Below are 115343 nucleotides of genomic sequence, written 5' to 3'. Positions count from 1 at the left end.
ATCTCTTTGTCCTGGACGGCGCTGAACAGCGAGGCGGTCAGCGGCGACGAGGTGTCGCGCCGCGGCGGCGGTGCGCCGCGTCGATCGTCACGGCGGTCGTCGCGACGGTCGCCGCGCGGGCCGTCGTCACGGCGCGGGCGGTCGCCGCCGGGTCGCCGCTCGCCACGCTCACCGTCGCGCGGCGGGCGAGCCTCGCCTCCGCCGTCGCGCGGCGGGCGAGCCTCGCCTCCGCCGTCGCGCGGCGGGCGAGCCTCGGCTCCAGCCGCGCCGTTCCCCGCCGACTCGCCACCCTCGCGCGGACCTCTGCCGCGCTCTCGCCTCGAGCGGTCCTGCTGCGGGCCGCCTGCGGGCCCGGGCCCGCAGCCCTGGGCCGCGAATCACGGGCGCTGTTGCTCTTCCGGTCGTCCGTCACGGCCGGAAGTATCAGCCGCCGTCCGCCCGGCGTCCAGTCCGCTCGCCCCGCCCCGCGAAAGCACTATACTGCGACACACCGCTTTTTCCGGAGGTCCCGCTCATGCTCCTCGCGCTACTCATCGGCTGCGGCACCGCCGGCGCCACCTACGCCTACAGCAAGCAGCGCCAAGCCACCAACGGGGCCGCAGCGGGCGCCGCTGCGCTCACCGGCGTGAGCTCGGCCGCAGTCGCCTACGCCGCGCTGGTGTTCTGGCCGCTCGTGCTGCTCGGCGGGGTCGGTTACTTGTGGATGCGCGGCTCGGGCCCGAAGGCGCTCGGCCCCGGTCGCGGGTGATCACGCAAGGACGTTGTTCGCGGCGCGATCGGGGGCCGCGCCCCTGCCCCCAGGCGCGCGCGCAGTGACTCGTTGCATGCTCCGCGAGGCCGCGCGAACCAGGCGCCGTGAGCTCGGTCCGCAGCGCGGCCCCGCTGCAGTCGCGCGCTCGAGCGGAAGGATCGTGAGCTCGGTCCGCAGCGACCCGCTGCTTCATGCGCGCAGGAGGTCGTGAGCTCGGTCCGCAGCGACCCACTGCTTCATGCGCGCAGGAGGTCGTGAGCTCCATCCGCGACGCGAACGACGGGCGCGATCTTTTCGGGCCTCGGGTGCTTCGCGCGGTGCAGTGAAGACCGGGCGATACGCCGCAACAGCGGTCGCAACGCCGCTCCCGCGGCGAGCTGTCTTTCGCAAGAGGCCACCGCGAGAGCGCGGCGTTTGGCTGTTCACGGGGCGACTGTCCAGGCGCCGGCGGTGGTGCCCCGGAAAAATGTCGCGCGCTCGCATCGGTCGTGAGCAGGTCCGGCGGGGGACGCGAAGCCTCGGCGGATCTGCCGCGCCGGACTCCCTTACCGATGAGAGTGACCCGGGCGGACCGCTTGCGCCGGTGGTCCGTCGAGATCTCACCGCCGGCGAGCGCCGAGGATGGCGTTCGTCCAGTTCGGGCTGCGAAGCGCGGTTCGCCGATCGGCCGCCCGTCGCCATGGTGCGGATGGCGACTCGGGGCTCCCGGGCCCCTGGACGGCGCGTCGGCGATCGCCTGTTATGGGAGTCGATGTCGCGCGGCTTTCGTCCTCTGGGTGTCACCTTCGGCTTCGTCGTCGGGCTCGCGTCGTGGCTGCCTGCGAGTCCGGCGCGCGTGCGGCGGCTTCTTCTGCGACCTGGTCAACAACCAGCCGACCCCCGTCGACCAGACCGGCGAGAACATCCTGTTCGCCATCGACGAGGCCGCGGGCACGGTCGAGGCGCACATCCAGATCCAGTACGCCGGCGATCCACTGAAGTTCGGGTGGGTCATCCCCGTGACGGCGGAGCCGGACTTCGCCGTGGGCTCCGAGGTGTTGTTCACCAACCTGCTGGCGGCGACGGTGCCGACCTACAACTTCACGGTCACGCGCGACTGCGCCGACGACGACGACCCGTCGTACGGCTGCGTGACGGCCGACCTCGCGGCCGGCGGCGGCGGAGACGAGTTCGGCAGCGACGGCGGCACCGACGGCACCGGCGGGTTCGAGGTGGTGAAGCGCGAGATCGTCGGGCCGTTCGAGATCGTCGTGCTCAAGGGCGGCACCGCCGACGAGGTGTGGCAGTGGCTCGACGCGGCCGGCTACTACCAGGATCCCGCCGCCGGACCGATCATGCAGGAGTACCTCGACGAGGGCTTCTACTTCGCCGCGGCCAAGCTGCGCCACGGGGCCGGGGTCGAGGAGCTGCAGCCGATCGTGATGACCTACGCCGGCACCACGCCGTGCGTGCCGCTGCGGCTGACCGCGATCGCGGCGGTGCCGGACATGGGCGTGCGGGTGTTCGGCCTCGGCCACAGCCGCTACGCGCCGGCGAACTACCGTCACGTCGAGATCAACCACGTGGCGATCGACTGGACCACCAACGCCGGCAACTACAACGAGGTGGTGCGGCGGGCGATCGACGCGCCGATGGCCGACGGCCACGGGTTCGTCACCGAGTACGCCGGCGGCTCGGACGTGGTCAGCACCGACGGCGTCTTCAGCGACCGCTGGAACGCCGACGCCTTCGTCGAGTTGATGCCGCTCAACGACGGCTACTCGGTGATCGACGCGCTCGCCGGCCAGGGCCTGGTCGACTGCTCGTTCGAACCGTGCGCCTACAACCACCCGCAGCTGCTGCCGCTCCTGCGCACGTACCTGCCGGCGCCGCCGGAGATCGCCGAGGACGCGTTCTACGCCGACTTGCAGGCCTACGAGGCCATGATCGACCTCGACGCGTGGAGCGGGCCGGCGTTCGCCGACGCCATGCAGGAGCGCATCGTCGACCCGGGCCGGCGCGCGGTCGACCTGCTGGCCCGCTGGCCGTACCTGTCGCGCATGCTGACGATCATCTCGCCCGAGGAGATGACGGTCGATCCGGAGTTCGTGCAGAACCCCGACCTCGGCGGGGTCTCGAACCTCCGCCTGGCGGTGATGCAGGTGCCGTGCGCCGGCTCGAACCGCATGCTGATGCCGAACGGCCGCGGCGTGCTGCTCGACGCGGGCGGCGGCTGGCCGGAGTTCACCGACATGCCGGCCGCCCAGCGCGTCGAGCAGATCGCCCCGGCCGGTGCGCCGCAGCTGCTGCAGGACTTCGACCCCGAGATCGTCGCCAGCCTCAAGGCCTCGAACGCCCGCTACGACTACGACGACGGCGACGGGGTCAGCTGCGCGCTGCGCCGCGGCTCGTGGAGCGCCGCCCTCGGCCTCGGCGTGGTGTTCGGGTTCGCCTGGCGCGGCCGCCGGCGCCGGGCGGCATGAGCTGTCCGTTCGGACATGCTGTCCCCGGGGACAGGTAAGTTCGAGACGTCAGGTCGGTTGCAGCAGCGCGGCGATCTCGTCCTCGCCGGCGTCGCGGCGGCGCTGGCTGAAGGTGATGACGAGCTTGTCGCCGCCGGCCTCGACCAGGTCGAGTTGGTCGACGTCGCCGGTGTGCGGGTCGAGGTGGACCACGAGGTCGCGGATCTCCCGGCGCGCCGGGTGGTCGCGGCGCGGGGTGATCGCCAGCAGGTGCCCGGGCCCGCGCGGCACGGTCAGGCGGGCGTCCGCTTGCAGCGCGGCGGTCGGCTCGCCGGCGCCCTCGGGGACGCAGAAGAGCGCGAGGACGTGCTCGAACAGCCAGGTGACCGTCGGGCTCGGCGCCTCGGCCAGGGCCGGCAGGGCCGGGTCGTTGGGGCGGATCTCGAGCCGCCCGCGCGCCAGGCGGGTGGTCACCCCGTCGCGGGTGTCGTCGCGCATGACCAGAGTGTCCGGGGCGCGCGCCAGCAGCGTGCCCGCGGTCTTGAGCGGCTCCTTCAGCAGCGTCGACTGCCGCGTCAGGGCGTAGCGGGCCACCAGCGCGCGGGTGCCCGCCGCCGCCTTGGCCCACAGCTCGAGCCGGCGCGCGAGCTGGCGGTCGACGACCGGCGCCTGGGCGCGGGCGCGGCCGGGCGCCAGCGCGAGGGCGCCGGCGGCGAGGCGGAGGAACGTGCGGCGCGGGTGCATAAGTCAGCCTGGCGGGCAGGAGGCGGCGGACAGGACAGGTCGCAAAGAACATGTCCTTTCGGACATGCTCTGACGAGCATGTCGTTCGGGGCATGTCGTGGGGGACATGTTGAGCTCCGTGGGACGCCTCACCGGCGACCCGGAGGCGCTCGCTCGGGCCGCTAGCCCGCAGCGGGGCGCGGCCGCGGCTGCGCGGAGAGACATGCGCGAGAGGAGCTGGCCCCGCGGACATCTCGCGCGGGCCGCTCGCGCGCGGCGGGGCGCGACCGCAGATGTGCGAAGAGACATGCCCGAGAGGAACTGTTCCTGCGGACATCTCGCGCGGGCCGCTCGTCTGCGGCGAGGCGCGCCCGCATCTGCGCCGAGAGACATGTCTTGAAAAACATGGCGCATCGGACATCTCACTCGCGGCGGCGGTAGAAGCGCTCGGCGGCGCGGCTGGTGAGGGCGTAGAGCAGGGGGCCGACGAGGCCGCCGACGCCGTGGGCGCACAGGATCGCCAGGCCGGCGGCGATGCCGAGCGAGCGCCACACCGGCTCGGGGGCGGCCAGCAGCGCGAGGGCGGCGGCGAGGGGCCCGAGGGCGTTGGCGAGGCGGCCGGGGTCGATCCACGGGCGGCCGGCGGCGAGGGCCCGGACCGCGCGCAGGCCGGCGACCACCGCGGCCGAGCCGGCCAGCAGGAGCACCGGCAGCGTGAGCGGGCCGAACGAGCGGCCCAGCAGGTGGAGCAGGACCAGCAGGCCGCACTGGGCCACGATCGCCGCCAGCGCGAGGGCCAGGGCCAGGGCCAGGCGGCGCGTCGCCAGCCACACCACCAGCGCCGACAGCCACGCCCCGGACGCCGCCACCGCGCCGGCGCGGGCGGAGAAGCGGTCGTGCTCGACGCGGGCGAACACGCCGGGGCCGCGCAGGTCGAGCGTCGTCGGCAGCGCGCCCTGCTCGCTCGCCAGGTACACGCGCGTGACCATGCCGTCGGGGCCGAACTTGCCGGCGAGCCACGGCCCGAGCGGCCCGGCCAGCGCGCTCTCGGGGCTCGGCGGGTCGCGCAGGTCGTCGCCGGCGGCGCGGATGAATTCGCCGAACGCGTCGGGCCGCATGCCGAACTCGGCGATCGTCGCGCGCAGCAGCTCGAGCCGGCCGCGGATGTCGAGCGCGAGCAGGCCGTCGAGGCGGGCCTCGAGCTCGTCGTCGGCGACCGCGAACGCCCCCGGCGCGTCGACCCGCTCGACCTGGGTCGGCACCAGCGACAGCAGCGCCGGCAGCTCCTCGGCCGCCCGCGCCAGCGCCTCCTCCGGGGTGGCGCCGGGGCTGTGGAGCACCGCGACGTCCTCGGGGCGGAAGAACTCGGCCCGCACCGCCGCCTCGGCCGCGGTCAGCTCGGGGTCGGCCAGCGGCAGCGGGCTGGGGCTGTCGAAACGGACATGTCGTGAAGACCATGCCCCGAGGGACAGGACGATCGCGCACGCCGCCGCGGCCGGGAGGGCGACGCGCAGGCGCAGCGGCGGCGGGTCGGGGCGGCCGAACGGGGCCCGCTCGGCCGCCGGCTTGCCGAGCCACGCGGCGAGCGCGGGCTGGACCAGGCGGCGAGCGAGCCCGGCGGCGGCCAGGCCCGCGGCCCAGGCCAGGCCCCAGGTCTGCCAGGCCGGATACGGCGTGAGAAGGAGCGGGGTCAGGGCGAGGGCAGAGAGCGCCGTGACCGTCCAATCGGGGCGCGCCGGAGCGGCGGAGATGCCGACGGCGAGCGCGAGCAGCGGCAGGTCGAGCAGGCCCAGCGGCGCGACCAGAGCCGCCAGCAGGGCCGCGGGTCCGAGGATCGCCAGGAGCAGGGCGACCACCGGCCGCACGCTGCGGAACGCGAGCGCGAGGACCAGGGTGAGCGCGGCGGCCAGAGTGGTGAGCACCCGCGGCGCGGCGGACAGCGCGGCCGCAGCGGCGTCGTCGCGGGCCGGCGCGCCGACCACGGTGAGCGAGACCGGGTGCGCGGCGAGGAGCGCGGCCGCGTCGGCGCGCAGCGCCTCGGCAGAACCCTCGCGGTGAAAGCACAGCAAGGCGCTGCGACCGTCGGGGGCCACGAGATCGCCGCGCGCCGACGCCTCGGGGCCGGCGGCGGCGAGGAAGCCGAGGCGACCGGTCAGCTGCGGAGCGAGCTCGGCGAGGCGGAGCGGGTCGCGGCGCAGGTCGTCGCCGACGAGCCCGGCGAACGGACTGGCGAGCCGCGCCCGCGCCCCGGCGATCGCCGAACGCAAGGCCTCGGGAGCGAGCCGGTCGGCGAGCGCGGAGTGGTACTCGCGCGGCAACAGTGAGAGCGCGTGCGCATCGAGCCAGCGCCTCGCCTCGGCCGGTGGTGGCGTCAGGGGGCAACGACCCGCGAGCGGCTCCAGTGCAAGCACCGCGGCCTCGAGCGCCTCGTCGGGCGCGCCGTCGTCGAGATGCAGCCGCAAGTCGATCTCGATCACAGGTCGATGCGCTGCGGGGATCAGACCCCACACCTGTGTCTCCGAGCCCCGAGCCGCGGCCACGAGCCCGAGCGCGGCGCAAACTGCGAGCCACGCGAGGGCTCCGGGGTCGAGCGGCTGGACACCTGTCCAGAAGTATATCACCACCGAATGGTGAGGTTGAAGCGGCTGCGAGTCGTGCCATGAAGTGGCATCATCACGGGATAAGCTTGGAATGGGTTGGGATGGATCACCGCAGGGACCGCTCTTCGGAACCAAGATGTCCTCGCTGCTACAGCCGTCGATCTTCGAGCCGCAGGCCGCCCCGATCAACCGCTACGCCGAGCTCGTGGAGCGCGAGGGCATCGCGTGGGTGCTGCGGTTCTTCCCCTCGGTGGCGCTGAGCCCGGGCCGCCTGCGCAAGCTGCAGGCCGCGAAGTTCGCCCGCCTGGCGGCGCGCAGCCTGCCGCGGGCCCCGCTGGCCGAGCTGCGGCTGGTGTGCGACTGGATCACCTGGCTGTTCTTCTACGACGACGCGCTGTGTGACGACGTGGCCGCCGCGCCCGATCCGCTGCGGCGCCTTCACGACGCGCAGGTGCGGATGTCCGCGGTGCTGCGCGGCAGCCCGGCGCTCGCGGACGACGAGCCGCTCGTCCACATGCTCGCGGAGCTCGGCGCACGCACCGCGGCGTGGGCGGCGCGGGGCTTCATGCCGCGGTTTGTCGCCGAAGTGGAGAAGTATTTCCAGAGCAACGTGTGGGAGCTGCGAAACCTGCTGCACCAGCTCGCCCCGCGCTGCCGATCTACCTGAAGATGCGGCCCTTCACCGGCGCCGCCGGGGTGGTGTTCGCGCTCATCGAACTCATCCGCCACGAGTCGCTCGAAGAGGTCCGCCAGCACGTGGTGGTGCAACAGCTCGAGCTGCTGGCCAACAACGCGATCTGCTGGGCCAACGACATCGGCTCGCTCGAGAAGGAGATGGTCGAGCAGAACCCGCACAACCTCGTGCTCGTGCTGCAGGCCGACCAGAGCCTCGCCCTCGACGAGGCGCTGGCCCGCGCGGTGGCGATGCAGAGCGCCGAGGAGGACGCGTTCGACGCGCTGGCCGGCAGCCTGCGCGACTACGCGGGCCTGTCCTCGCCCGCGGTCCTCGGCTACGTCGCCGACCTGGGGTCCTTCGTCCGCGGCAACTTCGTGTGGATGCAGGAGACGATGCGCTACCGCGCCCGCCTCAGCATGCGCAGCTACGGCAGCGCCGCGGCTTGAGCCGCGGCGCTCGCGGGTCGCGTCGGCGCTCGACGGTCGGCGCGTGACGGAGGGGCTCGGAGCGCTCCGCCTCGACTGTCGCGCTGCGCTCGAGCGCCGCGAAGCGCTCGCGGGAACCGCAGCGAGGCTCGAGGGTCGCGCTCGCGGGCGATGCAGCGACTCGAGGGTCGCCACGAGAGGACCGTCGTCGGCTCGACTCGAGAGGAGCAGCAGGTCGGCGCCGCGACCCGAGCGGGCGGGGCGAGGCGAGAGGTCGCGGCTCGCGGCACTTCCGAACCATCGCGACTTCGCAGGTCCGCGGCGCTCGCGGGTGGTCGCGGCCGCGGCTCGCGGGCAGCGGCAGGCCTGAACAATCGCGACTTCGCAGGTTCGCGGCGCTCGCGGGTGGTCGCGGCCGCGGCTCGCGGGCAGCGGCAGGCCTGAACAATCGCGACTTCGCAGGTTCGCGGCGCTCGCGGGCGGTCGCGGTCGCGGCTCGCGGGCAGCGGCAGGCCTGCACAATCGCGACTTCGCAGGTTCGCGGCGCACGCGGGCGGTCGGGTCGCGGCTTGCGGGCAGCGGCACGCCCGAAAAATCGCGACTTCGCAGGTCCGGGGCGCTCGCGGGTGGTCGCGGTCGCGCTGCTGCACCTGCGAAGACCGCGGGGCGCGAGCTCGCAGCCGCGGTGCGTCGGTGCGCCGCGAGCTCGTGCCTCGCCGACGACCCGCAGCAGCCGACTGCGCGGCCGCGGCAGCGCGGGCGGGGATCGGCGCGAGGAGCTCGCGCGCTGGGGCGTGGCGCACACGACCTCACCGGCGCAGGAGGACCCGCGTTGCCGCGGCGTGGCGGGTTCTGGGGGCCTGCGGCGCTCGCGGCGGCGGGTTCGCTAGAACGGCGGGGTCGTGCTAAAGAGGACCGGTCGTTCAGGCTGTGCCGAGCTCCCTCTGGAACAGACTCCGCGCCGCGATGCTCTGGGGGGTGCCCTACACGGGCTCGCCCGCCCTCGCGGCGCGCGTGATGTTGACCAACCAGGTCTTCGTCGTCTGCCTCGCGGTCATCCTCGCCTACATGGGCCTGTTCGTCGCGCTCGGCCTGTACACCGAGGCGCTGACCGTCATCCCGTTCTGGCTGGCCTACTTCGCCTGCATGGCGGCCAACAAGTTCGGGTGGTTCAACGTCTCGCGCATCGGCCTGTGCGTGTGCTGCTGCACCGCGATCGTGTTCTTCGCCTCGATGCTGGGCGAGCCGTCGGGCCTGCAGTTCATCATGTTCCCGATCATCGGCTTCCCGCTGGTCTGCTTCGAGGCGCGCGAGCGGACGCAGATCGTGTTCTGCATGGGGGTCGTGGTCGTCAGCTTCTTCGTCGGCGAGCTGTCCGACTACTCGCTGGCGCCGCGCTCGTCGGTCACCGCGGCGGCCCAGCACTGGGTCTACCTGCTGATGATCCTGACGACCTTCACGCTGACGCTCGGGCCGACGCTGCTGTTCTTCCTCGCCAGCCACCGCGCCGAGGGCCGCCTCATCCACTCGAACACCGAGCTGCAGCGCGTCAACGATCAGCTGAACCGCGCGCGCGACGAGGCGATCCGCGCCAACCAGGCCAAGAGCTTCTTCCTCGCCAACATGAGCCACGAGCTGCGCACGCCGCTCAACGCGATCATCGGCTACGCCGAGCTGCTGCGCGACGAGCTCGAGGACGAGGGCGTGCGCGCGGCCAGCGTCGACCTCGAGAAGATCCGCGGCGCCGGCAAGTACCTCCTCAACATCATCAACGACGTGCTCGACCTGTCGAAGATCGAGGCCGGGCGCATCGACATGTTCTGGGAGACGTTCGCGCTCGACGACCTCGTCGACGACGTCGCCGGCATGATCCGCCCGCAGGCCGAGGCGCGGCGCAACCGCCTCGAGCTGGTCCGCCCGCCCGCGGGGCTCGGCGCCGTCACGGTCGACAAGACGCGCCTGCGCCAGGCGCTGGTCAACCTGCTGCACAACGCCTGCAAGTTCACCGAGGCCGGGGTGGTCAAGCTCGCGGTCGCGCGCGAGCCCGGGCGCCAGGGCGACGCGATCGACGAGTGGGTGACCTTCAAGATCAGCGACTCGGGCATCGGCATGTCGCCGGAGATCGTGCGCGAGCTGTTCCAGCCATTCTCGCGCGGCGACCTCGAGTCGTCGCGCAAGTACGAGGGCACCGGGCTCGGCCTGGCGATCAGCCGACGTCTGGTGCGGATGATGGGCGGCGACATCACCGTCGAGAGCACCCCGGGGATGGGCTCCACCTTCACCGTGCGGATCCCCGCTCACGCGACCCTGGCAAATTCGAGCGGCAGCGGGTCCCAGACGGCCACCGGCTCGCAGGTCGCGCCCGTCAGCGCCTCTTACTCGGCCAGCGCCAGCAGCTCGTTCTCATGGATCGGTCGCTCGTGAGTCGGTCCCGGGGCCCGAAGCCGCGCCCGGCCCGCGATCCGCTGGGCAGTCGTCCGCATCATTCGGGGCTCGACGGCTCGCGTCGTCCCCGTGCTAAGGTCGCCCCGGGGGACGGTGATCGGTGAAGACGGCGCCGAGCAAGCGGGGGCCGACGTCCAACAAGTACGCGCTCGAGCTGGACGGCAAGCCCTGCGGATGGATCACCGACGTCTCGGGCGCGCTCGCCGTCGGTGAGCTCGGCGGCACGGGCCGGCCCGACCGCTACGAGGAGCTGACCCTCCGCTGCTGGCCGGGCATGCCGCACGAGTTCTACGCGTGGGTCGCGGCGTCGATGTCGAACCGGCCGACGCCGGCCCGCGGCGAGGTCATCCTCGCCGACGACGGCAACGCCGAGATGAGCCGCCTCAGCTTCGCCGGCGGCGTGATCACCGAGCTGGCCCTGGCCTCCTACGAATATGGCTTTCGGGACAGCTTGAAGCTCAACCTCAAGTTCAGCCCGCACAGCTCGAAGCGCACCTACACCGGCGGGCTCCTCGGCGTCGACGTGCTCGAGGCCCGGCGGCCGCTGCCGGCCACCGACCCGGAGCTGCACATCGACGGCCTCGAGGAGGCGTGCAGCCAGGTGCGGCGGATCGAGGGCCTCATGATCCGCCAGCGCATCGAGCGGCCGCCCGGCGAGGACGGGATGTACACGGTCCGCAGGGTCGCGCCGCCGGTGGTCGGGCGGCTCGCGCTGGTGCTGGCGGAGAACAAGGCGCTCGGCTTCACGCGCTGGCTGGAGGCGGTCGAGGCCGGGCGCAGCAACGGCAGGGCCGCGACCTTGACGCTCGGCGCGCCCGCGGTCGGGTTCACGGTGGTGCTGCAGCAAGTGCGCCCGGCGCGGATCGTCGAAGAGCCGGGTGAGGCCGGCGACAACCGGCGGCGCGAGGTGCGGGTCGAGCTCGACGCGCGCGGCGTGGAGTTCGCGTTCGCGCCCGTGCGCGAAGCCGTGGTATAGGCCCGGCATCGTGCAGCTGAACCCGGCCCAGCAGGCGGCGGTCGAGCACCGCGGCTCGCCGCTCCTCGTGCTCGCCGGCGCGGGCACCGGCAAGACCCGCGTGATCACCCACCGCGTCGCCGCGCTCATGGACGAGGGCGTGCCGCCGTGGCGGATCCTCGCCGTCACCTTCACCAACAAGGCCGCCGCCGAGATGCGCGCGCGCATCGAGAAGATGTGCGAGGGCAAGGTCGACGTGTCGCAGCTGTGGGTCGGCACGTTCCACTCGATCTCGGCGCGGATCCTCCGCCGCCACGGCGAGTCGGTCGGTCTGTCGCGCAACTTCGCGATCTACGACACCGACGACCAGACCCGCCTGATGAAGCGCGTGTTCAAGGAGCTGAACCGCGACGAGGACCAGGTCAAGCCGCGGGCGATCCTCGGCCACCTCGACCAGCTCAAGAACCGCGGCCTCACCATCTCCCAGGTCGAGCAGCTCGGGCTCGAGGGCTTCATGACCCGCCTGGTCGCGCTGCTCGGGCGCCGCTACGAGGAGCTGCTGCGGGCCGCCGACGCGGCCGACTTCGGCGACCTGCTGGTGCTCGCGGTCAAGCTGCTCGAAAAGGCAGGTACGGAGCAGCCGCGGCCGGGCGCGCAGCTGGTCGACGTCGACCCGGTGATCGGGCTCAAGCGGCGGTTCCTCCACGTCGTGGTCGACGAGTACCAGGACACCAACCCGGTGCAGGCGCGGCTGGTCGAGCTGCTGTCGGGTCGGGCCCAGCTGTGCGTGGTCGGCGACGACGACCAGGCGATCTACGGCTGGCGCGGCGCCGACGTGTCGCAGATCCTCGGCTTCCCCGACCACCAGCCCGGCTGCGAGCTCATCCGCCTCGAGCAGAACTACCGCAGCACCGGCCACATCCTCCGCTGCGCCGACGCGATCATCCGCCGCAACGAGGGCCGGCTCGGCAAGACGCTGTGGAGCGAGCTCGGCGACGGTTCGCTGGTGACCCTGCGGGCCTGCGAGGACGAGCGCGAGGAGGCCCGCTACGTGGTCAACGAGATCCTCGACGCGCTCAACGAGGACATCCCGCCGGAGGAGATCGCGGTCTTCTACCGCACGCACGCGCAGTCCCGCGTGATCGAGCAGCAGCTCACCGACAACGGCATGCGCTACGCGATCTTCGGCGGCCTCGGGTTCTTCGAGCGCAAGGAGATCAAGGACACGCTGGCCTATCTGCGCCTGCTGCAGAACCCCAACAGCGACCTCGACTTCACCCGCATCGTCAACGAGCCCGCTCGCGGGATCGGCGACACCACCGTCGGCCGCCTCACCGCGCTCGCGGCCAACCGCAACGTCTCGCTGCTGACGGTGGCGCGCAGCCCCGAGGAGGCCGGGGTCAGCGGCGCGGCGGTCAAGCGCCTCGCGGGCTTCGTCGCCATGATCGACGAGCTCGCCGCGCGTCTGCAGGCCGGGGTGCCGCTCGGGCAGCTCGCCGCCGAGGTGCTCGAAAGGACAGGTTATCGCGACGCCCTGGTCCACGAGGGCAGCGAGGAGTCGGAGGCGCGGGTCGAGAACCTCGACGAGTTCGTCGGCGCGCTCACCGACTTCGCGCAGGAGAACCCGGACCAGACGCTGGCCGACTACCTCGAGCAGGTCAGCCTGGTCAGCGACGCCGACGGCGGCGGCCACGGCGAGGTCCGGGCCGTGCGGCTGATGACGATCCACAGCGCCAAGGGGCTCGAGTTCGAGAAGGTCATCCTCACCGGCATGGAGGAGAAGGTGTTCCCGCACTCGCGCGTGATCGCGGGCGAGGACGCGGCGCGCGAGGAGGGCCGGCGGCTGCGACCCGAGGAGCGGGCGCAGATCGAGGAGGAGCGGCGGCTGGCCTACGTGGCGGTGACGCGGGCCAAGCGGCAGCTGGTGGTCACGTGGGCCAAGCGGCGGCGGCTCTACAACCAGGAGTTCATCGGCACGCCGTCGCGGTTCGTGCGCGACTTGCCGCCCGACTCGGTGCGGGGGCGCGTGCCCGGGGTCATGCGGCGCGAGGCGGTCGGCGTGCCGCAGGGACTGTCGCTGCCGAGCGCCCCGCCGCGAGCGCCGGCGCCCACGCGCGAGAGGTCGTGGAACAGCGACATCGTCTACGACGAGGGGGCCGCGGCCGCGCCGGCCCGTCGCGGGCCCGCCGCCGTGAGTGACGACGCGCCGGCGCTGTACAAGGGCATGGCGGTGCGTCACCGCCAGTACGGCGAGGGCACGCTGGTCGGCTGGGACGGCAGCGGCAGCAACCTGAAGCTGGCCATCAACTTCTCGGGCGTCGGGGTGAAGACGATCCTGGCCCGCTTCTGCGAGCCGCTGTGATCCTCGGCCGGGGAGTGCTAGCTCCTCGCCGATGCTGCGCGCACTCGTCGTCGTCGTCCTGGCCGCTGTCGCGGCCGCACCCGCTTGCAAGGGCTCGGAATCGGCGCTGCCGGCCGGCGAGGTCGGCGGGGGCGAACCCACGCGGGTCCCGCTGGTGCCCAAGGACCATGCCCTTTACGCCAGGTTCGAAGGGACATCCTTCGACAACGGCTGCAGCGACGACTCCGCCTGCAACAAGGGCGGCTGCTCCGACGAGGTGTGCGCGGCCGGGGACTCGCCGCCCGGCACCTGCGACGTCCCGGAGGTGCAGATCCCCTCGGCCGCGAACTGCGGCTGCGTGTCCGGCGAGTGCGTGTGGTACTCCGACGGCAGCCTCACCCTGGCCGCGGCCGGCGAGAAGCCGACCCCCGCCGAGCAGCCCGGCCCTCGCTGCGGCGACGTCACCTGCGCCGCCGGCGAGACCTGCATCGAGTACTACGGCATCGCCGGCCCGCGCGGCCCCAAGTTCGAGACTTGTGGGATCCCCTGCCCCAACGGCAAGTGCGCCGACGGCAAGAAGTGCATCACGATCGCCGACGGGCCCGGCCCCGTGTGTCAGTGACGCTGCACGAGCGGTGACGCCGACGCTGCGCGAGCGCTTCGTCGACAGTCGAGGCCGCTGGGGCTCGCGGCTGCTGCGCGAGGAACGCGGACATGTCTTGCGGGACATGTCCGAAGAGCCATTCACCTCCGCACGACGGACGCCGAGCGGCTCTGGGCGGCCGATGAACGCGGTTCGCGGGACATGGGGTCCGAACGGGACACCTGCGGGGCCTGGCGAAACCGCGCGTTTTCTCTTGTGAGGCCACCGGCGGGCGGTTAGCGTCGCGATCATGAAGCTCCGATCGCTCACCCCGCTCCTCGTGGTTCTGATGGCGCCGATCGCCGGCTGTAACAACGACGAGAAGAAGGACACCTCGTCGACCTCCGGCGGCTCGGGCGCGTGGGCCGTCGGCGAGGACGCGACGATGGTCCGCCTCAACCCCGAGGGCGACGTCTGGTACTACCCGCTCGAGGTCGAGGGCGACCTGCTGGCGATCGCGTGCAAGGGCAAGGCGACCGGCGTGACCGTCGGCGACGACGGGGTGGTGCTACGCACCGACGACAGCGGCGAGACCTGGCAGCAGATCGACGTCGGCACGCGGGCGCGCCTGCGCTCGGTGATCCTGTCGGGCACGGACCCGGCCTACATCGCCGGCGACGGCATCGTGCTGCGCTCGGACGACGACGGCCACAGCTTCCGCCCGGTGCCCGACGCCGAGGCCGACTTCACGTCGGTGACGACGACGGCGAAGGGGACCTCCGCGTGGCTCACGACCGCGAGCGGGGAGATCTGGCAGCTCGACGGGGAGACGCTGCGGCCGGTGTTCACGACGTCGGAGGGGCCGCTGTCGGGGATCGCGGTCACGCCCGACGGCGCGAGCCTGGTGGCGGTCGGCGCCGGCGGCCTGGTGCTGCGCTCCGACGACGGCGGCGCCAAGTGGGCGAGCGTGACGACGCCCACCAGCCGCGACCTGCACGCCGTCCGCATCTCCCGCACCGCCGACCTCGTGGTGGCCGTCGGCGCGGCGGGCGTGGTGCTCCGCCTCGACGACGCCCTCGGCGCCTCGGCGGAAGAACTGCTCGAGCCCGGCCTCGCGCTGCGGGCGCTGCACCTGTCGCTCGACGGCCACGGCCAGGCGGTCGGCGACCACGGCGTGGTCCTCCACTCGCACGACGCCGGCCGCGAGTGGGAGGCGCTCGACCTCGGCCTCGAGGAGGCGCTGTTCGGCCTCGACGACCTGCACGGCGAGCCGCACCTGTGAGCGGATGCGCAAAATGGCGCGAGGGACATGTCCCTCGCGCCATGTAGAAGCGCTCGCAGAGCGGCGCTCGCGGGTCGCCGCGGCGAAATGGCGCGGGGGACATGTCCCTCGCGCCATTTCCTTTGGGTCATGTCCGCAAGGACATGACGGACGGCGCGGCGAGCGGCGCGCCGGTCAGCGCTTCTGGGGCTCGACGCTGGAGAAGTCGGGCTCGTCGCCGGAGCCGCTGCCGGTGACGCCGCCGGCGCTGCCCTGGGTGAGCTGGGCCCGGTACTCGTGGAAGGAGGTGCGGGCGCGCTCGATGGCGTCGCGGATCGACTCGAGGGTCGCGTCGGTGGCGGTGCGGACCTGCTGCTCGAGCTGTTCGAGCTTGGGCTCCAGCTGCTCCCAGCGGTCGCGCGCCTCCTTGCCGGCGAGGTTCAGCCGGACGCGGATCTCGTCGCGGAGCGTCCGCAGCTCTTGCATGCTGTTTTCCAGGGTGTCTTTGAGGGAGGTCATCGCGGTCTCCTTGGCGCCGGTGGTTCGGCGCGGGCGCGGTGGTTATGCTGCGCCTCCCATGCTGCGCAACCGAACTGGACCACAGCGACGGAGGGCGACGTGCGCGCCCGTCATTTGAGCCGCCGGAGCTGGCTCGTCGGCGCATCCGCGCTGATCGCGTGCCGAACGGGCGGGCGCAGCTCGCCCGCCACCTGTCCTCCGGACCAGGGAAAAGGCCTGCTCGTGGTCCGGGGCGGGACGATCTGGACCGGCGACCCGGCCGAGCCGATCACCCGCGCGCTCGCGGCCGTCGACGGGCGGGTGATCGCCCGCGGGGCCGCGGCCGAGTCGCTGGCCCGCGACTGTCCTCGAGGACAGGTCGTCGACCTCGCCGGCGGCAGCGCGGTGCCGGGCCTCACCGACGCGCACGCCCACCTGGCCGGGCTCGGCTCGGCGCTGGTCGAGGTCGACCTCCGCGGCGCGCGGTCGATCGAGGAGGTGGTCGACCGGGTGCGCCGCGGCGCCCCGCCGGACGGCTGGATCCACGGCCGCGGCTGGGACCAGAACCTGTGGCCGGGCGCGGCGATGCCCACCCACGATCCGCTGACCGCGGCGTTCCCCGAGCGCCCGGTGTGGCTGCGCCGGGTCGACGGTCACGCCGGCTGGGCCAACGCCGCGGCGCTGCGGGCGGCCGACGTGACGGCGGAGACGGAGGTGCCGACGGGCGGGGAGATCTTGCTGCGCGAGGGCCCTCCGGGCGCGAGCCGACGGGGTGCTGATCGACGCCGCGATGGACCTGATGCCGCTGTTGCCGCCGCCCGGGCCGGAGCTGCGGCGGCGGCTGCTGCTGGCCCAGGACCACGCGCTGGCCCGCGGCCTGGTGGGCGTGCACGAGATGGGGGTGTCGCCTGCCGTCGACCGGCTGCTGCGCGAGCTGGCGGCCGAGGGGCTGCTCAAGCTGCGCATGGTCGGGTACGCCGACGAGGGGTGGTTCCGCCGCGGCGACGGCGTGCCGGATCTGGCCGATCGGCCAGGTCCCGGCGATCGCTATGCGCTGCAGGGGGTCAAGATCTACGTCGACGGGGCGCTCGGCAGCCGCGGGGCGGCGCTGCTGCAGCCCTACAGCGACCGGCCGGGCCACACCGGGATGTTCCAGCACGAGCCCGGCGAGCTGGCGACGGTGGTGACGCAGGCGGTGGCGCATCAGTATCAGGTGGCGGCGCACGCGATCGGCGACGCGGGCATCCGCGCGGTGCTCGAGGCGATGGCGGGCGCGAGGCCGCCGGCCGACCACCGATTGCGGGTCGAGCACGCGCAGATCGTCGACCTCGCCGACATCCCGCGCTTCGCCGAGCTGGGCGCGATCGCCAGCATGCAGCCGACCCACGCGACCAGCGACATGCCGTGGGCCGAGCAACGGGTCGGCGCCCAGCGGCTGGCGGGGGCGTACGCGTGGCGCCGCTTCCTCGACGCCGAGGTGCCGCTGGCGTTCGGCTCCGATTTCCCGGTCGAGGAGGTCGAGCCGACGTTCGGCCTCTATTCGGCGATCACCCGCCAGGACCCGCAGGGCAACCCGCCCGGCGGCTGGCTGCCCGACCAGCGCCTGACGCTCGACGAGGCGCTGGCGGCGTTCACCCGCGGGGCCGCGTACGCGAGCCGGCGCGAGCCGTGGGCGGGGACGCTGGCGCCGGGGATGCTGGCCGACCTGACCTGCTTCACCGGCGACATCTTCAAGATGGCGCCGCTCGAGCTGCGCACGGCGGCGATCCGGGCGACCATCGTCGGCGGCGAGGTCGTCGCGCCGAAGTGAGCGGGGTCTGATGGGGGTGTCCGTTCGAGCATGCCCCTCGGAGCATGCTCGATGGGGCATGTCCTGAAGGACATGCTCGTTCAGTCATCGAGGAGGTCGAGCCAGGCGGGGTCGGCGACGAGGGCGGCGAAGCGGGGGTCGAAGCGGATGCGGTCGGCCATCAGCTCGCGGCTGGGGGCGCGCAGGAGGGCGCGGGCGGCGAACTCGCGGGCGGCGTCGCGGTGGCCCGAGACCGCCTCGAGGGCGGCGCGCTCGTAGTCGATCTCGAGGTCGGCGCGGCGGGCCGGCGGCAGCAGCTCGGCCAGCGCGGCGGCGGCGGCCAGGTCGACGCGGGCGCGCTGCTCCTGCCGCAGCGCGCTCCAGGCCCGGCCGCGCTCGAACAGCAACGTGACCTTGAGGACATGTCCCTCGATGTCGCCCGGGGCCGGGCGGAACTCGCCGAGGTCCGACAGCGCGGTGGTCAGCGCGCGCTCGATGAGCGGGTCGCCGTGGTGGCGGACCACGTCGGACATGGCGTCCCAGAACAGGCGGAAGTAGCCGGGGCCGTACGCGGCGCGCACCAGCGGGGCGATCGTCTGTCGCCGCGCCCGCATCAGGCCGAGCAGGGTCGCGCGCGCCGACGGGTCGTCGAGCAGACCGGGGCGCAGGGCCGCGGTCGCCTCGGCCCAGCGGCCGAGCTCCGACAGCGCCAGGGCGCGCCAGATCGCCGGCTGCGGCGCGTCGTCCGGGGCCCGCTCCAGCTCGGCCAGCGCCGCCTCGGCCTCGCCCTGGACCAACAGGCGGGCCGCGTAGGCCACCGGCGGCTCCTCGGTCGGCGCGGCGCCGAAGCGGGCCCCGCGGAGGGTCAGCGCGCGCAGCTTGGCCGAGCTCCACAGGCCCGTGATGGTGCCGAAGCTGCTCGGCATGACGACCAGCTCGTAGCGGCCGGGGGGCGGCAGGCCGTCGGCCGCCAGGCGGGTGCGCCGCTCGTGACGGACGCCGTCGACCACCGCGCTGCAGGCGACCTGGCCGAGCTCGGGCAGCAGCTCGAGGGCGAAGTGGAGGTGGCTGGGGCGGGCCGGATCTTCGCCTGGCTCTTGGGTCAGGATGTACTCCTCGGCGCCGCCGACCTGGCACGAGTGGCGGCGCCGGAACACGCCGCCGCCGCCGCTGACCTCGATGCGGACCGCCGACAGCAGGGTCGGGCTGCCGAGCGGGCGCACGCCGACGACCAGGCCCGAGCCCCACTCGCCGCGCTCGAGCACGAGGTCGACCTGGAGGCCGAGCGGGCCGGTCGACCACTCGAACGGCAGGCGGGCGATCGGGCCGCGGCCGGCGAAGGCGTCGATCTGCAGGTGCTGGCCGACGAGGTCCTGGTGGGCCGCGGTCGGGTCGTCGATCTGCCACGGCGACGGCAGCGGCTGGTCGAAGCGCAGGGCGAGGACGTCGACGTCCTCGACGATCGCGGCCAGCTGGGCCACGCGGTCGCGCACGTGGGCGGCCTCGGAGCGCGGCAGGTCGGCGCGCTCGGCGAGGCGCCGCGCGACCCGCAGGGCGTCGGCGAACCGCCCGGCCTGCTCGTAGGCGTGGGCCGCTCCCAGCAGGGCGTCGGTCTGCTCGCCGAGCTGTTCGAACCGCTCGGCCGCGGCGAGGTGATCGCCGGCGGCCTCGTGCAGCTCGGCGGCCCGCAGGCGGGCGACCGCGCGCGGCTCGTCGGGCAGGAGGCCGGCGAGGTCGTCGAGCGCGCGAGCTGCCTCGGAGGACAGGTCGAGCGCGGCCAGCTGCTCGGCGCGCAGCCACGCGCTGGCGAGCAGCCGGTCCGACAGCGCCGGCGGCGGGGCCGATTGCGGCGCGCGGGCGACCTGCAGCGTCGGCGTCGCCTCGGCGCCCGCGCCGAGCAGCCAGGTCTCCTGGCTCAGGGTCGCCACGGTGGTGCGCGCGACCAGCTCGGCGGCTGGATCGCCGTCGACCTCGACCAGTGCGACCGGGCGGAAGCCGGCCAGGCTGGCGACGCCGAAGCTGCCGTCGATGCGCTGGCGGTGGATCACCGTGAAGCCCGGCTGCAGCTCGGGGTCGTGGACGCCGAGGATGATGTCGTCGAGGCCGTCGCCGTCGAGGTCGCCGACGTCGAGGCGGTGCAGGTCGACCGGGGCGGCCGCGCCGGCGCGGCGCGGCGCGGGCAGAAAGCGCACCGTCTCGAGCTCGCGGCCCGCGAGGCGCAGCAGGTACACGCCCGCCGGCGGCCCGGCGGGGTCGCTGGCGGAGAAGGCGACCTTGCTCGGGTAGCCGTCGGTCTTGGCGGCGACGAGCAGGCGCTCGCCGTCGGCGGCGCGCAGGGTGGCGAGGCCGACGACCGCGCCGAGCTTGCGCCGGGCCACCAGTTCGAGCGCGCGGTCCTTGCCCGGGCGCAGCACCCGGACGTCGAAGGCGCGCCACGGGCCGGCCGCGAGCGCCAGCTCCTGGGCGCCGTCGCCGTCGAGGTCGGCGGCGAGCACCGCCGAGATGTCGGAGTTGGTGGCGTCGGTCTCGGGGTGAGGATGGTCGATGCGCCATGTCCCATCGGCCAGTGGCCGAAAGGACAGGAGCACCCGCCCGTACGGGCCGGTGCCGACGTAGACCTCCTGCTGCCCGTCGCCGTCGAGGTCGGCGACGTCGGCCCCGAGCGGCTCGTCGGCGGTGACGCTGACCAGCTCGGCCAGGCGCTCGGGCCCGGCGGCCGACAGCGAGACGCGGCGGTGGGTGGCGCTCCAGGTGATCAGCAGCGGCGGCTCGTCTGGCCCGAGGGACAGGGGGCGCAGGCGCGGGGCGAACCGGCTCGGCAGGGCGTAGCTGCGGACCACCGGCAGCTTGGGGGACGGGCGGACGACGTCGAGGCGGCCGGGCGCGGGGCTGTCGACGTGGAGGTAGAGCTCGCGCGCCGCGGCGCCGGAGCCGGGCAGGGTGCCGGCGCCGATGACGTCGTGGCCGAGCGGGGTGGCCTCGGCCCAGGCGGCGGCCAGCGGCGCGAGGTCGGCGAGGGTCGGATCGCCGGGGCTGCGGGCGTGCGCGGCCGTGACCGCGTGGAAGTCGCGGCGGGCGAACGCCGCCTCGGCGCAGCGGCCCGACCACGGGCTTTGGGGGTCCTGGCGGGCCAGCAGCTCGCACAGGGTGCCGAGCTGGTCCCACGACCACTGCTCGTGGAACAGGCGCACGAAGTCGCCGAGGATCGCCCGCTCGGCGGCGGGGCCCTGGGCGGCCGCGTAGGCGCGGGCGTAGGCGGCGCGGGCGGCCGGGATGTCGTCGCGGGCGCGCATGCGGTCGCCCCAGCCGCGCAGGGCGTCGGCGAGGGCGCGGGTGGTGCGGTGCTCGGGCACCGCGACGAAGGCGTCGAGCACGGCGGCGGCGTCGGCCTGGCGACCGGCGCGGAGGAACTCGTCGATGCTCTCCTCGGCGGCGCGCAGGCGGCCGGCGGCGAGCGCCTCCGACTGCGCCCGGGCCTCGCGGTCGCGCCACGAGCTGACCCAAGGACAGCCACCACCGCGGCCGCGAGCGCGGCGGCGGCGGCCGCCGCGAGCGCGAGGACGCGGCGGCGGCGGCCGTGGTCGCGGGCCAGCTCGGCGGCCAGGACGTCGAGGTTTGGCCAGCGCGCCCCGGGGTCGTGGGCCAGGCCGCGCAGCACCAGGCGCTGCAACCACGCCGGCACCGGCCGCTCGAGCCGCGGCGCCAGCTGCCCGCGCACCACCGCGTGCGCGACCTCGTCGGTGGTCTCGCCGGCGAACGGCCGCTCGCCGTGCAGCGCCTCGTAGAGCGCCACGCACAGGCTGAACTGGTCGGACAGCGCGTCGGCAGGGCGGCCGCGGAACTGCTCCGGCGACATGTACGCCGGCGTCCCGAGCAGGATGCCCGAGGCCGTGCGGGTCGCCTGCGCCCGCGCCAGCGGGACCTCGTCGGTGTGCTCGTCGTCGTCCTCGTCGCCGAAGCGGACCAGGCCGAAGTCGACCACGCGGACCCGGCCGTCGCTGCCGACCAGGATGTTGTCGGGCTTGACGTCGCGGTGGACGAGGCCGGCCGCGTGCGCCGCCGCCAGGCCGCGCGCCGCCTGGGCGAACACCGCCGCGACCTCGCGCCAGCTCCGACGCTGCTCCGAGAGCCATGTCCGAAGGGTCATGCCGGTGACGAACTCCATGGCGACGAACACCTCGTCGCCGTGGAAGCCGACCTCGTGGATCTGGACCACGTTCGGGTGCGACAGCTTGGCCAGCGCCTGGGCCTCGCGCAGCAGCCGATCCTGCCAGCGCGTGTTCGGCTCGCCGTCGCCGCGCTTCAGCAGCTTGACCGCGACCTTGCGGTCGAGCTGCGGATCGTAGGCCGCGTAGACCACTCCCATCGCCCCGGCGCCGAGGCGGCGGAGCAGCGCGAAGCGACCGATCCGTCGCGGAATGGCGGCCGGCTCGTCGTCCCCGGCCTCGCCGCCGGGACGGTCGTTGGGTGTCCGAAGGGACATACGGGCCAGCCGGGCGACAGCGACGCCCGGGCAGAGAGCGGACTACCTAGGGCTTGATATCGGTCGTGACGTCGAGATACGCGATCGCGCGCACCAGCTCGAGCAGGCGGCTGCGCGTCTTGGGGGCGGCGTGATGGAAGCGCACGCCCATGCCGGGCTTGTCGGGGCCGACCTGGCCGGTCGTGTTCCACACGACCTCGCCGGTCAGCTCGAGCCGATGCGGCGCGGCCCCGCCGGTCGCCTCGGGGCGCGGCGTGAAGGCCAGCGCAGCACCGTCCCGACCGGCAGCGGCTTGTCGGTCGAGATGAAGATGCCCATCGACGAGATGTCGGTGATGTGGGCGTAGAGAAAGGTGTCACCCGAGGTGCAGTCGACCTCGAAGTGGACCGGGAGCCGGGGCTCGGCGCGGCGATTGGCGGGGGAGTCGGCGGTCACGGAGGTGAGAGCGAGACTAGAGGTTGCACTGGATCAGCATGGCGGTGATGTTGTCGGTGCCGCCGGCGCGGTTGGCCTGCTCGATGAGCTCGGCGACCGCGTTCTCGAGGGTGCTGGCCTCGCGCACGATCTTGTAGATCGTCTTGTCGTCGACCATGCCCGACAGGCCGTCGGAGCAGAGGACGAACTGGTCGCCGTCGTTCACCTGGTGCTTGGTGATGTCGACCTGGACCGTGTCGCGCATGCCGAGCGCGCGCGTGATGACGTTCTTGTGCGGGAAGTTGCGCGCCTCTTCCTCGCTCATGTCGGGCCGCGCGTCCTTGTAGTCCTCGAGCAGCGAGTGGTCGCGGGTGAGCTGCTTGATCTCGGCGTTGATCCGGTAGCAGCGCGAGTCACCGACGTGGGAGATGTAGACGTGATCGCCGACGAACATGCAGCCGACGATCGTGGTGCCCATGCCGCGCAGGTTCGGGTTCTTCTGCGCGGCGTCGTAGATGCGCGCGTTGGCCAGCCTTATGGCGGCGACCATGCGGTTCTCCGGGTAGGACAGGTTCGGGTCGTAGCGGTACGGCCACGTCGCGTCCATGTCCTTCGAGTGCATGTAGAACTCGCTGATGACGTCGCCGGAGAGCTTGCTCGCGACCTCGCCACAGGCGTGCCCACCCATGCCGTCGGCGACCAAGAACACCTTCTCGTCTTCGATCAGCGAGAAGTAATCCTCGTTGTGGGCGCGCTTCATGCCCACATCGGTCTTGGCTGCGTAACGAAGTCGCACGGTGGCGTTTATCCTAGCGGACCCTCGCAAGGGCGGAAAGACCGGCCGACCGGGCGCGCGGAGGGCGCTCCGGCCCGCACAGGCGAGCCGTCCGCCGCCCGGCCGTCCCGCGCCGCGGGGTGCTAGGGTGCCCGGGCGATGCCCACGGCCCAGATCCTCACCATCGGCGACGAATTGCTGTCTGGAGACACGGTCAACACCAACCTGGCCTATCTCGGCGAACGCTGTCGACGCCTCGGGTTCGAGGTCGTCCGGGCGCTTTCGGTCCGCGACCGCATCCCCGAGATCGTGGCCGCCGTGGCCGACGTCTCGGTCGATCTCTGCCTCGTCTCCGGCGGCCTCGGCCCCACGTCGGACGACCTCACTGCCGAGGCCGTCGCGCTCGCCGCCGGCGTCCCGCTGGTCCGCGACGCCGCCTCCGAGGCCGCGATCGCGGCCGTGTTCGCCGGTTTCGGCCGGCCCATGCCGGACATCAACCGCAAACAGGCCGACCTGCCGGCGGGCTGCGACGTGCTGCCGAACCCGGTCGGCACCGCCCCCGGCTTCGCCGCCTCCCTGCCGCGCGGCAGCTACGTCGCCTGCATGCCGGGGGTGCCGCGCGAGATGAAGAAGATGATGGTCGAGCAGATCGAGCCGCGGCTGCGCCGGCGGTTCGCGCTGCCCGACATCCCGCGGCGCGTCTATCGCCTGATCGGCCGCGGCGAGTCGGCCGTGGCCGTCGAGGTCGAGCCGATCCTGGCCGCGGCGCGGGCCCGCTCGCCGGGGCTCGCGGCCGTCTACCTGCACTACCGGGCCGCGACGCCGCAGGTGCTGCTGATCCTCGAGGCCCTGGCCGGCGAAGGCGGAGCGCGGGCCACCGAGGAGGAACTGCGCAGCTTCGACGCCCCGCTCCAGGCGGCGCTCCGCGGCTCGCTCTACGGCATCGGCGAGGCCGAGCTCGAGGTGCGGGTGCTGGCCGCCTGCCGCCGCGCGGGCCTCACCCTGGCCACCGCCGAGTCCTGTACCGGAGGACAGGTGGCGGGCCGCCTCACCGCCGTCGCCGGCGCCTCCGACGTGTTCGCCGGCGGGGTGGTGGCCTACGCCAACAGCGTGAAGACGGGGATCCTGGGGGTCCGCGAAGACAGTCTGGCGGCGCACGGGGCGGTGTCCGAGCCGGTCGCGCGCGAGATGGCCGAGGGCGCGCGGCGGGCGCTCGGCGCCGACCTGGCGGTGGCCATCACCGGCGTCGCCGGCCCCGGCGGCGGCACGCCCGAGAAACCCGTCGGCACCGTCGACTTCGCGGTCGCCGACGCCGAGACGTGTACGCACAAGCGAGTGCAATGTGGGGCGACCGGGCGCTCATCCAGCACACGGCGGGGATCGTGGCCCTCAAGCTGGTGTGGGACCGCCTGGTGGCCCGCGGCCTCGCCCACGTCGAGGCGCTCGACGACTGAGAGTTTTTAGCGGGGGGCGCCGAATAATCGGCGCTCCGGCGGAGCTTCACGCCAGGAAGATCTCGCGCGGGCCGGAACGGCGGTTCGTGGCGGCGAGAGGCGCTCGCCGGGACTCGCGGCGCGGCGTCGACGAGGCAGGAACGTCGAGGTCGGGTCGGCTCGGGCGTGTCTTTTGGGGCAGGTCCGCGACGACATGAGGTGGCGGGCCGAGAGAGCGTCCGCATGTCTCTCGGGTCAGGTCGTGAGAGATGTCCGAAGGGACAGGTCAGGCCGCGGCGTCGGTTCGGCGTGAGTGGCCGAGGGTGAACAGGCGGCGGCGCAGGCATGAAGAGGCGCGACGGTGGGGTCGCGTCGCTCGAGGTCGGTCGGTGCGATGACCGAAGGGACAGGCCACGATGCTGTCCGGAAGGACAGGCCGCGCCGTTGGCCCTTCAAGAAAGTATGTCCGGAGGGACAGGTCGCGTCAGGGGCAGCGGACCGGGGGCTCGGAGGGGCGCGGATCCGCGGGTGCTCGGGGTCGTAGTAGCTGAGCGGCGCGAGCGACACCGGGCCGAGCTTCCCGAGCTCGGCGGCCAGGGCCTCGCGCAGGGGCGGGTCGTCCTCGAGGGTGACGGTGGCCAGGCCGCGCTCCAGCAGGCCGGCGAAGGCCCGGTCGCCGCCGGTGGCGAGGAAGTCGCTGGCGAGCACGACGATCTCCTGCGACGCGTCGAGCGGGACGCCGGCGCGCTGCAGGGTGACGCGGAGGTCGGGGCCGTCGCAGCCGGCGACCGCCTGCAGGCCGCCGAGCGAGAAGAACGGGCCGCCGCCGAGGCTGCCGGCGAGCATCGCCGCGAAGTCGCCGGCGCGCAGCTTGACGCGGGCGAACCGGTTGTCGAACGGGAAGGTCTCGTACAGCGCGCCGTAGCGCAGCGGTCCGGCCGGGAGGTCGGCCCGCACGCCGCCGCCGTTGATGATCGCGGCGTCGACGTCGGGGCGGGCGCGCAGCATGAGGTCGACCAGCAGGTTGCCGAGCGGGTTCTCGCCCTTGCGGCGGGTGACGAACAGGGCGGCGATCGCCGGGCCGAGAGCGCTCGCGGACGACGTCGGCGGCGGCCAGCGCCGGGGCGACCACGGCGGCGACGGCCGGGTCGGGCGTCAGCGGGCGGCCCTCGTCGTCCCGCGGGTCGCACGAGGGCAGAGGGTCGTCGGGGTCGGCGTCGGCGCCGGAGCACAACCGACGTGGCGCATGGACCATGTTCGAAACGACATGTCCCGAAGTTCTGTCGACGACGAGGTCGACGCGGCCGTAGGCGGACCCGAGCGCGTACGACTGGACGACGGCGATCCCGGCGACGCGGTGGGCCATCGCCTGGTGGGTGTGGCCGGCGACGATGACGTCGACGGCGCCGGGCGGGAGGGCGCGGGCGACGGCCATGATCTCGTGGTCGGGCTCGCAGCTGGCGAGGTCGTCGGGGTCGGCGAAGCCGGTGCAGCGGCCGCCGGCGTGGGCGGCGACGACGACGACCGCGGCCCCGCGCGCGCGCAGAGCCGCGGCCTCGCTGGCGATCGAGGCCGCCAGCGGGGCGATCTCGAGGTCGCTGACGTTGGCGGCGATGGTGGTGTGCGGCGTGCCCTCGGTGGTGACGCCAACGACGCCGACCTTGATCCCGGCGCGCTCGATCAGGGTCGAGGGCACGCCGAGGCCGGGCGCCTCGCCGCCCTTGCGGCGCAGGTTGGCGGTCAAGAAGGGGTAGGGCGCCTGGCGGATGCGCGCCTGCAAGGCCCCGCGCGGGTCGGCCTCGCCCGCGCCGAACGGGGCGGTCGCGGTGGCCCGGGGACCGACGGGGCCGAAGTCGAACTCGTGGTTGCCGACCGCGACCGCGTCGTAGCCGAGCGCGGCGTAGGCGTCGACGACGCTGGCGCCCTCGACGAGGTTCGACTCGAGGGTGCCCTGGAACATGTCGCCGGCGTCGACGAGGACCACGCCGCCGCCGTCCGCGGCCCGCTCGCGTCGCAGCGCGCCGAGGTGGGCCGCCAGCAGCGGGAGGGCGCGCAGGTGGCCGTGCAGGTCGCTGGTGCCGACGATGGTGAGGGTGACGCGGTCCTCGGTCGGCGGCTCGTCGGCGCGCGGGCGGCAGGCGCCGGATAAGAGGAGGGTGAGGGCGGCGCAGGCCCGGAGCACGAGGTGAGGCTCGCGCGGTCGTGCAGGTTCGCTCGCGGACGCCGCGACGCGCAGGCCGCGGGGGCGGGGCGAGGGGCGGCGCGGGCGGATCGGCACGGCGGTCAAGATAGCCCGGGCGGGCCGGCGGCGGGCGCTCCGCGGCGCGGGCGGCGGCGACCGGGCTGATCGGTTGCAAGATCGGGTGATGGTGGATGGGATCACGCCGGAGCGGGTGCGCGAGATCGTGGCGATGGCGGACCGGCCGGTCCTGCGCAACCTCTTGATCACGCGCGGGTACCACCACCTCACGCTGGCGATGGCGCAGGTGCTGGGCTCGGCCGACTTCGCGTGGCCGATCTTCGCGGTCTGGGCCTCGAAGCAGGCCGGGCAGTTCATCCGCGAGGAGGAGCTCGGGGCGTGGGTGTCGACGCTGCTGGCGGCGCGGATGCCCGCGGCGCTCGACAGCCTGGCCCTGCGCGCGCCGATCCGGCGGGCGTTGACGCAGATCGCCCGCCACGTGACGGGCGGCAACACGACGGTGTTCGCGGAGCTGGGGGTGGCGTTCGCGGCGTTCTCGGCCTCCTTCGCCGAGCCCGCGGGGCGCACCGAGGAGCGGCTGGCCGACGTGGTCGGGCTGTTCAGCGAGGGGCCGAGCCTGCCCGACGCGCTGACGGTGGCCGCCGACGGGACGCTGGAGCGGCGGCAAGAGGGCGGGCAGACGATGGTCCGCGAGGCCCTGGTCTACTACTTCAAGGCCCTGCACGAGCCCAGGCCCGGGGCGCGCGCCGAGCTGGTGCTGCTTGCCAACGGGCTGTGCGGGCTGCACGAGCAGACGCGGCTGCAGCCCTACATCGCCGGGGCGCTGGCGGCCCCGCTGAGCGAGCTGCCGGCCGCCGAGGGCGGGCTCATCGGCGCGGCGCTGGCGACGGTGATGCGACGCGCGGCCACCGAGTTGATGATGACGATGGCGCTGCCGGGGCAGGTGCTGCGCATGGGCTCCGACCTGCCGGCGCCGCCGGGGCGGCCGCTGTGGCCCGAGGAGCTGGCGCGGCTCGAGCACCCGCGGCTCTTGCGACTGGCGGAGGAGCTGGGGGCCTACGAGGCGCGCGAGCGCGGGCTCGGGCTGGCCGACCGGGTCGAGGTCTGGCTGCGGCTCGGCGGGCAGGAGGTGCAGGGCTCGGGGGCCGACGACTGGTCGCGCCTCGGCGACCGCATGCGTTACATCTTCGAGTACTTCCGCTCGCGCCAGCGCGACGACAGCCTGCTGGCGCCGCCGTTCTCCGCGGCGCAGGAGCAGGACATGCTGGCAGGACGGGTCCCCGCAGGCCCGCTGTGAGCGGGGGATCGCCGGCCGGGGCGGGGCCGGCGGCGCGGTAAAATCGGCGAAAAGGCCTCCCGCGGGCCGATCCGGCGGACGTCGAGGGCGGAAAGCGCTTGATACTGCGCACTTGTTCTCCTATAGATCACGCGCGGGCGCTAGACCGCGCACTGAGGATTCAAAACGCTCATGGCCACACCACCCCCGACCACTCCCGCTCTTAACCAGCGCGACTCCGCGATCGAGCTGGCCCTGCAGACCATCGAGAAGCAGTTCGGCAAGGGCTCGATCATGCGGCTCAAGGACGGAAAGATGCCGTCGGGCGAGGTCGGCGTGATCTCGACCGGCGCGGTGCCACTGGACATCGCGCTGGGGATCGGCGGGCTCCCGCGCGGCCGCATCGTCGAGATCTACGGGCCGGAGTCGTCGGGCAAGACCACGCTGACGTTGCACGTGGTGGCCGAAGCGCAGCGCCGCGGCGGCGTGTGCGCCTTCATCGACGCCGAGCACGCGCTCGACGTCAGCTACGCCCGCAAGATCGGCGTGCGCACCGAGGACCTCCTGGTCTCGCAGCCCGACTTCGGCGAGCAGGCGCTCGAGATCTGCGAGACCCTGGTCCGCTCGGGGGCGATCGACGTCATCGTCGTCGACTCGGTGGCGGCGCTGACGCCGAAGGCCGAGCTCGAGGGCGAGATGGGCGACAGCCACGTCGGCCTGCAGGCGCGCCTGATGAGCCAGGCGCTGCGCAAGCTGACCGGCGCGGTCGCCCGCAGCCGCACGATGGTCATCTTCATCAACCAGCTGCGCATGAAGATCGGCGTGATGTTCGGCAGCCCGGAGACGACCACCGGCGGCAACGCGCTCAAGTTCTACTCGTCGATCCGCCTCGACATCCGCCGCATCGGCGCGATCAAGGAGGGCGAGCAGGTCGTCGGCAACCGCACGCGCGTCAAGGTGGTCAAGAACAAGCTGGCGCCGCCGTTCCGCGAGGTCGAGTTCGACATCACCTACGGCGAGGGCGTGAGCCGCGAGGGCGCGGTGATCGACATGGGCGTCGAAGCCAAGGTGGTCGAGAAGGCCGGCGCGTGGCTCAGCTACCGCGGCGAGCGCATCGGCCAGGGCCGCGAGAACGCCAAGAAGTTCCTCAAAGAGAACCCCGACATCTTCAATAAAATCGAGGCCGAGATCCTCGCCAAGCACGGGATCACGCCGGCGCACCAGGCCTCGGTGCCGGTGGCCCAGCCGCCCGGCGACGCCGACGTGCCGCCGGCCAAGGGCGGGGGGCCGATCAAGATGGTCCCCGCGGCCAGCGACGCGGACGAGGGCAAGGGCCGCGGCGGCCCGCGCAAGCCGCCGGAGCCGGAGCCCGAGCCCGGCAAGGGCAAGGGCGCGCCGGTCAAGGCCGCGAAGTGAGCCGCTCGCAGCGCGCGTAGCGGAGCAGCCCGCCTCGCAGACGCGAGGCGGGCTGTCGCGTCAGGGCCGGCTGCGAAACTTGATCGTCTCGCGCGCGCGAGACGGGCGGTCGCGTCAGGGCTGCAGCCTCGCGCCGCCGAGACGTGCTCCGATGGACATCGCCTGACTGGACGTCGATCGGACATGCTCTAAAGGACATGCCTCGATAGACATGTCTTTCGGAGCATGCTCCGAGGGTCAGCCCTGCGGCTCGGCCACGAAGGTGCCGTGGAAGCCGAGCGGGGTGGTGTGGGGCAGGCGCAGGCGGGCCAGGGTGCCGAGGTCGCGGGCGTCGAGGACGAGCAGATGGTTGGCGCGGTCGGCGTCGACGTAGTGCATCGACAGCAGCCAGCCGTCGTCCTCGTCGGCGCCGCCGGGGCGGGGGATGAACACCGGCTCGCCGGTGAGGGCGGGGCCGAAGTCGCGGAACAGGGTGCTCGCGCTGTCGCAGTCGACCTTGAGGAGGCCGGTCGAGAACGGGGCCTTGCGGCCGGGGGCGGAGCCGATCGACCAGGCGTAGCGGTGGCGCCGGCTGATCCGGTCCTGGCGGATCGTGCCGAGCTCGCCGGTGTGGTCGGTCAGCGTCTGCTCGCTGACGCCGCCGGCGGGGTCGATGCGGTAGCGGGTGAGGTACGGGTTGACGTGCTCCTCGGGCCGGTCCGGGCGCGGGTTCAGGCTGGGGAACCGCTGCATGCGGTAGCCGTCGACGAAGATCACCCCCTGCGCGTCCTCGAAGCCGTTGGGGAAGTGGAAGATGAAGCAGGCGCCGGTCTCGGTGCGCCGGTGAGCGGTGCTGTCGCGGTCGACCACGAGGATCTGCGTCGGCCCGGGCAGGGCCCGCATCGTCTGCACCGGAGGCGCCAGACCGAGCAACATCTTGCGCAGGTCGAAGGCGGTGGGCGTGAGGAAGAAGACGCGGTGCCGGGCCGTCAGCACGAAGTCGTGGATGAAGTAGCCCCCCGCCAGGTCGATGAACTCGGGCGCGGCGGCCCGCCCGCTGGCGTCGACGCGGTAGAGGCACAGGCGCGAGCGGGTGCCGGTGGCCGCCAGGCCGAAGTTGAAGAGCTCGCCGGTGACCGGACAGACCTTGGGGTGAGCGCTGAACGGCAGCTCGGGGGCGACCATGCGCTCGATGATGCTGCCGGGGTTCTGCAGGGCGCCGCCGAGGTCGTCGCGGGCGAGGGTGTCGAGGTTGCCGGGGTCGAGCCGGTGCGGCCAGCCGGCCTCCCACAGGGCGAGCAGCTTGCCGCCGTGCTGGACGACGCTGGTGTTGGCGACGTTCTTGAAGCGGGTGCGCAGGAGGTTCTTCAGCAGGCCGCCGGGGATGTTGGTGCCGAAGTTGCGAAAGAGGATCCGCCGGGCCGACTCCTCGGCGAGAAACTCGCGAGTGCGGACGTAGCGGTTGCGGTAGGTGACCCCGCGACCGTCGAAGGCGAAGCGATTGATGTGCCCGTCGCCGTCGAACAGGTGCCCGTAGCGGTGGCCGTAGAGCTCGAGCCGCCCGGGGCCGTTGCGGAACAGGACGCCGCGCAGCTGCTCGGGGACGGCGCCTTCGAGCAGCGGGAGGCGGACGTCGAACTCTTCGGTGACGGCCTCGTTGGAGCGCTCGTAGATGTCGTAGAGCTCGGGTGCGGCGGACATGCCAGGCGATGTAGACGAGGCCGGCGCAAATTGCGAGGCGGATCGGGGGTCAAAACGCGCTCAGGCGCCGCCGGCCCCGACGCACCGGCGAACACGCGCCGTTTGTGTTAGGGTGGGTGTTCGATGAACCGGAAGTCGTTCACGGCGATCCTCGTGGGCGGGGCGCTCGCAGGCGGCTGCTCGAAGCCGAACCCGCTGTTCCTCGACACCTGGGACGTCATCACCGACAGCGGCTCCGTCAGCCAGACCTCCGCGGTCACGCTCGAGACGACGACGATCGAGCCGCCGACGACGACCTCCGACCCGCCGGTGACGACGACCTCGACGTCGACCTCGCCGAGCACGATCACCAGCTCGTCCGACAACACGACGACGACGACGGAGCCAAACCCGACCACCGAGACCACCAACGAGGGGTTCGTGTGCGACGGCGTCGGCGTCGACATGGAGGGCTGCTGCGAGGTCAAGGTCACCGTCGAGGCCGACACGTTCCTGAGCGACGCCTTCGACGGGGTCAACGGCGAATGCAAGGTGTCGGGGGAGCCGGTGCCGTTCGATTGCAAAGACCTCAGCTTCGGCGAGGTCGAGAGCGGGTCCCTGTTGAAGGACAACGGCATGGTGGTCTCGGCGATCGTCGGCATCACCATGATGGCGCTGCGGTTCCCGACCAAGGACGGCCAACTGGACTCCGACCACGGGCCGGTCCCGACCGCGCAGATCGAGTCGGTCCAGCTCGTCCTCAAGGGCGAGGACGAGGCCAACCTCTACGGGGAGCCGATGCAGTTCAGCCTCCATGCGCTCGACGCCGATCAAGGCTGGAGCGAGGGCGGCAAGGCGAGCCAGTGCGCCGACGGCCTGTCCTCGTTCGCGTGCCGCGTATGCGGCGCGGTCGGCGAATGCACCACCCCGTGGACCCAAGAACAGCAGCAGAAGCCCCTGCTGGAGGTGTTGCAGCCGCTCGGGGTCGTCGACGCGATCTGCGGTGACAGCGGCCTGCAGCCCATCGACCTCGCCTCGCTCGGTTCCCCCGAGGAGTGGGTGCCGGCGATCGTCGCCGGCAGCCTGGTGGTGGCGCCGAAATCGGCCACGTTCATGAATGAGAAGTACGAGGAGCTCATCCCGGCGCCGGGGATCAAGGTCCACGCGCGTGAGAGCGGCGCGGCGCCGAGGTTGGTCGTCCGCGTGTGCCAGCGCTGAAGGACGCGCGCACGGTCGCCAGCGCGAGTCTGCGCGCTCTCGCGTCGCGTGAGGGCACGCCCGGGGCGCCTGATCGGCGGCGACGCCGGCGCTGCGCCCGGCTGGACCTCCGGCGCGCGCCGCTCCGGCTCGCTCGCCGACCGCGCGAGTGAGGCGGACGTCGACGGCGCGTCAGCCGAACGCCAGCTCGAGCGCCTCGCCGACGTCGCGGGCCAGGCGGACGTCGACGGCGCGTCAGCCGAACGCCTCGCCGACGTCGCGGGCGAGGCGGACGTCGACGGCGCGTCAGCCGAGCGCCTCGCCGACGTCGCGGGCGAGGCGGACGTCGACGGCGCGTCAGCCGAACGCCAGCTCGAGCGCCTCGCCGACGTTGCGGGCCAGGCGGACGTCGACGCCGAGCTGGTCCTTCAGCTTCCTGGCCGAAAGGGCATGTTGTTTGGGACCTGTCGGAAGGAGCACCCGCTTCATGCCCAGGCGGGCGGCCTCGGACAGGCGGGCGTCGGAGCGGGGCGCGGGGCGCAGCTCGCCGGTGAGGCCGACCTCGCCGAACACGCACAGGCCCGGCGGGAGCGGCTGGCGGCGGTGCGAGGAGGCGACGGCGAGGAGGACGGCGAGGTCGCTGGCGGGCTCGCCGAGGCGCATGCCGCCGACGGCGTTGACGAACACGTCCTGGTCGAGGGCGAACACGCCGGCGTGGCGGTCGAGCACGGCGAGGAGCATGGCGAGGCGGACCGGGTCGACGCCGACGCAGGTGCGGCGCGGGTTGCCGAACGCGGCGGCCAGGAGCGCCTGGACCTCGAGCAGCAGCGGCCGCGAGCCCTCGAGGCTGGCGGTCACGCACGAGCCGATCGCCGGGTCGTCGCGCTCGGTGATGAAGGCCTCGGAGGGTTTGGATCTCCCGCAGCCCGTCGCCGCGCATCTCGAACACGCCGAGCTCCTGGGTGCTGCCGTAGCGGTTCTTGGTGGCCCGCAGCAGGCGGATCGCCCGCTCCTCGTCGCCCTCGAACGAGAGCACGGCGTCGACCAGGTGCTCGAGCAGGCGCGGACCGGCGAGCTGGCCGTCCTTGGTGACGTGGCCGACGACGACGACGGGCACGCCGTGGGTCTTGGCGAAGCCGACCAGGGCGGAGGTGACGGCGCGGATCTGGCTGATGTTGCCGGGCAGGCCGTCCTGGGCCCCGCTGTGGACGGTCTGGACCGAGTCGACGATCAGCGCGGCGAGCGTCTTGGCGCGCTCCTGGGCGGCGCTCAAGACCTCCTCGATGCGGGTCTCGGCCATCAGCAGGAGGCCGGGGTGGCTGGCGCCGAGGCGGCCGCAGCGGGAGGCGACCTGGGCCACCGACTCCTCGCCGCTGGCGTACAGCACGACGCCGTTGCGCCGCGCGAGGCCGACCGAGGCCTGCAGGAGCAGCGTGGACTTGCCGATCCCCGGCGGCCCGCCGAGCAGCACGACGCTGCCCGGGACGAGGCCGCCGCCGAGCACGCGATCGACCTCGCCCATGCCGCACGGGCGCCGCGGCTGGCGGTCGACGATCGTCTGCGCCTCGGTCGAGGCGACGACCTTGCCCGGCCCGGCCGGCCGCTCGCCGGGCGACGGCGCCGCGACCTCCTCCTCGATCGAGTTCCAGGCGTCGCAGCTCGGGCACTTGCCGAACCACCCGGTCGTGACCGCGCCGCACGCCTGACACACCCACCGCTGCTGGGGCTTCTTGACCTTGCTCATGGGACCTGTTTAAAGGCATGGCGCGCGGGACATGGCGCGAGGGACAGGGCGCTGGGAAGGACTCGAGCGCGCCGGCGATCGCCGGCGGCGCGAGATCCGGTCAAGGTCTACGTCGCCCGCGGGGCCGGGGCAAGGCGGTTCCGGCGGGCGAGTCGACCGCCGTGAGCCGGCAGGCGTGAGCGGGCGATCGGGGCCTCGAAGAGCCAGGCGCGGCGAGGTCCTGCGAAACCCTCGGCAGCGCGGCTCAGGGTTGCGACGGCGCCGGGTCCCCAGGTCTCGGCGTCGACGAACGCGCCGCGGGCGGCGCATGAAGCCGGCGCCCGCCGTGACGCGACGGGCCGCGAGCCGTGGAGACGGTCCAGGTCCCGCTGCTAGAAGCGGATGCCGAGCTGGGCCTGGACGGTCTGGGCGGCCTTGGGGTCGCCGTTGTTGGGCAGGCCGGCCAGCGTGCCGTCGGGGCTGTACTCGACGCCGCGGTTGAAGGCGCCGAACGGGAACATCACGCCGTACTGGAGCTGGAAGAAGATCGGCTCCTGGCGGTCGTGGTAGCGGAAGGCGGCGTCGATCTCGAGGCCGTAGTTGGCCTTGTTGCCCCACGTGTTGGTGCGCTGGGGGGCGACGGCGTACTCGATGTCGAGGCGGCCGGAGAAGTTGTTGTCGAAGAAGTAGAACGCCAGCCAGGGCTTGAAGTAGGCGGCGTTGCTGGCGGTGCCGAGCAGCTCGCGGAACAGCAGCAGGTCGGAGAAGTAGGCCGGGTTGAAGCGGAACTTCGACCAGGTGCGATCGTCGAGGTTCGAGTTCCACGGCGTGTTGTAACGGAAGCGCGGGTCGTTGTCGCCCGACGCGAAGCCGTGGTCGAGGCCGAGGTGGAACTTGTCCTTGAACAGGCCGTACTTGAACTCGAGCGCGTAGCCGAACTGGGTCAGCCAGCGGCGGCCCATGTCGGTGGTGTCCTTGATCGTATAGACGTCGTCGCGGTCGTTGCCCTGCGAGGCGTCGAAGGCGCTGCTGTCGTTGATCTCGTTGAAGCGGCCGAGCACCGCGGCGCCCTCGAGCTCGACGCGCAGGGTCTTCCAGTTGACGCGGAACCACACGTCGGGCGTGAACACCAGCGCGCGGCGGCGGATCAGGATGTTGGCGTAGTCCTGCAGCTGGTCGTAGTACTGGTTGCCCGAGCTGCCGATCTCGGAGCCGTACTGCTCGTTGAGCTGGGGGTCGATGCCGATGCCGGGGGTGCCGGTGACGCGGTCGATCGCCTGGTAGCGGGCCCACACGATCGCGCCGTAGTTGATGACCGGGCGGCCGAGCGACAGCTTGCGCTGCAGCATCGCCGGGTCGTCGCGGCGGAGGATCGAGATGCGCCACTGATAGACGTTGTCGAACTTCTCGACGCTGAAGGTCTGACCGGTGGTGTAGTCCTGCTGGTACGGGCCGTACCAGGGGCCGAAGATCTGGGCGGTGGTCGGGCCGCTGGCGGCCCAGTCCCACGAGAACTCGAGCGTGTGGGTGCTGCGGCGGTCCTTGCCGAAGTCGAACCCGAGGCGCAGCGAGTCGACCGAGTCGCCGTAGTCCATGTCGAGCATGCGGACGATGTCGGCCGCCTCGCCGCGGTAGTAGCCGTTGCCGTCGTTGGCGACGATGCCCATGCCCCAGTGGTGCGGCATGCGCCCGAACTTGATGTCGAGGCCCCAGCCGAAGCGGATGTGGCCGTACGCGCGCTTGACGACGAGGCTGTCGCGGCCGCTGTTGCGCATGTCGGACGGCGGCAGCTGGGTGCGCGTGAACAGGTCGATCGGCGCGTTGGGGTTGTCGGCGAGCAGCGAGTCGGGCGTGCTGCCGAGGACGAGGTTGTCGAGCGCGTCGAGCTGGGCGTGCACCTTGACGGTGTCGGTGATGTGCAGCGTCGGCTCGATGCGCAGGCGCATGTTGGCGCTGGCGAACCCGTTGCGGCGCCCGCAGCGGCGGCTGGCCTTGCTGGCGTTGATGCCGAGGCCCGTCAGGCCGCCGACGCAGTTGACGTCGCTGGCGCCCGAGGTCTCGCCGAAGCCGCCGGCGGTCTCGGCCGCGACCGAGGGCGGGACGAAGTACGGGTTCTCCAGCTGCGCGTTGTCGGCGTAGTTGGTGCCGATCGTCGACTGGTTGCTCTTGCCGCTGCCGAGGTCGAGCCGGTGGAAGTAGTCGGCCCGCATGCGCATGTAGCCGTGCAGCTCGAACAACTGCAGCTGCCGCAGGCCGGGGCTGCGCCGGCACCGGCTCGATCGGCTGCAGCGCCTTCTTGTCCTTCGGCGCCGCCTCGGCCGGGCCTTCCTTCTTCTTCTCGCCCTGGCCGCCCTGGCCCGGCATCCCGCCGCCGCCCATCGGGCCCATGCCGCCCATGCCTCCTCCGCCCATGCCCATGCCGCCGCCCATGGGGGCCTGCGCGTGCGCGGTGGAAGAGCCAGCGAACAGGTTGACGAGGCCGAAGGCCGGGATCAGCCAGAAAAGGCGGTGTGGCCGCGGGGGCGGAGAGGTCGGCATCGGCGAGGCGCCGGACGCTAACAACCACGCGGTGGTGCGTCAACCAGTGGGCCCGCCCTCGTCGCGCGAATCTCGGGAACAAGTCACTCGCGGCTGGAGTTTCGTCGAGCGTCGTGCGGCCCTTTCGGGGCCGGCGGCCAGTTTGCGGCGCGCGCCCCGGCCTCGTACCCTCGCGGCGATGGCGTCGTGGTGGCAGCCCGGTCAGCTCTTGTTCGTCGGCTTCGAGGGGACCTCGGTCCCGCCGGACCTCGCCCGCCTGCTCGGTCAAGGCCGGATCGGCGGCGTGATCCTCTTCGGTCGCAACATCGAAGGCCCGGCCCAGTTGCGCGGGCTGGTGCGTGCGCTCCACGAGGCGGCGCCGCCGGACGTGCCGCTGCTGGTGGCGATCGATCAAGAAGGAGGGCGCGTTCAGCGCCTCAAGGCGCCCTGGACGGTCTGGCCGCCGATGCGGGCGCTCGGCCGCCGCGACGAGCCGACGACCACGGGGGCGGTGGCCGAGGCGTTGGCGCGTGAGCTGTCCGACCTGGGGATCGGCCTCGACTTCGCGCCGGTGGTCGACGTCGACACCAACCCGGCCAACCCGGTGATCGGCGATCGCAGCTTCGCGTCCCAGGCGGGTCGGGTGGCCCGCCACGCCGCGGCCTTCATCACCGCGATGCAGGCCGCCGGGGTGGCGGCGTGCGCCAAGCACTTCCCCGGCCACGGCGACACCCGCTCCGACAGCCACTTCGAGCTGCCCAGGCTGCCGCACGATCTCGACCGCCTGCGGGAGATCGAGCTGGTGCCGTTCGCCGCGGCGGCGAAGGCCGGGGTGGCCAGCGTGATGTCGGCCCACGTGCTGTTCGAGGCGCTCGACCGCAAGCGCCCGGCGACGCTGTCGCCGCCGGTGATGCAGCTGCTGCGCGGCGAGCTGGCCTACGACGGGGTGGTCTTCAGCGACGACCTCGAGATGAAGGCGGTGGCCGACCACTTCACGCCGGAGCAGCGCGTGCGCTGGAGCCTGGAGGCCGGGCTCGACGCGCTGCTGGTGTGCAGCAAGGCCGACCTCCGCGACGAGTCGCTGCGCCTGCTCGAGCACCTGCCCGACTCCTTGATCGAGACGGCCCTGCGGCGGGTGGTGGCGCTCAAGCAGCAGTACGCGCCGCGCCACCGCGACCGCGTGCTCGGGCCGCCGAAGCCGAAGGCGGCGCCCGGCCTGGTGGCCGACCTGTTCGCGGCGCCCGAGGCCCTGCGCACGCCGGAGCCGGAGGTGGTCGGGCCGCCGTACGAGGAGCACGAGGCGCTGGCGCGGCGGATCAAGGAAGACCGCTAGCGCGGCCGAGGCGAGCTGCCGAGCGCGCCGCGCGAGTTCCTCGGTCCGCGCATCGATGTGCTGGCGGCGACGATGACGCGCGGCGGCGCCGCGAGGACGCATGTCTTTCGGGGCATGTCATCAGCGCATGTCTCTCGAGACATGTCTTTCAAAGAAGGTCGATGACAGCAACGAGGTCTGGACCGAGGGCAAGCGCGAGCGGTGATCGGCAGGCATGCCCGAGCAGGCATGTTCATATGTGCATGTGCGAAGGGGCATGTCCGCACGGACATGCCCCTCGGTGCAGGCGCGCCGGGCTCAGCCGGCGATCGAGCAGAACGCCTCGTAGTCGATCAGCTCGATCTCCTCGGGCTTCTTCGAGCAGACCCGGCACTCCGGGTCCTTGCGCAGCTTGAGCGTGCGCCACTTGGTGCCCAGGGCGTCGAACACGAGCAGGCGGCCGGACAGGGTGCTGCCCGCGCCGAGGATGATCTTGAGCGCCTCGTTGGCCTGCAAGGTGCCGACGATGCCGGGCAGCACGCCGAGGACGCCGGCCTCCTGGCACGAGGGGGCCATGCCGGGCGGGGGCGGGTCGGGGTAGAGGCAGCGGTAGCAGGGGCCCTCGTGGGGCAGGAAGGTGGTGAGCTGGCCCTCGAAGCGGAAGATCGAGGCGTGCACGACCGGCTTGCCGAGCTTGAGGGCGGCGTCGTTGAGGAGGTAGCGGGTCGGGAAGTTGTCGGCGCCGTCGACGATGAGGTCGTAGCCGCTGATGATGTCGAGGATGTTCTCGGAGGTGAGCCGGGTCTGGTGGGCGATGACCTTGACGTCGGGGTTCAGCGCCTGGAGCGTCTTGCGGGCGCTCTCGACCTTGGGCATGCCGAGGCGCTCCATGTTGTGGAGGATCTGGCGCTGCAGGTTGCTCTCGTCGACGAGGTCGTCGTCGACCATGCCGATCGTGCCGACGCCGGCGGCGGCGAGGTAGAGGCTGGACGGCGAGCCGAGGCCGCCGGCGCCGAGGCACAGCACCTTGGCGTCGAGCAGCTTGCCCTGGCCGACCTCGCCCACCTCCGGCAGCATGATGTGCCGGCTGTAGCGCTTGACCTGCTCGGCCGAGAGGTTGCGCGGGCGGTCGAAGGGGTGGCCGGCCTGCTTCCACGCGCGGAAGCCCCCGGCCATCGAGGAGACCCGCTCGTAGCCGAGCTCCTGCAGCGAGCGGGCCGCCAGCGCCGAGCGCGTGCCGCCGGCGCAGTAGAGGATGACCTCGCGGTTGCGGTCGGGCACCAGGTCCTCGATCTTCAGCTCGAGGAAGCCGCGCGGGATCCACTCGGCCCTGCCGATGAAGCCCTGCTCGTACTCGTCGCGCTCGCGGATGTCGACGAGCACCGGCGGCGGCTCGCCGCCCGCCCCGTGCACCCGGGCCCGCGTGTCCTCGACCGACACCTCGCGGACCTGGCGCTTCACCTGGCTCAAGATCTCGTTGAAGCTCGCCATCGCCACTCTCCATGCGGGGCGGGAAGTTCGCGGTCGCCCCGTCCACGGGTTTTAGCCGAAGTCGTCGCCGAGCCGACAGGCTGCCGGCTGTCTTTCGAGCCATGTCCGCCGGCGCAGGTGATAACAGTGCGCTGACTCACCGCCAGCGTACGCAAAACTGACGTCGCGCCGACCGACCTGTCCAGGTCGGCATGCCCTCGCTCCCGCACACCGTCCTGCTCGAGCTGCTGCGCCGCGCGCCGCTCTCGTCGCCACGCTGCTGCGTGAGGGTTGTTCGGCGCCGTTGCCGCGATTCGCCGCGGCGCAGGTGGTCGAGGGCGAGTTCGCGGAGATCGATCCGGCCGAGGTGCGCGCCGACCTGGTGCTGGCGCTGACCGGCAAGGGCGGTCGACCCGCGCTGGCGATCGTGGTCGAGGCGCAGCTGCGACGCGATCCCGCCAAGCGCTGGGTCTGGCCGGTCTACCTGGCGTCGCTGCGCCGGCGGCTGCAGTGCCCGGTGCGCCTCCTGGTGCTGACGACCCAGCCGGCGGTGGCCCGCTGGTGCAGTCGACCGATCGACATGGGCGACGGCCGCTGGGTGCTGGTGCCCGACGTGCTCGGGCCGGCACAGATCCCGCAAATCACCCGCGCCCGCGAGGCCCGGCGCCGCCCGGAGCTCGCGGTCCTGTCGGTGCTGGCCCACGGCCGCGGTCCGCAGGGGGCCGCCATCGGCCGCGCCGCGCTCGCTGGCGTCACGATGCTCGACAGCGCGCGTCGCCCTCTTTACACTGATCTCGTCCGTGTCTTTCTCGGCGCCGCCGCGCGCCCAGCTCGGAGTCGACGTCATGCAGCCCCTGAGCGACGAAGAACTGCTCCGCCCCTTCGTGTACCTCTACCGGCGCTCGATCTTCGGCCAGCTCATGGCCCCGCTGCATCGGGCCCGCCGTGAGGCGCGACAGGCCGAAGCGCGCGGCGAGCTGGCCGGCTTGCACGAGGCGCTGCTCGCCCTCCTCAAAGCGCGGTCGATCGCCCTGACCGCGACGCAGCGGCGCACGATCACCGATTGCGAGCAGCGGACCCAGCTGTTGCGCTGGGTGCAGCGCGCCGCCACCGTCACCAGCGCGCGCGAGCTGTTCGCGGCCCGGCGCGCGACGAAGCGGCCGGTGGCCCCGCGCTGACGCGCTATACTCCGCGCCCCGTGCCCGCGACTGCCTCACCGACCGCCGTTCCTGACGACCGCGAAGCGTTGCAGACGCTCGCCCGCAGCCGAGAGCGCCTGGTCGAGCAGCTGCACCGCCGCATCGTCGGTCAGCAGGGGGTGATCGATCACCTGCTCGTGTGCCTGTTCGCCGGCGGCCACGGCTTGTTCGTCGGCGTGCCCGGCCTGGCCAAGACGTTGCTCGTCAGCAGCCTGGCGCAGGCGCTCGAGCTGCAGTTCTCGCGCGTGCAGTTCACGCCGGATCTGATGCCGGCCGACATCACCGGCAGCGACGTGCTCGAGGAGGATCCGGTCAGCGGGCGGCGCAACTTCCGGTTCGTGCCGGGGCCGGTGTTCTGCAACCTGCTGCTGGCCGACGAGATCAACCGCACCCCGCCGAAGACCCAGGCGGCGCTGCTGCAGGCGATGCAGGAGGCGCGGGTCAGCGCGGGCGGGCGCACGCACCCGTTGCCGCTGCCGTTCCACGTGTTCGCCACCCAGAACCCGATCGAGCAGGAGGGCACGTACCCGCTGCCCGAGGCCCAGCTCGACCGCTTCATGCTGCAGATCGTGGTCGGGTACCCGAGCGAGGAGGACGAGCGGCACATCGTCGCGCTGGGGGCCGAGCAGGCGCCCGAGCTGCAGCCGTTGCTGACGCCCGCCGAGCTCACCGCCCACCAGGCGCTGGTGCGGCGGATCCCCGTGCCCGCTTCGGTCGTCGCCCACGCGGTCGCCCTGCTGCGCGCGACCCGGCCGAGCGAGGCCACCTGCCCCAAGGGGCTGCGCGAGCTGATCCAGTGGGGCGCCGGGCCGCGCGCCGGCCAGCAGCTGGTCGCCGCCGCGCAGGCGCGGGCCGCCCTCGACGGCCGCCCCGCCGTCACCACCGACGACGTGCGGGCCCTGGCCGCGCCGGTGCTGGCCCACCGCCTGGTCCGCAGCTTCATCGCCGAGAGCCGCGGCGTCGGGTCGGACGAGCTCGTCGCCCAGGTGCTGGCCGCGGTGCGCGCCTGAACGTTTCGCCATGTCCTCGCGGCCAGATTCCTCTTTAAACGAGAGCTCGGCGCCGGGCTGGGGTGGCATGTTTATTGGGACAGCTGAGTGGGGACATGTCTCATGTGCCATGTCCTGGAGGCCAGGAGACTGCGAGCGCTGTCGCTGCGACTCGCGGCGCGGCCTCACCGTGAGGGGCGACGGCTCGCGGCCTCGTCACTACGACCTGTCCTTCGAGGCAACTTCGCCTTCCGCCTGACGGGCTCGCCATGACCGCCGCCGATCCGGACACCGCCCTCGCCGCCGTGCTGCCGCCGGAGCTGCGCGAGCTGCTGCGCGGGCGGGTGCTGCGGGTCGGCCAGGCCGTGTGGGGCGGGCGGCCGGGGCGACACCTCGCGGCGCGGGCGGGCGCGGGCGACGTGTTCCGCGGGCACCGGCCGTACGTCCCCGGCGACGACCTGCGCCGGCTCGACTGGCGCGCCGCGGCCCGCGACGACCGCTACGTGCTGCGCCAGCACGACGCCGAGGACGTGCTGTCGGCGGTGTTCTTGCTGGATGGCTCCGGGGGCATGTCCTACGGGGCAGGCATCGAGCGCAAGTCGACCTACGCGGCGGCGCTGGTGGCCGGGCTGGCCAGCCTGGCGGCGCGCCAGGGCGACCGGCTCGGGCTCGCCAGCGGCGGGGCCGGCGGCGTCGAGCTGCAGCAGGCGCGGCCGCAGGGCGGGGCGCGGCGGCTGCTGGCGCTGGCCGAGGCGCTGGCCCGCCCGCCGGCGGGGATCTGCCCGTGGCCGCGGCTGGTCGCCGCCGTCGGGCCGCAGCTGGCGCGGCGCAGCCTGGTCGTGCTGGTGTCCGACTTCCTCGACCCCTGCGCCGAGGGACAGGTCCCCGGGGACATGGCGGAAGAGACAGGCCTGCCCGCGGCCGAGGCCGGCCTGCTCGACGAGCTGGCGGCGCTGGCCGGGCGCGGCCACGCGGTCGTGCTGCTGCAGGTGCTGCACCGCGACGAGCTCGAGTTCCCGTGGTCGGGGCGCGAGCTGCTGCGGCTCGAGGACGACCGCGGCGTCCGCCCGGAGGTCGAAGGCCTCGGCGCCAGCCTGCGCGCGGCCTACCTGCAGCGCCTCGGCGCCTACCTGGCGGCGTTTCAAGGCGGCTGCCTCGGGCGCGGGCTGGTGTGCCATCGCGTGGTCACCGACACGCCCGTGACTGCCGCCTTCCTCGGGCTGCTGCGCGCGCTGCAGGGCGAGCCGGCGCCGGAGGAGGCGCGCACGTGACGGGCACGAACATTGCCCTGTGGCGCGCGACGGAGGGCCGCGCGTGAGCCTGCTGGCGCCGCTCCTGCTGCTCGGGCTGCTCGGCCTGGCCGCGCCGCTCGTCGCGCACCTGCGCGGGCGCGAGGAGCCGCGCAAGATCGCCTTCGCCGCGCTCCGCTTCGTCCGCCCGGGCGACGAGGTCGTGACCATGCGCCGGCACCTGCGCGACCGCCTGCTGCTCGGCCTGCGCCTGGCCGCGCTGGCCCTCCTCGCGCTGGCGCTGGCGCGCCCGGTCAGCTCGGGGCGGGCGCGCGTGGCGGTCCTGGGCGAGCCGCACGACGCGATCCTGCTCGTGGATGGCTCTTTGAGCATGTCCTTGAGGACAGACGGCGTGCGGGCCCTCGACGGGGCCGCCGACGCCGCCGCGGCGGTGGTCGACGCCTTGCCGCCGGGCAGCCGGGTCGGGCTCGTCACCAGCGATCCGTCCGGGCCGCGGCTCGAGCTGTCGGCCGACCTCGGGCGCGTGCGCGAGGCGATCGGCGAGTGGCTGGCCGGCGGCGCGCCGCGGGCCGGGGCGTGGCCGCTCGACAGCGGGCTGCCGGTCGCGGCGGCGCTGCTGCGCGGCGACGGGGGGCGGCGGCGGGCGGTCTACGCGATCGGCGACCCGACCGCGCGCGGCCTCGGCAGCCTGCCCGAGGCCGCAGGGCCCGACGTCCCGGTCCTGCCGGTGCCGGCGCTCGGCAGCCTCGACGCGCTGCCGCCTGTCCCCGAGCACCTGTCCCTCGATTCAGTCGGCTGGGAGCCGGCGCGCGACCTCGATCCGCGGGCGGTGCGGGTGTGGGGCGTGGTCCGCCGGCACGCGCCCGGGCCCACCCTGCCGGACAACCTGCGCCGCGTGGCCGTGGCCATGCAGCTCGGCGGCGAGGAGGTCGCGCGCGCCGACGTGATGGTCCCGCGCGGCGGCGAGGCGCGGGTCGAGTTCACGCACACGCTGATCGGCGACGGGCCGAGCCCGGCCGCGCTGGCGCTGGTCGAGCTCACCGACGACCCGCTGCCCGGCGACGAGGTGCGGCACTTCTGGCTGGCCGGCGAGGACGAGCTCGACATCGTGCTCGTCAACGGCGACCCGAGCGAGATGCGGGCCCACGACGAGGTGTTCTTCCTCGCCACCGCGCTGGCCGCCGCGCCGGGCCGCCGCCTGCGGGTCCACGGGCTCGCGCCCGACCAGCTCGAGGCCCGCCTGCGCGAGCCGAGGCCGCTGGCGGGGGTCGACGTGGTGGTGCTCGCCAACGTCCGCGCCCCCGCGCCCGACGCCGCGGCGGCGCTGACCCGCCGGGTGGAGGAGGGCCTCGGTCTGTTCGTGACCGTCGGCGAGCGCGTCGAGGCGGCCGCCTACAACGACCGCCTGGGCGAACTGCTGCCGCTGCGCCTGCGCGAGGCCCAGGTCGTCGGCACCGCGCCGGGCCGCACCGAGAACCGCACCGAGGGGCTCGCGCCGGCCAACCTGGCCCACCCGGCCCTGCGCGGCCTCGGCGACGACCTCGGCCTGCTCGGCGCCCGCACCCGCCGGCTGTTCCTGCTCGAGCCCGACGCCGCCCGCGCGGTCGACGTCGCCCTCAGCTTCACCAGCGGCGCCCCGGCGCTGATCACCCGCTCCCACGGCCGCGGCCGCGTCGCGCTGCTGACCACCTCGGTCGACCGCGACTGGTCCGACCTGCCCCTTCGGCCAGGTTTCGTCCCGCTCGTCGAGCGCCTGGTCGCGTACCTCGACGCCAGCCAGCAGGGTGCCGCCGGCGCGGTGCTGCGGGTCGGCGAGCCGCGGGTGCTGCCCGGCGATCGGCCGGCGACGGTGATCACGCCCGGCGGCGAGCGCCTGGCCGCGGTGCCCGACGGCCACGGCGAGGCTGTTTAAAGATACGTGGGTGCCGGGCCACTACACGGTCGAGCGCGGGGAGGACGAGCCGCCGCTGCGCTTCGCGGTGCAGGTCGACCCGGCCGAGAGCGACACGACGCTTCACACCGTCGCGGGGCCGCGGATCGAAGGCGACGAGGTCATGGCCGCCGCCCGCTACCCGCGCTGGCGCCCGCTGGTGCTGCTGGTCGCGCTGCTGCTGCTGATCGAGTCGGTCCTGCGCTGGCGCTCGACGAGCCGACGCGAGCAGACGCGAGCCCGCTGAGCTCTCGACCGCCTGGTCCTCGGGGCATGCCTTCGCGGGCATGTTCTGATGGACATGACCCGCAGGGCATGTCCTTCGAGACCTCTGCGACGCGGCCGCGACAGCGCCCCTGAGGCGCGATTCGAGCGCCCGGCCGCTCTGCGCGTGGCAGCCGTCGTGCCGAGGTGTTCCGGCCGAATCTCGCGCCCGTCGCGGTGGGCCGTGGTCACCCTTGCCGCGAGGCGCCGAGGGTGCGGCGGATCGCCGCCACGCCGGTGTCGATCATGCCGGCGAACCGCGGCGCGGCCGAATCGGGGGCGACGTCGGTGATCCACACGATCCGGCTGCCGCCCCCGTCGCCGGGGAACACCTGGAACGAGGCGTGATGGCGAACCTCGGGGTCGACCACGGCGTAGGCCAGGCGCCGGCGGACGTCGTCGCGGGCGATCAGGCGCTCGCGCACGACGATGCCACCGGCGAAGGTCACGGTGCGGTGGTCGCCCTCCAGCACGGTGTCGATGACAAAGCCGCGGGCTAGCCGCTCCTGGATCGCGCCCACGTCGCACAGAGCGGCCCAGCTGGCGTCGACGTCGGCGTCGACGAGGATCTCTCGATGAATGGTCGCCATGGATCATTGCCTCCACGGCCAGGCTGGCACGCCGGTCGTGCGGGTTACTGGAAGATCTTGCGGCGGCGCGGTGACGAGCGAGACCCGCGAGGTCGCGAGGTCGAATCGTCTCTGCGAGAGCGGCCGAGCTCGTCGCGTCTTGACCATATCACCACCGCCATGACGAGCAGGCGCGCGAGGCCCCACGAGGACGACGGAAGACGCGCGGCTCCGTCGCGGTAGGTCCTGAAGGACCGCCATAGGGTACACTTCGCATCAGGCGCGCCGCGCGAGGGAATCGTTCCTACATGTCCTTGTGGACATGCTCTGTGACGCATTGTCTCGAAGACATGCTCCAAAGCATGTCTTGTAGGAGAGACCGTTCGCCCGTCAGCGGCGCCAGACCAGCGCGGTCGGGGCGTAGTGGCGCATCTCTTCGATCTGCGCGACGTACGGGCGGATCGCCTGGAAGAACGGGCCGAACTCGGGGCCGCGGCGGAAGCCCTGCAGGTGCGCCTCGGTCGACACCCACTCGATGCGCAGGACGTAGTGTTCGGGCGCCTCCTCGCAGCGCGTCAGCTCGTAGGCCAGGCACTGCGGGGAGTCGCGCAGCGAGGCGCAGGCGCGGTCGTAGGCGGCCTCGAAGGCGGCGGGGTCGGAGGGCACGCGGTAGCGGATGTACTCGACGATCATGGGCCGCGAGGATCGGGCCGGCGCTGCCGCGGTTCAACGCACCAGGTGGTGCGTGCGCGCGCCGCGACGGGCATGATGCGGGGCCGTGACCGATTTGACGCGAACCTTCGGCTGCCCGGTCGAGCTGACCCTCGAGGTGCTGGGCGGCAAGTGGAAGACGGTGCTGCTGGCGCGCCTCAAGCAAGGCCCGCTGCGCTACGGCGACCTGCGGCGCCAGGTCTCGGGGCTGAGCGACAAGATGTTGACGCAGCGGCTGCACGAGCTCGAGCAGATCGGCCTGGTCCGGCGCGTCACCGTCGACGGCCACGAGCACTACGCGCTGACCGAGCGCGGCGAGTCGCTGAGCGCGGTGCTGCAGTCGCTCTACGACTGGGGCGCCGCGTTCGCGGCGGAGGCCGCAGTGAAGCTCGCGCCCTGAAATTCCGCGCACTCCGGGTGCGTCAGGTCGGCGGCCGGGAGTGGCCGCACGGGCCGGCGCAGGTGCAGTCGAGGCAGCCGTGCTCGGCGCAGGTGCCACACGAGCGCATCACCTGATTGCGCAGCGCTTCGCGGGCGCGGAACACTCGCACGGCCGCGTTGCCGGCCGTGATCCCGGCCTCGGCGGCGTAGTCCTTGACGGCCAGCCCGTCGAGCTCGATGCGCCGCAGCGCCTCGGCGTACTCCGGCTTGAGGTTGTCGGCCAGGTCGCCGACGCAGCGACACACCGCGCCGCGGGTCTCGCTGTCGGGCTCGGGCCGGGCGCCCAGCTCGGCCGCCAGCGCGTCCAGGCGGCGAGAGGCGGCGGCGTCGCGCCGCTGGTGGTCGATGACCGCGTTGCGCAGCACCCGGTAGAACCACGCCACCGCCGACTCCTCGTCACGCAGGCCGTCGAGCTTGCCGAGACCGCGCACGAACGCTTCTTGCAAGATGTCCTCGGCGAGCGCGCGGCTGCCGACCCGCGCCTGCAGGAACGCCAGGAACCGGCGGTGGTTGGCGACCAGCCGCGCGGCGGCGGCGGGCGTCTCCGGAGCGAGATCGCGGTCGGGCTCGGTCATGCGGTTCGTGGCTCGAGTATGACACGCCGATGGTCTCCGCGGACTGTCCTTCGGGACATGTGATTCGCGCCGCCGCCGACCCGTCCGCGGAGCGCTGCCGTGCGGTCTTGGGGTGCGGCGACGGGCGGCTGCGGAGCGCGGACGGGCTCGGTCATGTCGGGCCCGACGCGGGGACCCGCGAGCTGTCCTTGGGGGCAGGTTATCCCCGAGACGGGGCTCGTGCGTGGACTGCCGGCGTGAGCCCAGCGGGCTGCAGCAGAGCGAGCTGGCGGACGGGCGCGGTGATGCCGGTGTCATCGAGCCGGACTCCGGGGCGACTCCCTGTGCTGTCCTTCGAGACAGATCGTTTTCGCGGCCGTCGGCGTTGATGCGGGTCGAGCGGCAGCGGAGCTCCTTTACGCGGGCGGGAGCTGCCTTCGGACTGGTCTTGGGGACAGGTCGCGTCGCCTTCCTCGGCTTGTGCGGGAGCTGTCGGGCGTGCCATCCTCGGCTGCATGGTCGGCGCGGAGTGGCTGCGGGGCGCGAGCTTTCACGAGGTGTGGGCGGGCGTGATCGATCCGTGGCTGCTCGCCAGTCAGCGGGAGGACGACTTCGCGGCGTTGAACCCGGCGCAGCGCGACCTCGTTCGCGTCTGGTTGCTGCATGGTGTCGCTTGTCGCAGCGGGCTCGGCTCCCTGGTCGCCGAGGAGCCGCCGTGGATCGCCGGGGGCATGCGCGAGTCCTTGGTGCGGCTCGGGTTCGGGCTGCTGGCGCAGCTGTGGGAGGAGGCCACGCGGGGCATGGACTTCGCTGCGTGGCACCGGGAGATCCCCGCCGAGGTGTGCTTCACCTCGTCGCGGGCGATCGCCGCGCTGCAAGAGGCGCTGGTCGCCGGGGACTTCGCCGAGCTGCCCGAGCTGCTCGTCGCGCGGGTGCGGGCCGATCCCGGCGCGTACGCGTGAGCCGCTCGAATGCCGGGCGCGCCTGGTCGAGCTTGCCTGCATCGCCGGCCGCGACCATGTTTGAGGCGATTCGGAGGACCCCATGCAGCAGACAGAACCGACCGGACGTTGCGACTTCATCGACATGCTCGAGGAGTCGGCCCACTTCAAGCGGCCCGTGCAGGTCGAGCTGCGCAGCGGCGAGAGCTTCCAGGCCCAGGTGCTCGACGTCGTCACCGAGTCGGGCGAGGACTACGTGCTGTTCCCCGACCGCGAGCGCGTCCCGGTGACCCAGATCGTCGGCTGCAGGTCGACCTTCGATCACGACCCGCACAGCTACGACGAGAAGCTGTGACGCCTGCGCGAGCGGGCGGGGAGGGCTGGCACCCCCGGGGTTCGCGTGACGGCGACGACGGTCCCGGGCTTCCCCGATCGCCGCGGCTCCGGCCCCGCCGGCATGCCCGCATAACTCATCCTTCGTATCCGGCGCGGCGCCCGCGGCCGGGGGTAGGATGCGATCATGCTCCCGCGTCTGCGCCTGCTCCCTGCCGCGCTCCTGCTCGCCGCCTGCGCCGACCCGCCGGCGGAGGCGACCGACAGCGACGCCGGCAGCGCCTCGACGACGACGACCGGCGGCACCACCGGGCCGACGACCGGCGCGACCGGCGAGGGGACCAGCATGTCCCCGACGACAGGTCCCGAAGAACCTGAACTTCCGGGCATGTTCGCACCCGAGCCGCTGGTGCAGCACGTCAACCCGTTCATCGGCACCGGCGGGTCCGGTTACGGCGTGGGCAGCTCGTATCCGGGGCCGCAGGTGCCGTTCGGCCTGGCCCGGCCGGGGCCCGACACCACGCTGGCCGGCGGCTTCGCGCTGCCGTTCTCGCACTGCGCCGGCTACCACTACGACGACACCGAGGTCCAGGGCTTCTCGCAGACGCGCATGCACGGCACCGGCATCGTCGACTACGGCGCGGTGCGGGTGATGCCCACGCTCGGCATGAGCCCGGACAAGACCGATCCGGCCGGGTACCGGGTCGCGCTCGACAAGGCGAGCGAGACGGCCCGCCCCGGCTACTACGCGGTCACGCTCGGGAGCGGCGTGCAGGCCGAGCTGACCGCGACTGCGCGGGTCGGCCTGCAGCGCTTCACCTTCCCCGAAGGACAGGACCCGGTGGTCATCCTCGACCTCGCGCACGGCCTGCCCGACGTCGACACGGTCAGCGGCCAGCTCGAGGTCGACGCCGAGGCGGCCGAGGTCCGCGGCCACCACCACGTGTCGGGCGGTTACTCGGAGCGCTTCGGCGGGGTCAAGGTCTACTACGCGCTGCGGGCCTCGCGGCCGTTCGCCGAGTTCGGCAGCTGGAACGACGGCGCGCCGACGGCTGGCGCCGCCGCGCAGGAGGGCGAGGCGGTCGGCGCCTACCTGCGCTTCGACCCCGGCGAGCCGGTCGTCATCGCCATCGGCCTGTCGTTCGTCGACGCCGCGCACGCGGCCATGAACCTCGACGCCGAGGCGCCCGCGCTCGATTTCGAAGCGGCGCAGATGGCCGCCGAGGCCGCGTGGGAGCAGGACCTCGCGCGCGTGCAGGTGCGAGGCGAGAGCGACCGCGACTTCGAGCTGTTCTACACCGCGCTCTACCACGTGCTGCTGATGCCGACGCTGGCGAGCGACGTCGACGGCAGCTACCGCGGGCTCGACGACGCGGTCCACACCACCGACGCGCCGTACTACACCGATTTCTCGCTGTGGGACACGTTCCGCACGCTGCACCCGCTGCTCACGCTGCTCTACCCGGAGTACCAGGGCGACATGCTGCGCTCGCTGACGCGGATGGCCGAGGACGGCGGATGGATGCCGCGCTGGCCGCTCGGCCACGGCTACACCAACGGCATGGACGGCGAGAGCGCGACGGTCGTGTACGCCGACAGCATCGTCAAGGGCTTCGACCCCGACGACATCGGCCTGGCCTCGGCCTACGCGGCGATGCGCGAGACGGCGATGGCCCCGGTGCCGCCCGGCTCGCCGTACGGCGGGCGCATGGCGGTCGACAAGTACATCGAGCTCGGCTACGTCCCGGTCGAGGCCGGCTTCAGCTCGGCGTCGTGGACGCTCGAGTCGGCCTACAACGACTTCGCCCTGGCGAAGATCGCCGAGGCGCTCGGCGAGGCCGACGACGCGGCGATGTTCGCCGAGCGGGCCGGCTACTGGAAGAACGTGTGGGACCCGGCGCAGCAGTTCCTGGTCGCGCGCTCCGAGAGCGGCGCGTTCGTCCCCGTCCCCGACCCGTTCGGGTGGCAGGACTTCTACGCCGAGGGCAACGCGCTGCAGTACACCTGGTACGCCCCGCACGACATCGACGGCCTGGCCGAGGCGATGGGCGGCCGCGAGGCCGCGCTGTCGCGGCTGCAGCAGTTCTTCGAGGACTCCGAGCAAGAGGTCATCAGCCTCATGCCGCAGGAGTACTACTGGCAGGGCAACGAGCCCGACATCCACGCGCCGTTCGTGTTCAGCGCGCTCGACGATCACGCCCGCAGCGCGCGCTGGTCGCGATGGGTGCTGCGCAACCGCTACGGCGCCACCCCGTCGGGCCTGCCCGGCAACGACGACGGCGGGACGATGAGCGCCTGGCTGGCGTTCGCGGCGATCGGCGTGTTCCCGATCGCCGGCACCGACGTGTACCTGCTCGGCAGCCCGATCTTCAGCGAGACGATCCTGCACCTCGCCGGCGGCGACCTGCGGATCGTCGCGCCGGTGACGTCCGACGAGGCGGTGAACAGCGCTGCGGCGAGCTGGCAAGGCGAGCTGCTCGCGCGGCCGCGCCTGCTGCACGGCGACATCGCGCAGGGCGGCACGCTGCAGATCGATCTCGGACCCTGACATCGGGGTCATGCCGCGCCGCGCCCTCGCGCGCGCTCGCGTGCCGCGGGCCTGCGCGCGGCTCGAACGAGGAATCACCGCTGACACGCGCGCCCCGGGCCGCCTGCGACGTCGCTGTCAGAGGCTGCGCGCACATCGACGAGGCGAGGTCCACCCGGTGCGCGCCGCGCCGGCGCGTGCTACCCCCCGGCATGCGTTCTTACAGCTTCCCCTGCCTCAGCCTCGTCGCCTTGCTCGCGCTCGCGTGCGACTCGAAGCCCAACGACTCCGACACCGCCAACATCGACAGCAGCACCAGCACCGACGGGACCTCCGACGGCACCGACGGCGTGAGCTCGACCGGCGGGACCAGCGGCGGCGACCCGGCGACCACCTCCGCCGGCACTGTCACTGCCACCACGAGCGCGTCCGGGACGACCAGCGCCGGCAGCGACACCGACCCGGGCACCAGCACCAGCACCAGCGGCTACGACCCGACCGCGACCGCGACCTCGACCTCGGCCTCGGACGTCACCACCGACGGGCCGCCGCCGCCCGAGCCGACCCCGTGCGAGGGCGAGGCGATCGAGATCGACGCCGCCGCGCTGGCCTACACCGACGCGCAGGTGCCCCCCGATCCCGATCCGACCGGCGAGTCGTCCGGCACCAGCGGCGGCGAGCCGTCCGACCCGAACACCCTGCACGTGCGCCTGTCGAACCAGGTGGCCACCTGCGCCGACCCGAACGCCGGCATCGAGTGCGGCAACAACTGGGAGGTGTCGATCCGGATCCCGGTGGCCTACCAGACGCCCGGCCTCTACCACCTGCTCGGGCCCGACGTCACCGGCATCGCCATGGAGGCCGGCCAGGAGGACGCGCCCGACGTGTGCCCGTTCGGCGGCGGCAGCTTCGGCGCCACCTTCGAGCTGATCTCGATCGACGACAAGGAGGTCGTCGGCCGCCTGTGCCACGTCGACTTCCCGTTCTTCGACACCAAGCCGAACCTCGAGGGCAAGTTCACCGCGCCGCGCTGCCAGTAGCGCGAAGGGCCATGTCCGTGCGGACATGGCCCTCGGTGCAGGTGCCAAGGGGCATGCCCGAGCGGGCATGCCCTTCGTTCATCAGCTCGGCATGCCGCCGGCGAACACCACGTTGGCGGCGAAGTAGTAGACGACCGGGCCGACGAACAGCAAGGCGTCGACGCGGTCGAGCATGCCGCCGTGGCCGGGCAGCAGGTTGCCGGAGTCCTTGACGCCGTGGCTGCGCTTCAGCATCGACTCGAACAGGTCGCCGACCTGGCCCGCGAGCGAGCCGAGGACGCCGAGGACGATCGCGTGGCCGACCGCGAGCTCGGGCAGCAGGAAGGCCGAGCCGAAGCCGAGCGTGGCCACGTTGGCGCCGACGAGGCCGCCGAGCGAGCCCTCCCAGGTCTTGCCGGGGCTGACCGCCGGGTAGAGCTTGTGCTTGCCCCACAGCCGGCCGAACGCGTACGCGCCGGTGTCGGACAGAAACGCGATCCCCAGGGTCACGAACAGCCAGCCGGGGCCGAAGTGGTGCTTGATCTGCGGCCACAACGAGGCGAGCAGCGGCACGTAGAGCAGCGCCGCCAGGCACACCGACATGTGCCGGCCGGCCTGCTCGAGCGCGTGCTTGCGCGACAGCAGCACCAGCGCGACGGCGATCACCGAGAACATCAGCAGCGGCGGCAGCACCCGGCCGGCGCCGAACACCATCGGCAGCGCGACGATGGCCGCGCCGATGACCCCCATGAAGGCGCGCAGGCCGTACTCGGGCCCCGAGGTCGCGGCCGGGCCCGACAGCGAGCGCTGCGGCAGGGCCATGCGCAGGTACTCGTCGAGCGCGAAGCCGCCGAACAGCACCGCCAGGGCGAGGATGCTCCACGGCGTGGGGTCGACGAACAGGGCGACCAACAGGATCGGGACGAGGACGATCGCCGTCCACAAGCGCTTGATCAGATCGGCCACGTCAGCCCTTGCCTCGTTGCGCGGGGAAGATCCCGACGGCCGGCGGCTCGTCGAGCGCGTCGGCGTCGGACTCGCCGGGGAGCTGCCCGAAGCGGCGCTCGCGGCGACTGAAGTCGTCGAGCGCCTCCATCAGGTGCTCGCGCGCGAAGTCGGGCCACAGCACCTCGGTGAAGAACAGCTCGGCGTAGGCGACCTCCCACAGGAAGAAGTTGGAGATCCGGTGCTCGCCGCTGGTGCGGATCAGGAGGTCGAGCGGCGGCAGGTGGCGGCTCGAGTCGAGGTACGAGGAGAACGTCTTGGGGTCGATCTCGTCGGGCCGCAGGCTGCCGGCCTGGACCGCGCGGGCGATGCGGCGCGCCGCCTCGGTGATCATCTCGCGCCCGCCGTAGCTGAGCGCGAGGCACAGCGTCATCTTCTCGTTGTTCGCCGAGGCGGAGATGAGCTCGCGCATCGGGTCGCGGACGTAGCTCGGCAGGCGCTCGGTGTCGCCGACGGTGATCAGCCGAATGTTGTTGTCGAGGATCTCGGCCCGCTCTTCGAGCAGGTAGCGGTTGAGCAGCTGCATGAGGTGGAAGACCTCCTGCGGCGGCCGATCCCAGTTCTGGCTCGAGAAGGCGAACAGCGTCAGCGCCTCGACGCCGAGCTCGCGGGCGGCGCGGACGACCCGGCGGACGGCGTCGGCGCCGTGCTCGTGGCCGACCTCGCGCGGCAGGCCCTTCTGCTGCGCCCAGCGGCCGTTGCCGTCCATGATGATGCCGACGTGCCGCGGCAGCCGGCGGCCCTCGCCCGCGCCCGCTCCGCGCGCGCTCATCGACCGAGCCCTCGGCGGCAGCAGGGGGCGAAAGAGCGAGGCCGGTGAGGACGCCGAGCAGGGTATGTCATGAGTAGGAGGCGCTCCGTGGGGCCCGGCCCGGGGTGTTTCAGGCCCCCGCGACCGTAAAACTGGCGCGGCCCCGACAGGGGTGTTCGTCGCTTGTGCGGGCCCCCCGGATACCACGGCCCCGCGCGCCTGCAAAGGTGGCAAAGGCGGCAAAGGGGGGCAAAGCGGCCAAAGCGGCGCGCCTGACGGAGTTTGGGTTGCCGCCCCCACGGACCGTCGCGTATAGTGGCTGACCTCGGGCGTGCTGCCGGGCTCAGGCGCCGCAGTCGTGCCACAGACTTGTCTCACTGGCCCGATGCGACCGCCTCGGCCGCTGCCGCCGCCCCCGGCACCCGCGCCCACCGAACCCTCCATGAGTCACGCAGAAACGCTGGAATCGTACATGCTCCGGATGGAGCTGCCCCACGAGAAGGTCTCCGACGACACATGGGTGGTCGGGCCGGAGAGTCACTCGGGCATCCGCATCGTGGTCCGCATCGACGAGCCGATCGTGCTCTACTCGTCGCCGATCTTCGCGGTCACCGAGCGGACGCCCGACCATCTGGGCCTGTTCCGCCGCCTGCTCGAGTTCAACGACACCACGCTGCACTGCGCCTACGCCCTCGACGGCGACCAGATCTTGCTGACGGGCGCGCATCAGCTCGCCGACCTCGATTTCAGCGAGTTCCAGGCCATGGTCGAGGACATGGCGATGGCGCTCGACGGTCACTTGGAACAGCTCACCCCGTGGCGCCCGGCGCCGAATCACAGCGACATCCAGGAGGGCAACTGAGATGGGACTTTTTCACGCCTCGGCACCCTCATCCGCTCCAACATCAACGAGCTCATCAACCGGGCCGAAGACCCGGAGAAGATGCTCAATCAGGTGTTGGTCGACATGAAGCAGCAGCTCATCGAGGCCAAGAAGCAGGTGGCGATCGCCATCGCCGATGAGAAGCGCATCAAGAAGCAGTGGGAGCAGGAGGCCGCCAAGGCGGCCGAGTGGGAGAAGAAGGCGATGCTGGCCCTCAAGGCCGGCGACGAGAACCTCGCCCGCGCCGCGCTGCAGCGCAAGGGCGACCACGACGAGGTCGCGTCCCAGCTCAAGGACCAGTGGGAGGCGCAGAAGAACTCGGTCGAGCAGCTCAAGGTCGCCCTCCGCGGCCTCGACGCCAAGATCGAGGAGGCCAAGCGCAAGCGCAACCTGCTGGTCTCGCGCCAGAAGCGGGCCGAGGCCCAGCGCACCATCAACGAGACGCTGTCGAGCATCAACTCGACGTCGGCCTTCGACACCTTCGGCCGCATGTCCGAGCGCGTCACCCAGCTCGAGGCCGAGGCCGAGGCGACGTCGGAGATCGGCGGCGTGCTCGAGGAAGGCAGCCTCGAGTCGCAGTTCAAGGCCCTCGAGGCCGGCAACGTCGACGACCAACTCGAGGCCCTCAAGCGCAAGATGGCCCTCACCGCCGGCAAGTCCGAAGACCCGCGCCAGCTCGGCTCCGGCCGCGCCGACGCCAAGTCGGCCCCGCCCCCGCGGAAGAGCTCAGCTCCGACGACCTGAAGGCCGCCGAGATCGACGCCCAGCTCGAAGAGCTGAAGAAGAAGCTCAGCGGCTAGACGCCGCGAGCCAGCGACCGGCCGGAGCGCGACGCCAGTCGCCTCCGGCCTCGTCGCGAGCGGCGAGGAGCGCGGAGCACCGGTCGCCGGCAGCGAGCCGGAGGGCGAAGCACGTCTGCCTCCGAGCCGACGGTCACAGTCGAAGCGGCGCGGAGCTCCGAGTCGCGAGCGACGCTCGTGCGGGCGTGTCGGTGAGCGAGCCTTCGATCGCCGGTGCGCGAGGCGGGGCCACGCGCGGCCGGCCGGCCGTCGGTCCGCTCGTGCTCCCGCGCGGCGGCGGGCTCGGGCTGCGCTTGGCCTTCTGAGAGCCTGGCTCGAAGGGCATGGCCGATCGGTCATGTCATTGAGGACATGCCTGTTCAGGCATGTCCTCAAGTGCAGCCGGAGAACTGCAGGTCGACGACGATCTCGAGCCCGGCGGCGCGGCACTCGAGGATCGCGTGGCCCTGGACGGCCCAGATGTTGTTGACGCGGACGTTGCCGCGCTCGAGATGGACGTCGAACACCTCGCACTCGCTGGCGGCGGTGACGAGGAGCGCGAGGTCGTGGTCGGGGATGTTCATCGCCAGCGAATAGCCGTCGACCGGGTCGTCGACGATCCGCACGCCGCTGCCGACGTCGCCGCGCTCGGTCAGGTCGACGCCGAAGAACTGGCGGTGCTCGCCGGAGACGCAGGTCGTCGGGGACATGGTCCAGGCGCCGTATTCTTCGCTGTCGACCGACAGCATGCCGCCGAGGTCGTCGCCCGAGCCGCCGCACGCGGACAGGCTGCCGAAGCACAGGAGGAGGCCGAGCCAGGAGCGTCGCACGCGAGGCAGCGTAGCAGCCGCGGGCAGCGGCTTGCGGGCCGGGCGCGCGGCGGGACGAGGTTGCGGCGGCCGCGGGAAGGAGGCTCGGCGAGGGACGGGGCGCGGCGGGGCGAGGTTGCGGGCGGCCGCGGGGAGCAGGTCGCAGGAGCGGCGGTGGAGCTCGGCGAGGCGAGGTTGCGGGCTGCCTCGGGTCGCAGGAGCGGCGGTGGGGCTCGGCGAGGGATGGGGCGCGGCGGGGCGAGGTTGCGGGCGGGGAGCAGGTCGCAGGAGCGGCGCTGGGGCTCGGCGAGGATGGGGGCGCGGCGGGGCGAGATGCGGGCGGCCGCGGGGAGCAGGTCGCAGGAGCGGCGCTGGGGCTCGGCGAGGATGGGGGCGCGGCGGGGCGAGGTTGCGGGCGGCCGCGCGGAGCAGGTCGCAGGAGCGGCGCTGGGGATCGACGAGGATGGGGGCGCGGCCGGACGAGATGCGGGCGGCCGCGAGTTGCTCGACGTCGGTCGCGGTCTCGCGCCGCTCCCGGCTCGGGGCGGCGACGCGACTTCGCGCTCGGGACGCGTGATGGGTCGCGGTCCGCGGCGGCTCAGGGCGTGTGCGCGGGCGCCTTGGCGGCGGGCGTGCTGCCGGGGACGGTGCTCGGGCTCGCGGTGCTGCTCGGCTGCGCGGTGCTGCTCGGCTGCGCCGTGGACGGGCGCGGGCCGGTGGTGGGGCCGCCGGGGACGGAGGGGTCGCGGTCGACGGCGATTTGGTCGGGGCGCCGGTGCTCGGGCCCGGGACCTTGACCGGGGTGATCGTCGCCGGCTTGAGCGGCGCGCCCGACTGCAGGTTGATCTGGTCGACCTTGGGCAGGTCGCGGGCGAACGACACCTGCACCTGCGTGCGCATGCGTGGCTTGGCGTTGGCGCGCTTGGCCGGCTCCTCGGCGATCTCGTCGGGCTTCCACGTGTGCCACAGCGGGGCGCCCTCGAACTGCAGGCCGGCCAAAGCGTCGAGGAGCAGCTGCAGGTCCTCCTGCTTGCTGCTCGACAGGGTGAAGCGGCAGCGGACGGTGTGGCACTCGACGTTCGACGTCGAGACCGACGGCGACGGCACCAGGCCCTTGAAGGTCTGCAGGCGGGTGGCAGTGATGATCTGGGTGATGAGTGGGCGGTGGGCCACGCTCCACGCCTCGAAGGTCGGCTCGGCCTTGAACGCGACGCCGTCGTAGGCCTCGTGCAGCTGCACGAGCAGGTTGGCGGCGCGCGGCGCGGTGAACGGTTCGAAGCCGTCCTTGTCCTTGTCGTCGTCCTCGTCGCCGCCGGCGGCAGCGGCCGGGCTCGGCTTCGGCGGCGGATCCTTGGCGACCGGCGGCGGCAGCGGGCCGGGCGGGACGCTGAGCGACCAGTGGGCGATGAGCGCCGCGCTGACGCAGAGGAACGGCAGCAGCCAGCCGACGAGGGCCGGCCGTCCGGTGGGGCGGGGTTCGGTCGAGTTCATGGGGTAGTGGCCGTAGGGGTAAGAGGGGGCAAGGGGATCCGCACGCGCCAGGCGCCTTCCTCGCGCACGAGGGTGAGCGTGTGGCTCTCTTGCTGACTGCCGAGCAGGCGCACCTGGGCGAGCTCGCCGTCCTTGGCCTCGGAGGGGTCGCCGTCGCCGACCAGCTCGGCGCTGGCGAGCTCGAAGTTGGGGTCGACGTCGACGATCTGCAGCATCTCGGCCGGCTCGATGCGCCGGCGACCGCCGACCTGGTCGGAGGCCTGGGCCGCGGCCGCGGTGAGGCGCTCGGTGGCGGCCCGCTCGAGCAGCGGGTAGACGGCGTTCATGTCGCCGCGCTGGACCGCGGCGGTGAACGCCTGGGCGGCGCGCACCGGGTCGCCGCTGCGATCGCCGCAGGCGCCGGCGAGGGCGGCCCAGCAGATCAGGGCGGCGGTGCGCAGGACGGCGGGGATCGCCGGGCGCGAGTGTCCGCTGGGACAGGTTTCCGGGGACATGGCGCGCAGGACAGCCGAGAGGCCGCCGCGGAGCGGGTGAGGTGGGCGAGCGTCGGGCTCGTGAGCGCGGCGTGTGGGGCGGGGCGAGCGGCTGCGGCGGGACCCGCGGCGTGTCCTTCGGGACAGGTCGGTGCGGAGGCCAGGACGGGCTGTTCGGGGCCGGGCGTGGCGGCCTGTCCTTCGGGGCAGGTGGACGCGGCGGCCCCGGTGTGCTGGCCTTCGAGACGGGTCTCTTCGGTCATGGCTCGTCGTCCTTCACGCGGTGGAGGCCGAGGCGCTTGAGCAGCTCGCGCAGGTAGTAGCGGGTGATGCCGGCGGCCGCGGCGGCGCGGCTGAGGTTGCCGTCGTGTTGCTCGAGCAGGCGGGCGAAGTAGCGGCGCTCGAAGGCGTCGAGCATGGCCTGCTTGGCCTCCTTGAACGGCTGGGCGAACAGGGTCTCGTCGCCGGGTTCGGGCGGCGGGGTCTCGGCGGGCGCGGGCGCGGGGACGGGGCGGCCGGGGCGGCCGAGGAACAGGTCGCCCGGCTCGATGACGCCGGCGCTGGCGAAGTGGACCGCGCGCTCGATGGTGTTCTTGAGCTCGCGGACGTTGCCGGGCCAGGGGTGGGCGACGAGGGCCCGGCGCGCGGCCGGGCTGAGGACGACGCCGCCGCCGCGCGGGCGGGTGAAGTCGCTGACGAACTTCTCGGCCAGCAGCAGGACGTCGTCGCCGCGCTCGCGCAGCGGCGGCAGCTCGACGGTCATGACGGACAGGCGGAAGTACAGGTCCTCGCGGAACAGGCCCTGGCCGACCATCGTCTTGAGGTCGCGGTGGGTCGCCGCGACCACGCGGACGTCGACCTTGCGCACCTGGGTCTCGCCGATCCGCTGGACCTCGCGGCGGTCGAGCACGCGCAGCAGCTTGGGCTGCAGCTCGAGCGGCAGCTCGCCGATCTCGTCGAGGAAGAGGGTGCCGCCGTGGGCCTCCTCGAAGGCGCCGGCGCGGCTCTCGAGCGCGCTGGTGAAGGCGCCCTTGCGGTGGCCGAGGATCGCGGCCTCGGCCAGCTCGCGCGGCAGGGCGCTGCAGTCGAGGACCACGAACGGGCCCTTGTGGCGCGGCGACTCGTCGTGCAGCGCGCGCGCGACCAGCTCCTTGCCCGAGCCGGTCTCGCCGCCGACCAGCACGCTCATGTCGGTGTCGGCGATCCGCTCGAGCACGGCGAACAGCTCGCGCATGCCGGGGCTCTGGCCGAGCAGCGCGCCGAAGTGGGTCTGGCGCGAGATCGGGACCTGGACCTCGTCCTCGGCGAGGAAGGCGATCGCGGTCTTGCCGACGTGGATCGTCGCGCCCGGCTCGATCCAGGCCTCGCGGATCCGCACGCCCCCGACGTGCGTGCCGTTGGTGCTGCCGAGGTCGCGCAGCAGCACCGCGCCGTGCGGGCCGCCGGACCCGAGCTGCAGCTCGGCGTGGAGGCCGCTGATCGAGCTGTCGGTGAGCACGAGGTCGTTGACCGCGCTGCGGCCGATCGTCAGCCGCGGCCGCGCGGTCTGCACCTGGGCGTCGCGGTCGGGGCCGTCGGTGACCCGCAGCATCACGCGACGCAGCGGCCGCGACGGCGACGGTCGGGCCACGCTGGTCGTCATCGCCGCTTCGCGCGGCTCGTCGCTTCGGAAGGTCACTGCAGGCTCGTCATCGCAGGAGGAGAGAAAGGACAGGTCACTTGGGACAGGTCGCAGAGGACAGGGCTGAACGGACAGGCGGAATGAGGCAAGCGGAGAGGCGCGGCGGGGGGGACGCGGGGGCCGGGAGGCGCGGCGAGGGGAGAGAGGAGCGCGGAGGTGGGGCGTCACGGGGCGCGGCGAGGAGGGAGCGGGAGGAGCGGACGCAGGGACCTGGGAGGCGCCGCGAAGAGGGTGCGGAGCGGGGGCGCGGGGCGCCGGGAGGCGGGGCGAGGAAGAGGCGCGCAGATGCGGAGTACGTGGCGAGGAGGAGAGGCGCGCAGCGGGGACGCGGGGCGCCGGGAGGCGTGGCGAGGAGGAGGCGCGCAGATGCGGAGTACGCGGCGAGGAGGAGAGGCGCGCAGCGGGACGCGGCGCGGCGAGGAGGAGAGCGAAGACGCGGACGCGGGGCGCCAGGGTGCGCGGCGAAGGGGGAGAGGAGCGCGGGGCGCCGGGGTGCGCGAAGCGTGAGCGGGGACGCGGAGGCGGCGCGGACAGGGCGAAGGGGACATGTCCTTCAGTTCAGGTATTGCTCGCGGCCGTCGACGATCCGCAGGTGGCGCGGGCGCTTGCCCCCGCCGCGCTTGCGCGGGCCGACTTTGCCGGAGGCGGGTCGCTTTTGCCAGCGACGGACGAGGACGAGGGCGAGGCCGGCGGCGACGAGGCCGGGGACGATGCCCGGCCAGCCGTCGCGCAGGAGCGGGCCGAGGAGCAGGAGCGCGACGACGACGCCGGCGAAGCTGCGCACGCTGACCGGCAGGGCGCCGAACAGGGCCAGGGGGTCGCGCGCGAACAACACGCCGAAGGCCACGACCGCGGCGATGTCGACCGGGGTGGTGCCTCCGAGCGGCGCGGCCAGGGCGGCCGGGACGGCCAGGCCGACGAGGCCGAGCACCAGGTAGCCGAGGACGGCGGCGCCGAGGACGAGGCCGAGGTAGCGCGCGGTGCCGAGCCGCCCCTCGACCCGGCTGCCGACGAGCCACTGCAGCAGACCGGTGCCGATGAGGCCGGCGAGCTGACCTTCGGGGAACAGGAACGGCGCGGTGAGCGGCTGCCACGGGGCGGGCTCGCTGACGAACGGCGCGCCGAGCAGGAGCAGGCGGGCGACGGGCAGGTCCGAGACGAACGCGCTGGCGGCCGTGGCGGCCACCAGCAGCCAGAAGCTGCCGGGCCGGAAGCGCGGCAAGTTGGCGAACGGCGAGGTCGACACGTCCGGGGAGTGTAGCAGGTGCGTCGGCCGCGCCCGTCGATGTACGCCGGTTTTTGCGGTGCGCCGGGCGGGTTTGGCACGCTCCGGCGCATGGACCCGAAGAACCGCCGCCGTCATCGCGTGTTTGCGACCAAGCACACGGAGTACCACCTGCGGGCCGACGAGTGCGTGGCCGTCCGCGATCGCAGCACCGGCGCGTGGCTGCGGCAGCACGCGGCGCTGCGCCTGCGCGCGGTCCAGCTGCCGCCGCTCGGCGCCGACGCGGAGTGGATCGGGCGCCGCCTGCAGTTCTGGGGGCACGCGACGGACGTGACGACGTCGCCGGTCACGGAGGTGATGCGCCCCGAGCTGCCCGCGCTCGCGCACTACGTCAGCGGGGTGCGCAGCGGCGAGATCGCGGCGTGAAGGCAGCGGCCGGGGCGGCGGCGGTGCTCGCGGGCTGAACGCGGGGTCGCAGGTCGCGCGGCGCGGTGAAGAGGGCTGCTGTCCTTCGGGACAGGTTTGAAGATGCCGGCGCGGTCGGCTCGCGGCGTCGCGGCGCGAGCTTCGGCAGCGCGTCGAGGCGCTGGCGGACGACGGGTCCGTCGCGACACGGCCGCTTCACCGGCTGCTTTCGCTGTCGCGGTGTAACTGCCGGGTGCGGCGAGTGCTGTCGCGGGCCAGGGAGGGGCTGGTCGATCGGGCATGCTGCAGCGGACATGTCCGTGAGCACATGCGCGAAGGGCATGTTCTGGCGAACATGCCCTTTCGAGCGGTGCCGGCCGCGAGGCGCGGTTACTTGGAGCCGGCCTTCTTGGGGGCGGGGCCGCGGGTCGGGTCGGGGCCGCCGGTCGGGACGCCGGCGGCGTCGACGGGCGCGGCGGTCGACGGGGTGCGCGTCGAGTCGACCGGGCCGGTGGCAGGGTTGGCGGCGCCGGTCGGAGCGGCGCCGGTCGGCGGCACGGCGGACGACGGGGTGCCGGTCGGGGCAGCGCCGGTCGGCGGGGTGCCGGTCGGGGCCGTCGGGTCGGTGGTCGCGGGTGGGGCGTCGGTCTTGGTGTCGCCACCGGCGGCCGCGGCGGGGTCGCCGTCGCCGTCGTAGCAGCACAGGATGCCGCCGTTGCGCTCGGAGGTGACGGAGCCGCAGCCCTCGGCCTTGCCGAGCGAGATCTTGGTCTGGCCGCGCCAGATGGCGTCGCGGCACTTGCCGAACGCGCAGCCGTCACCGCAGCAGACCGGCTCGGAGCAGATGCCGGAGTCCATGCACGGGAACACGGTCTCGGCGGTCGGCGGCGGCGGGCACAGGTCCTCGGTCTGGCCGTGGCTCATGGCGGCGACGAACTTGCCCGGGCCCGCCTCCTTGTTGCAGGCGTTGGCGGTGGTGTGCCGCTTGAGGTCCTCGTGCTTGCCCTGGTAGCCGCACACGTGCCAGCCCTTGGAGCAGGCGTCGGCGGGCGAGGTGCAGACGCCCTTGTCGTCGCCGCAGGCCTTGCCGGTCGGCTTGTCGCGCAGGCTCTTGGTGCCCTCCCAGGTGGCGAGGCAGCCGGCGATCCGCTTGTGCCGGGTGAGGTCGGCGAAGCCCTCGCGCTGGCCGTCGGCGCAGCCGATGACCTCGGGCTCGCCCTTCTCGCTCTCGATGAACTTCACGCCCTGGAGCGAGCGCGGCGGGTCTTTGCCGGAGGGGTCGTCGTAACCGCCCACGTTGGGCCCGGGGCCGCACACGCAGGCGGACTGGAGCACAGGTACGGCGAGGAACACGGCCAGGAGCCGCGAGAGGCGAAGCTGAAACATGGGGCGCAAAGAATAGGCGAGTTGCGCGCCGCGGGGAAGGTTTCGGCCGCGGCCGCAGACCGCGAAAAATTGCGCAAACTCGCCTCGCCGAACCCCCTGCGCGCCCTCGCCGGCCGGCGCTGCCGGGGCCGCGCTAGCCCGGGTCGAGCCGCGGCGAGGCCGGCGCGCACGCGGGCGGCGAGCGCGTCCGCGGACCGCGAGCGGAGCCGAGATCGGCGAGCGCGACGGACTGCGGTGCCGCCGTGACGCGAGATCGCGGGCGCGGCGGCGGCACCGGCGATCGTGATGTCGGGTGACGCGGTGCGCGACGCGTCGACGAGGACGAGGCGTCCGCTCGCTATGGTCGGAAGAGCTCGAGTCGAGCCGGGCAGACCGAGGGTTCAGCCGGGCCTTGCTTCGCCTGTCGGGTGATGCTGCGAGGCCGGCCGCTGCGAAGCGTCGAAAGAGCTCGAGTCGACGCCCGGCAGACCGGGAGTTCAGTCGGGGCATCGCTTCTCGGGCAGGTGGGGCGAGGCCGGCTGCTGCGAAGCGTCGACGTGCGGGCCGAGCGTCGTCGCTGCGCGGCGACCCGGACGTCAATCGTGGACGTGTCGCCGGCGCGTCGATCTGCGAGGTCGATCGCGCGAGCGCTCCGGCGAAGGCGCGGCCCGTGTGATGCCGGGGCGCGGGGCTAGGCCTCGGGGTCGTCGGGCGCGGGCGGGACCGGCTCGGGGGCGGCGCGCTCGCGGCTGCGGGTGATGAGGGCCGAGACGCCGACGCTGAGGAAGAACAGGGCGACCATCGGGAAGGCCATCATCGCTGCGAGACGGGCTCGGGCGGGGTGAGCACGGCGGCGATGACGAAGATGGCGATGACCGAGATCTTCCAGAACCGCAGCAGGCTGCGATGGGTGACCACGCCGGCGAAGCTGAGGAAGGCGATCAGCAGCGGGAATTCGAACACCGCGCCGAAGGCGACCAGGATCTTGGTGGCGTCGCGGATGTAGTCGTTGAGCGTGAGGTGGTACGCGACGGTGGTCTCGGCGCCGCTGGTGCTCTGGGTGTACGAGAGCAGCCACTGGATCGTCCACGGCAGCACGAACTTGTAGCAGAAGGCGGCGCCGGCCAGGAACATGAGCACCGAGGTGGCCACGAACGGGATGACGTAGCGCTTCTCGCGGGCGTAGAGGCCGGGGGCGATGAACATCCACAGCTGGTAGAAGCCGATCGGCGCGGCCAGGAAGATGCCGGCCGCGACCGCCACCCGCATGTCGGTCATGAAGGCGTCCATCATCGCCAGGACCTGCAGCTCGGGCTTGCCGGCCATGCCGGCGGCGGCCCACGCGGTGTGCAGCGGCGCGGCCAAAAACTCGCGCAGCTCGGTGGCGTAGACGAAGCAGAGGATGCACGCGACGACGAGGCCGAGGAACGCCTTGACGAGGCGGTTACGCAGCTCGCTCAGGTGGTCCCAGAACGACATCGGCTGGTCGCCCTCGGGGCCCTCGGCCAGGCCGTCGAGGCCGTTGGTGGGAGGCGGGGCGCGACCGCCGGCAGGGGCGCCGGGGCGGGGACGGGTGGGGTCTGGCCGGCGCTCATGCGACGTCACTCGTTGGCGGCCCGGGCCGGCGAGACGCCGGCGCGCGTGGCGGGTTCGGCCGGGACGGCGCCGGGCACCGGGACAGGGCGCGGCACGGCCTCGGGCGGGGCGGAGGAGACGGCGCCGGCGACCGGGACGGGCCGCGGGGCCTCGGCCGCGGCGGAGGCGACGGTGCCCGCGACGGGGACGGGCCGCGGGGCGGCCTCGGCGGCCACGGTCGAGACGGTCGCCGAGGCGGCGGCGGGCGCGGCTGGGCTGGTCGAAGGACCTGCTCCGAAGGACCTGTCGCAACGGGCCTGTCCCCGAGGGCAGGCGCTCGCTTGGCCTCCTCGCGGGCGATCTCGTTCATCTTCTGCTGGGCCTTGACGACCTCCATGCGCGCGCGCTGGAGCTCGCGCCGGGCGATGTCGCGGGCCCCGTCGAGCTCGGCCTTGGTGCCGTGGTAGGCGGCGCGGATCTCCTCGATCGGCTCGCGCAGCTCGTCGGCCTCCATGACCTGGGCCCGGATTGCTCGGCGGTGCGGCGGATGCTGCCGTAGATGCCCGCCAGCGTCTTGATCAGGTTGGGCAGCTCGCGCGGCGAGAAGAGCATCAAGGCGACGAGCCCGACCAGGATCATCTCGGTGAGGCCGATGCCGAACACGGGCAGACCATAGCAGTGTCCCGCCGCGCGGGCGAGCGGGCCGGCGGCGCAATCCGCGCGAGCGAGCGGACGGGCCGCTCAGGGGCCCTCCGCGGCCGCGCAGCCGCGGGCCAGGACGTCCCGCACGCGCCGGCGCGGCGACGCCCGGCCAGGCGAGCGATCGCCGGCCGCTGCAGCCCCGCGGGCGCGCGCGGGCGGCGAGGATGTCCGAAGGGACAGCTGCTTGGGCGGCCTCAGCCCGCCGAGCGCTCGCGGCGAGGCGGGAGCAGAGGCCGCGCGCGGGGCGATGGCGGGCGCGGATGTCCGGAGGGACAGGTGACGCAGGGCGGCGGCCGCGAGGCGACTTGCCACCGGGCGAGGGCGGGAGGACGAGAGCGCGGGCCTGGAGCGGGCGCGGATGTCCGGAGGGACAGGTGCGCAGGGGGGCCGCGAGGGGAGGGGGAGGGGCGAGGACAGGCGCAGGGGCAGTGCGGGGCGAGGGCGGGCGGGGATGTCTGGAAGGACAGGTGCGCAGGGCGGTGGCCGCGAGGGGGGACGTACGAGCCGGGCCAGGACAGGAGCAGAGGCCGCGCGGGCCGAGGTGGGCGCAGATGTCCGGAGGGACAGGTGCGCAAAGGCCGGGGCCGCGAGGGCGACGCACGCAGCAGGCAGCGCGGGGCGAGGGCGGGCGGGGATGTCCGGAGGGACAGGTGCGCAGGGGCGCGGATGTCCGGAGGGACAGGGGCGGCCGCGTCGGCGCGGCCTGCCTTTCAGAACATGCCCACAGGGCAAGGCCCTGAAGAACATGTCGCGGGGGACATGCCCCCGCGGTCACATGCGGGCGGGGCCCGGCTTGATGGTGCGCGCGGGCTGGCGCCGCGGCGGGGTGACGCCGACGCTCGAGCTGAGCTGCTCGTAGAGGCTGCGCTGGTAGGTCATGCCCTCCTTGACCGACTTGAGGCCCTCGACGATCTGGTCGGCGCCCTGGGTCTGCGCGCGGTGGGCCTTGCTCAGCTGGCTGACCATCTCGCTGATCGTCTCGATCGCGCGGGTGATCTGGCGCGAGCCGCGGGTCTGCTCCTGGGTCGAGCGCTCGACGTGGCGGGTGATCGTCTTCATCTTCTCGGCCGAGCGCATGATCTGCTCGGCGCCGCGGGCCTGCTCGCTGGTGGCGGTGGCGACCTGCTGCACGGTGGTGGCGACGACGTTGATCGCGTCGGTGACCTGCTTGGAGTTCTGGGTCTGCTGGACGGCGACGCGGGCGATCTCGCGGACCATGCCGGTGGAGCGGCGGGCGGCGTCGGAGATCCGCTTGAGCGCGTCCTCGGCCTGATGGCTGACGCGCACGCCGTCGTCGACCGACTTGCTCGAGCGCTGCACGGCTTCGACGGCGTTCCGGCTCTCGCGCTGGACCGCCTTGATGATGTCGGCGATCTCCTTGGTGCTGCTGGCGGAGCGCTCGGCGAGGTCCTTGATCTCGTCGGCGACCACCGCGAAGCCCTTGCCGTGCTCGCCGGCCTGGGCGGCGATGATGGCGGCGTTGAGCGCGAGCAGGTTGGTCTGCTCGGACACGTCGTCGATGACGCTGAGGATCTTGCCGATCTCGCTGATCCGCTCGCCCAGGCGGCTGATGACGGCCACGCCGTCGGCCGAGTAGGTCTTGATCAGGTTGATGACCTCGATGGTCTGATTGATGGCGTCCACGCCGCCCTCGGCGGCCCACACCACCTCCTCGGACAGACCGGCGGTCTCGTTGGCGTTGTTCTCGACCTGCTGGATCGAGGTGTCCATCGCCGTCATCGCCAGCGAGGTCTCCTCGGCGGTGGAGCTCAACGCCTCGATGTTCTTGGCGACCTCCTTGACCGAGTAGGTCATCTCCTCGATCGAGGTGGCGGTCTCCTGCACGCTGGCGGCGAGGTTCAACATGCTCTCGGCGACCTCGTCGTTGGCGGCGGCCATCTCGAGGATCGAGCTGGCGCTCTCCTCGGCGTTGCTGGCCAGCAGCTCGACGTTGTCGGCGATGCCCTTGAGGCCGCCATTGACGTTGTTGAGCGCCTGCGAGGTCTCCTCGAGCGCGCCGGCGGTGGTGCCGAGGCCCTCCGAGAGCTCCTGCATCAGCGCGGCGGCCTCGGCGTCGATGCCCCGGCTGCTGATGCCGCCCTCGTCGAGCATGCGCCGCAGCTCCTCGGCGTCGCGCACGGCGCCGTCGCGCTGGTTGAGGGCCTCGGCCAGACGAGCCTGGATCCGCTGGAGATCGGCGGCGGTGGCCTCCTGCTCGCGCCGCGCCGACTCGAGCTCGCTGGTGAGGCGATGCCGGGTCTCGTTGGCGCCGCGGCGGATGGTCTCGAGCTCGTTGCGCAGGACGTCGAGCTCGGGCACGCCGCCCCGCACGCTCTGCTGCAGCGCGCGCGACTCGGTCTGGGCGTCGTGAAGGCGCGTCTCGAGGTCGGCGATCCGCACCTCGGCGGCCTGGGCCCGGCCGGCCTGCTCCTGCGCCCGCGTGGTGACCTCCTGCAGGCGCGCGGTGAGGCTGCGCTGCTCGAGCTCGGCGTTGCGCAGCTGGTGAGCGTCGGCCTGCAGCCGCGCGGCCAGCTCCTGACCGTGCGCCTGGCAATCTGCAGGCGCGCGGTCAAGTCCTGCACCTGGGCCTGGAGCCCCTGAGCGTGGGCGGTGGTGTCGTGCAGGGCGCGCTCGGACTGGTGGCTGCGCGCCTCGACCTCGCGCAAGGCCTGGCGCTCGTCACCGGCGCGCGCGAGCTGCTTGTCGGCGTGCGCGCCGAGGACGTAGCCGGCGACGCCCGTCAACAAGGCGATGGCGCCGGGATAGATGGGCTCGAGCCCGCCGAGGACGGCGATGCCGGCGAGAAGCCCGAGGATCAGCGGCAACCAGGGCGGCAGCGGGAGTCGATTGTCCATTCGCGCGTTGGCGGCGATTGTAAAGAAAGGCCGGGCGAGCCTCCAGGCCGGGTCGCGGCGATGGTATGCGCGAAAACGCTCTGGGTGCCGGCGCGGAGCGCGGGTGGAGGCCCATTCCCGCGCCGGAGGCAGATGCTGCGGCCGGCGGCGGTCCCCGGGCGCGAAGGGCCGGGAGCATGGCGATGGCGGCGAAGCGGGAGCCGCGAGGCGATCCGGCCGCGCTGCGAGCGGCGGCATGGGGCGGCGAATCAGGGCTCGCGCGCGCAGTTCGGGGGAACGAGGGCCGGGGGCCGTGCATCACGGGAGCGGCGCGGAGTCCGAGGTCGTCGCGGAGGCGTCGCCTTCAAGCGCGCGAGGTTCATCGCGAGGCCGGGGCCATGCCGGCTGCAGGAGCGCGGTTCTCGGTCTCGCGGCGTGGTCGCTCAGAACAGGCCGAGCTGGGTGCCGTCGTCGTGCTGGGCGGCGACCGTGGCGCCGAGGCTCTGCAGCCACGCGAGGGCGGGGGCGGTCCAGGTCGGGTCGCCGCGCAGGAGCACCTTGGGCTGGCCGCCGCTGCGCCACAGCGTGGCGAGGGCGTCGCGGCCGAGGCGGCCCGGGCAGCCGGCGGGGACGACCTCGACCTTGCGGCGGGCCGGCTGTCCCGCGAGCCAGGTGTCGACCGCGGCGCGCACGGCCGGAGGGGCGTCGACGAGGACCAGGGCGATCGGCGGATCTGGCTCTTGGGACCTGTTCTTTGCGACCTGTCCGAAAGTGCGGGGGTCGAAGGCGTCGTGCGGGCTCAGGCGGATGGTGGCCGGCTCCTCGCCGCCGGGGCGGGCCACGCCGTCGAGGTGAGGGGCGAAGCGCGGGTGGGCGGTGAACGGCAGGTCGCCGAGCGCGTGCTCCTGGATCTGGCGGGCGCAGGTGGCGGTGGCGCAGAGGATCTCGACGTGCAGGCCGAGCGCGTGCAAGGTGGCGAGGCCGGCGTGGGCGAGCGGGGCCGGCGGGGCGTCCAGGGCCCAGCTCGGCAGGGCGCGCAGGAGCAGCCACTCGCACGCGGGCAGGCCGGCGCCGGGGCCGAGCGCCCAGGTGTAGAGGCAGGTCGGGCCGCCGCCGCGCGGGCGCAGCAGGAGCGAGCTGCCGCCGTGCGGCAGTCCCGAAGGACATGTCACGAGGGTCAGGCGGCCGACGCCGAACTCGCGGCCGTGGTCGACGAGGACGGCGCGGGCCAGGCTCGAGCGCTGGCTCGGGCTGAGGTTGGCGAGCGCGAGGGCGTAGAGCAGGTCGCGGTGGCCGAGCCAGGCGCCGGGGACGAGCTTCGGGGCGGCGCCGAGGTGCGAGAGGAAGGTGGTGCGGCCGCGCTCGCAGCGGTCGATGCTGAGGCGCCCGTGCGCCAGGAGCTGCTGGACGGCGGCGAGGTCAGACACGCGGCTTCGATCCCCGCCCGGTTTTATCGCGGGCGCGGGCGCGGCGGAAGAAAGCTTGCAAGAGCGCGGCGGACGGCTCGGCGAGGACGCCGGGGACGATCGCCAGGCGGTGGTTGAGCCGCGGGTCGTCGCACAGGTTGTAGAGCGAGCGGACGGCCCCAGCCTTCGGATCGGCGGCGCCGTATACGAGGCGGGCGACGCGGGCGTTGACGATCGCGCCGGCGCACATCGGGCACGGTTCCAGGGTCACGTAGAGCGTGGCGCCGTCGACGCGCCAGCGCCGGCGGGCGGCGCAGGCCTCGCGGAGGGCGACGATCTCGGCGTGGCCGGTCGGGTCGGCGCCCTGCTCGCGGGTGTTGCCGCCGGTGCCGAGGACGACGCCGTCGAGCACGACCAGCGCGCCGACCGGGACATCGCCGGCGGCCGCGGCCGCTTCGGCGATCGCCAGGGCGGCGCGCATGTATCGAAGGTCGAGCGCGTGCTGCGCGCTATCGTCCACGAAGATCTCCCGCGCGGCTCAGGGCACGATGTCGGCGGGCGTGCGCGGCAGCAGCCGGGCCTCGTCGAAGCCGAACGTCAGCGGGCCGGTGATCGCGGTGAACGTGTCGCCGATCATCGGCAGCTTCCAATCGGCCTTGGCGATGAAGATGTCGTCGACGAACAGGCCGGTGGTCAGCTCGAAGTCGCTGAACATCATGTTGGCCGCGGCGACGGTGACGTTCTCGACGGTGACGAGCACGCCCTCGTAGTTCTCCTGCAGCGGGCCGCCGGTGGCGACGTCGGCCGCGGACACGACCTCGGGGGCCGGGACGGCGCCGTTGCCGGTGACGACGACCTTGGCCGCGTCGGCGACCTCGATCTGCGAGTTCTCGTAGTACTCGTCGTACACGCCCTCGACGTCGACCACGTCGCCCGGCTCGACGGTGACGGCCTTGGCGCCGATGTAGACGTAGATGCCCGAGTGCTCGCCGCCCATCGGGTCCTGAATGAAGAAGCCGTCCTTCTTGAAGGTGAGCGGCGAGGTGACGATCGCGCCCTTGACGAGCACCGGCGTCTGCACCGGCAGCGCGCCCTCCTGGATCTCGTAGATCGTGTGCTCCTCGGCCTGCGGCACCATGCCGGAGACGAGGTCGGCGGCGGCGCGCGGGGCGATCTTGTGGTTGTCGTAGCTGAAGCGCAGCGGGCCGGCGATGCTCGTGAACTCCTGGCCGTTCACGACCGTGGGCTCCTCCATCTGCGGGAACAGGAAGAAGTCGTTGATGAGCAGCGCGCCGTCGACCTCGAAGTCGCTCATGTCGACCGCGGGGTTGGTGACCGTGACGCCCTCGACCTGGACCAGCACGCCCTCGTAGGCCTCGGCCTTGGCGCCGCCGGTGGCGACGTCGGCGGCGGCGACCACGGCCGGCGCGGGCGGCTCGCCCTGGCCGACCTCGACGATCGCGTCGACGCTGGTGACCTGCAGCTGGCTCTCGCCGAAGAACTCGGTGTACTCGCCGGTGATGTCGACGATCACGCCCGGCTTGACGCCGAAGTTCATCGCCACCTCTTCGTAGAGGAACACGGCGATGCCCGACATCTCGCCGCCCATCGGGTCCTGGACGAAGATGGTGCCCTTGCCGTCGCCGTCGATGTGGACCGGCGAGGTGATGACGACGCCCTTGACGGTGACGACGGTGTTCTCCGGGACGGCGCCGCCCTGGATGTCGTAGATCGTGACGTTGTCGAGGTCGGGGCCGGTGGTGCCGGTCTCGGTGGTCGGGCCCGCGGTGGTGTCGGTGCCGACGCTGGTGCTGTCGGTGGTCGTCTCGGGCTCGTCGGTGGTGGCCGGGCTCGTGGTCGTCGGCGGCTCGTCGGTGGTCGGCCCGCCGGTGGTCGGCTCGTCGGTCGTGCCCGTGGTGTCGGTGCTCGCCGCGGTGTCGCTGCCGCCCGAGTCGGTGGTCATCGCGTCCGGGGTGAGGTTGCAGGCGACGGCCCCGAGGACGAGGCCGACGGTGACACTGGGGATGAGCGCGCGAGGACGAAGCATAGGTGGTGTGCGCGAAAATCTACCACCGGGGCGGCGACGCGCGCCAGTGGGCAAGTGGCCCCACGCGGCGCGCGAGCCTCCCCGCAGGTGACATCGTCGCGACGCGTGCTGGAGCGAAGCGGGATGACCGTTCAGTCATGTTCTTATGAACATGTCCGAAGAGTCATGTAACGGAGCGACGCGAAGGTCGGCGGTCGCGGACGCGGCGCGCGCCCGGACGATCGACCGGCGAGCGCCTGTCCTGACGGGCAGGTCCCGCCGAGATCTGCGCGCGCAGAAAGCGAGAGAGGCCCCGCTTGGGGGCCTCTCTCGCAGCGCATCCGGAAGGATTCGAACCTCCGACTTTCGGTTCCGTAGACCGACGCTCTATCCAGCTGAGCTACGGATGCAAAGCCCTGCAGGGGTGGTGCAGGGGCGGCGAAACCTATCAAGGTCCGGGGGCGGGAGCAAGACTTTCGGCGCGATAAAAACGAGCGCTAGGTCACAGGTTTTCAGCTCTGGCCGCCGGTCGCTCGCTCGGTCAGGAGGGCGAGGAGGGTGATGGCGTTGTTGCCGAAGTGGACGGCGACGGCGCATGACAGCCGGCCGGTGGCGACGTAGGCCCCGGCGAACACCAGGCCCAGCCAGAAATAGATGACCAGGCCGTGGATGTTGCCGTGGAAGACGGCGAACAGCAGGGCCGAGGTGGCGAGCCCCGGCCACATGCCGGCGCGGTGGGCGACCCGCCGGAACAGCAAGCCGCGGAAGAACAGCTCCTCGCCGAGCGGGGCCAGCACCAGGGCCGAGAACACCAGGCTACTGAGGGCCGGGCCGCCGGCGGCCACCAGGTCGAGCACGAGCGGTTGTTCGGCGACCGGCGCACCCAGCAGCTGCATGAGGAAGCCGAGGGTGTAGCTGCCGACCACGGCGGCGCCGAGGTAGACGAGGGAGATCGTCGCCGCCCGGGGCAGGCGGGGCAGCTGCGCGGCCGGCACGAGGGGCGGCAGCGGCCCGGGCTCGATGACGCGGCCGAGGCGGTCGTAAAGGAGGGCGCCGAAGAGGGTGGCGATCGGGGTCAGCGCCAGCGAGAGGGCGACCTTGGCCTGGTCCGGCGGCAGGACCGGGCGGCCGAACAGCGCCTGGATCGCCGCCCGCAGGCCGTCGGCGACCCCGGGGATCCCCAGGATCACGACCAGACCGGCGGCGAAGCAGCCGACCGCGGTGACGATCTCGCTGGTGACGACGGCGATCCGATCTCTGACGGCGGCGGACACTTGCGCTCAGTGTGGCCGGGGGCGCCAGATCCTACAAGGAGACGCTGTGCTGTCGGTCGGGGTGTGACCTTGGCCCGTGCCTTCACCCTTGCAACCGGCGAGCGATGCGGCTAGGTTCCGAGGCCCCGCGGGACCCCGGGACCGCGGCGTCCGACAACCTGACTGCGCATGGAATGGTGGCCGAGAGGCTGAAGGCGCAGGTTTGCTAAACCTGTGTAGGGGAAACTCTACCGAGGGTTCGAATCCCTCCCATTCCGCCACGTTCGAGGCCGTCCTCCCGCTCCGCGGGTCGGACGGCCTTCGAGCTTTCTGCGGCGCGCGCGGCTCGCGGTCCCACGGCGCCGCGCGCTTCGCGGCGGACGCGGGATGGCTGGAGGGACATGTGCGTCGGGTCATGTCCCCGAGAGCCGGTGCAGGCGGGGCGAGGCGGAGCTCGCGGCGGGCGGCGCGTGCGAGCCGGCCGGGGCCGCCCGCTCGCGCGGCGCTCAGTAGGCCGAGCCGTCCTTGCGGGTGAAGTGCCAGCGGCCGTCCTCGAAGATGCCGACGAGGTCGTCGGTCGGGTAGCTGACGGCGTCGCCGGGGGTGCGGTCGCCGACCTCGAGCAGGGCGACGTCGCTGTCGGTGAGGTTGAGGATGTGGTGGGCCTCGCCGGAGCCGGCCGGGAAGCCGATGCACATGCCGGGCTCGAGCTCGAACTCGCCGGCGTCGGTGACGAGGGTCGGGCGGCCCTCGAGGACGTAGACGAACTCGTCCTGGCGCGTGTGGGCGTGGCGCAGCGCGCTGCACGAGCCCGGCGCCAGGCGGGTGTGGTTGACGCCGAAGTTGACGAGGCCGAACAGGTCGCCGAGCGGGCGCTTGAGCCGGCCCTCGACCCGGCGGGCGAACTCGGGCGGATAGACGCTGGGCCGCACGCGCGGCGGGGCTTCGGCGGCGGCGATCGGGGTCTTGCGCGGGTCGTCGGTGCTCATGACGGGCTCACGGGAGAGGATGGAGCTGGCTCATGGGACAGGTGATCGGGTGAAGAAGATGGCGCTCGGGGCATGTCCCGTGAGACATCTCGATGTCGGCTGTCTCTCGGGACATGCGAAGCGCGGCCTCAGCCGGGCTCGCCGCGCATGCGTCGCTGGCGGGCGCGGCCGATCTTGCGCAGGAGCGGCTCGATCCAGTGGGATGTCCGCGGGAACAGGTCGGCGATCCGCGCGAGCAGGGCGCGCGAGCGCGGCAGGGCGAGGAGGAGCGGGCGGCGCGGCAGGACCTCGTCGACGATGGCGCGCACGACGTCGTCGGGGGTGAGCAGGCGCGAGCCGGAGAAGGTCAGCTCGGCCTCGCCGTAGTGGAGCTGGAGGTCGAGCATGGGGGTCTGCACGGCGTCGGGACAGACGACGGTGAGGGCCACGCCGCGCGGGCGCAGCTCCTGGGCTGCCGCCAGCGAGAAGGCCCGCACCGCGTACTTGGAGGCGCTGTAGAGGGCGATGCCGGGGACCGGGGCGAGGCTGGCGAGCGAGGCGACGTTGATGATGTGGCCGCGGCCGCGCGCGACCATGTGGCGGGCGGCGACGCGGGTGCCGTGGACGACGCCCTTCGTGTTGATGTCGAAGTGACGATCGACCTCGAGCGGATCGGCCTCGAGACAGTAGCCGGGCTTGAGATAGCCGGCGACGTTGAGCAGGACGTCGACGCCGCCCATGACCTGCGTGGCCTCGTCGAACACGGCCTCCCAGGCGACCGGGTCGCGCACGTCGAGGCCGCGACAGTGGGCGCGCTCGCCGGGCCACTCGCGCGCGGCGGCGAAGTCCCGCAGCGGCTCCAGCCGGACATCGGTGGCGAATACGGTGTGGCCGGCCGCGAGGAGGACGTCGGCGGCGTGACGACCGATGCCGCTGGCACATCCGGTGATGAAAAATCGCTGTGGTGCGAGCATCCCGTTCAGCCGCGGAGCCTAACACGGGGCCCGGGGACCCCGCGTCGGTGAGGGCCTCACGCGAGGGTCCGGCCCCGCGGCTGAGAGGTCGATGTGGATGCATCGACGCTTGAAATCGCGCGGGCGATCCGGTAACCCGAGAACATGCGCCTCGAACGCCGCTGGTTGCTCGCATTCACGATCGTCGCGTGCGGCGATTCTCAACCGCTGCTCACCAGCGCCGGCCCGATCTCGACGACGTTCCCCGGCCCGGTCGAGACCACCGCCGAGGCGCTGACGACGAGCAGCGGCGGCGAGGGCCCCGGCCCGATCAGCGACGCGTGGATGACCGGCTCGCCGACCGCGAGCACGAGCGGCGAGGCGACGACCACCACGAGCGACGGCGGGCTCGCGTCGACGACGTCGACGACGACCGGCGATCCGCTGGCGGACTGCCCGCGGCTGCGCGTGATGGTGCCGGCCGGCGAGGTGCTGAACGTGCGGCCGTCGCCGTCGACGGCCGAGGAGCCGGTGGCGACGCTGGCCAACGGTCAATTGGTGGAGACCGTGGCGGCGGTCGCGGGGGAGGCGATCGACGGCAACTCGTTGTGGTATCAGATCGCCGGACCCGACGGCTTCGTGTTCTCGGGCTTCGTGGCCTGCACGACGGACGAGCCGCCGGCCCCGCCGGAGGGCTATTTCTTGCCGCTGACGTGCGGGATGTCGGCCAAGATCACGCAGGGCAACGACGGCGGCGTCAGCCACCAGGGCAAGGACTTCTACGCGTTCGACTTCGGGCTCGGGCTGGGGACGCCGCTGCTGGCGATGGCCGACGGCACGGTCCACCACATCTTCGACGAGACCGGGCCCGGCGACCCCTGCTACGACGGCGGCGGGCCGGAGTGCGGGCCGTACGGCAACCTGGTGGTGATCCTGCACGGCGACAATACGTCGAGCTATTACAAGCACCTCAACGAGGTCCACGTGTCGCTCGGGCAGGTGGTGACGCGCGGGCAGACGATCGGGCTGTCGGGCTCGACCGGCTACTCGACGGGGCCGCACGCGCACGTGATGCGGCAGGAGAATTGCGGGCAGGCGAAGTGTCAGTCGATCGCGCTCAGCTTCGTCGAGTGCGGGGTGCCGACGCAGGGCCAGACGGTCACGTCGATGAATTGCCCGTAGCGGCAATGAGGGCAGCGGGCGCGGCGCCGCGGCGGCTCGCGGGTCGGCGCCATCGGTGCTAAGGTGCGAGGTCCTCGCGGCGTCGAAGGTCCGCGCGGCCTCCGCCCATGCCTCAAGGTCCGCGCGCACCGCAGCCCGCTGCCGATCGTCGCCGGCGTCGGCGACGGATCGCGGCGCTGATCGTGGCGGGGCTGGGGCTGGGGCTGGCGGCCACGGAGTGCGCATTCCGGGCGCGCGACGAGGGGGCATTTCCGCACGTGAATTTGTATGTGGAAGATCCGCGGCTCGGGGTGCGGCTGCAGCCGGGCGCGTCGATGCGGTTCAAGCTGGGCGGCAATCCGCGGACGACGATTCACGTCAACGCCAGCGGCTATCGCGGGGCCGACTGGCCCGAGCCGCCGCAGCGCCGCGAGATCGTGGTGGTCGGCGATTCGCAGGTGTTCGGGCTCGGGGTCGAGGATGGGGAGACGCTGGCGAGCAGGCTGGCTGAAAGGACAGGTCGCCCGGTGATCGGGGCGGGGGTGCCGACCTACGGGCCGCGCGAGTACCTCGAGGTCGCACGCGAGCTGTTGGGACGGCGTCGGCCCGAGACCGTGGTGGTGGTGCTCGACTTCGTCGACGACCCGTTCGAGCTGGCACGGGCCAACGGCGAGCGGCACGCGGTGTGGGACGGCTGGGCGGTGCGGCGCGAGACGATGCCGGACGAGGTGACGCAGTTCCCGGGGCGGGGGTGGCTGATGTCGCGGTCGCACGCGGTGTATGCGTTGCGCCGGTGGCTGTATGGGCGCGCGACGAATCGCGGCGAGGCGGGGGGCTGCTCGATCCGGGGACGCCGTCGGAGGGCGGCTGGGAGGACCTCGTGCCCGCGAGCGTGCGGACGCAGGCGCAGGAGGGGGCGGCGGCGCCGGGCGAGCGTCGCGGGGCTTCGCGCGCGCAAGTCGAGGCGGAGGACGAGCTGCGGGGGCAGCAGGATGGGCAGCGCGCGCTCGCGGAGGTGTCGCGGGCCGGCGATTCGGAGCAGTTCTGGCGCGATGAAGCAGGTCGGCCGGGTGACATCGTCGACGGTCGGAAGGCAGTGAGCGGGCGATCGATGGCGCGGACTGCAGAGCTCTTCCGTCACGCGGTGGCTGTTCGCGAGGCTTTTAAAGGCAGCAGCGGAAGCTCGTCAGGGCGCAGGCGGCCCGGCTGCGCGAGCTGCAGGCGGCCGCGGCGACGCTGACCGAGTCGCGCGAGGCGGTGATGGTGGAGCTGGCCCGCAGCGCGCCCAGGCTGCGGCCGGAGTCGGTGTTCGCGGCGTATCTGGCGGAGTTCCAGGCGCTGTGCGCGAGCCACGGGGCTGAGCTGGTGGTGGTGGCGCTGCCGCTCGACGTGCAGGTCGACGGGGGAGAGTGGGCGAAGTACGGGGTCGCGCAAGGGCCCGACATGCGGTCGTCGCAGAGCTTGCTGACCGATCTGGTGGCCGAGGCGGAGGCGCTGCGGATCCGCAGCGTCGACGCGACCGCGGCGCTGCGCGCAGCTCAGCCGGGGGCGTTCCTCGACGGGGATTTTCACATGAGCGCGCGCGGCCACGAGGCAGTCGCGGAGGTGCTGGCCGAGCGGCTGGGGCGACCGCTGCCGCCGCGGGCGCCGGAGCCGGGGATGCCCCAAGGGACAGGTTACGCGCCGACGCAGCGGGCGTGGGAGGCGGCGGAGGCGGTGCCGTTCGCAGGGTGGGCGACCGGCACGGCGCAGCACCTCGGCGGCTGGCTCAAGCTGCGGCTGTCGGCGCCCGACGATGTCGAGCCGGTCCGCGAGATCGAGGTGATCGAAGGGGGCTCGCCGGCGGCGATGCGCATGACGACGGCGACGGGGATGACGCTGGTGACGCCGCTGGTTGTCGGGGCGCCGTTGATGGCGCATCTGTATCGGCTCGACGGCGGCGGTGAGTTGCAGATCCGCTGGCAAGGCGAGCGCCTGCAGGTCGAGGTGAGGGCGCGTCCGGAGGCGCCGGAGCGGCGGCTGACGTTCACGCGGCCGCCCGACGCGCTGTGTCGCTGCGATGTCTGCGACGAGATGTGGGGCGACGCCGCGCTGTTCCCGGCGTGCGAGGCGGCACACTCCGGGGCGGGAGAGGAGGCCTGCGAGGCGCTGCTGGGGTGCGTGCGCCATGACCCGCTGTTCGCGCCGGGCTGTCCGGAAGGACAGGTGCATGCGTTCGCGAGCAACGCCTGCTTCACGTCGTGCGACGAGGAGAACCCGTGCGAAAAAGGCCGCTGCACGGCGTGGCACGGGGCTGCGGTGTGCGTGAGCGAGGGGTGAGGCGAGAGTATCGCGGGCGCAGCAGATTCGCGCGAGCCGCTCGGAGCTCGTTCGGGGCGCGCATGCGACGAGCAAGGGGCGATGCGAGGTTGTCGAGGAGAGGCCGACGGCACCGGATGGAGCGGTTCGCGCGTGCAGGGTGGGACCTCGGTCGGGGTGCCTGGTCTGGGCGTCGGTGAGCGTGCCCCCTCGGCGGGCCGTCGCGCCTCGATCGTTCGACCGTTCGATGCTTCAGAACATGTCTGAATGAACATGTCAAAAAGGACATGTTTGAGAGAGAAGGTTTTTTAAGCATGTCCTCGGGGACATGTTCGTAGAGCTACCCGCTCCGAATCGGGTCGGTCCCTTGCGGGCGCGAGGGGCGGCGGGTCCGCGAGAGGCTGCTTTGCCGGCGGCTCGTGGGGGCGGAATTCGGCCGTGCACGGAGCCGGGGAGGCTTTCTGATAGCCGGTGGGATTTTACCCTACACGGGGCTCGGCGAGCGGTTCACGCGCGGAGCGGCGACGTGGTAGCCTGGGGCAGGATTGCCCGGCGTGCGCACACAGGGATCCGGGCGGCACTCGCTCGCGGCGCTGGTCTTCGTGCTGGGGATGTCCGCGGCGGCCGAGGCGGCCGAGTTGCCGCCGTGGGAGCCGCCGACGACCGAGGCCGAGGGGCAGGCCGACGCGGACGCTGGCCCGGTGGAGTCGGGCGCGACGGCACCGCAGGGCGAGGCGAAGCCGGCGGCGTCGCAGGGCGAGGCGAAGCCTGTCGAGACGCGGCCCCGGGTCGCGCCGGCCGCTGGGCGCGCGAATGATGGGACCGCGAATGTGCAGAGTCTGGCGGCGGACGAGGTGCCCCCGCCGCCGATCGATCCGAACGACGCCCCATTCATGCGGCCGCCGAACAATCAGATCGGCACCGCGCCGCCGCGCACCCGGCCCGACATTCGTCAGGGGTGGTCGGCGCGGCGGCGGTTCGCGCTGACGGTCGCGCCGACCTACGCGATGTTGCGGCTGCCGTTCCAGGGCCGCACGACGGGCAACAACCAGGCGCCGCGGCTGCACGGGGCGGGCGTGGGCGCGGAGTTCGACGTGCAGGCGTGGCGCTGGATCTGGGTGCGCGCGATGGGGGTCTATTCGGGGCACCCGGTCGGCGAGGAGCGGGCGCAGATGGACATGGAGGTCGTGCGCACGGCGCCGCCGGGCACGATTCACGTGATGAGCTACGGCGTCGGTCCGGTGTTCGCGCTCGACCTGGGGCGCTTCCTGCCGCTGATCGAGGTCGGGGTGGCGGGCCTGCGGGTGGTGACGCCCACGGGCGGGGTGACGGGGCAGCGCGGCGAAGCGTGTATGGCCAACGGTGCGTGTGACGTCGGGCTGAAGTGCAACAGCGCGCGGATCTGCGAGGTCACGACGATCGGCGAGATGTACCTCGGCCTGGCGGTCGATCTGCTGGTGCGGCGGCACCTGAGCTTCGGGGCCCAGTTCCGCTACAACGTCCGCTTCGCCGAGTTGAAGTCGCTGAACCTCACGCCGGGCTATCTGCTCGGGACGCTGCGCCTGACGGTGCGCTTCTGAGTCCGGTGGCAAGGGGCCGCAGCGCTGCGGCCGCGTCGGGGTCGAACGCGGTTCGGGGGGCTGTCGCGGGCGCGAGCGATGTGCGACCATGCCCGCCATGCGCCAGTTCATTTGGTACCTCATCTTCGCGATCTCGCTGTTCATCGGCTACCAGGGGTACGTGAATGCGCAGAACTTCCGCGAGACGCAGGGCGAGGCGCGCAACGCGGTGTGCAAGGCGCTCAACCAGACGCCGGAGGCGTGCAAGCTGGCGGGCAACGCCGAGCCGAACGGGCACTCGACCGGCGTCACCGGGCGGACCTACCAGTTCCAGACCAAGGGCGGGTCGTATCTGGCGGAGTGCAAGCGCGAGTACACGTTCTTCGGCGCGTGGTCGTGCACCGCGCGCTCGGGTTCGTTGTTGTGACAGCGGGTGCGGCCGGCTCGAGAGTCGAACCGCACAGCGCTGGAGCAGGGTGCGCCGCCTGCGTCCGCCCGCCTCGCTGAACACGCTGGAGCGGCCGTGCGACCGAGCGAGGTCGCCGCGCGAGGAGAGGTCCGCGCGCGGGCGGGTTCGGGCGCTCGACGAGATCCTCCGGCGCGGCGCGAGGCCGTCGCGCTTGTGCGGCGAGAGGCGGCCGGCCATCCTGCGGGCGATGGCGACGCGCGAAGGTTGGGCGGTGTGGATGGCGACCGCGGTGCTCGGCTGCAGCACCGCGGCGTCGAGCAGCGGGACGGATGATTCGACGGCGCTCGAGCCGATGACGACGACGAGCGCGACCGGCGATGCCTCGGGCCCGGTGACGACCGCCGAGCCGACCACGCATGGATCGACGACGGGGCTGACGGGCCCGGACTCCACCGGTGACGCGCCGACGAGCGTCGGGCCGAGCGGCTGCGGGGCCGACGTCGCGCCGGGGCCGACGATCGTGCAGACGACCGGCGGGGCGCTCGAGGGCCAGCAGCTCGCCGACGTCGTCGCGTTCCGCGGGATCCGCTACGCCGAGCCGCCGCTCGGGGACCTGCGCCTGCGCCCGCCCGAGCCGCGCCTGTGCGCGCCTGGACTGACGCCGGCGAACGAGCTCGGACCGCGCTGCCCGCAGGTCGAGAAGAACGCGCAGGGCGACGTGGTGGCGATGCTCGGCGACGAGGACTGCCTGACGCTCAACGTGTGGACGCCGGCGACCGGCGGCGGGGAGCGACCTGTCCTCGTGTTCATCCACGGCGGGGGCAACGCGACCGGCGGCAGCGACGACCCGCTGTACGACGGGGCGGCGCTGGCGGCCGCGCAGGACGTGGTGGTGGTGACGCTCAACTACCGGCTCGGCGCGCTCGGCTTTCTGACCGCGGACGCGCTGGCGGCCGAGTCGTCGGAGCAGGTGTCGGGCAACTACGGGCTGCTCGACCAGGTGCTGGCGCTGCGGTGGGTGCAGGACAACATCGCCGGCTTCGGCGGCGATCCGCAGCGCGTCCTGCTGTTCGGCGAGTCGGCGGGGGCGGTGAACACGTGCAGCCTGATCGGCTCGCCGCGCGCGGCGGGGCTGTTCCAGCGGGCGATCGTGCAGAGCGGGTCGTGCAACGAGCGGACGCTGGCGAAGTACGAGGCCGACATCGTCGCGCCGTGGCTGCAGGCGTCGGGCTGCGCCGCGGCGCCCGATCCGGCGGCGTGCCTGCGCGGCCTGGCGGTCGCCGACATCCTGACGCTGCAGCCCGACGGCTACCCCGACGTGGCGGCGCTCGGGCAGGGCTGGGGGCCGCACGTCGACGGGGCGGTGATCCCGAAGCCTGCCCTCGAGGCCATGTCCGAAGGGACACATAACGAGATGCCGCTGATGTTCGGGGCCAACGCCGACGAGACGGCCAAGGGGGTGCCGCCGCTGACTGTGGCGCAGTACGAGGCGCTGGTGCAGGCGACCTTCGGGCCGCTGGCGGCGATGGTGCTGGCGCAGTACCCGGCGGCCGACTACGAAGGCGACGGGCAGGCGGCCTACGTGGCGCTCACCTCCGATTTGAAGTTCATCTGCGGGGCGCGCCGGGCCGCGCGGGCGGCCGACGCCGGGCAGGACGCGCCGGTGTTCCGCTACCACTTCGCCTACGACGGCTACGACGCCCAGCCGAATGCCACGAAGGCGGCGTTCCACGGGCTCGAGCTGATCTACGTGTTCGCCGCCTGGGGGGCGGTGCTGCCCGAGCCGCTGCAGTACGAGCCGAACGCGGACGACCTGGCGATCTCGCAGCGGCTGCAGGGGGCGTGGGCCCGCTTCGCGGCGACGGGCGACCCGGCCGGCGCGGACCTGACCTGGCCGGCGTACGTGGCCGCGGACGACAACGGCGCGCTGCTCGACGAGCCGCCGGATCTATTCAACGGCGTACGCACGCAGCAGTGTGATTTTTGGGACATGTACGCGCAGGGTTGAAGCCCGCGACGTCCGATGTTCGGCCGGTTGTCGGGCCCCGGCCCCGGGGTAGCGTCGCCGCGTCGTGTTGCTCGCGCTCGTGCTCGCACTGGTGGCCCCGCCCTCGGGGTCGGCGGAGATCGCCGGCGAGCGCTACCGTGAATGGACGAAGCCGCCGGTCGAGGCCGCCGCGCCGGCGCCGTGGGTCGCACGGCGCGAGCTGTCCTTTCAGCCAGTCGAGGGCGGGCTGCAGCTGCGCGGGCGCTGGACGATCAAGTCCTTCGGGACAGGTTGGTTCAGCGGCGAGCTGTTCGCCGACGCGCCGGCGCTGCGGGTGGTGTCGGCGCGCTGGGGCGCGGCCCCGGCGACGCTGAAGGTCGACGCCGCGGGCGCGATGACGGTGACGGGCAAGGTGGCGGGCAGCGTGGAGCTGACGGTCGAGGCGTTCGTGCCCGGCGACCCGACGCGCGAGGCGGTGGCGCTGAAGCTGCTGCCGGCGGTGCGCGGGACGATCGAGGCCGCCGCGCCGTCGGGGCTGGCGCCGGCGCTGCGGGTCGACGGCGAGGCGGCGCTGGCGGTGCGCGAGAAGCAGTGGAGCGGGGCGCGAGAGGTGGCGCTGTCGTTCGTGACCCCGCCGGCGCCGGCCGCCGATCGCCCGCCGGTGGTGGTTGCAAAGGTCGGGATCGGCGTGACCGTCGGCGACGCCGAGCTGCGCGGCCGGGCCCGCGCGGTGTGGGAGGTGCGGCAGGGCGAGGTGTCGACGCTCGCGCTCGAGACCGCGGGGCTCGGCGCGGACCTCGACGTCGTCGGCGCCAACGTCCGCGGGTTTACGCGCGAGGGCGACCGCGTGCGCGTCAAGCTGCAGGCGCCGGTGCGCGACCGCGTCGAGCTCGAGCTGCGCTGGTCGCAGGCGATCGGCAAGGCGGCCGAGTCGCGGGTGAGCCTGCCGAAGGTCGCGCCGGTCGACGTGTTCCACAGCGAGGTCGCGCTGCAGCTGGCGCGCGACGGCGAGGTCGAGGCGGTGCCCGAGGCGCCGGGCTGGAGCTACGTGGCCTCGGCGGCGCTGCCGGGGTGGGCGCAGGGCCTGGTCGAAGGGACAGCCACGACCGCGCTGGTGCAGCAGGGCGAGGCCGGGGCGGGCAGCCTGAGCCTGCTGCGCTTCGTGCCGCTCGAGGGGCCGCCGGTGGTGGTCGACGTCGCGGCGTACACGATCGCCACCAGCCGCGAGGGCCGGGCGCTGGTGCGGGCGCACTACGAGGTCCGCAACGAGCGGGCGGCGCACCTGCGGCTGACGCCGCCGGCCGGCTTCAAGGTGATCGGGGTGCGCGTGGGCGGTCAGACCGCGGCGCCGGCCCGGGCCAAGGACGGCAGCTGGATCGTGCCGCTGTTGCGCTCGGTCGAGACGGTGACGGGGCTGCTGTCGTTCCCGGTCGAGGTGATCCTGCTCGGCGAGGCGAGCGAGTGGCGGCGCCGCGAGACCCGCGAGCTGCGGCTGCCGACGCTCGACGCCCCGATCGCGGTGTCGCGGCTGACGCTGCACCTGCCGCCCGGCTATCGCTCGCGCAAGCGCGCCGGCGACGGCGACGTGGTGGCGGCGTTCACCCGCGGCGAGGGCATCACGTACGGGCTCGGGGTCGGCGAGGTCGGGGCGGCGCAGGCCGACATGGTGTTCCAGGACGCGGTCCAGGCGTGGATGCGCAACGACTTCCGCGCGGCCCAGGACAAGCTCGACGCGCTGCGCGGGATGGGGGCCAAGAACGAGAACATCGCCCGCCTGCAGAGCAACCTCGACGTGGTGGCGGGGAAGGCGGCTGTCTCTCAGGACATGTCCCTTCAGCGTCGCGTGCGGGAGCAGGCCAAGGCGCGCGCGTACGCGGACGTGCAGGCGCAGGCCGAGCTGAAGAAGAAGGCCGAGGACGAGCGGGCGCGCGGCGACTACGCGGCCTCGGCCTCGAGCTACCAGCAGGCGATCGCCGTCGGCGACAAGCTGGCGCAGCTCGAGCAGACCGAGGTGGTCGATCAGAAGATGACCAACGCGGCGCTGGTCGAGGAGTACCGCCAGGTCCAGACCAAGTCGACGGAGGTCCGGCGCAAGCGGCCGAAGAAGAAGATCGGCGGCGCGGTGAAGTCGAGCGGGGTCTCGGTCTACGACTTCGACGACGACGCGCTGGAGGGGTCGATGATGACGCCGACCGGCAGCGCGGGGCTGCCGGAGCAGACGGTGCAGAAAGTACCCGCCGCCGACGAGGTCGCGAAGCCGACCGACGTGGCGAAGGTCGACAAGGAGATCGCGGTCGACGGCGTTTCGGCGGCGGACAGCGGGGTCGCGGACGCGCCGGCGCTCGGCGGCGAGGCGGTGGCGAAGGCGCCGGAGGCGACCACGCCCGGGCCCGTCGACGCGCAGAACTCGCGCGACTTCACCGCCGTGGTCGACGTCGTGGCGGGGACGGCCGGCCCGCCGCCGCCGCCGGAGGAGCCGCGAGTGCTGCAGGCCGCGGCGGCCGTCGAGGTCGTGGCCGTGCAGCGGCGGCTCGGCGGTCGGCTCGCGGCGCGCCGCGCGGGCCGGGCGCCGGGCGCCAAGTACAAGGCCGAGCGCTCGCGCGGCGAGCCAGATGCCCGAAAGGACAGCTCCGACGCGACCGGCATGCCGACCCCCGAGGTCCACGCCTCGGCGCTGTCGGTGGTCGTGCCCGCGGTCGGCGAGGCCGTCCGTTATCAAAGACTCCTGCTCCCCGCCGGGGCCGCGTACGCGGTCGAGATCTCGGCGAAGGAGCCGCTCATCGCCAAGGAATGAAACCAGTCATGCGCAGCGCAGCGATCGCCCTCGTCACCCTGTTGTCCCTGTCGCCCGTCACCGCCGCGGCCGCGCCCGACGACCCCGAGCGGGTGGTGATGAAGCTCGACGAGTTCCTCAAGCTGTACGAGAAGACGCGGGCCGAGGAGACGACGGCGCCGCTCGACTACGCGCTGTCGTCGGCCCGCTACGAGGGCGAGGTCCAGCTCAAGGACGGCGAGCCGTACGCGGCTGTCTTCAAGGCCAGGTTCAGGGTCGAGGTGCTGCGGGCCAAGGGCTTCGCCAAGGTGCCGTTCTTGCCGGCGACGGTGGCGCTCGAGTCGGCGAAGATCGGCAACACCGAGGCGGCGGTGGTCATCGAGGACGGGCACTACGTGCTGGTGACGCAGCAGCGCGGGGCGCTGACGCTCGACGTGACGTTCGCGGCGGCGGTGACGACGGCCGAGGGCTCGTCGGGGGTGTCGTTCCAGCTGTCGCCGGCGGGGGCGACGTCGGCGGTGCTGTCGGTGCCGGCCCGCGAGGACCTCGACTTCACGGTCGCGGGGGCCAAGCTGCAGTCGGACAAGGTGGTCGGCGAGAAGCGGGTGGTGGAGGCGGTGCTGCCGTCGACGGGGGCGCTCGAGGTCAAGTGGCAGCGCGAGCTGCCGAAGGCGGCGCAGCAGGCCAGCCGGGTGCTGAGCGAGGTCTACACGCTGGTCAGCCTCGGCGAGGGGCTGATGCGGGCGACCACGACCGCGCAGTACACGATCCTGTTCACCGGGGTCGACAAGCTGGCGCTGAAGGTGCCCAAGGACATGACGGTGCTCGATGTCGTGGGCGCCGGCGTGCGCGAGTGGAAGGTCGACGGCGAGGGCAACCTCGGCGTGCAGCTCAACTACGCGGCCAAGGGCGCCTACTCGCTGCGCATCGAGATGGAGAAGGTGGTGCGCGGCGACATCAAGGACGTGGCCGCGCCGGTGCCGGTGCCGGTCGGGGTCGAGCGCGCGCGGGTTCGTCGGGGTCGAGTCGCGCGGCAACCTCGAGGTCGACGCCGGCGACGTGAAGGGCGCGACGCCGGTCGACGTGCGCGCGCTGCCGGCGGCGATCCTCGGCATCACCGGGCAGCCGGTGCTGCTCGGCTACAAGTACCTCGGGACCGACGTGAGCATCCCGCTGAGCGCGTGGCAGCACGTCGACGCCGACGTGCTGGTGACGCTGCTCGACGAGACGCGGGCGCGCACGATGTGGACCCGCGAGGGCCGGCGCCTCACGTCGGTGAAGTACCGGATCCGCAACAACCGGCGCCAGTTCCTGCGCCTGGCCCTGCCGAAGGGCGGCGAGCTGTGGAGCGCGTCGGTCGGCGGGCGCGCGGTCCAGCCGGCGCTGGCGGCCGACAAGCGGGTGATGATCCCGCTGGTCCGCTCGCAGGCGGCGGGCGGGAAGCTGGCGGCGTTCGAGGTGGAGATCGTGTACGTCGAGAACGGGGCGCCGCCGTCCGACAACGGCCGCGGGCAGTTCGCCGCGACGCTGCCCCGCGCCGACGCGCCGTGCACGTACGTGGCGTGGACGGTGTACGCGCCCGACGACGCGAAGGTGAAGCGCTGGTCGATCGACGGCAACCTCCGCAAGGTCCGCTACCTGTCGAACCCGATCCCGGCGGAGGACATGAACTACGTGCAGACGGCGACGCCGCAGATGGCCGAGGCGGCGCAGAACCAGGCGGCCCCCGGCGGGTCGCTCGGCGACGGGGCGATGCCGGTGCCGGTCAGCCTGCCGCTCCAGGGCCGCGAGGTCCATTTTGAAAAGTTGCTGGCGCTCGACGAGGAGCTGACGATCGGCTTTAAATATCGCGGGCTCAAGAAGCGGTGAGATGGTTGCTCGAGGTGGAGACATGTCTCTCGGGACATGTCTTCTTCGGAGCACATGTCCTTCGGGGACATTCAGAAGAACGAGGCCTGCGAGCGCGGCTCGAGCGGGATGTCTCCGAGGGCATGTCTTTCGGGACATTCGCCAGACCTCGCCGGCGTTCGGCGTGATGCCGGCGTCTTGCGCGGAGAGCCGCCGGGTCACGGGGTCCAGGCGAGGCCGGACAGGTCGGGCGGGCGCACCGGGATCGGCCGCGAGTAGCCGGTGCAGGTCAGCTCGAGCAGGTTGCCGGCCGGATCGTTGAAGTAGAGCGAGGCCTGGCCGGGGAAGCCGAGCTGCAGCGGGCCATCGGTCGGCACGCCGTGGGCGTGGAGGCGGGCCTGGAAGCGCGGCAGGTCGCGCGGGGCCACGCGGAAGGCGTGGTGCGGGTGGCCGCGCAGCGGGCGCGCTGGCCGTCGCGCTGGAGGAACAGGTCGACGCGGGTGGCGCCGCCGAGGTAGAGCGAGACGTGGAAGGTGCCGTCGCCGTCGTCGGGCGCGGGCGGGCGGCCGAACCGGGCCAGGGCGGCGGCGTCGACCTCCATGAGGAAGACGCCGCCGAGCACGTCGCAGTAGAAGCGGCGGGCTGCCGCGAGGTCGGTCACCGGGATCGTGACGTGATCGAGCAGGCGCAGGCGCGGTCGCCCGAGGCTGGCGAGCACCCGGCGGGCGCGCACGGCGGCGGTCCAGGCGGTGAAGGCGGCGGCGATCGTCCGGTTGCGCAAGGCTGTCAGCATGGGGTCCTCCTGGGATTTCAATCGGATGATTGAATCAGATGATTGGACGTCTACGCCGGTCCGGCAGGGCGGTCAAGTCGCTTGACCGCGAGCGCGCCCGCGCCTACCGTCGAGCGGCGAGATGGCGCGGGCGAGGCAGGGCGAAGCGGCCGGGAAGCGGGGCGTCACGGCGAGTGGGCCGAGGCCGCGGCGAGCCGGCGAAGCAGCCGCGGCGGGCGAGGTGCGGGCGAAGGCGGGCGGGCCGAAGAGACGGCTCGCGGCCGGGGCCGGCGAGGCGCAGCGGGCGAAGGCGGGCGGGCCGAAGAAACCGCCTGCGGCCGGGGTCGGCGAGGGCCAGCGGGCGAAGGCAGGCAGGCCGAAGAAGCCGCCCGCGGGCTCGGCCGACGAGGTTCGACGGGCTGAGGCGGACGGGCCGAAGAAGCGGCGGGTCGGGGAGGTGGACGAGGTCCGACGGGCCAAGGGGGCCGGTGACCGCGTCGTGCGGGCGGGGGGCGAGCGCGGGCGAGGGGCGAGCACGGGCGCTCGGGCCGGCTCGAACGCGCGGGTCGGCGAGGACGGTGACGCGGGCTCGCGGCGGCCGCGACCCGGGGCGGACGAGCGGCGGGCGGCGTTGCTCGCGGCGGCCTATGCGACGATCGGCGACCGCGGGCTCGAGGGCCTGCGCACGCGCGAGGTCGCGGCGCGGGCGGGGGTCAACATCGCCACGCTGCACTACCACTTCGGCAGCAAGGAAGATCTGGTGGTCGCGGTGATCGCCCACGTGCGCGAGCGGTTCGTCGCCGCAGGTGCCCGGGCGCGAGGCGACGGGGTGGCGGCCCACCTGGCGGCCGCGGGCGAGGTCTTCGGCGACGACCCGCAGCTCGGGCGCGTGATGCTGAAGCTGGTGTTGCGAGGCCAGCGCGACCGCGCGGCGCGGACGGCCTTCCGCTCGCTGCACGACTTCTGGGCCGGGATGGTCGAGGCGCTGCTGCGCGACGGCGTGGCCCGCGGCGAGCTGCGGCAGGACCTCGATCCGCGGGCCGGCGGGCGCGTGGTGACGTCGTTCGTGATGGGGGCGATGATCCAGCTGGGGGTGAACGCCAGGGCGTTCGAGTTCGCGGCGGTGGCCGAGGAGCTCGCGGGCTGGCTGGCGGCGCCGGCTCGACGGGCGCGGTGAGCGTTCGAGCGTCGAGTCCGCGGCGGCGGCTCACGGGGCGCCTGCGTCATCAACGACGCCGCGCTGGCCGCCCTGCCGGGACTGTTGCCGCAGCGGCCGGGCCTCGGCGGCCGAGCTCGTGCGGTAGGCGTCGTGCGGCGGGCGAGGAGCTCGCGGGCTGTTTTTCAGGCGATGCGTCGCATGGCGATTCGGACATGTTCTTGGAGACATACGAAGGGACGCACCTCCGTCGCCGGTGGCGGACTCGGCCACGAGGGCGTCGGTGAGAGTCAAGGGCGATGAAAGGGAATGTCCTTGCGGACATGTCCCAGCGGACATTTTGCCGGCAGCGCTCAGGCGCGCGGGATCAGGCCGTCGAAGACGAGCTGGAGGGCCCGGGTGGCGCGGCGGCGGCGGGCGGCGACGGAGGGGGCGTGGATCACCACGGCGGAGACCATGGCGATCACGGAGAGCACGTCGCCGGCGACCAGGTCGCGCCGGATCTGCCCGGCCGCCTGGGCCTGGCGCAGCGGGGCGGCGAGCAGGCGGATCATGCGTCGCCGCAGCGCCTCGAGGTCCGGGGCGGTGGGCCCGGTCATCAGCGCGGGGACCAGGGCGTGGCTGGCGATCTGTTGCTCGATGGTGGCCGATAGCAGGGTCGTGAAGGCGTCGGCGCGGCCGGCGTGCGCGCGGGCGAGCGCCTCGAGGGCGGCGAGGTTGTGTTCGAAGATCGCCGAGCCGAGGGCGTAGCGGTCGGGGAAGTTGCGGTAGAGCGTGGCCCGGCCGACGCCGGCGCGGCGGGCGATCGCGTCGAGCGGGACGTCGAAGCCGGACTCGGCGAACACCTCGCGGGCGGCGGCGACCAGGCGCTCGCGGTTGTCGCGGGCGTCGCGGCGGCGGGGGAGTCGTCCTGGGCGTCGGCGGCCACGGCGGGACTGTATGCCGATCCATAAATGGACACCACTGTCCACTTCTGCTACGCCAAAGACATGCAGCAGCCGTCCGCGCGCCCGCAGGAGCCCGCCGCGATCCCGAGCGTGCCGGAGGGGGCGTCCCTGGCGACGCGGATCCGCCTCGGCCTGCGGGCGCTGAACGTGCTCAAGCACGACGCCGGGCACCCGATCTACGGGCCGCTGCTCAACGTGTGCATGGACAGCGACGTGTACCGCGGGCTGGCCCGGGCCTGGCGCGGCAGCGAGGCCGGGCGCCGGCTCCTGGCCGAGCGGCCGACCCTGCAGGGGCGCGAGCTCGACCTCGAGGCGCTGGCGCGGCTGCCCGCGGGCACGCTCGGGCGCGAGTTCGTGCGCTACTTCCAGGCCAACGGCATCGAGCCGTTCGTCACCGCGTTCCCGGTCGAGAACGACCTCGACTACCTGGGCAAGCGCTACCGCGAGACGCACGACCTGTTCCACGTGATCACCGGCTACGCCACCGACGAGCTCGGCGAGATGGAGCTGCAGGCGTTCGTGCTCGGCAACCTCGGGCTGCCGTCGGCGGCGCTGGTGCTGGTGTTCTCGACCGCGCTCCGCGTCCGCCGCGACGGGGTCCGCGGGCTTGGGGCCTACTTCGCCCGCCTGCGCGCCGCGTACGGCCGCGGCCGCCGCTCGCGCGAGCTGCTCAGCGTGGCCTACGAGACGATGTGGGAGCAGCCGGTCGCGGTCCTGGCCGAGCACCTGTGCGCGCCGGCGTGAAGCCGCGGGGCGGGCAGCTCCTCGGGGGAGACCTGGTCTTCGGGCCAGCTGCGAGCGGAGTCACGGGGACCAGGGGACCTCGCGGGCGGCGAGCGCGAAGCCGCGGGTAGCAGGCATCTCGGGAGCCGTGCTGCTCACGGGTATGGTCTTGGGGACATGGCGCGGCCGCGAGGGCGCTTCGGGGCCTGTGGCATCGGCATGGTCTTCGGGACATGGCGAGGCCGCGAGGGCGCTTCGGGTCCCGTGGCATCGACATGGTCTTCGGGACGTGGCGAGGCCGCGAGGGCGCTTCGGATTTCGCAGCATCGGCCTGGTCTTCGGGACATATCGATGCCGCGAGGCGCGTCGTGGCCGGGGGCATAGGCCTGGTCTTCGGGACATGTCATGGTGAGGTCCCGCGGGCGCCTGGGGGCCCGCGGCATCGGCCTGGTCTTCGGGACATGTCCTTTCGAGGCCTCGCGGCGCTTCGGGGCCCGCGGCATCGGCTTGGTCTTCGCGAAGATGATTCGAGGCCGCGGAGCAGCGTCGCCTGATGCTGCTGGACGAGCGCGGCGATATGGCCTTTGGGACATGTCTGCTTGCGCCCGGTCCAAGGGCCGCCGGCGGGGCGCGCCCGTCCCCGAAAGCCGTCGGAACGTTGATTCCCGGCGAAATTCGCCGCTCTGGCCGGGTGGCGCGATCGGATAAAGTTCTGGCGCGATCGGATTTTCGCGCCCGGCCGGCCGGGCGCATCCTGCCTTCGTGAGCCGAACGCCGGCTCCGAAAGGCTGAGAGAAAATGTCCAAGGTCTGGCTCATCACCGGAAGTTCGCGCGGGCTCGGGTCCGAGATCGTCAAGGCCGCGCTGGCGGCGGGGCACCGCGTCGTCGCCACCGCGCGGCAGCCCGAACAGCTGCGCGCTCTGGTCGAAGCGCACCCCGAGCGGGCCCGCGCGGTCGCGCTCGACGTCACCGACCCGGGCGCGGCGCGGCGCGCGGTCGCGGCGGCGGTCGAGGCGTTCGGGCGGCTCGACGTCGTCGTCAACAACGCCGGTTACGCCAACGTCAGCTCGATCGAGGACGTGAGCGAGGCCGACTTCCGCGCCCAGTTCGAGACCAACTTCTTCGGCGCGTTCCATGTGACCCGGGCCGCCCTGCCGGTGCTGCGGGCGCAGCGGTCGGGCCACATCATTCAGGTGTCGTCGATCGGCGGGCGCAGGGGCAGCCCCGGGCTCGGGTCCTATCAATCGGCCAAGTGGGCGCTCGAGGGCTTCTCCGAGGTGCTGCACGCCGAGGTGCGCCCGCTCGGCGTCCGCGTGACGATCGTCGAGCCGGGCGGCTTCCGCACCGACTGGGCCGGCTCGTCGATGCGCTCCGACCCGATCCACGACGACTATCGCCAGACCGTCGGCGCCTTCAACGAGCGCGTGCGCCAGGGCCAGGACGGCTCGCGCGGCGATCCGGCGCGCGGCGGGCGGGTCGTCGTGCAGCTCGCCGATCTGACGGATCCGCCGCTGCGGCTGCTCCTCGGCACCGACGCGCAGTTCCTGGCCAAAATGGTGGCGACGCAGCGCGCGGCGGAGGACGAGCGGTGGGCCGCGCTCGGCGGCTCGACCGACTTCGACGGGCTGCCGCCCTTCGCCGATACGCCGGTGGCGAAGATGCTCTCGGCCGTGTCATAATGGGATCGATGGCGGACCTGGTCCCCGTCCCTGGCGTGATGCTCGAGCGGCTGGGCGCGCTCGGCCTCGACGTCGCGCAGATCCTCGCCCACGCCGGCGTCAGCCCGGCGATGCTCGGGCCGCCGCGCGGGCACCTCACCACCGCCGAGTTCTTCGCGCTGTGGCAGGCGATCGAGGCGCTGGCCGGCTCGCGCGAGCTCGGGCTGCGGCTCGGGGCCGAGGCGATGCCGCAGAAGTTCGACATCGCCTCGCTGACGGCGCTGCACTCGGCCAGCGTCGGCGAGGCGCTGGCCAAGCTCGGCAAGTACAAGCGGCTGGTGTGCCCCGAGGAGGTGACCGTCCGCGAGGTCGAGGGCGAGGCGCGGGTGCGGTTCCACTGGCTGCTGGCGGAGGGCGACCCGCCGCGGTTCCTCGTCGACGCCACGTTCGCGTCGGTGCTGGCGATGCTGCGGCGCGGCGCGAACAAGCCGGTGACGCCGCTGCGGGTCGAGCTGACGCGCCGGCGCGCCGACGCGGCGTTGCTGACGCGACACTTCGGCTGTGCGGTCCAATTCGACGCGCCGGTCGACCTGCTGGTGCTGCCGGCGGCCGCGCTCGCCGAGCCGTTCGTCACCCACAACGCCGACCTGCTGGCCCTGCTGCTGCCGGGCCTCGACGCCGAGCTGGCGGCGCAGGACCGCCGGCGCACCCTGGCCGACGACGTGCGGCTGGCGCTGTGCCGGCGCATGTGCGGCGAGCGGCCCTCGGTCGACAAGGTCGCCCGCGACCTGCGGGTCAGCTCACGCACGCTGCAGCGGCGCCTGGAGGAGGCTGGCACCAGCTATCAGCGGCTGCTCGACGAGGTGCGCGACCAGGCGGCGCGGCGGCTGCTCACGCGCACCGACCTCGACGCCAGCCAGGTCGCGTTCCTGCTCGGCTTCGAGGAGCTGAACTCGTTCACGCGCGCGTTTCAGCACTGGGCGGGGACGACGCCGATGCGCTACCGGGCCCAGGCGCGCGTCGTGAGCGCCGGGTCGGCGTGCCCGCGCCTGTGGTGATTCACGAATGACGACACCCGGCGCGTCGCCAGCGACGGCCGGGTGCGGGCTCAGAGGCGGGTATGATCAATCGTCGTGATCGTGGTAGCCCTTGCCGTGGCCCTTGCCGCAATCGTCGTCGTCGTCGTCGTCATCGTCGTCGTCGTCGTCGTCGCTCTCTTGCTTGTTGAAGGTGCTGGTGATGAGGGCGCGGTGGTTCTTCAGCGAGCCGCAGTCGTTGATGGTCTTCGGCTTGCCCTTCTTGTCGAGGAAGCAGGCCGGGTAGTGGCCCTCCGCCTTGAGCGACTGCATGCGGATGTCGTTGAGGCAGTAGGCGCCGTCCGGGGTCCACTCGGCCTCGATGAACCAATCAGTGGTCGGCGACTCGATCTGCGGCGACAGGTGGTCCCACAGGTCGATCGCGTTGCCGTTGATCGTCCACGGCTCGCCGTTGCCGCAGTAGTCGGCGCGGGCCATGCGAGTACAGGCCTGGTGGTAATCGACCAGGGACATCGGCCCGCACTTCTTCTTCTTCTCGTAGTCCTTGCAGCGGGTCGCGGACGCCCACGGGCGGTAGCCCCACAGGGTACACTTGGCCAGCACCGCGTTCTTGCAGGCGAAGGTGATGACGTTGTCGTCGTCGACGCGATCGCCGGTCTCGAGGTTCCAGTAGTTGCGCAGCGGCACGGCCGGGACCGGCAGGTTGTTCTCGTCGACGCACAGCGACTTCCACGGGCCGCCGTTCTTGGGCCGGTGGACGATATCGTAGAGGTACACGTCGGCCTGCTCCGCCGACTGGTAGATGTTGTTGAAGCGCAGGACGTAATCCTCGTAGTGGTCGACGCCGTCGATGACGGTGCCGACGTGGAGGCTCCACTCCGAACCGATGAAGTCCAGGCCGCTGACGGGGATCTGGGCGCCGTTCTTGAGGAGTTTGCCGTAGAACAGGGTGCCGTTGAGGGTGAGGCCCTGAAGGACGGGGCCCTGGAGGACGGGGCCGTTCAGCTTGATACCCTGCAGCACGGGGCCCTGCAGCACGGGGCCCTGCAGCACGGGGCCCTGCAGCACCGGGCCCTGCAGCACCGGGCCGTTGAGGATGATGCCCTGGAGGACCTGACCGTTGAGCACCGGGCCCTGCAGGACCGGCCCGTTGAGCACCGGGGCGTTGTACTCCAGCTCGCGCGCGCTCACCGCATCGGCGTCGTCGTCGGTGCCGTCATAACACGACACCCCGACACACAGCATCGAAGCCACCAGGATTACGCGATTCGAGTCCTTCATAACGCCCCTCCCATTCACCCAGCCACACTACCACGGCGGCGAGTACGCCAGGAAATGGTTTTTCGCGGTCAGCGCCGGGCGCCGTGTCTTACATATGCATAGAGTCGACCGCGCAGCCGCATGCCTGCAACATTGGCGTGATGTGAACGAAGGTTGCTCCAGCGTGGGAGAATGGCATGAGTGGGCAATTGTCCGGCGGACATATGTCCGTAGTCTCGCGCCATTGATGTGTCTCGCCAAATCACCATTCGGGGGGCGACAGGCACCATTCGCAGCGGTCTCATGCGCATTCCGGCGCCCATGACGGTCGGCCCAGCGGGGGGCAGCCCGGACCTCTCCGCCTCAAGACGCACCTTTCACGACTGGGGGTTCTTCGTATATGCCACGATTGCGCCGCGCGAACGTCGCGGCCGCAGCGAACGGAGCCGCCGGCAGCCTCGCCCCCGAGCCTCTATGTGCATACACGGACCGACCCGCTCAGGGCCCGCGCACTGCCGTTCGCGCAGGCCTTACAACGACGAATCCCCCGCCCATGCGGGCACGGGGATCTCCTTCGTGCGCCTCACGAGCGGAATACGATGTCCTCGCGAGAGAACCAGCGGGCGCACGCCGCCATGCCGCCGGCCGCCAGCAGCAGCAGCGAGGCGAACACCAGCGCGAGGTGCAGCGGGTCGGCGGTGCCGGCGATGATCTCGCGGGTCGCCAGCGAGACGTTGAGGACCGGCACCAGGGCGGTGCCGAGGCCGAGGCGCACGCCAGGGGCCAGGGCGATCGCAGCCGGGACGACGACGACGATCATCAGCGGGCTGATGACGCTCATCGCCTCCTTGTAGGAGCGGGCGTAGAGCGACAGCATCAGCAGGATCGCGGCGAAGAACACGCTGAGCGGCAGCAGCAGCGCCAGCACCAGGGCGATGGTGCCGGGCGCGAGGACGCTCTGGACGGCCGCGAGCACCGGCGCGGGGATGCCGGTGACGCTCTGGACGCTGACGTACATGCCGACGGTGGCCAGCAGCGCCGAGGTGAAGCCGGTGAGGGTGACGACCGCGAACTTGCCGAAGGCGATCTGCAGGCGGCTGGCCGGCGACGACAGCAGGGTCTCGAGCGTGCCGCGCTCCTTCTCGCCGGCGGCCAGGTCGATGGCCGGGTACATGCCGCCGGTGAAGCAGAAGATGATGAACATGTACGGCAGGAGGCCGCCGAGCAGCTTGCCGAACAGCTCGCGTGAGCTGACGACGTCGGTGCGCTGGATGTCGAGCGGGTCGATCGAGCGCGGCTCGATGCCAAGGCCGCGCAGGCGCTCGTCGAGCAGCTTCTGCTCGAAGCGCCCGAGCGCCTGCTCGAGCCGCGTGCGCGGGATGTCGAAGTCGTCGCTCGACTTGTGCAAGAGCTGCAGCGGCGCCGGCTGGTGCGCGGCCAGGGCGGCGCCGTAGCCGGCGGGGACGACGATCGCCGCGTCGAGCTCCTCGGTGCGGACGCGCTCGGGCAGGGCGGTGACGTCCTGGACCTCGGAGATCTCCAGACCTGGCTCATGGCGCAGGTAGTCGGCCAGGCCGGAGCTCGCCTCGGCGTCGGCGACGGCGACCGCGAGCGTCTTGTCGCGCGCCTCGGCGGCCCGCGACTGCGAGAACTTGGCCATCCCCACCATCAGCAGCGGGAACAGCAGCAGCGGCACGACGACCATCGCCACCAGCGTGCGGCGGTCGCGGAGGGTGTCGCGCAGCTCCTTGCGGAAGACGACCCAGGCCGGCGAGCTCATGTCCGCACCCCCTCGGCGGCGTCGATGAGCCGCACGAATTCGTCCTCGAGCGTGCGCCGCTGGCCGCGCTCGTCGACGGCGCGGGCCAGGACCTCCTCGAGGCCGCCCATCGCCAGGACGCGGCCGCGGTGGAACACCGCCAGGTCGTCGGCCAGCATCGTCACCTCGCTCATGATGTGGGTCGAGAACAGGACCGTCTTGCCCTGGGCGCGGCAGTCCTGGATGAGCTGGATGATCGCCCGCGCGGCGATGACGTCGAGGCCGGAGGTGGCCTCGTCGAACACCACCACCTCGGGGTCGTGGATGATGGTGCGGGCGATCGCGACCTTCTGCTTCATGCCGGTCGACAGCTGCCCCGCGCGCCGGCCGGCGTAGGCGTCGATGCCGAGCGCGCCGAACAGGGCGTCGCGCCGCCGCTTGTAGTCGGCCGCCCCGACGCCGTGCAGGTCGGCGGCGTAACGCACGTTCTCCTCGGCGGTCAGGCGCTCGTAAAGCTTGGTCGAGCCGGTGAGGAAGCCGAGCTTGCGGCGGGCGGCGACGGGGTCGGCGAGGGCGTCGACGCCCGCGATCGAGATCCGCCCGCCGTCCGGGCGGAGCAGGGTGGCGATCATGCGCAAGACCGTGGTCTTGCCGGCGCCGTTCGGCCCGAGGAGCGCGAATACGCGTCCCGGCGAGCAGCGAAAGCTGGCCCCGGCGACCGCCTGGAGGCTCGACGCGTTCGCGGCTCCAGGAGCGGTGGCCGGAGTCTCGCCGGGAGCGGGAGACCCCGCGGCTGCCAGCTCGCGCCGTTGCTGGCGCGAGATCGGGAAGGATTTGGTGAGATCGACGACTTCGATCATCCGGGGGGCTCGTTGACTGTAGCAGCGGCGCACGGATATGGATACTCCCCGTGTCGCGTCGCATCGTTTTACCCCTCGCCGCGCTGCTCCTGACGCCGGCCTGCAAACAACAGCAGATCGCCACCGCCACCCCGATCGACGAGCTCCCCCCGCTCATCATCCCGTCCGAACTGCGCGTCGACGCCGGTGCGATGGGCTCCGGCGGCGGCGAGGCGCAGGTCGCAAGCAACGACTATCGCGACGACCGCGGCTCGGGCGGCTCCGACTGGCGGTCGACCGCCGACTCGCCCAGCCAGCGGAACGGCGGCGGTGGCGGCGGCGGCGGCAAGGCGAGCGGCGGCGCGATGGTGTCGGCGTCGCCCCAGCCGACCGCGTACGCGCTGATCGTCGGCATCGAGAAGTACCGCGACGTGACGCCCGCAGGCGGCGCCCGCTCGGACGCCGAGAAGTTCGCCGAGCTGGCCCGGGTCACCCTCGGCGTGCCCGAGGACAACATCAAGCTGCTGCTCGACGACCGCGCCAGCCGGACCGACATCGCCAAGCAGATGCGCTGGCTGCAGGCCAACGTGCCGAGCGGCGGCCGCGTGTACTTCTACTTCAGCGGCCACGGGGCGCCCGAGCCGACGTCCGGGGTCAGCTACATCGTGCCGTTCGACGGCGACCCGCAGTACCTGAAGGACACGGCGATCCCGATGACCGAGGTGCTGGGCGACCTCGAGAAGACGAAGGCGAAGGACGTGCTGGCGCTGGCCGACTCGTGCTTCTCCGGCGCCGGCGGCCGTTCGGTCCTGGCCCCGGGGACACGTCCGCTGGTGCGCGTCGAGGACGTGAAGCCGCAGACCCGCGTGGCGATGCTGTCGGCCTCGTCGGGCGCCGAGATCTCCGGGCCCGCCGCCGACGGCTCCGGCGGGCTGTTTTCAAAGTACCTGATCGAGGCGATCGGCAGCGGCCAGGGCGACATCAACGGCGACGGCCAGATCTCGCTCAAGGAGCTGGCGGAGTGGATCGGGCCCCGCGTCAAGCGCGAGGCCAAGAAGGCCAACCGCGAGCAGACGCCGCACCTGACGCTGGGCAAGAAGCTCAGCGCCGCCGACGAGTTCATCGTCTCCTGGGGGTACTCGCGATGAGCCGCGCCGCGCTGCTGACCGTGACTGTACTTTGGGTCATGTCCCTCGGGGCATGTACGAAGCAGGGCTTCCTCGCCGCGCCCAAGGCCGACGGCGACGTGGCCGAGAAGATCGGCGGGTTCTCGTCCGACACCCACTTCCTGCTCGAGCCGACCGGTGACGCCGAGAACCTGCTCGGCCGCCAGGTGCGGGTGACCTCCGCGGGGGCGTGGACGATCGCCGACGAGCGCGCGCCCGGCTGCGAGGTGCGCGTCAAGGAGTCGTCGTCGAGCTACAAGAAGAAGTACCGCGTGGGCCTCGGCGACCTCACCGCGTTCGCCGGCGGCTACAAGGACATGCTGAAGCTCGAGGCCCGCTACGGCCGCTCGGTCGAGGCGGAGTACGAGATCCAGAACGTCAAGACGCTGACCGCCGACACCGAGGGGCCGTGCGGCGAGGTGATCGTGAAGTCGGTCCGCGTCGGCTCGGGCTTCCGCAAGCTGGTCCGCGCGGCCGAAGGCGCGGCGAAGGGCCGCGTGGGCAAGGGCGGGATCGGCGTCGAGGGCGGCCGCGAGGCGGCGACCGAGGCGCTCGACAGCATGGAGTGGGGCGACCCGCAGGCCTATGCGTTCAGCTACGACCGCGCGGCGCAGCAGAAGCAGTTCGACTTCTGGGTGAAGATGCCGGAGAAGCTGGTCGACGGCGAGCGGGTCTCGTTCGAGTTCTCCGCCAACGAGACGGCGTACCTGATCGCCATCGTGCTCGAAGAGACGGGCGTCGGCGGGGTGCTGTACCCGAGCGACTCGGTGCCCCTGCCGACGGTGAAGGGCAAGAGCAACGTGGTGCTGCCGAGCCCCGACGAAAAGGGGCTCAAGGCCGAGCTCCGCGATCCGAAGACGGCCGCCCGCGAGACCCTGGTGGTCTACGCGTTCACGCACCGCGAAGACTTCGACCGCTTCAAGCCGGCGGCGATGGACGCGGGCGAAGGCCTGGCCTACGCCGAAAAGCTCGAGAAGGCGCTGTCCCAGGTGCCCATCTCCCGCTGGTCGCGGGTGACGAAGTCGTACGAGATCGTGCCGAAGGATGGCGAGTGATGCTGCTGCTGCAGGTACAAAAGGACATGTTCCGCGAGACAGGACGCAAGCTGGGCCGCGCGGCGGTGGCGACGATCTGCGCGACGACGCTGGCGATGCCGTCGGTGGCGATGGCGACGGAGCCGGAAGGGCCGCAGCCGTCGACGGCCGAGACCTCGGAGGAGCTGAATTCGCAGGCGCAAAAGCACGCGGCCAAGGCGATCGAACATTTTAATAATGGGGCGTTCGTCGACTCGGAGGAGGAGTTCCGCCGGGTGGCCTTCTTCGCGCCGAACTGGCGGCCGTTGCATTTCAATTTGGCGGTGCTCGCGGAGGCGCAGGGGAAGCTCGGGACGGCCGTCAGCGAGTACAAGGAGTTCCGGCCGCACGGGTCGCCCGACGAGCAGCTGGTCGTCGATCAGCGGCTCGATGAGCTGGGGCGGCGGAAGATGAAGATCTCGGGGGCGTACAAGCGGCAGATCGCGCTGAGCGCGACGACGATGACGCTCGGGCTCGGCAGCATCGGCGGGGCGGCGGCGTTGTTCGCGATCATGGTTCGCAACAGCAACCGGGCTGAGGAATACAGCAACGCGGCCGATCAAGCCGAGGCGATGATCCCAGACTATGAGAGCAGCCCCGACTACCAGACTGCATTGCAGCAACAGGCGGACGATTTTCGGGCGGAGGCAACCGACCTGACCAAGCGCCGGACCGGAATGCTCTACGGCGGCGTCTACCTGGCGATCTTCGGGCTCTTGTTGACGGCGTACTCGATCATCCCGCTGCGCAACGCCATCAAGTCGAAGCGGCAGCTCGACGGCATCAACCTCGGAAAAACTCGCCTCAAGTGGAACGGCGGGGCCGGGGTTACGCTCCGCTTCTGACCTTCGGGACATGGCGTGCAGGACATGATGCAGAGGGAAGCCGGCTTGCAGACCGCCCTGCGCGCCTCCGGAGCGAGAACGCCTTCAGGCATGTTCCTCAGGACATGTCGACGCTTCGGTCGCGCGCTCGTGGCGGGCGCGTGCGCGGCGTCGCTGGCGCTACCGGCGACGGTCCGCGCGGCCGAGCCGGAGGGGCCGGCGCCGTTGACTGGGGAGACGTCGGAGGAGCTGAACCCTCAGGCCCAGAAGCACGCGGCCAAGGCCGTCGACCATTTTAATAAGGGCAACTACGTCGACGCGGAGGAGGAGTTCCGCCGGGTGGCCTTCTTCGCGCCGAACTGGCGGCCGTTGCATTTCAATTGGCGGTGCTCGCGGAGGCGCAGGGGAAGCTCGGGACGGCCGTCAGCGAGTACAAGGAGTTCCGGCCGCACGGGTCGCCCGACGAGCAGCTGGTCGTCGATCAGCGGCTCGATGAGCTGGGGCGGCGGAAGATGAAGATCTCGGGGGCGTACAAGCGGCAGATCGCGCTGAGCGCGACGACGATGACGCTCGGGCTCGGCAGCATCGGCGGGGCGGCGGCGCTGTTCGCCATCATGGTTCGCAACAGCAACCGGGCTGAGGAATACAGCGACGCTGCTGACCAGGCCGATAGCCTGTACAACACGACCATGAATCCCGTTTATCAGACGGAAGCGGCCGAATTCCGTGCGGAGGCCGCTTCATTGACCAAGCGCCGAACCGGAATGCTCTACGGCGGCGTCTATCTGGCGATCTTCGGGCTCCTGTTGACCGCGTACTCGATCATCCCGCTGCGCAACGCCGTCAAGTCGAAGCGGCAGCTCGACGGCATCAATTTGGGCAAAACTCGCCTCAAGTGGAACGGCGGGGCCGGGGTCACGCTCCGCTTCTGACCTTCGGGACATGGCGTGCAGGACATGATGCAGAGGGAAGCCGGCTTGCAGACCGCCCTGCGCGCCTCCGGAGCGAGAACGCCTTCAGGCATGTTCCTCAGGACATGTCGACGCTTCGGTCGCGCGCTCGTGGCGGGCGCGTGCGCGGCGTCGCTGGCGCTGCCGGCGACGGTCCGCGCGGCCGAGCCGGAGGGGCCGGCGCCGTTGACTGGGGAGACGTCGGAGGAGCTGAACCCTCAGGCCCAGAAGCACGCGGCCAAGGCCGTCGACCATTTTAATAAGGGCAACTACGTCGACGCGGAGGAGGAGTTCCGCCGGGTGGCCTTCTTCGCGCCGAACTGGCGGCCGTTGCATTTCAATTGGCGGTGCTCGCGGAGGCGCAGGGGAAGCTCGGGACGGCCGTCAGCGAGTACAAGGAGTTCCGGCCGCACGGGTCGCCCGACGAGCAGCTGGTCGTCGATCAGCGGCTCGATGAGCTGGGGCGGCGGAAGATGAAGATCTCGGGGGCGTACAAGCGGCAGATCGCGCTGAGCGCGACGACGATGACGCTCGGGCTCGGCAGCATCGGCGGGGCGGCGGCGCTGTTCGCCATCATGGTTCGCAACAGCAACCGGGCTGAGGAATACAGCGACGCTGCTGACCAGGCCGATAGCCTGTACAACACGACCATGAATCCCGTTTATCAGACGGAAGCGGCCGAATTCCGTGCGGAGGCCGCTTCATTGACCAAGCGCCGAACCGGAATGCTCTACGGCGGCGTCTATCTGGCGATCTTCGGGCTCCTGTTGACCGCGTACTCGATCATCCCGCTGCGCAACGCCGTCAAGTCGAAGCGGCAGCTCGACGGCATCAATTTGGGCAAAACTCGCCTCAAGTGGAACGGCGGGGCCGGGGTCACGCTCCGCTTCTGACCTTCGGGACATGGCGTGCAGGACATGATGCAGAGGGAAGCCGGCTTGCAGACCGCCCTGCGCGCCTCCGGAGCGAGAACGCCTTCAGGCATGTTCCTCAGGACATGTCGACGCTTCGGTCGCGCGCTCGTGGCGGGCGCGTGCGCGGCGTCGCTGGCGCTGCCGGCGACGGTCCGCGCGGCCGAGCCGGAGGGGCCGGCGCCGTCGACCGCGGAGACGTCGGAGGAGCTGAACCCTCAGGCCCAGAAGCACGCGGCCAAGGCCGTCGACCATTTTAATAAGGGCAACTACGTCGACGCGGAGGAGGAGTTCCGCCGCGTCGCCTTCTACGCGCCGAACTGGCGGCCGATGCACTACAACCTGGCCGTGCTGGCCGAGGCGCAGGGCAAGCTCGCCACCGCCGTCAGCGAGTACCAGGCGTTCCGGCCGCACGGGTCGCCGGACGAGCAGCTGGTGGTCGATCAACGGATCGACGAGCTCGGCCGGCGGCGCGCGCGGATCGCCGGCGCCTACAAGCGGCAGCTCGGGTACGGCGCGGGGGTGCTGACGTTGGGTCTCGGGGGCCTCGGCGGCGGCGTGGCGATGATCGTCGTCCACGTCCAGCGCAAGGAGGCGTACGAGGAGGCGCAGGCCTGGAACGCGGCGGGAAACCAGCCCATGATGGAGGAGAAGAAGCCGAGCGGCGCGCTGGTCGCCGGCGGCTACTGGATCGGCCTGTTCGGCTTCATCATGACCGGCGTCGGCGTCGGCCTGCTGGTCCAGGCGGTCAAGTCCAAGCGCAAGCTCGACAGCATCGCCGTCGGCAAGGGGCGCCTGCAGTGGACCGGCGGCGCCGGGGTGCGGCTGCGCTTCTGACGAGCTCCGCCGAAGATCCGACAGAACATGGCGGGCAGGACAGGTCCGAAGGGAAAGGGCGTCAAGGACATGGCGCGAAAGACAGGTTCCAAGGGGAAGGGCGGCGACGACGACCTCGACGCGCTCGTGTACGGGCTGATCGCCGCGGCGGCCGAGCGCGACCTCGGGGCCGTCTACGGCGCGGCGCCGGCGGCCGCGCTCGACGAGCTGGCGGCGGCGCTGCGGCCGGCGGTCGAGTTCGTGCCGCCGCCGAGCTGGCGCGCGTTCATGGCGGCGTTCGGCTCGCTGCGGGTGCTCGACGCGGCCGGCGAGGTGGTGGACCTGTGCGTGTACACGCCGCGCGAGGCGGCCGCGCACACGCGCGAGCACGTGCGCGTCGGCCCGGAGGTGCGGTGGGTCGACGACGACGGCAGCGAGCACGCGATCACGACCGACCATCTGGTCGCGTTCGCCGACGCCGGCGGCGGCGGGCACTGGTGCTTCGACACCAGCGCGCCCGGCCCCGAGTACCCGGTGTGCTGCCATCACCCCGAGGAGCCGCTGTTCGCCCGCAAGCGCGAGGGCGGCGGGCGAGTGTCGACGGAGGCCCACGAGCACCCGGACTTCACCGCGTGGCTGCGCGGCGAGATCGGCGAGTTCATGGCGCGCTCGTAGCCAGATTCCGACGAGGTTGAGTCACCGGGAGCGCGACATTCCCTCGAGCTGGGCGAGGTCGACAAGGAGCGACTGGGCGAGCTGCATGCTCTCCGCGAGCTGCTCGCTGACGGCCGCGCTCGCTTCGTAGTCGGCGTAGTCGGCGGTTGCGGAGGCGTCTGCCGTTCTTGCCGATCCGCGTCTCCAGCCGCGTGCGCCCGGGGATGGGTCGCGCCGGGTCGAACCACTGCCATCGCAGTCGGTCGCGGAGCGCTTGGCTCGTATGCTCGGGAACCTCGATGCGTGGCGCGAGGTGTCAGATTCGGCGGCGACGGCGAAGTAGGGCGGCGAGCGCGAGCAGCAGCGCGGGGTTGAGAGTGCGGGGGCCGTCGCTCGTGCAGCTGCAACCTTCGGGCGGATCGGAGCCGCCGGTGCCGGCGGGATCGGTGGTGGAGGTGCTGCTGCCGGTGCTCGTGCCCGACGTTTCGCCGGGGCCCTGCGTGGTGGAGGGGCCGTCGCTCGTCGGGACGAGGGTGGTCGAGGTCGACGTCGTCGAAGTCGTCGTGGTCGGGTCGAGGGTGGTGGTCGAGGTCGAGGTGAGCGCGTCGGTGGTCGAGGTCGAGGTCGCGTCGGTGGTCGAGGTCGAGGTCGCGTCGGTCGTCGTGTCGCTCGTGGTCGAGGTGTCTTCGCCGGTGGTGGTGGTCTCGTCGCCGGTGGTCTCGTCCGGCGGCTCGAGGAAGCAGTTGGGCTTGCAGCCGTCGCCCTCGCCGCCGTTGCCGTCGTCACACTGCTCGTCGGGGTCGACGATGCCGTCGCCGCAGCGGCTCTGGGCGACGCACACGCGGGTGTCGCAGCACGGGTCGGCGGGCAGGGGGTCGGCGATCGCCGCGAGCGCGAGCTCGAGCTGCGTCTGGTTCTTGGCGTTGAGGTGCGGGAGGAGCCCGCCCGAGCCCCAGCTCGCCATGGCCGCGAGCTGGGCCTGGGTTGCGGGGTGCCGACGATGTCGCCGAAGCCGATCACGCGGGTGGTGACGCCGGCGGCGTGCATCGCCGCGAGCGGGGCCTGGACCGCGGCGTCGCTCGAGTTGTAGGCGCCGTCGACGATGACGACGTTGATGAACGGCGTCGCGTCGGCGCACGGCATGGCCGCGTCGTCGGCCAGGCAGGCGGCCTTGTAGGCGGTGAAGTGGTCGTGCACGAGCTGCAGGCCGAGGTGCAGATGCGTGCCGGAGCCGGTACATGCCTGGGGGTTGTTGGGGAACAGGTCGCAGCGCGGCATGTGACTGACGACCGACTCGGCGAACGGCGGGTCGGCCTGGTCGCCTGTCTTGAAGGTCCAGGTGAGCGGCGGGCCGCCCCATGGATCGGTGCAACCGGGCGGCTCGCACGAGGTCTCGGGATCGAGGGCCCAGTCGAATTGAGGCCGGTGACACAGGCCGTAGTCGACGAGCAGCTTCTGCTCGCCGGGGGCGGGCTCGTGGTGGCCGAACACTGCCAGGCCGAACAGGGTGAAGTGCTCGCGCGTGCTGGCGAGGGCGGGTCGCTCGAAGAGCGGCATGGAGAAGCCGCTCAGAGCGTCGCGCACCTGGTCCCAGCCAGTCGCGCCCATCGGTCCGGCCTGGGTGCCGCCGTTGATGTTGAGCATCGACGAGGAGGCGTCGAGCAGGACCATCGCCCGCGCCATCGCCGGGCTGCACCGCGGCAGCCGCACGTCGGTCGAGAAGTCGTCGACGACCGCCCCGAGCGCGTTCCGCAGGCCCGTCGGGTAGAGGCCGAGGCGCGCGGGACCGGTGCCGCCGGCGACGCCGATCGCGTCGGCCCAGGGCTCGTCGGCCGCCTCGCCGAGCGCGAGCACGTATGTCCGAACGGACATATTATTAAAAATGTCGGCGGCGACGAGGGCGGGGTCGGCGGTGGCGGGGGCCAGCGGCGTGGTGCCGGACGGATCGGTCCAGGGGCCGTCGGTGACGAGCACGATCGCCGCGTCGCGGGTGTCGAGGTCGAGCGGGTGGTCGGCGGCGGTCTGCTGCAGGTAGGCCTGCGCCCGCGCGAGCGCGCCGCCGGTCCACGACTCGATGCCGTCCAGCTGGCCGCCGAGGGGCGACTGCACGGCGAGGAGCGCGTCCTTCACCGCGTCGCCGTTGCACTGCAGGTAGGCCTTGTCGGGCGCGAGCGGATCGTAAACGCCGAGGTCGAGGTGCTGGCCGTCGAGGAGGCCGGAGGCGTCGCCTGCGATCGCGGTGCCGGGAGCGCCCGGGTCGGGGTCGTGGCCGAAGCGCAGCACGCCGATCTGCAGCTGGTCCGCGAGCAGGTCCTCGTCGGCCTCGAGGGTGTCGACGAGCGCGTCGACGGCGGCCTCCCAGCGGGTCTGGTTGCCGCTGAACGGGCTGTTCATCGAGGTCGAGTAGTCGAGGACGAACAGGAGGAGCGGCTTTTTCACGGCGCAGGTGGCCTCGTCGACGCAGGCCGCGGCGGCGGGCGGCGGCGCCGAAGACGGTCAGGCCGGCCGCGAGCACGGCGGGGCAGAGGTTGAACAGCGGCGAAGCCTTGAGCGTACGGGCAGGTCGCATCGGCGAGTCTCCAACTACGGCGAGTCAGCTCTCAGGAGAACAGGACGACGAGGCGATGTCCAGGCGAGGGCGGGGGCGCGGCTGCGGCCGTGCATGTCTCCGAGCGCTGACGGAATTCGGGCTTCGTAGCCATACGGGCGGGGCGTCGACTTCGCCCGTCGAGGTCGGCGGCGGGGACGACGACTCGTGGATGGCGTGTCTGAAGGGGCATGTCGTCAAGGTCATGTTTGAGCGCCGGAGTCGGAGGTCGAACGGCGTATGTCGACCCGGCGCAGACGACGGGGCTGCTTCGCTGCATATCGGCCCGAGCCGTGGAGGCTTCAGTCCGAAGAGGATGGCTCTGCGAGCATGTCTCATCGGCCAGGCTGCAAGGCGGCCTGGCCGATATTGTTCAATGGTTTATGTCCCTGGGGACATGTTCTGTCAGACATGCTTGCGGCGGCGGCGCAGGAGCAGCAGCGGGGCGGCCAGCAGCAGCTGGCGCCAGTCGACGGGGGCGTCGCTGCGGCAGGTGCAGGTGATCGTGCCGACTTCGCCGGCGGTGGCGGTGTCGGGGCCGGGCTCGCCGCTGGTGCCGTCCGTGCCCTCGCCGCCGCTCGACTGGCCGCCGGTGGTCGGGTCGTCGGGGCCGGGGCCGGGGACGCAGGCGAGGCCGCCGTCGTCGCTCGCGCCGCAGCTCGAAGTCATCGGCGTGGCCGCGCAGTCGGTGGTGACGAGGCCGTCGTCCGGGTCGCAGAACTTGAGGAGGTCGCCGTCGCAGACGCCGGCCTCGCCCACGTCGCCGCACGGGTTGCAGTCGGCGCCGTCCGAGCCCTCGGGGCACAGGTCGGGGACGTCGCAGCTGCCGTCGTGCTCGTAGGGGCACCAGTCGGCCGGCGCCTCCGGCAGCGCGCCGGAGTCGGGGTCGACGCAGCTGTAGCCGACCTTCGCGTCGACGAAGCCGCACTCCTTGCCCTGCTTGACGCAGTAGACCTCCTGCGTGACGCCGGTCGAGCCGTCGCAGTAGACCAGGACGTCGCCGACGCACTTGCCGTGGTAGGTGCTGCCGCCGGGGACGTCCTTGCAGGTCGCCTTGGTGTCGACGTTCTCGGCGCAGTAAGGGTCGACGAGGCAGGCGCGCGTGCCGTCGGACACGCTGGCGCAGCAGTCGTAGGCGCTCTCGCAGTCGCCGCCGGCCTTGCACTCGTGCGAGCAGAAGCCGGTCGGGGCGTCCTGCTCGGACACGCAGAACGGGTTGTTCGCGCCGCACTCCTGGTAGCCGTCGGCGTCGCAGGTGGCGGCCGCACCCTTGCCGTTCGGGTTCAGGCAGTCGTAGCCGACGATCGAGTCGAACTTGCCGCACTCGAGGCCGTCGCCGCCGCAGTCGACGCTGACGATCTCGTCGTCGGGCACGCCGACCTGGCAGTAGACCAGAGTGTCGCCGTCGCAGCGGCCGAAGAACGACTCGTTGCCGCAGGTGCCGGCGATCACGACGCAGTTGCCGTTGCCGTCGTCCTCGAAGTTCTCGTTGCAGGCGCAGGTGTAGTCGGCCTGGTTCTGCGGGTCGGCCCACTCGGGGTGGGCGTTGTCGGGGCAGTCGCTGTCGACCGGCTCGCACTTGCCGTCGGGAGCGTTCGGCGCACCCTCGAAGCCGGGGTCGCACACGCACTGCTTCTTGGCGGCGTTCCAGCCGGAGTCGAGCGGGCAGCCGTTCTCTTCGGCGACGCACTGGCTGCCGTCGGCGTTGGGCTTGAAGCCGTCCTGGCACAGACACAGGCCGTTGGCCTCGATCGCGTTGGCGGGGCACTCGACGCCGCCGAGCGCGACGCAGGCGGTGCCGTCGCCGCTGGGCACGAAGCCGGGATCGCAGTAGCACAGGCCGTCTTTTTCGGAGGCGTCGTCGGGGCAGCCGTCCATCGGCACGTCGCTGGCCGCGAGCACGCCGACGCCGACCCACGCCTCGGCGGTGGCGGTGCAGTCGCCGGCGGTGGCCTGGCCGAGGGCGATGAGCTCCTTGCAGGCGGCGACTGTCCCTTGGGCCATGTCGACGAAGCTGGCCTGGCTGCCGATGTGGCCCTTGTAGAGGGTGCGGTACCAGACCTTCTCGACGAGCTCCTTGCTGCGGGCGGTGGCGAGGAGGTAGGCGGCGTGGTTGGGGATCCCGCTGTTGATGTGGACGCCGCCGTTGTCGTCGTAGCCCTTGTAGAGCTGGTTCATGTGCTTGGGCTGACCGCCGAGCGGCGGGTCGACGAAGCTGCGCGCGAACAGGGCGCCGAAGCCGGGACCGACGACGTCCTCGCCGAGGGTCCAGTCGTCGCGGTCGATCATCATCGCCATGACGTCGGCGAAGCTCTCGTTCAGCGCGCCGGGCTGGTTCTGATAGACGAGGTTGGCGGTGCCGGTGATGACCGCGTGGCTGTACTCGTGGGCCGAGACGTCGAGCGAGCGCGTGAACTCCTTGAAGTACCACTTGTCGCCGTCGCCGATCGCCATCAGCTTGTTGGAGGGGTCCCAGAAGGCGTTGTTGTAGGCGTTGCCGTAGTGGATGAGCTGCTCGACCGCGGCGCCCTTGCCGTCCCACGAGTTGCGGGCGTGGGTGGCCTGGAAGTAGTCGATGACCTTCTGCATGTGGGCGTGCGCGGTCGCCTCGGCGGCCGTCCACGCGGTCTTGGTCTTGCTGGTGGCCAGCGCGGCGTTGCCCGGCAGGTCGCTGTTGCCGGCGTCGAGGGTCTGCAAGGTGGCGGCGGCGAGGCCCTTGCTGCGGTCGTAGAGGCCGTACTCGGCCTTGTCCGGGTAGTGCGTCAGCCGCAGGGTGACCTGCTTGCCGAAGTGATCGGTGGCGGTGCCGGTGGTCGGGGTGACCGTCTCGGTGGCGACCAATGGACGGCGCGCGAGCACGTGACCGTGCTCGGCGTCGACGTAGGTCTCGAAGTGCTGATAGCCGCCGTCGGCGAGGTCGACGGTCTGGATCAGGCGCCAGGCGAGGACGCCGCCGCGGTCGTGGCTCTGCGGCCAGACGCCGAGCTCGGCGGGGCCGCGATCGACCGCGCGGCGAGAGGCGGCGTCGGGGCCGTTGTGCCGGCGGGCGCGGGCGCGGGCGGCGTCGGCCCCGAACTTGACGACGAGCGGCGGATCGAGGCGCCCGAGGTTCTGCGCGGCGATCGAGGTGAGGGCGCCGCTGGCGTCGAAGTGCGCCTTGACCTCGGCGCCCCACACCGGGAGGCCGCGGAAGCGGACGTCGTGGTGCAGCGCGAGGTCGCCGGCGTCGCCCTGGATCACCTGCGACTGCACGAGCTCGACGGCCCCGGGCGCGCCGGCGAGGCCGAGGATGTCGCGGTGCTCGGCGAGCATGGCCCGGGCCGCTCGCTCGCCGACGCCGTGCGGGTTGGCGACGCGGCCGTCCCACCGCCGCAAGGTGCCGTGCGCGGGGTCGAGGCGGACCCGCGCCGGTTCACTCGAGCGCGCGGCGAGGTCGACGAGGGCGGTCCGCACGAACGGCGCCGGCGCAGCGGCCTTGCCCGCCTGCGCGAGCGAGAGCGGCCGGGGCCGCGCGGCCGGGTGATCCGCGGCGACGACGCGCGCGAGCGGCTTGCCGAGCAGCTTGGGACCGCCGCTGCCCTTGCCGGTGGGCTCGGCGGCGCTTGCCAGCGGGATCATCGCGAGAGACACGAGCGAGGCGGTACACAGCGAGAGTCGACGCGTCATACGGCGCGGCGAGGATACCTTGACGATCGCCGGCTCGCGGGGCGAATCTTCGCCGGTGCGCGTCACGACGTGGTCGGGTTCTGGAGCGAACGTGATCGGCGCGGCGTTCGGCGTCGCCCTCTGGCTCGGCGGCGCCGCGCCGGTGCAGGCCGAGCCGCCGGCCGCAGAGGCCCCCGCAGCGCCGACGCTGCAGGCCGTCACGCCGGCCGAGTTCGGGGCCGGCGCGACGATCACGATCACCGGCTCGAACTTCGCCGAGGGCGACGTGGTGCTGTTCGACGCGATCGCGCTCGAGGGCGTGACGATCGCGCCGGGCTCGATCACCGCGACGGTGCCGAGCAAGACCAAGAGCGCGAAGAAGCTGATCCTCAAGCGCGCGAAGAAGAAGGTCGCCGAGCTGGCGATCACCGGCTTCGTCAAGGCGCCGGCGCTGACGTCGGCGTCGCCGAAGTTCGCGGCGCCGGGCGAGGTCGTCACGCTCAAGGGCAAGAACCTCGACCGCGTGACGACGCTGACGCTCGCGGGTGCGCCGGTGAAGGTCGACGAGCTCGGCGCGACGTCGCTCCGCTTCACCGCGCCGGCGGGGACCACAGGTCCGCTGACGGTGAAGAGCGTCGGCGGCGAGGCGGCGCTGAAGCAGGACTACGAGATCTTCTACGCCCCGGTGCTGACCGCGGCGAGCCCGGCGGCGGCGTTCGAGGGCGACAGCGTGACGCTCACCGGCAAGCACCTCGGGGCGGCCAAGTTCAAGCTCGGCAGCAAGCCGCTCAAGGCGTCCGAGCAGGGCGACGACAGGGCGATCGTGACGATCGCCAAGGGCGCCAAGTCGGGCGACCTCAAGGCCGAGGCGCGCAAGAAGGGCTCGGCGGTGGCGTTCACGGTGTACCCGACGCCGCTCCTGACGACGGTGCCGAAGGAGGTCGGCGCGCCGGGGACGCTGAAGGTCAGCGGCAAGAACCTCGAGGCGGTCTCTACCTGGCGCTTGGGACAGGTGACGCTCCAGCCCGAGGCGCCGGCGAGCAAGTCGAAGGTGACCCTGACGCTGCCCGACAGCGCGCCGACCGATCAGCCGCTGGTGGCGGTGTCGCAGGGCCGCGAGTTCGCCGGCAAGAAGCCGGTCGCGGTGATAAGGACGCCTGTCGTGGAGGCCATGTCCTATTGGACAGGTCCCGAGGGCAAGGGCGTGGAGGGCGAGATCCGCGGGCGCGAGCTGACCGACAAGACGAAGTTCACCCTGGCGGGCAAGAGCCTGAAGACGAGCTTCGTCGACCCGACGCGGGTGACGTTCGCGCTGACGAAGGCGCCGAAGGCGGCCGAGCAGGCGCTGCAGGCCAAGACCGGCAAGTACAAGGGGCCGGCGCTGACGGTCGACGGGGCGGCCGGGGGCTACAGCGCCGGGCCGGCGCGGCTCGCCGAGATCCTCGCGGCCGGCGGGGCCGGCTACTCGGCGAGCGCGGTCGCGGCCGACCTCGCGGTCAGCCAGCGCCAGCCGGACCGCGGGGCCGAGCCGCTCAAGGCGCTCGGGCGGGCGGCGACCAGTCCCGAAGGACAGGCGGAGGTCGCGGCGGTGGGCCGGCAGATCGCGCTCGACCTGCGCCGCTTCACGGTCGCGCAGGTGGCCCTGTGCGCGCAGATGACGGCCGGCAAGACGCAGGCGCAGGCGGACGCCAACGCGGCCCTCGGCGACGACCTGCGGGCCAGCCAGAAGCACATGCAGGCGCTGGCGGGCCAGCTGCGCGAGCTGTGGTCGGGCCTGCCGCTGGCGGCCGCCGCGAGCGACGCGGGCACCGGCCTCGCCGAGGTCGACGCCGAGGTCGCGGCGGCCACCGCGGCGCGCGCCCAGGTCGAGGCGGCCTGCAAGAACAAGTTCGTCGGCAGCGGCAAGCTGCTGAGCGAGGCCGGCGCGGTGGCCAAGGTCGACCTGCCGGCGCTGTACGGCGAGGCGATCAAGGGCGCGTTCGCGGCGGTGCTGGCCACCGGCAAGACGTGGCCCGCGGTCGAGGGCGAGGTGGCGACGCGCCTCGGCGGGCTGCCGGCGGCGCGCAAGAAGCAGTGGCAGGATGTCCTCAAGGCCAGCAAGTCGGCGGTCGAGGGCGGGGCCGCGGCGACCACCGGCAAGGGCGCGCGCGGCGACAAGCACGTCGAGCCGCAGGGCAAGCCGAAGGGCAACACCGGCAAGGGCAAGGGCAAGGCGGGCTGAGGCGCGCACGGAGGCGAGGGGCGATGAGACTTCGGGGCAGGTTCCTTGGGACATGTGCTTTGGTGCTGGCGGTCGCGTGCGGCGACGCCGGCGAGGCGACCACCGACGGCGGCAGCTCGACGACGGGCACGCCCGGGGCGACGCCCGGCGAGGTCGAGCTGGTCGGCCAGGTCGACGTGATCGACCTGTGCGGCACCAGCGGCGCGACCGCGGTGTCGTTCCGCGCGACCAAGATCGGCTGCGAGCAGCCGAAGCCGGCCCCGTGCACGATCAAGGTCGACCCCTACGAGGAGGTGGTCGGCGACGCCGCCACCTGTCCCGCGAGCCAGAACGCCGCCGAGATGCGGGTGGTCGTGAAGTCCGCCGGGCGCTGGCAGGTCGAGGCCCGCGCGCTCACCGACTCGGGCTACGTCGGCAAGTGCTTCGGCCCGGGCACGGAGGAGGTCACGCTGGTGACGAAGGCCCAGGTCGAGGCCGGGACGACGATCGCCGTGAACGGCCGCTCCGGGCCCTGCCCGCCGCCCTGAGCGCCGAGCGGACGCCGCCCCGGCAGCGCAGGGCGCCGCAGGCCCAGGGCCGCCGCGGGCTCGGGGCCGCCGCGGCCCTGGCGAGCGACCTGAGCGACGGGGCCCGCGGGTTTCTCTTGGCAATCGCGCGCGCTCGGCTTAGCGTTGCGGCGCGCCATGACCTACGAATTTCGCGCGATCGAAGCCCGCTGGCAGCGGTACTGGGACGAGCACCGCACCTTCGCCGCGGAGGTCGACCCCGAGCGGCCCAAGTACTACGTCCTCGACATGTTCCCGTACCCCTCGGGCGACGGCCTCCACGTCGGCCACCCCGAGGGCTACACCGCGACCGACATCGTCGCCCGCTACAAGCGGATGCGCGGCTACAACGTGCTCCACCCGATGGGCTGGGACGCGTTCGGGCTGCCGGCCGAGCGCTACGCGATGAAGGAGGGCGTCCACCCGGCCAAGCGCACGGCCGAGTGCATCGTCAACTTCAAGCGCCAGCTCAAGACGCTCGGCTTCTCGTACGACTGGGAGCGCGAGATCGACACCACCGATCCGCGCTACTTCAAGTGGACGCAGTGGATCTTCCTGCAGATCTACGACTCCTGGTACGACGCCGAGGCGGGCCGGGCGCGGCCGATCGCGGAGCTGCCGATCCCGCCCGAGGTGACCGCGGCCGGTGACGCGGCGGTCCGCGCCTACCGCGACGCGCGCCGCCTGGCCTATCTGCACGACGCGCCGGTCAACTGGTGCCCGGAGCTGCGGATCGTGCTCGCCAACGAGGAGGTCGCCGAGCACGTCGAGCAGGGCTACACGGTGGTCCGCCGGGCGATGCGCCAGTGGATGATGCGCATCACCGCCTACGCCGAGCGCCTGATCGCCGACCTCGACGGTCTCGACTGGCCGACCAGCGTGCTCGAGATGCAGCGCAACTGGATCGGCCGCTCCGAGGGCGCCGAGGTCGACTTCCAGCTGGCCGAAGGGGCAGGTTTCGAGGGCAAGCTGACGGTCTTCACCACCCGCCCGGACACCCTGTTCGGCGCGACGTACATGGTGCTGGCGCCCGAGCACCCGCTGGTCGCGGCGATCACCGCGCCCGAGCGGCGCGACGCGGTCGACGCTTACGTCGCCCGCGCGGCCACCCGCAGCGAGCGCGACCGCCAGGCCGAGGCGGCCGAGGGCAACAAGACCGGCGAGTTCACCGGCGCCTTCGCGGTCAACCCGGTCAACCAGCAGCGGATCCCGATCTGGATCAGCGACTACGTGCTGATGGGCTACGGCACCGGCGCGATCATGGCGGTGCCCGGCCACGACGAGCGCGACCACGCGTTCGCCACCGCGTTCGGCCTGCCGATCGTCGAGGTCGTGTCCGGGGCCGACAAGCCGATCGCCGAGGCGGCGCACGTCGGCGACGGCGTGGCGGTCAACTCCGGGCCGCTCGACGGCCTGACGACGCCGGAGGCCAAGCGCAAGATGATCGCCTGGCTCGAAGAACATGGCCTCGGGACCAGGCGCGTGACCTACAAGCTGCGCGACTGGCTGTTCTCGCGCCAGCGCTACTGGGGCGAGCCGTTCCCGCTGGTCCACGGCGAGGACGGGGTGGTGTTCCCGGTGCCGGACGCGGAGCTGCCGGTGACGTTGCCGACGATCGACGACTACCAGCCGAGCGAGTCGGGCGAGCCGCCGCTGGCCAAGGCGGAGGCGTGGCGCCGCTACGAGGGCGCGGCCGGCCGCGGCCTGCGCGAGGTCAACACGATGCCGCAGTGGGCCGGCAGCTGCTGGTACTACCTGCGCTTCATGGACCCGACGAACGACGCCGCGCCGTTCAGCAAGCGCGCCGCCGACTACTGGCTGCCGGTCGACCTGTACATCGGCGGGGCCGAGCACGCGGTGCTGCACCTGCTGTACTCGCGCTTCTGGCACAAGGTCCTGTTCGACCTCGGCCACGTCGGCACGCGCGAGCCGTTCCAGAAGCTGGTCAACCAGGGCATGGTGCTCGGCGCGACCTACCACCCGCTCGACGCCCGCAAGGACGAGCACGGCAAGCCGCTGACTTTCCTGCCTAAGTTCGTCGAGCAGGTCGCCGGCGCCGACGGCTGGCGCGTCAAGGGCACCGGCGAGCCGGTCCGCGTGCAGTGGGACAAGATGTCCAAGTCGCGCGGCAACGTCGTCAACCCCGACGACGTGGTCCAGCAGTACGGCGCCGACACCATGCGCCTGTACGAGATGTTCATGGGCCCGCTCGAGCACAGCGCGCCGTGGCAGACCGACGGCGTGGCCGGCTGCTTCCGCTTCCTCCAGCGCGTGCATCGCCTGGCCTTCGAGTCAGGTGAGATGGCGCCCGGCGAGGGCACGGATCGTCAGCGCCGGCTCTTGCACAAGACGATCGCCGCGGTCAGCGAGCGCATCGACCGGCTGGCCTTCAACACCGCGATCTCGGCGATGATGGTCTACGTGCGCGACATCGCCCAGGCCGACGAGCCGCTGCCCCGCGACTCGCTCGAGCAGTTCGTGCTGCTGCTGTCCCCGTTCGCGCCCCACCTGGCCGAGGAGATCTGGCGCTCGCTCGGGCACGTCCGCTCGCTGGCGTACGAGCCGTGGCCGGCCGCCGACGACGCCTGGCTGACCGAGGACACGTTCCCGCTGGTCGTCCAGATCGGCGGCAAGCGACGGGCGGAGCTGCAGGTGGCCGTCGGCATCAGCGAAGCCGACGTCGTCAAGCTGGTCATGAGCTCGTCCGAGCTGGCCCGCTACCTCGAGGGCAAGACCCCGCGGCGGGTCGTCTACGTCCCGGGCAAGCTGGTCAACGTCGTGCTCTGAGCCCCTGCGAACCCGCGTTCACCGGGCGTGCATCGCTCGGCGCAACGTGGATCTCTGAACCTTCCTTCACTGGACACGCCGGGGCTTGTGCCCGCACAAACCCGGCATGCAGGTCACGCTTCTCTGCGGGCTCGTCGCCCTCGCGTCCCCCGGCCCGTGGGAGCCGACGCCGGCGCCGGACGTCCCGCCCCCCGCGAGCGGCTCCGACGTCGGGGCGCCGGCGGCGACCCCGTCTCCGGCTGCCGAGGCGAGCGGCGCCGCGAACACGCCGGCGCCGGCCGCGAGCACGCCGACCGCGACAGC

The 115343-nt window shown here is 72.6% G+C and carries 95 protein-coding genes, 2 tRNA genes and 5 pseudogenes (1 of these 102 running past the window's edge); 56 read left to right on the top strand and 46 right to left on the bottom strand.

What is annotated here, in order from left to right; all coding sequences use genetic code 11:
- Window positions 1-514 precede the first annotated feature (514 nt).
- Both OV079_RS26060 and OV079_RS26055 read left to right on the top strand, forming a co-directional pair.
- Window positions 515-748: a hypothetical protein gene (locus OV079_RS26060; protein WP_267771611.1), complete on the top strand. Its 234-nt coding sequence runs from the start codon at window positions 515-517 to the stop codon at window positions 746-748.
- A 779-nt stretch (window positions 749-1527) separates the two neighbouring features.
- Entirely contained in the window at window positions 1528-3213 is a 1686-nt protein-coding gene (locus OV079_RS26055; RefSeq protein ID WP_267771610.1) for a DUF2330 domain-containing protein, read from the top strand.
- 48 nt (window positions 3214-3261) lie between these two features.
- On the opposite strand, the gene OV079_RS26050 is transcribed toward OV079_RS26055, so the two are convergent.
- Together OV079_RS26050 and OV079_RS26045 are read right to left on the bottom strand one after the other, a co-directional pair.
- Window positions 3262-3936, bottom strand: a complete 675-nt coding sequence (locus OV079_RS26050) for a LolA-like protein (protein WP_267771609.1) — start codon at window positions 3934-3936, stop codon at window positions 3262-3264.
- A 401-nt stretch (window positions 3937-4337) separates the two neighbouring features.
- Window positions 4338-6536, bottom strand: coding sequence for an MMPL family transporter (locus OV079_RS26045; protein WP_267771608.1), 2199 nt, complete (start codon window positions 6534-6536; stop codon window positions 4338-4340).
- Window positions 6537-6651: 115 nt separating this feature from the next.
- Between OV079_RS26045 and OV079_RS26040 the strand changes: the two genes are divergently transcribed.
- From OV079_RS26040 to OV079_RS26010, 7 genes are all read left to right on the top strand, one after another.
- Window positions 6652-7182: a terpene synthase family protein gene (locus OV079_RS26040; RefSeq protein WP_267771607.1), complete on the top strand. Its 531-nt coding sequence runs from the start codon at window positions 6652-6654 to the stop codon at window positions 7180-7182.
- A gap of 2 nt (window positions 7183-7184) precedes the next feature.
- A complete protein-coding gene (locus tag OV079_RS26035; protein WP_267771606.1) occupies window positions 7185-7637 on the top strand; it encodes a terpene synthase family protein in 453 nt (150 codons plus the stop codon).
- A 957-nt stretch (window positions 7638-8594) separates the two neighbouring features.
- A complete protein-coding gene (locus OV079_RS26030; protein WP_267771605.1) occupies window positions 8595-10040 on the top strand; it encodes a sensor histidine kinase in 1446 nt (481 codons plus the stop codon).
- Window positions 10041-10161: 121 nt separating this feature from the next.
- Window positions 10162-11037, top strand: a complete 876-nt coding sequence (locus OV079_RS26025; RefSeq protein ID WP_267771604.1) for a hypothetical protein — start codon at window positions 10162-10164, stop codon at window positions 11035-11037.
- 10 nt (window positions 11038-11047) lie between these two features.
- Window positions 11048-13378 (top strand): ATP-dependent helicase, encoded by a 2331-nt coding sequence (locus OV079_RS26020; protein WP_267771603.1) that lies wholly within the window; start codon window positions 11048-11050, stop codon window positions 13376-13378.
- A 31-nt stretch (window positions 13379-13409) separates the two neighbouring features.
- Complete coding sequence (locus tag OV079_RS26015; RefSeq protein ID WP_267771602.1) at window positions 13410-13979, top strand: hypothetical protein; 570 nt, start codon at window positions 13410-13412, stop codon at window positions 13977-13979.
- Between the two features lie 271 nt (window positions 13980-14250).
- The gene (locus tag OV079_RS26010) at window positions 14251-15222 is read left to right on the top strand and encodes a WD40/YVTN/BNR-like repeat-containing protein (RefSeq protein WP_267771601.1); all 972 of its coding nucleotides are present in this window, start codon (window positions 14251-14253) and stop codon (window positions 15220-15222) included.
- A gap of 174 nt (window positions 15223-15396) precedes the next feature.
- Here OV079_RS26010 and OV079_RS26005 read toward each other — a convergent pair whose 3' ends face one another.
- A complete protein-coding gene (locus OV079_RS26005; protein ID WP_267771600.1) occupies window positions 15397-15720 on the bottom strand; it encodes a hypothetical protein in 324 nt (107 codons plus the stop codon).
- 99 nt (window positions 15721-15819) lie between these two features.
- Here OV079_RS26005 and OV079_RS58590 point away from each other — a divergent pair.
- Together OV079_RS58590 and OV079_RS25995 are read left to right on the top strand one after the other, a co-directional pair.
- Window positions 15820-16482: pseudogene (locus OV079_RS58590) on the top strand (amidohydrolase family protein); the annotation flags it as partial.
- A 7-nt stretch (window positions 16483-16489) separates the two neighbouring features.
- On the top strand, window positions 16490-17509 hold the full coding sequence (locus OV079_RS25995; RefSeq protein WP_420829540.1) for an amidohydrolase: 1020 nt from the start codon (window positions 16490-16492) through the stop codon (window positions 17507-17509).
- An 80-nt stretch (window positions 17510-17589) separates the two neighbouring features.
- Here the strand turns inward: OV079_RS25995 and OV079_RS25990 are convergent, their stop codons facing one another.
- The 5 genes and pseudogenes from OV079_RS25990 to OV079_RS25970 all read right to left on the bottom strand — a co-directional run bounded on the left by OV079_RS25990 (window position 17590) and on the right by OV079_RS25970 (window position 23181).
- Complete coding sequence (locus OV079_RS25990) at window positions 17590-20862, bottom strand: FG-GAP-like repeat-containing protein (RefSeq protein WP_267771598.1); 3273 nt, start codon at window positions 20860-20862, stop codon at window positions 17590-17592.
- Between the two features lie 305 nt (window positions 20863-21167).
- Window positions 21168-21854 (bottom strand): annotated as a pseudogene (locus OV079_RS58585) (serine/threonine-protein kinase); the annotation flags it as partial.
- Between the two features lie 163 nt (window positions 21855-22017).
- The gene (locus tag OV079_RS25980) at window positions 22018-22164 is read right to left on the bottom strand and encodes a hypothetical protein (protein WP_267771596.1); all 147 of its coding nucleotides are present in this window, start codon (window positions 22162-22164) and stop codon (window positions 22018-22020) included.
- 11 nt (window positions 22165-22175) lie between these two features.
- Window positions 22176-22406 (bottom strand): PilZ domain-containing protein, encoded by a 231-nt coding sequence (locus tag OV079_RS25975; RefSeq protein WP_267771595.1) that lies wholly within the window; start codon window positions 22404-22406, stop codon window positions 22176-22178.
- A 16-nt stretch (window positions 22407-22422) separates the two neighbouring features.
- Window positions 22423-23181, bottom strand: a complete 759-nt coding sequence (locus tag OV079_RS25970; protein WP_224193964.1) for a Stp1/IreP family PP2C-type Ser/Thr phosphatase — start codon at window positions 23179-23181, stop codon at window positions 22423-22425.
- A 138-nt stretch (window positions 23182-23319) separates the two neighbouring features.
- Between OV079_RS25970 and OV079_RS25965 the strand changes: the two genes are divergently transcribed.
- The gene (locus OV079_RS25965; RefSeq protein WP_267771594.1) at window positions 23320-24624 is read left to right on the top strand and encodes a CinA family nicotinamide mononucleotide deamidase-related protein; all 1305 of its coding nucleotides are present in this window, start codon (window positions 23320-23322) and stop codon (window positions 24622-24624) included.
- A 224-nt stretch (window positions 24625-24848) separates the two neighbouring features.
- Here OV079_RS25965 and OV079_RS25960 read toward each other — a convergent pair whose 3' ends face one another.
- Entirely contained in the window at window positions 24849-25658 is an 810-nt protein-coding gene (locus tag OV079_RS25960) for a 5'-nucleotidase C-terminal domain-containing protein (RefSeq protein WP_267778642.1), read from the bottom strand.
- Between the two features lie 364 nt (window positions 25659-26022).
- Window positions 26023-26775: pseudogene (locus tag OV079_RS58580) on the bottom strand (metallophosphoesterase); the annotation flags it as partial.
- A gap of 184 nt (window positions 26776-26959) precedes the next feature.
- Here OV079_RS58580 and OV079_RS25950 point away from each other — a divergent pair.
- Both OV079_RS25950 and recA read left to right on the top strand, forming a co-directional pair.
- Window positions 26960-28090, top strand: coding sequence for a hypothetical protein (locus OV079_RS25950; RefSeq protein WP_267771592.1), 1131 nt, complete (start codon window positions 26960-26962; stop codon window positions 28088-28090).
- A gap of 171 nt (window positions 28091-28261) precedes the next feature.
- Window positions 28262-29485, top strand: a complete 1224-nt coding sequence (recA, locus tag OV079_RS25945; RefSeq protein ID WP_267771591.1) for a recombinase RecA — start codon at window positions 28262-28264, stop codon at window positions 29483-29485.
- 237 nt (window positions 29486-29722) lie between these two features.
- On the opposite strand, the gene OV079_RS25940 is transcribed toward recA, so the two are convergent.
- Window positions 29723-31165, bottom strand: coding sequence for a carotenoid oxygenase family protein (locus tag OV079_RS25940; RefSeq protein ID WP_267771590.1), 1443 nt, complete (start codon window positions 31163-31165; stop codon window positions 29723-29725).
- A 123-nt stretch (window positions 31166-31288) separates the two neighbouring features.
- Between OV079_RS25940 and OV079_RS25935 the strand changes: the two genes are divergently transcribed.
- Window positions 31289-32362 (top strand): hypothetical protein, encoded by a 1074-nt coding sequence (locus OV079_RS25935; protein ID WP_267771589.1) that lies wholly within the window; start codon window positions 31289-31291, stop codon window positions 32360-32362.
- Window positions 32363-32698: 336 nt separating this feature from the next.
- On the opposite strand, the gene OV079_RS25930 is transcribed toward OV079_RS25935, so the two are convergent.
- From OV079_RS25930 to OV079_RS25920, 3 genes and pseudogenes are all read right to left on the bottom strand, one after another.
- Window positions 32699-33199, bottom strand: a complete 501-nt coding sequence (locus tag OV079_RS25930; RefSeq protein WP_267778891.1) for a DNA repair protein RadA family protein — start codon at window positions 33197-33199, stop codon at window positions 32699-32701.
- Window positions 33200-33476: 277 nt separating this feature from the next.
- A pseudogene (locus tag OV079_RS58575) lies at window positions 33477-34085 on the bottom strand (DUF7125 family protein); the annotation flags it as partial.
- 371 nt (window positions 34086-34456) lie between these two features.
- The gene (locus OV079_RS25920; protein WP_267771588.1) at window positions 34457-36301 is read right to left on the bottom strand and encodes a TIGR04551 family protein; all 1845 of its coding nucleotides are present in this window, start codon (window positions 36299-36301) and stop codon (window positions 34457-34459) included.
- A 479-nt stretch (window positions 36302-36780) separates the two neighbouring features.
- Here OV079_RS25920 and nagZ point away from each other — a divergent pair, with 479 nt between their 5' ends.
- Window positions 36781-37914: a beta-N-acetylhexosaminidase gene (gene nagZ / locus OV079_RS25915; RefSeq protein ID WP_267771587.1), complete on the top strand. Its 1134-nt coding sequence runs from the start codon at window positions 36781-36783 to the stop codon at window positions 37912-37914.
- Between the two features lie 297 nt (window positions 37915-38211).
- Here the strand turns inward: nagZ and moeB are convergent, their stop codons facing one another.
- Entirely contained in the window at window positions 38212-39384 is a 1173-nt protein-coding gene (moeB, locus tag OV079_RS25910) for a molybdopterin-synthase adenylyltransferase MoeB (RefSeq protein ID WP_267771586.1), read from the bottom strand.
- A gap of 283 nt (window positions 39385-39667) precedes the next feature.
- On the opposite strand from moeB, the gene OV079_RS25905 reads away from it, so the two are divergent.
- From OV079_RS25905 to OV079_RS25880, 6 genes are all read left to right on the top strand, one after another.
- Window positions 39668-40312 carry a hypothetical protein gene (locus OV079_RS25905; protein ID WP_267771585.1) on the top strand — a complete coding sequence of 215 codons (645 nt, stop codon included), beginning with the start codon at window positions 39668-39670 and terminating at the stop codon, window positions 40310-40312.
- Window positions 40284-40541 (top strand): hypothetical protein, encoded by a 258-nt coding sequence (locus OV079_RS25900; protein WP_267771584.1) that lies wholly within the window; start codon window positions 40284-40286, stop codon window positions 40539-40541. Before OV079_RS25905 ends, OV079_RS25900 begins: the two co-directional genes overlap by 29 nt.
- A complete protein-coding gene (locus OV079_RS25895) occupies window positions 40538-41572 on the top strand; it encodes an AAA family ATPase (protein WP_420829539.1) in 1035 nt (344 codons plus the stop codon). The genes OV079_RS25900 and OV079_RS25895 overlap by 4 nt, the downstream gene beginning before the upstream one ends.
- Before the next feature lie 248 nt (window positions 41573-41820).
- Window positions 41821-42822, top strand: coding sequence for a DUF58 domain-containing protein (locus tag OV079_RS25890; protein ID WP_267771582.1), 1002 nt, complete (start codon window positions 41821-41823; stop codon window positions 42820-42822).
- 43 nt (window positions 42823-42865) lie between these two features.
- Window positions 42866-44713 carry a BatA domain-containing protein gene (locus OV079_RS25885; protein WP_267771581.1) on the top strand — a complete coding sequence of 616 codons (1848 nt, stop codon included), beginning with the start codon at window positions 42866-42868 and terminating at the stop codon, window positions 44711-44713.
- A 10-nt stretch (window positions 44714-44723) separates the two neighbouring features.
- Window positions 44724-44978 carry a hypothetical protein gene (locus OV079_RS25880; RefSeq protein WP_267771579.1) on the top strand — a complete coding sequence of 85 codons (255 nt, stop codon included), beginning with the start codon at window positions 44724-44726 and terminating at the stop codon, window positions 44976-44978.
- A gap of 205 nt (window positions 44979-45183) precedes the next feature.
- On the opposite strand, the gene OV079_RS25875 is transcribed toward OV079_RS25880, so the two are convergent.
- A complete protein-coding gene (locus tag OV079_RS25875; protein ID WP_267771578.1) occupies window positions 45184-45585 on the bottom strand; it encodes an SRPBCC family protein in 402 nt (133 codons plus the stop codon).
- Window positions 45586-45954: 369 nt separating this feature from the next.
- Window positions 45955-46257, bottom strand: coding sequence for a putative quinol monooxygenase (locus OV079_RS25870; protein ID WP_267771577.1), 303 nt, complete (start codon window positions 46255-46257; stop codon window positions 45955-45957).
- A gap of 85 nt (window positions 46258-46342) precedes the next feature.
- Between OV079_RS25870 and OV079_RS25865 the strand changes: the two genes are divergently transcribed.
- The gene (locus tag OV079_RS25865; RefSeq protein ID WP_267771576.1) at window positions 46343-46675 is read left to right on the top strand and encodes a winged helix-turn-helix transcriptional regulator; all 333 of its coding nucleotides are present in this window, start codon (window positions 46343-46345) and stop codon (window positions 46673-46675) included.
- Window positions 46676-46697: 22 nt separating this feature from the next.
- Here OV079_RS25865 and OV079_RS25860 read toward each other — a convergent pair whose 3' ends face one another.
- A complete protein-coding gene (locus OV079_RS25860) occupies window positions 46698-47291 on the bottom strand; it encodes a sigma-70 family RNA polymerase sigma factor (RefSeq protein ID WP_267771575.1) in 594 nt (197 codons plus the stop codon).
- A 494-nt stretch (window positions 47292-47785) separates the two neighbouring features.
- On the opposite strand from OV079_RS25860, the gene OV079_RS25855 reads away from it, so the two are divergent.
- The 4 genes from OV079_RS25855 to OV079_RS25840 all read left to right on the top strand — a co-directional run bounded on the left by OV079_RS25855 (window position 47786) and on the right by OV079_RS25840 (window position 52111).
- Window positions 47786-48232, top strand: coding sequence for a hypothetical protein (locus OV079_RS25855; protein WP_267771574.1), 447 nt, complete (start codon window positions 47786-47788; stop codon window positions 48230-48232).
- A gap of 82 nt (window positions 48233-48314) precedes the next feature.
- The gene (locus OV079_RS25850) at window positions 48315-48566 is read left to right on the top strand and encodes a hypothetical protein (protein ID WP_267710020.1); all 252 of its coding nucleotides are present in this window, start codon (window positions 48315-48317) and stop codon (window positions 48564-48566) included.
- Between the two features lie 165 nt (window positions 48567-48731).
- The gene (locus OV079_RS25845; RefSeq protein WP_267771573.1) at window positions 48732-51092 is read left to right on the top strand and encodes a GH92 family glycosyl hydrolase; all 2361 of its coding nucleotides are present in this window, start codon (window positions 48732-48734) and stop codon (window positions 51090-51092) included.
- Between the two features lie 191 nt (window positions 51093-51283).
- A complete protein-coding gene (locus OV079_RS25840; protein WP_267771572.1) occupies window positions 51284-52111 on the top strand; it encodes a hypothetical protein in 828 nt (275 codons plus the stop codon).
- An 81-nt stretch (window positions 52112-52192) separates the two neighbouring features.
- On the opposite strand, the gene OV079_RS25835 is transcribed toward OV079_RS25840, so the two are convergent.
- Together OV079_RS25835 and uppS are read right to left on the bottom strand one after the other, a co-directional pair.
- Window positions 52193-53056, bottom strand: a complete 864-nt coding sequence (locus OV079_RS25835; protein ID WP_267771571.1) for a phosphatidate cytidylyltransferase — start codon at window positions 53054-53056, stop codon at window positions 52193-52195.
- Between the two features lies 1 nt (window position 53057).
- The gene (gene uppS / locus OV079_RS25830) at window positions 53058-53867 is read right to left on the bottom strand and encodes a polyprenyl diphosphate synthase (RefSeq protein WP_267771570.1); all 810 of its coding nucleotides are present in this window, start codon (window positions 53865-53867) and stop codon (window positions 53058-53060) included.
- Between the two features lie 364 nt (window positions 53868-54231).
- Here uppS and OV079_RS25825 point away from each other — a divergent pair, with 364 nt between their 5' ends.
- Window positions 54232-54708 (top strand): YbjN domain-containing protein, encoded by a 477-nt coding sequence (locus OV079_RS25825; protein ID WP_420829425.1) that lies wholly within the window; start codon window positions 54232-54234, stop codon window positions 54706-54708.
- Between the two features lie 30 nt (window positions 54709-54738).
- The gene (locus tag OV079_RS25820) at window positions 54739-55473 is read left to right on the top strand and encodes a PspA/IM30 family protein (RefSeq protein WP_267778641.1); all 735 of its coding nucleotides are present in this window, start codon (window positions 54739-54741) and stop codon (window positions 55471-55473) included.
- A gap of 427 nt (window positions 55474-55900) precedes the next feature.
- On the opposite strand, the gene OV079_RS25815 is transcribed toward OV079_RS25820, so the two are convergent.
- The 4 genes from OV079_RS25815 to OV079_RS25800 form a co-directional block, all read right to left on the bottom strand.
- A complete protein-coding gene (locus OV079_RS25815) occupies window positions 55901-57808 on the bottom strand; it encodes a hypothetical protein (protein ID WP_267771568.1) in 1908 nt (635 codons plus the stop codon).
- On the bottom strand, window positions 57805-58302 hold the full coding sequence (locus OV079_RS25810; RefSeq protein WP_267771567.1) for a hypothetical protein: 498 nt from the start codon (window positions 58300-58302) through the stop codon (window positions 57805-57807). The genes OV079_RS25815 and OV079_RS25810 overlap by 4 nt, the downstream gene beginning before the upstream one ends.
- 238 nt (window positions 58303-58540) lie before the next feature.
- Window positions 58541-59959: a sigma 54-interacting transcriptional regulator gene (locus OV079_RS25805; protein ID WP_267771566.1), complete on the bottom strand. Its 1419-nt coding sequence runs from the start codon at window positions 59957-59959 to the stop codon at window positions 58541-58543.
- Between the two features lie 556 nt (window positions 59960-60515).
- Window positions 60516-61208 (bottom strand): rhomboid family intramembrane serine protease, encoded by a 693-nt coding sequence (locus OV079_RS25800; protein WP_267771565.1) that lies wholly within the window; start codon window positions 61206-61208, stop codon window positions 60516-60518.
- Window positions 61209-61298: 90 nt separating this feature from the next.
- Between OV079_RS25800 and OV079_RS25795 the strand changes: the two genes are divergently transcribed.
- On the top strand, window positions 61299-61613 hold the full coding sequence (locus tag OV079_RS25795) for a hypothetical protein (RefSeq protein ID WP_267771564.1): 315 nt from the start codon (window positions 61299-61301) through the stop codon (window positions 61611-61613).
- A gap of 369 nt (window positions 61614-61982) precedes the next feature.
- On the opposite strand, the gene OV079_RS25790 is transcribed toward OV079_RS25795, so the two are convergent.
- From OV079_RS25790 to OV079_RS25770, 5 genes are all read right to left on the bottom strand, one after another.
- Window positions 61983-62978, bottom strand: coding sequence for a hypothetical protein (locus tag OV079_RS25790; protein ID WP_267771563.1), 996 nt, complete (start codon window positions 62976-62978; stop codon window positions 61983-61985).
- 792 nt (window positions 62979-63770) lie between these two features.
- Complete coding sequence (gene tatC, locus OV079_RS25785) at window positions 63771-64562, bottom strand: twin-arginine translocase subunit TatC (protein WP_267771562.1); 792 nt, start codon at window positions 64560-64562, stop codon at window positions 63771-63773.
- Complete coding sequence (locus OV079_RS25780) at window positions 64559-64768, bottom strand: hypothetical protein (protein ID WP_267771561.1); 210 nt, start codon at window positions 64766-64768, stop codon at window positions 64559-64561. Before OV079_RS25780 ends, tatC begins: the two co-directional genes overlap by 4 nt.
- A 130-nt stretch (window positions 64769-64898) precedes the next feature.
- Complete coding sequence (locus OV079_RS25775; RefSeq protein WP_267771560.1) at window positions 64899-65195, bottom strand: Sec-independent protein translocase subunit TatA/TatB; 297 nt, start codon at window positions 65193-65195, stop codon at window positions 64899-64901.
- Between the two features lie 810 nt (window positions 65196-66005).
- The gene (locus OV079_RS25770) at window positions 66006-67634 is read right to left on the bottom strand and encodes a methyl-accepting chemotaxis protein (RefSeq protein WP_267771558.1); all 1629 of its coding nucleotides are present in this window, start codon (window positions 67632-67634) and stop codon (window positions 66006-66008) included.
- On the opposite strand from OV079_RS25770, the gene OV079_RS25765 reads away from it, so the two are divergent.
- Complete coding sequence (locus OV079_RS25765) at window positions 67602-67835, top strand: hypothetical protein (RefSeq protein ID WP_267771557.1); 234 nt, start codon at window positions 67602-67604, stop codon at window positions 67833-67835. The two genes, OV079_RS25770 and OV079_RS25765, sit on opposite strands and share 33 nt — an antisense overlap.
- A gap of 676 nt (window positions 67836-68511) precedes the next feature.
- On the opposite strand, the gene OV079_RS25760 is transcribed toward OV079_RS25765, so the two are convergent.
- From OV079_RS25760 to OV079_RS56230, 5 genes are all read right to left on the bottom strand, one after another.
- A complete protein-coding gene (locus OV079_RS25760) occupies window positions 68512-69495 on the bottom strand; it encodes a hypothetical protein (RefSeq protein ID WP_267771556.1) in 984 nt (327 codons plus the stop codon).
- Window positions 69488-69994 carry a tRNA adenosine(34) deaminase TadA gene (gene tadA / locus OV079_RS25755; RefSeq protein ID WP_338088935.1) on the bottom strand — a complete coding sequence of 169 codons (507 nt, stop codon included), beginning with the start codon at window positions 69992-69994 and terminating at the stop codon, window positions 69488-69490. Before tadA ends, OV079_RS25760 begins: the two co-directional genes overlap by 8 nt.
- 18 nt (window positions 69995-70012) lie before the next feature.
- On the bottom strand, window positions 70013-71521 hold the full coding sequence (locus OV079_RS25750; protein ID WP_267771553.1) for a single stranded DNA-binding domain-containing protein: 1509 nt from the start codon (window positions 71519-71521) through the stop codon (window positions 70013-70015).
- A 315-nt stretch (window positions 71522-71836) separates the two neighbouring features.
- Window positions 71837-71910, bottom strand: a tRNA-Arg gene (locus OV079_RS25745).
- A gap of 102 nt (window positions 71911-72012) precedes the next feature.
- Window positions 72013-72774 carry a CPBP family intramembrane glutamic endopeptidase gene (locus OV079_RS56230; RefSeq protein ID WP_267771551.1) on the bottom strand — a complete coding sequence of 254 codons (762 nt, stop codon included), beginning with the start codon at window positions 72772-72774 and terminating at the stop codon, window positions 72013-72015.
- A gap of 170 nt (window positions 72775-72944) precedes the next feature.
- Here OV079_RS56230 and OV079_RS25735 point away from each other — a divergent pair.
- Window positions 72945-73034, top strand: a tRNA-Ser gene (locus tag OV079_RS25735).
- 225 nt (window positions 73035-73259) lie between these two features.
- Here OV079_RS25735 and OV079_RS25730 read toward each other — a convergent pair.
- Together OV079_RS25730 and OV079_RS25725 are read right to left on the bottom strand one after the other, a co-directional pair.
- Window positions 73260-73742 (bottom strand): cupin domain-containing protein, encoded by a 483-nt coding sequence (locus OV079_RS25730; protein WP_267771550.1) that lies wholly within the window; start codon window positions 73740-73742, stop codon window positions 73260-73262.
- 128 nt (window positions 73743-73870) lie between these two features.
- Window positions 73871-74695 (bottom strand): SDR family oxidoreductase, encoded by an 825-nt coding sequence (locus OV079_RS25725; RefSeq protein ID WP_267771548.1) that lies wholly within the window; start codon window positions 74693-74695, stop codon window positions 73871-73873.
- A gap of 144 nt (window positions 74696-74839) precedes the next feature.
- Between OV079_RS25725 and OV079_RS25720 the strand changes: the two genes are divergently transcribed.
- The 7 genes from OV079_RS25720 (at window position 74840) to OV079_RS25690 (ending at window position 84882) form a co-directional block, all read left to right on the top strand.
- On the top strand, window positions 74840-75856 hold the full coding sequence (locus OV079_RS25720) for a M23 family metallopeptidase (protein ID WP_267771547.1): 1017 nt from the start codon (window positions 74840-74842) through the stop codon (window positions 75854-75856).
- Window positions 75857-76038: 182 nt separating this feature from the next.
- Window positions 76039-76935 (top strand): hypothetical protein, encoded by an 897-nt coding sequence (locus OV079_RS25715; protein ID WP_267771545.1) that lies wholly within the window; start codon window positions 76039-76041, stop codon window positions 76933-76935.
- 160 nt (window positions 76936-77095) lie between these two features.
- Entirely contained in the window at window positions 77096-78154 is a 1059-nt protein-coding gene (locus OV079_RS25710) for an alginate O-acetyltransferase AlgX-related protein (RefSeq protein ID WP_267771544.1), read from the top strand.
- Window positions 78155-78687: 533 nt separating this feature from the next.
- Entirely contained in the window at window positions 78688-79713 is a 1026-nt protein-coding gene (locus tag OV079_RS25705; protein ID WP_267771543.1) for a hypothetical protein, read from the top strand.
- A gap of 97 nt (window positions 79714-79810) precedes the next feature.
- Window positions 79811-80119: a hypothetical protein gene (locus OV079_RS25700; protein ID WP_267771541.1), complete on the top strand. Its 309-nt coding sequence runs from the start codon at window positions 79811-79813 to the stop codon at window positions 80117-80119.
- 229 nt (window positions 80120-80348) lie between these two features.
- Entirely contained in the window at window positions 80349-82109 is a 1761-nt protein-coding gene (locus OV079_RS25695; protein ID WP_267771539.1) for a carboxylesterase/lipase family protein, read from the top strand.
- A 64-nt stretch (window positions 82110-82173) separates the two neighbouring features.
- Complete coding sequence (locus tag OV079_RS25690; RefSeq protein ID WP_267771537.1) at window positions 82174-84882, top strand: hypothetical protein; 2709 nt, start codon at window positions 82174-82176, stop codon at window positions 84880-84882.
- A 187-nt stretch (window positions 84883-85069) separates the two neighbouring features.
- Here the strand turns inward: OV079_RS25690 and OV079_RS25685 are convergent, their stop codons facing one another.
- Complete coding sequence (locus tag OV079_RS25685) at window positions 85070-85240, bottom strand: hypothetical protein (RefSeq protein WP_267771535.1); 171 nt, start codon at window positions 85238-85240, stop codon at window positions 85070-85072.
- Window positions 85241-85252: 12 nt separating this feature from the next.
- Window positions 85253-85510: a hypothetical protein gene (locus OV079_RS25680; protein ID WP_267771534.1), complete on the bottom strand. Its 258-nt coding sequence runs from the start codon at window positions 85508-85510 to the stop codon at window positions 85253-85255.
- A 410-nt stretch (window positions 85511-85920) separates the two neighbouring features.
- On the opposite strand from OV079_RS25680, the gene OV079_RS25675 reads away from it, so the two are divergent.
- Complete coding sequence (locus tag OV079_RS25675; RefSeq protein WP_267771533.1) at window positions 85921-86730, top strand: hypothetical protein; 810 nt, start codon at window positions 85921-85923, stop codon at window positions 86728-86730.
- A gap of 197 nt (window positions 86731-86927) precedes the next feature.
- Here OV079_RS25675 and OV079_RS58570 read toward each other — a convergent pair whose 3' ends face one another.
- A complete protein-coding gene (locus OV079_RS58570) occupies window positions 86928-87137 on the bottom strand; it encodes a VOC family protein (protein WP_420829424.1) in 210 nt (69 codons plus the stop codon).
- A 131-nt stretch (window positions 87138-87268) separates the two neighbouring features.
- Window positions 87269-87502 (bottom strand): annotated as a pseudogene (locus tag OV079_RS58565) (VOC family protein); the annotation flags it as partial.
- A gap of 436 nt (window positions 87503-87938) precedes the next feature.
- Between OV079_RS58565 and OV079_RS25665 the strand changes: the two are divergent.
- Window positions 87939-88658, top strand: coding sequence for a TetR/AcrR family transcriptional regulator (locus tag OV079_RS25665; RefSeq protein WP_267771529.1), 720 nt, complete (start codon window positions 87939-87941; stop codon window positions 88656-88658).
- 332 nt (window positions 88659-88990) lie between these two features.
- Here OV079_RS25665 and OV079_RS25660 read toward each other — a convergent pair whose 3' ends face one another.
- Window positions 88991-89608: a TetR/AcrR family transcriptional regulator gene (locus OV079_RS25660; RefSeq protein WP_267771527.1), complete on the bottom strand. Its 618-nt coding sequence runs from the start codon at window positions 89606-89608 to the stop codon at window positions 88991-88993.
- An 18-nt stretch (window positions 89609-89626) separates the two neighbouring features.
- Between OV079_RS25660 and OV079_RS25655 the strand changes: the two genes are divergently transcribed.
- The 3 genes from OV079_RS25655 to OV079_RS25645 all read left to right on the top strand — a co-directional run bounded on the left by OV079_RS25655 (window position 89627) and on the right by OV079_RS25645 (window position 93024).
- Complete coding sequence (locus tag OV079_RS25655; RefSeq protein ID WP_267771526.1) at window positions 89627-90328, top strand: Coq4 family protein; 702 nt, start codon at window positions 89627-89629, stop codon at window positions 90326-90328.
- A gap of 777 nt (window positions 90329-91105) precedes the next feature.
- The gene (locus tag OV079_RS25650) at window positions 91106-91987 is read left to right on the top strand and encodes an oxidoreductase (protein ID WP_267771524.1); all 882 of its coding nucleotides are present in this window, start codon (window positions 91106-91108) and stop codon (window positions 91985-91987) included.
- Window positions 91988-91995: 8 nt separating this feature from the next.
- Window positions 91996-93024, top strand: a complete 1029-nt coding sequence (locus OV079_RS25645) for an AraC family transcriptional regulator (protein ID WP_267771522.1) — start codon at window positions 91996-91998, stop codon at window positions 93022-93024.
- A 66-nt stretch (window positions 93025-93090) separates the two neighbouring features.
- Here the strand turns inward: OV079_RS25645 and OV079_RS25640 are convergent, their stop codons facing one another.
- The 3 genes from OV079_RS25640 to OV079_RS25630 all read right to left on the bottom strand — a co-directional run bounded on the left by OV079_RS25640 (window position 93091) and on the right by OV079_RS25630 (window position 96882).
- On the bottom strand, window positions 93091-94248 hold the full coding sequence (locus OV079_RS25640; protein WP_267771520.1) for an ADYC domain-containing protein: 1158 nt from the start codon (window positions 94246-94248) through the stop codon (window positions 93091-93093).
- Window positions 94249-94846: 598 nt separating this feature from the next.
- Window positions 94847-96043, bottom strand: a complete 1197-nt coding sequence (locus OV079_RS25635; protein ID WP_267771518.1) for an ABC transporter permease — start codon at window positions 96041-96043, stop codon at window positions 94847-94849.
- Window positions 96040-96882, bottom strand: a complete 843-nt coding sequence (locus tag OV079_RS25630; protein WP_267771517.1) for an ABC transporter ATP-binding protein — start codon at window positions 96880-96882, stop codon at window positions 96040-96042. Before OV079_RS25630 ends, OV079_RS25635 begins: the two co-directional genes overlap by 4 nt.
- Before the next feature lie 50 nt (window positions 96883-96932).
- Between OV079_RS25630 and OV079_RS25625 the strand changes: the two genes are divergently transcribed.
- The 7 genes from OV079_RS25625 (at window position 96933) to OV079_RS25595 (ending at window position 103276) form a co-directional block, all read left to right on the top strand.
- Window positions 96933-98009, top strand: a complete 1077-nt coding sequence (locus tag OV079_RS25625; protein WP_267771515.1) for a caspase family protein — start codon at window positions 96933-96935, stop codon at window positions 98007-98009.
- Complete coding sequence (locus OV079_RS25620; RefSeq protein WP_267771513.1) at window positions 98006-99082, top strand: hypothetical protein; 1077 nt, start codon at window positions 98006-98008, stop codon at window positions 99080-99082. Before OV079_RS25625 ends, OV079_RS25620 begins: the two co-directional genes overlap by 4 nt.
- On the top strand, window positions 99082-99945 hold the full coding sequence (locus OV079_RS25615) for a hypothetical protein (RefSeq protein ID WP_267771512.1): 864 nt from the start codon (window positions 99082-99084) through the stop codon (window positions 99943-99945). Before OV079_RS25620 ends, OV079_RS25615 begins: the two co-directional genes overlap by 1 nt.
- Window positions 99946-100304: 359 nt before the next feature.
- Window positions 100305-100856 carry a hypothetical protein gene (locus OV079_RS25610; protein WP_267771510.1) on the top strand — a complete coding sequence of 184 codons (552 nt, stop codon included), beginning with the start codon at window positions 100305-100307 and terminating at the stop codon, window positions 100854-100856.
- Between the two features lie 359 nt (window positions 100857-101215).
- Window positions 101216-101767: a hypothetical protein gene (locus tag OV079_RS25605; RefSeq protein ID WP_267771510.1), complete on the top strand. Its 552-nt coding sequence runs from the start codon at window positions 101216-101218 to the stop codon at window positions 101765-101767.
- Between the two features lie 90 nt (window positions 101768-101857).
- On the top strand, window positions 101858-102622 hold the full coding sequence (locus OV079_RS25600) for a hypothetical protein (protein ID WP_267771509.1): 765 nt from the start codon (window positions 101858-101860) through the stop codon (window positions 102620-102622).
- Window positions 102623-102649: 27 nt separating this feature from the next.
- Window positions 102650-103276 (top strand): SMI1/KNR4 family protein, encoded by a 627-nt coding sequence (locus OV079_RS25595; protein WP_267771507.1) that lies wholly within the window; start codon window positions 102650-102652, stop codon window positions 103274-103276.
- A gap of 295 nt (window positions 103277-103571) precedes the next feature.
- Here OV079_RS25595 and OV079_RS58560 read toward each other — a convergent pair whose 3' ends face one another.
- The gene (locus OV079_RS58560; RefSeq protein WP_420829423.1) at window positions 103572-104219 is read right to left on the bottom strand and encodes an MYXO-CTERM sorting domain-containing protein; all 648 of its coding nucleotides are present in this window, start codon (window positions 104217-104219) and stop codon (window positions 103572-103574) included.
- Between the two features lie 20 nt (window positions 104220-104239).
- On the opposite strand from OV079_RS58560, the gene OV079_RS58555 reads away from it, so the two are divergent.
- Complete coding sequence (locus OV079_RS58555) at window positions 104240-105787, top strand: hypothetical protein (RefSeq protein ID WP_420829422.1); 1548 nt, start codon at window positions 104240-104242, stop codon at window positions 105785-105787.
- 460 nt (window positions 105788-106247) lie between these two features.
- On the opposite strand, the gene OV079_RS25585 is transcribed toward OV079_RS58555, so the two are convergent.
- Window positions 106248-109472 (bottom strand): M4 family metallopeptidase, encoded by a 3225-nt coding sequence (locus OV079_RS25585; RefSeq protein ID WP_267771504.1) that lies wholly within the window; start codon window positions 109470-109472, stop codon window positions 106248-106250.
- Window positions 109473-109527: 55 nt separating this feature from the next.
- On the opposite strand from OV079_RS25585, the gene OV079_RS25580 reads away from it, so the two are divergent.
- The 4 genes from OV079_RS25580 to OV079_RS25565 form a co-directional block, all read left to right on the top strand.
- The gene (locus tag OV079_RS25580) at window positions 109528-111708 is read left to right on the top strand and encodes an IPT/TIG domain-containing protein (protein WP_267771503.1); all 2181 of its coding nucleotides are present in this window, start codon (window positions 109528-109530) and stop codon (window positions 111706-111708) included.
- A gap of 62 nt (window positions 111709-111770) precedes the next feature.
- A complete protein-coding gene (locus OV079_RS25575; RefSeq protein ID WP_267771502.1) occupies window positions 111771-112235 on the top strand; it encodes a hypothetical protein in 465 nt (154 codons plus the stop codon).
- Between the two features lie 156 nt (window positions 112236-112391).
- Window positions 112392-115040 (top strand): leucine--tRNA ligase, encoded by a 2649-nt coding sequence (leuS, locus tag OV079_RS25570; protein ID WP_267771501.1) that lies wholly within the window; start codon window positions 112392-112394, stop codon window positions 115038-115040.
- 106 nt (window positions 115041-115146) lie between these two features.
- Window positions 115147-115343 carry the 5' portion of a porin gene (locus tag OV079_RS25565; protein ID WP_267771499.1) on the top strand. It continues 1303 nt past the right edge of the window, so 197 of the gene's 1500 nt are visible here — the first part of the coding sequence; it begins with the start codon at window positions 115147-115149; the stop codon falls past the right edge of the window.

This window comes from Nannocystis pusilla (assembly GCF_026626665.1).
GTDB lineage: Bacteria > Myxococcota_A > Polyangia > Nannocystales > Nannocystaceae > Nannocystis > Nannocystis pusilla.
The sequence above is the reverse complement of the archived record's forward strand: the minus strand, read 5'-3'. Positions and strand labels throughout refer to the sequence as shown.

Excerpts from the sequence above, each read along its gene's own strand:
- OV079_RS25700 (WP_267771541.1), top strand. The coding sequence starts at position 79,811 with ATGCGCCAGTTCATTTGGTACCTCATCTTCGCGATCTCGCTGTTCATC.
- OV079_RS25695 (WP_267771539.1), top strand. The coding sequence starts at position 80,349 with ATGGCGACGCGCGAAGGTTGGGCGGTGTGGATGGCGACCGCGGTGCTC.
- OV079_RS25940 (WP_267771590.1), bottom strand. The coding sequence starts at position 31,165 with ATGTCCGCCGCACCCGAGCTCTACGACATCTACGAGCGCTCCAACGAG.
- uppS (WP_267771570.1), bottom strand. The coding sequence starts at position 53,867 with ATGAGCGCGCGCGGAGCGGGCGCGGGCGAGGGCCGCCGGCTGCCGCGG.
- OV079_RS25900 (WP_267771584.1), top strand. The coding sequence starts at position 40,284 with ATGGCCCCGCTGCATCGGGCCCGCCGTGAGGCGCGACAGGCCGAAGCG.
- OV079_RS26015 (WP_267771602.1), top strand. The coding sequence starts at position 13,410 with ATGCTGCGCGCACTCGTCGTCGTCGTCCTGGCCGCTGTCGCGGCCGCA.
- OV079_RS25850 (WP_267710020.1), top strand. The coding sequence starts at position 48,315 with ATGCAGCAGACAGAACCGACCGGACGTTGCGACTTCATCGACATGCTC.
- OV079_RS25870 (WP_267771577.1), bottom strand. The coding sequence starts at position 46,257 with ATGATCGTCGAGTACATCCGCTACCGCGTGCCCTCCGACCCCGCCGCC.
- moeB (WP_267771586.1), bottom strand. The coding sequence starts at position 39,384 with ATGGCGAGCTTCAACGAGATCTTGAGCCAGGTGAAGCGCCAGGTCCGC.
- OV079_RS25950 (WP_267771592.1), top strand. The coding sequence starts at position 26,960 with ATGGTGGATGGGATCACGCCGGAGCGGGTGCGCGAGATCGTGGCGATG.
- nagZ (WP_267771587.1), top strand. The coding sequence starts at position 36,781 with ATGGCGTCGTGGTGGCAGCCCGGTCAGCTCTTGTTCGTCGGCTTCGAG.
- OV079_RS25790 (WP_267771563.1), bottom strand. The coding sequence starts at position 62,978 with ATGTTTCAGCTTCGCCTCTCGCGGCTCCTGGCCGTGTTCCTCGCCGTA.
- OV079_RS25810 (WP_267771567.1), bottom strand. The coding sequence starts at position 58,302 with ATGTCCCCGGAAACCTGTCCCAGCGGACACTCGCGCCCGGCGATCCCC.
- OV079_RS25855 (WP_267771574.1), top strand. The coding sequence starts at position 47,786 with ATGGTCGGCGCGGAGTGGCTGCGGGGCGCGAGCTTTCACGAGGTGTGG.
- OV079_RS25650 (WP_267771524.1), top strand. The coding sequence starts at position 91,106 with ATGTCCAAGGTCTGGCTCATCACCGGAAGTTCGCGCGGGCTCGGGTCC.
- OV079_RS25710 (WP_267771544.1), top strand. The coding sequence starts at position 77,096 with ATGGTGGAGCTGGCCCGCAGCGCGCCCAGGCTGCGGCCGGAGTCGGTG.
- leuS (WP_267771501.1), top strand. The coding sequence starts at position 112,392 with ATGACCTACGAATTTCGCGCGATCGAAGCCCGCTGGCAGCGGTACTGG.
- OV079_RS25615 (WP_267771512.1), top strand. The coding sequence starts at position 99,082 with ATGCTGCTGCTGCAGGTACAAAAGGACATGTTCCGCGAGACAGGACGC.
- OV079_RS26010 (WP_267771601.1), top strand. The coding sequence starts at position 14,251 with ATGAAGCTCCGATCGCTCACCCCGCTCCTCGTGGTTCTGATGGCGCCG.
- OV079_RS25620 (WP_267771513.1), top strand. The coding sequence starts at position 98,006 with ATGAGCCGCGCCGCGCTGCTGACCGTGACTGTACTTTGGGTCATGTCC.
- OV079_RS58560 (WP_420829423.1), bottom strand. The coding sequence starts at position 104,219 with ATGGCGAGCTGGGGCTCGGGCGGGCTCCTCCCGCACCTCAACGCCAAG.
- OV079_RS25645 (WP_267771522.1), top strand. The coding sequence starts at position 91,996 with ATGGCGGACCTGGTCCCCGTCCCTGGCGTGATGCTCGAGCGGCTGGGC.
- OV079_RS25890 (WP_267771582.1), top strand. The coding sequence starts at position 41,821 with ATGACCGCCGCCGATCCGGACACCGCCCTCGCCGCCGTGCTGCCGCCG.
- OV079_RS25995 (WP_420829540.1), top strand. The coding sequence starts at position 16,490 with ATGGACCTGATGCCGCTGTTGCCGCCGCCCGGGCCGGAGCTGCGGCGG.
- OV079_RS25630 (WP_267771517.1), bottom strand. The coding sequence starts at position 96,882 with ATGATCGAAGTCGTCGATCTCACCAAATCCTTCCCGATCTCGCGCCAG.
- OV079_RS25965 (WP_267771594.1), top strand. The coding sequence starts at position 23,320 with ATGCCCACGGCCCAGATCCTCACCATCGGCGACGAATTGCTGTCTGGA.
- OV079_RS25815 (WP_267771568.1), bottom strand. The coding sequence starts at position 57,808 with ATGAACTCGACCGAACCCCGCCCCACCGGACGGCCGGCCCTCGTCGGC.
- OV079_RS25595 (WP_267771507.1), top strand. The coding sequence starts at position 102,650 with ATGGCGGGCAGGACAGGTCCGAAGGGAAAGGGCGTCAAGGACATGGCG.
- OV079_RS25845 (WP_267771573.1), top strand. The coding sequence starts at position 48,732 with ATGCTCCCGCGTCTGCGCCTGCTCCCTGCCGCGCTCCTGCTCGCCGCC.
- OV079_RS25860 (WP_267771575.1), bottom strand. The coding sequence starts at position 47,291 with ATGACCGAGCCCGACCGCGATCTCGCTCCGGAGACGCCCGCCGCCGCC.
- OV079_RS26050 (WP_267771609.1), bottom strand. The coding sequence starts at position 3,936 with ATGCACCCGCGCCGCACGTTCCTCCGCCTCGCCGCCGGCGCCCTCGCG.
- OV079_RS25935 (WP_267771589.1), top strand. The coding sequence starts at position 31,289 with ATGAACCGGAAGTCGTTCACGGCGATCCTCGTGGGCGGGGCGCTCGCA.
- OV079_RS26040 (WP_267771607.1), top strand. The coding sequence starts at position 6,652 with ATGTCCTCGCTGCTACAGCCGTCGATCTTCGAGCCGCAGGCCGCCCCG.
- OV079_RS25655 (WP_267771526.1), top strand. The coding sequence starts at position 89,627 with ATGCAGCAGCCGTCCGCGCGCCCGCAGGAGCCCGCCGCGATCCCGAGC.
- OV079_RS25725 (WP_267771548.1), bottom strand. The coding sequence starts at position 74,695 with ATGCTCGCACCACAGCGATTTTTCATCACCGGATGTGCCAGCGGCATC.
- OV079_RS25635 (WP_267771518.1), bottom strand. The coding sequence starts at position 96,043 with ATGAGCTCGCCGGCCTGGGTCGTCTTCCGCAAGGAGCTGCGCGACACC.
- recA (WP_267771591.1), top strand. The coding sequence starts at position 28,262 with ATGGCCACACCACCCCCGACCACTCCCGCTCTTAACCAGCGCGACTCC.
- OV079_RS26060 (WP_267771611.1), top strand. The coding sequence starts at position 515 with ATGCTCCTCGCGCTACTCATCGGCTGCGGCACCGCCGGCGCCACCTAC.
- OV079_RS25685 (WP_267771535.1), bottom strand. The coding sequence starts at position 85,240 with ATGACCACCGCCGCCTCGGTGTTGCCGATCTTCGCCGACTCGAGCGCC.
- OV079_RS25750 (WP_267771553.1), bottom strand. The coding sequence starts at position 71,521 with ATGCTTCGTCCTCGCGCGCTCATCCCCAGTGTCACCGTCGGCCTCGTC.
- OV079_RS25795 (WP_267771564.1), top strand. The coding sequence starts at position 61,299 with ATGGACCCGAAGAACCGCCGCCGTCATCGCGTGTTTGCGACCAAGCAC.
- OV079_RS25600 (WP_267771509.1), top strand. The coding sequence starts at position 101,858 with ATGTTCCTCAGGACATGTCGACGCTTCGGTCGCGCGCTCGTGGCGGGC.
- OV079_RS25875 (WP_267771578.1), bottom strand. The coding sequence starts at position 45,585 with ATGGCGACCATTCATCGAGAGATCCTCGTCGACGCCGACGTCGACGCC.
- OV079_RS25720 (WP_267771547.1), top strand. The coding sequence starts at position 74,840 with ATGCGCCTCGAACGCCGCTGGTTGCTCGCATTCACGATCGTCGCGTGC.
- OV079_RS25730 (WP_267771550.1), bottom strand. The coding sequence starts at position 73,742 with ATGAGCACCGACGACCCGCGCAAGACCCCGATCGCCGCCGCCGAAGCC.
- OV079_RS26035 (WP_267771606.1), top strand. The coding sequence starts at position 7,185 with ATGCGGCCCTTCACCGGCGCCGCCGGGGTGGTGTTCGCGCTCATCGAA.
- OV079_RS26005 (WP_267771600.1), bottom strand. The coding sequence starts at position 15,720 with ATGACCTCCCTCAAAGACACCCTGGAAAACAGCATGCAAGAGCTGCGG.
- OV079_RS25825 (WP_420829425.1), top strand. The coding sequence starts at position 54,232 with ATGCGACCGCCTCGGCCGCTGCCGCCGCCCCCGGCACCCGCGCCCACC.
- OV079_RS25640 (WP_267771520.1), bottom strand. The coding sequence starts at position 94,248 with ATGCTGTGTGTCGGGGTGTCGTGTTATGACGGCACCGACGACGACGCC.
- OV079_RS25840 (WP_267771572.1), top strand. The coding sequence starts at position 51,284 with ATGCGTTCTTACAGCTTCCCCTGCCTCAGCCTCGTCGCCTTGCTCGCG.